The organism is Glutamicibacter sp. BW80, assembly GCF_002332385.1.
Lineage (GTDB): Bacteria > Actinomycetota > Actinomycetes > Actinomycetales > Micrococcaceae > Glutamicibacter.
Map to the genome: position 1 here is coordinate 172228 of NZ_NRGV01000001.1, position 115343 is coordinate 287570.

The 115343-nt window shown below is 60.2% G+C and carries 107 protein-coding genes, 4 tRNA genes and 1 riboswitch (2 of these 112 only partly in view); of the genes, 66 read left to right on the forward strand and 45 right to left on the reverse strand.

From position 1 onward, the window contains the following. The 6 genes from CIK76_RS00785 to CIK76_RS19735 all read left to right on the forward strand — a co-directional run. Positions 1-1189, forward strand: the 3' portion of a protein-coding gene (locus tag CIK76_RS00785; RefSeq protein WP_141393422.1) for a hypothetical protein. 398 nt of this gene lie to the left of the window's left edge; 1189 of the gene's 1587 nt are visible here — the last part of the coding sequence; its start codon lies beyond the left edge, outside the window; it ends in the stop codon at positions 1187-1189. Positions 1190-1289: 100 nt separating this feature from the next. Further along, positions 1290-2258, forward strand: a complete 969-nt coding sequence (gene trxB / locus CIK76_RS00790) for a thioredoxin-disulfide reductase (RefSeq protein WP_096282897.1) — start codon at positions 1290-1292, stop codon at positions 2256-2258. Positions 2259-2284: 26 nt separating this feature from the next. Then, positions 2285-2608: a thioredoxin gene (gene trxA, locus CIK76_RS00795; protein ID WP_096282898.1), complete on the forward strand. Its 324-nt coding sequence runs from the start codon at positions 2285-2287 to the stop codon at positions 2606-2608. Between the two features lie 3324 nt (positions 2609-5932). Further along, positions 5933-6097 carry a hypothetical protein gene (locus CIK76_RS19725; protein WP_255248292.1) on the forward strand — a complete coding sequence of 55 codons (165 nt, stop codon included), beginning with the start codon at positions 5933-5935 and terminating at the stop codon, positions 6095-6097. Between the two features lie 231 nt (positions 6098-6328). Further along, entirely contained in the window at positions 6329-6628 is a 300-nt protein-coding gene (locus CIK76_RS19730) for a hypothetical protein (RefSeq protein ID WP_255248293.1), read from the forward strand. Positions 6629-6823: 195 nt separating this feature from the next. Next, the gene (locus CIK76_RS19735) at positions 6824-7240 is read left to right on the forward strand and encodes an ATP-binding protein (RefSeq protein ID WP_255248294.1); all 417 of its coding nucleotides are present in this window, start codon (positions 6824-6826) and stop codon (positions 7238-7240) included. Positions 7241-9825: 2585 nt separating this feature from the next. On the opposite strand, the gene CIK76_RS00810 is transcribed toward CIK76_RS19735, so the two are convergent. From CIK76_RS00810 to rpmH, 8 genes are all read right to left on the reverse strand, one after another. Beyond that, positions 9826-10986 (reverse strand): ParB/RepB/Spo0J family partition protein, encoded by a 1161-nt coding sequence (locus tag CIK76_RS00810; protein ID WP_096282900.1) that lies wholly within the window; start codon positions 10984-10986, stop codon positions 9826-9828. A gap of 184 nt (positions 10987-11170) precedes the next feature. Beyond that, a complete protein-coding gene (locus CIK76_RS00815; RefSeq protein ID WP_255248295.1) occupies positions 11171-12142 on the reverse strand; it encodes a ParA family protein in 972 nt (323 codons plus the stop codon). Between the two features lie 134 nt (positions 12143-12276). Continuing rightward, positions 12277-12918 (reverse strand): 16S rRNA (guanine(527)-N(7))-methyltransferase RsmG, encoded by a 642-nt coding sequence (gene rsmG / locus CIK76_RS00820; protein WP_096282904.1) that lies wholly within the window; start codon positions 12916-12918, stop codon positions 12277-12279. 44 nt (positions 12919-12962) lie between these two features. Continuing rightward, positions 12963-13490: a R3H domain-containing nucleic acid-binding protein gene (locus CIK76_RS00825; protein ID WP_096282905.1), complete on the reverse strand. Its 528-nt coding sequence runs from the start codon at positions 13488-13490 to the stop codon at positions 12963-12965. A gap of 2 nt (positions 13491-13492) precedes the next feature. Further along, positions 13493-14452: a membrane protein insertase YidC gene (yidC, locus tag CIK76_RS00830; RefSeq protein WP_096282906.1), complete on the reverse strand. Its 960-nt coding sequence runs from the start codon at positions 14450-14452 to the stop codon at positions 13493-13495. After that, positions 14452-14829, reverse strand: a complete 378-nt coding sequence (gene yidD, locus CIK76_RS00835; RefSeq protein WP_096282907.1) for a membrane protein insertion efficiency factor YidD — start codon at positions 14827-14829, stop codon at positions 14452-14454. The genes yidC and yidD overlap by 1 nt, the downstream gene beginning before the upstream one ends. Next, positions 14829-15179 (reverse strand): ribonuclease P protein component, encoded by a 351-nt coding sequence (gene rnpA, locus CIK76_RS00840; RefSeq protein ID WP_096282908.1) that lies wholly within the window; start codon positions 15177-15179, stop codon positions 14829-14831. Before rnpA ends, yidD begins: the two co-directional genes overlap by 1 nt. A 64-nt stretch (positions 15180-15243) precedes the next feature. Beyond that, positions 15244-15381, reverse strand: coding sequence for a 50S ribosomal protein L34 (rpmH, locus tag CIK76_RS00845; protein ID WP_096282909.1), 138 nt, complete (start codon positions 15379-15381; stop codon positions 15244-15246). 513 nt (positions 15382-15894) lie between these two features. Here rpmH and dnaA point away from each other — a divergent pair. The 11 genes from dnaA to CIK76_RS00895 all read left to right on the forward strand — a co-directional run bounded on the left by dnaA (position 15895) and on the right by CIK76_RS00895 (position 26905). Next, a complete protein-coding gene (dnaA, locus tag CIK76_RS00850) occupies positions 15895-17331 on the forward strand; it encodes a chromosomal replication initiator protein DnaA (protein WP_096282910.1) in 1437 nt (478 codons plus the stop codon). Between the two features lie 467 nt (positions 17332-17798). After that, complete coding sequence (dnaN, locus tag CIK76_RS00855) at positions 17799-18926, forward strand: DNA polymerase III subunit beta (protein ID WP_096282911.1); 1128 nt, start codon at positions 17799-17801, stop codon at positions 18924-18926. A gap of 59 nt (positions 18927-18985) precedes the next feature. Next, positions 18986-20149, forward strand: coding sequence for a DNA replication/repair protein RecF (recF, locus tag CIK76_RS00860; protein WP_096282999.1), 1164 nt, complete (start codon positions 18986-18988; stop codon positions 20147-20149). Next, positions 20142-20669, forward strand: a complete 528-nt coding sequence (locus CIK76_RS00865) for a DciA family protein (protein ID WP_096282912.1) — start codon at positions 20142-20144, stop codon at positions 20667-20669. Before recF ends, CIK76_RS00865 begins: the two co-directional genes overlap by 8 nt. A 342-nt stretch (positions 20670-21011) precedes the next feature. Further along, complete coding sequence (gene gyrB / locus CIK76_RS00870) at positions 21012-23009, forward strand: DNA topoisomerase (ATP-hydrolyzing) subunit B (RefSeq protein WP_217990321.1); 1998 nt, start codon at positions 21012-21014, stop codon at positions 23007-23009. 60 nt (positions 23010-23069) lie between these two features. Beyond that, the gene (gene gyrA, locus CIK76_RS00875) at positions 23070-25697 is read left to right on the forward strand and encodes a DNA gyrase subunit A (RefSeq protein WP_096282913.1); all 2628 of its coding nucleotides are present in this window, start codon (positions 23070-23072) and stop codon (positions 25695-25697) included. Next, a complete protein-coding gene (locus tag CIK76_RS00880) occupies positions 25694-26308 on the forward strand; it encodes a DUF3566 domain-containing protein (protein WP_096282914.1) in 615 nt (204 codons plus the stop codon). Before gyrA ends, CIK76_RS00880 begins: the two co-directional genes overlap by 4 nt. A gap of 118 nt (positions 26309-26426) precedes the next feature. Beyond that, positions 26427-26500, forward strand: a tRNA-Ile gene (locus CIK76_RS00885). Between the two features lie 31 nt (positions 26501-26531). Continuing rightward, positions 26532-26651 carry a DLW-39 family protein gene (locus tag CIK76_RS19530; protein ID WP_217990318.1) on the forward strand — a complete coding sequence of 40 codons (120 nt, stop codon included), beginning with the start codon at positions 26532-26534 and terminating at the stop codon, positions 26649-26651. 8 nt (positions 26652-26659) lie between these two features. Then, positions 26660-26732: transfer RNA gene (locus tag CIK76_RS00890), tRNA-Ala, on the forward strand. Positions 26733-26832: 100 nt separating this feature from the next. After that, positions 26833-26905: transfer RNA gene (locus CIK76_RS00895), tRNA-Ala, on the forward strand. 76 nt (positions 26906-26981) lie between these two features. On the opposite strand, the gene CIK76_RS00900 is transcribed toward CIK76_RS00895, so the two are convergent. After that, positions 26982-28124, reverse strand: a complete 1143-nt coding sequence (locus CIK76_RS00900) for a glycosyltransferase family 1 protein (RefSeq protein ID WP_096283001.1) — start codon at positions 28122-28124, stop codon at positions 26982-26984. 882 nt (positions 28125-29006) lie between these two features. Between CIK76_RS00900 and CIK76_RS00910 the strand changes: the two genes are divergently transcribed. Beyond that, positions 29007-29876, forward strand: coding sequence for a DMT family transporter (locus tag CIK76_RS00910; RefSeq protein WP_096282916.1), 870 nt, complete (start codon positions 29007-29009; stop codon positions 29874-29876). Here CIK76_RS00910 and CIK76_RS00915 read toward each other — a convergent pair. Next, a complete protein-coding gene (locus CIK76_RS00915) occupies positions 29873-30076 on the reverse strand; it encodes a hypothetical protein (protein ID WP_096282917.1) in 204 nt (67 codons plus the stop codon). The genes CIK76_RS00910 and CIK76_RS00915 overlap by 4 nt on opposite strands. Before the next feature lie 168 nt (positions 30077-30244). On the opposite strand from CIK76_RS00915, the gene CIK76_RS00920 reads away from it, so the two are divergent. Continuing rightward, entirely contained in the window at positions 30245-30790 is a 546-nt protein-coding gene (locus CIK76_RS00920; RefSeq protein ID WP_096282918.1) for a peptidylprolyl isomerase, read from the forward strand. Between the two features lie 248 nt (positions 30791-31038). Continuing rightward, a complete protein-coding gene (locus CIK76_RS00925) occupies positions 31039-31746 on the forward strand; it encodes a rhomboid family intramembrane serine protease (RefSeq protein WP_176484042.1) in 708 nt (235 codons plus the stop codon). 494 nt (positions 31747-32240) lie between these two features. Here the strand turns inward: CIK76_RS00925 and CIK76_RS00930 are convergent, their stop codons facing one another. After that, positions 32241-32855 (reverse strand): LysE family transporter, encoded by a 615-nt coding sequence (locus CIK76_RS00930; RefSeq protein WP_096282920.1) that lies wholly within the window; start codon positions 32853-32855, stop codon positions 32241-32243. A 71-nt stretch (positions 32856-32926) separates the two neighbouring features. Here CIK76_RS00930 and CIK76_RS00935 point away from each other — a divergent pair, with 71 nt between their 5' ends. Then, positions 32927-33811, forward strand: coding sequence for an ArgP/LysG family DNA-binding transcriptional regulator (locus CIK76_RS00935; RefSeq protein ID WP_176484043.1), 885 nt, complete (start codon positions 32927-32929; stop codon positions 33809-33811). Between the two features lie 82 nt (positions 33812-33893). Beyond that, positions 33894-34211, forward strand: coding sequence for a multidrug efflux SMR transporter (locus CIK76_RS00940; RefSeq protein ID WP_096282922.1), 318 nt, complete (start codon positions 33894-33896; stop codon positions 34209-34211). Between the two features lie 3 nt (positions 34212-34214). Here the strand turns inward: CIK76_RS00940 and CIK76_RS00945 are convergent, their stop codons facing one another. Then, positions 34215-34472 (reverse strand): cell division protein CrgA, encoded by a 258-nt coding sequence (locus CIK76_RS00945; protein ID WP_096282923.1) that lies wholly within the window; start codon positions 34470-34472, stop codon positions 34215-34217. A 213-nt stretch (positions 34473-34685) separates the two neighbouring features. Between CIK76_RS00945 and CIK76_RS00950 the strand changes: the two genes are divergently transcribed. The 3 genes from CIK76_RS00950 to CIK76_RS00955 are packed head-to-tail and all read left to right on the forward strand — an operon-like array spanning position 34686 to position 36280. Continuing rightward, complete coding sequence (locus CIK76_RS00950; protein ID WP_096282924.1) at positions 34686-35462, forward strand: class E sortase; 777 nt, start codon at positions 34686-34688, stop codon at positions 35460-35462. A gap of 9 nt (positions 35463-35471) precedes the next feature. Continuing rightward, on the forward strand, positions 35472-35639 hold the full coding sequence (locus CIK76_RS19250; RefSeq protein WP_176484044.1) for a hypothetical protein: 168 nt from the start codon (positions 35472-35474) through the stop codon (positions 35637-35639). Then, a complete protein-coding gene (locus CIK76_RS00955) occupies positions 35636-36280 on the forward strand; it encodes a gamma-glutamyl-gamma-aminobutyrate hydrolase family protein (RefSeq protein ID WP_096282925.1) in 645 nt (214 codons plus the stop codon). Before CIK76_RS19250 ends, CIK76_RS00955 begins: the two co-directional genes overlap by 4 nt. Here CIK76_RS00955 and pknB read toward each other — a convergent pair whose 3' ends face one another. From pknB to CIK76_RS00990, 7 genes are all read right to left on the reverse strand, one after another. Next, positions 36281-38197: a Stk1 family PASTA domain-containing Ser/Thr kinase gene (pknB, locus tag CIK76_RS00960; RefSeq protein ID WP_096282926.1), complete on the reverse strand. Its 1917-nt coding sequence runs from the start codon at positions 38195-38197 to the stop codon at positions 36281-36283. Further along, positions 38194-39951: a protein kinase gene (locus CIK76_RS00965; protein ID WP_096282927.1), complete on the reverse strand. Its 1758-nt coding sequence runs from the start codon at positions 39949-39951 to the stop codon at positions 38194-38196. The genes pknB and CIK76_RS00965 overlap by 4 nt, the downstream gene beginning before the upstream one ends. Continuing rightward, complete coding sequence (locus tag CIK76_RS00970) at positions 39948-41243, reverse strand: penicillin-binding transpeptidase domain-containing protein (RefSeq protein ID WP_255248296.1); 1296 nt, start codon at positions 41241-41243, stop codon at positions 39948-39950. The genes CIK76_RS00965 and CIK76_RS00970 overlap by 4 nt, the downstream gene beginning before the upstream one ends. Positions 41244-41404: 161 nt before the next feature. Next, positions 41405-42793: an FtsW/RodA/SpoVE family cell cycle protein gene (locus CIK76_RS00975; RefSeq protein ID WP_096282929.1), complete on the reverse strand. Its 1389-nt coding sequence runs from the start codon at positions 42791-42793 to the stop codon at positions 41405-41407. Next, positions 42790-44187: a PP2C family serine/threonine-protein phosphatase gene (locus tag CIK76_RS00980; RefSeq protein ID WP_096282930.1), complete on the reverse strand. Its 1398-nt coding sequence runs from the start codon at positions 44185-44187 to the stop codon at positions 42790-42792. The genes CIK76_RS00975 and CIK76_RS00980 overlap by 4 nt, the downstream gene beginning before the upstream one ends. Before the next feature lie 3 nt (positions 44188-44190). Then, positions 44191-44670: an FHA domain-containing protein gene (locus CIK76_RS00985; protein WP_096282931.1), complete on the reverse strand. Its 480-nt coding sequence runs from the start codon at positions 44668-44670 to the stop codon at positions 44191-44193. Continuing rightward, on the reverse strand, positions 44667-45491 hold the full coding sequence (locus tag CIK76_RS00990; RefSeq protein ID WP_096282932.1) for a DUF3662 and FHA domain-containing protein: 825 nt from the start codon (positions 45489-45491) through the stop codon (positions 44667-44669). The genes CIK76_RS00985 and CIK76_RS00990 overlap by 4 nt, the downstream gene beginning before the upstream one ends. A gap of 270 nt (positions 45492-45761) precedes the next feature. On the opposite strand from CIK76_RS00990, the gene CIK76_RS00995 reads away from it, so the two are divergent. Both CIK76_RS00995 and CIK76_RS01000 read left to right on the forward strand, forming a co-directional pair. Then, positions 45762-45845, forward strand: a tRNA-Leu gene (locus CIK76_RS00995). Between the two features lie 325 nt (positions 45846-46170). Then, on the forward strand, positions 46171-46686 hold the full coding sequence (locus CIK76_RS01000) for a YdeI/OmpD-associated family protein (protein ID WP_096283002.1): 516 nt from the start codon (positions 46171-46173) through the stop codon (positions 46684-46686). On the opposite strand, the gene CIK76_RS01005 is transcribed toward CIK76_RS01000, so the two are convergent. Further along, the gene (locus CIK76_RS01005; RefSeq protein WP_255248297.1) at positions 46687-47730 is read right to left on the reverse strand and encodes a LacI family DNA-binding transcriptional regulator; all 1044 of its coding nucleotides are present in this window, start codon (positions 47728-47730) and stop codon (positions 46687-46689) included. Between the two features lie 139 nt (positions 47731-47869). Between CIK76_RS01005 and CIK76_RS01010 the strand changes: the two genes are divergently transcribed. From CIK76_RS01010 to CIK76_RS01050, 9 genes are all read left to right on the forward strand, one after another. Then, the gene (locus tag CIK76_RS01010) at positions 47870-48829 is read left to right on the forward strand and encodes a nucleoside hydrolase (RefSeq protein WP_096282933.1); all 960 of its coding nucleotides are present in this window, start codon (positions 47870-47872) and stop codon (positions 48827-48829) included. A gap of 91 nt (positions 48830-48920) precedes the next feature. Further along, the gene (locus CIK76_RS01015) at positions 48921-49619 is read left to right on the forward strand and encodes a dienelactone hydrolase family protein (RefSeq protein WP_096282934.1); all 699 of its coding nucleotides are present in this window, start codon (positions 48921-48923) and stop codon (positions 49617-49619) included. Between the two features lie 77 nt (positions 49620-49696). Continuing rightward, the gene (locus tag CIK76_RS01020) at positions 49697-50128 is read left to right on the forward strand and encodes a universal stress protein (protein WP_096282935.1); all 432 of its coding nucleotides are present in this window, start codon (positions 49697-49699) and stop codon (positions 50126-50128) included. A 95-nt stretch (positions 50129-50223) separates the two neighbouring features. Next, positions 50224-50943 (forward strand): LysR family transcriptional regulator substrate-binding protein, encoded by a 720-nt coding sequence (locus CIK76_RS01025; protein ID WP_141393423.1) that lies wholly within the window; start codon positions 50224-50226, stop codon positions 50941-50943. A 42-nt stretch (positions 50944-50985) separates the two neighbouring features. Next, positions 50986-51774 (forward strand): enoyl-CoA hydratase-related protein, encoded by a 789-nt coding sequence (locus tag CIK76_RS01030; protein WP_096282937.1) that lies wholly within the window; start codon positions 50986-50988, stop codon positions 51772-51774. Positions 51775-51776: 2 nt separating this feature from the next. Then, positions 51777-52451: an alpha/beta hydrolase gene (locus CIK76_RS01035; protein ID WP_096282938.1), complete on the forward strand. Its 675-nt coding sequence runs from the start codon at positions 51777-51779 to the stop codon at positions 52449-52451. Next, a complete protein-coding gene (locus CIK76_RS01040) occupies positions 52448-53353 on the forward strand; it encodes a carbohydrate kinase (protein ID WP_308727238.1) in 906 nt (301 codons plus the stop codon). Before CIK76_RS01035 ends, CIK76_RS01040 begins: the two co-directional genes overlap by 4 nt. Next, positions 53350-54144, forward strand: a complete 795-nt coding sequence (locus tag CIK76_RS01045) for an HAD family hydrolase (protein WP_096282940.1) — start codon at positions 53350-53352, stop codon at positions 54142-54144. Before CIK76_RS01040 ends, CIK76_RS01045 begins: the two co-directional genes overlap by 4 nt. Continuing rightward, positions 54141-54857: a glycerophosphodiester phosphodiesterase family protein gene (locus tag CIK76_RS01050; RefSeq protein WP_096282941.1), complete on the forward strand. Its 717-nt coding sequence runs from the start codon at positions 54141-54143 to the stop codon at positions 54855-54857. Before CIK76_RS01045 ends, CIK76_RS01050 begins: the two co-directional genes overlap by 4 nt. On the opposite strand, the gene CIK76_RS01055 is transcribed toward CIK76_RS01050, so the two are convergent. Beyond that, complete coding sequence (locus CIK76_RS01055; RefSeq protein ID WP_096282942.1) at positions 54854-56032, reverse strand: mandelate racemase/muconate lactonizing enzyme family protein; 1179 nt, start codon at positions 56030-56032, stop codon at positions 54854-54856. The genes CIK76_RS01050 and CIK76_RS01055 overlap by 4 nt on opposite strands. 303 nt (positions 56033-56335) lie before the next feature. Between CIK76_RS01055 and CIK76_RS01060 the strand changes: the two genes are divergently transcribed. The 4 genes from CIK76_RS01060 (at position 56336) to CIK76_RS01075 (ending at position 60574) form a co-directional block, all read left to right on the forward strand. After that, positions 56336-57262, forward strand: a complete 927-nt coding sequence (locus CIK76_RS01060) for a sugar ABC transporter permease (protein WP_096282943.1) — start codon at positions 56336-56338, stop codon at positions 57260-57262. After that, the gene (locus CIK76_RS01065) at positions 57255-58229 is read left to right on the forward strand and encodes a carbohydrate ABC transporter permease (RefSeq protein ID WP_096282944.1); all 975 of its coding nucleotides are present in this window, start codon (positions 57255-57257) and stop codon (positions 58227-58229) included. Before CIK76_RS01060 ends, CIK76_RS01065 begins: the two co-directional genes overlap by 8 nt. A 72-nt stretch (positions 58230-58301) precedes the next feature. After that, positions 58302-59657, forward strand: coding sequence for a Gfo/Idh/MocA family oxidoreductase (locus CIK76_RS01070; RefSeq protein WP_096282945.1), 1356 nt, complete (start codon positions 58302-58304; stop codon positions 59655-59657). An 8-nt stretch (positions 59658-59665) separates the two neighbouring features. Beyond that, entirely contained in the window at positions 59666-60574 is a 909-nt protein-coding gene (locus tag CIK76_RS01075; RefSeq protein ID WP_096282946.1) for an NAD(P)-dependent oxidoreductase, read from the forward strand. 36 nt (positions 60575-60610) lie between these two features. Here the strand turns inward: CIK76_RS01075 and CIK76_RS01080 are convergent, their stop codons facing one another. The 5 genes from CIK76_RS01080 to CIK76_RS01100 are packed head-to-tail and all read right to left on the reverse strand — an operon-like array spanning position 60611 to position 67211. Continuing rightward, positions 60611-61705: a M24 family metallopeptidase gene (locus tag CIK76_RS01080; RefSeq protein ID WP_096282947.1), complete on the reverse strand. Its 1095-nt coding sequence runs from the start codon at positions 61703-61705 to the stop codon at positions 60611-60613. Between the two features lie 28 nt (positions 61706-61733). Next, positions 61734-63839: a DUF6807 family protein gene (locus tag CIK76_RS01085; protein ID WP_096282948.1), complete on the reverse strand. Its 2106-nt coding sequence runs from the start codon at positions 63837-63839 to the stop codon at positions 61734-61736. 47 nt (positions 63840-63886) lie between these two features. Next, positions 63887-64795 carry a sugar phosphate isomerase/epimerase gene (locus tag CIK76_RS01090; protein ID WP_096282949.1) on the reverse strand — a complete coding sequence of 303 codons (909 nt, stop codon included), beginning with the start codon at positions 64793-64795 and terminating at the stop codon, positions 63887-63889. Then, positions 64792-66015: a dihydrodipicolinate synthase family protein gene (locus CIK76_RS01095; RefSeq protein WP_255248304.1), complete on the reverse strand. Its 1224-nt coding sequence runs from the start codon at positions 66013-66015 to the stop codon at positions 64792-64794. Before CIK76_RS01095 ends, CIK76_RS01090 begins: the two co-directional genes overlap by 4 nt. 29 nt (positions 66016-66044) lie before the next feature. Beyond that, on the reverse strand, positions 66045-67211 hold the full coding sequence (locus CIK76_RS01100; protein ID WP_096282950.1) for a Gfo/Idh/MocA family oxidoreductase: 1167 nt from the start codon (positions 67209-67211) through the stop codon (positions 66045-66047). A 165-nt stretch (positions 67212-67376) separates the two neighbouring features. On the opposite strand from CIK76_RS01100, the gene CIK76_RS01105 reads away from it, so the two are divergent. Both CIK76_RS01105 and CIK76_RS01110 read left to right on the forward strand, forming a co-directional pair. Beyond that, complete coding sequence (locus CIK76_RS01105; RefSeq protein ID WP_217990319.1) at positions 67377-68366, forward strand: LacI family DNA-binding transcriptional regulator; 990 nt, start codon at positions 67377-67379, stop codon at positions 68364-68366. Between the two features lie 185 nt (positions 68367-68551). Beyond that, positions 68552-69868 (forward strand): extracellular solute-binding protein, encoded by a 1317-nt coding sequence (locus tag CIK76_RS01110; protein ID WP_255248298.1) that lies wholly within the window; start codon positions 68552-68554, stop codon positions 69866-69868. 63 nt (positions 69869-69931) lie between these two features. On the opposite strand, the gene CIK76_RS01115 is transcribed toward CIK76_RS01110, so the two are convergent. After that, positions 69932-70909 (reverse strand): hypothetical protein, encoded by a 978-nt coding sequence (locus CIK76_RS01115; protein WP_096282951.1) that lies wholly within the window; start codon positions 70907-70909, stop codon positions 69932-69934. Positions 70910-71000: 91 nt separating this feature from the next. Here CIK76_RS01115 and CIK76_RS01120 point away from each other — a divergent pair, with 91 nt between their 5' ends. After that, on the forward strand, positions 71001-74180 hold the full coding sequence (locus tag CIK76_RS01120) for an HAD-IA family hydrolase (RefSeq protein WP_096282952.1): 3180 nt from the start codon (positions 71001-71003) through the stop codon (positions 74178-74180). A 105-nt stretch (positions 74181-74285) separates the two neighbouring features. On the opposite strand, the gene CIK76_RS01125 is transcribed toward CIK76_RS01120, so the two are convergent. The 7 genes from CIK76_RS01125 to CIK76_RS01155 all read right to left on the reverse strand — a co-directional run bounded on the left by CIK76_RS01125 (position 74286) and on the right by CIK76_RS01155 (position 82135). Further along, entirely contained in the window at positions 74286-75692 is a 1407-nt protein-coding gene (locus CIK76_RS01125; RefSeq protein WP_096282953.1) for a sugar porter family MFS transporter, read from the reverse strand. Positions 75693-75959: 267 nt separating this feature from the next. Further along, entirely contained in the window at positions 75960-77231 is a 1272-nt protein-coding gene (locus CIK76_RS01130) for a solute carrier family 23 protein (protein ID WP_096282954.1), read from the reverse strand. Between the two features lie 29 nt (positions 77232-77260). Then, a complete protein-coding gene (gene thiD / locus CIK76_RS01135) occupies positions 77261-78697 on the reverse strand; it encodes a bifunctional hydroxymethylpyrimidine kinase/phosphomethylpyrimidine kinase (RefSeq protein WP_096282955.1) in 1437 nt (478 codons plus the stop codon). Further along, the gene (gene thiE / locus CIK76_RS01140; RefSeq protein WP_096282956.1) at positions 78694-79335 is read right to left on the reverse strand and encodes a thiamine phosphate synthase; all 642 of its coding nucleotides are present in this window, start codon (positions 79333-79335) and stop codon (positions 78694-78696) included. The genes thiD and thiE overlap by 4 nt, the downstream gene beginning before the upstream one ends. Then, entirely contained in the window at positions 79328-80122 is a 795-nt protein-coding gene (thiM, locus tag CIK76_RS01145) for a hydroxyethylthiazole kinase (protein ID WP_096282957.1), read from the reverse strand. The genes thiE and thiM overlap by 8 nt, the downstream gene beginning before the upstream one ends. Further along, a riboswitch (TPP riboswitch) is annotated at positions 80112-80206 on the reverse strand. Its footprint overlaps the gene before it by 11 nt. Positions 80207-80240: 34 nt before the next feature. Further along, on the reverse strand, positions 80241-80609 hold the full coding sequence (locus tag CIK76_RS01150) for a GntR family transcriptional regulator (protein ID WP_096282958.1): 369 nt from the start codon (positions 80607-80609) through the stop codon (positions 80241-80243). After that, complete coding sequence (locus CIK76_RS01155; RefSeq protein WP_096282959.1) at positions 80606-82135, reverse strand: hypothetical protein; 1530 nt, start codon at positions 82133-82135, stop codon at positions 80606-80608. The genes CIK76_RS01150 and CIK76_RS01155 overlap by 4 nt, the downstream gene beginning before the upstream one ends. An 87-nt stretch (positions 82136-82222) precedes the next feature. On the opposite strand from CIK76_RS01155, the gene CIK76_RS01160 reads away from it, so the two are divergent. Beyond that, the gene (locus CIK76_RS01160) at positions 82223-83656 is read left to right on the forward strand and encodes an aldehyde dehydrogenase family protein (RefSeq protein ID WP_096282960.1); all 1434 of its coding nucleotides are present in this window, start codon (positions 82223-82225) and stop codon (positions 83654-83656) included. Between the two features lie 76 nt (positions 83657-83732). Continuing rightward, positions 83733-85175 carry an amino acid permease gene (locus tag CIK76_RS01165; protein ID WP_096282961.1) on the forward strand — a complete coding sequence of 481 codons (1443 nt, stop codon included), beginning with the start codon at positions 83733-83735 and terminating at the stop codon, positions 85173-85175. Here CIK76_RS01165 and pgm read toward each other — a convergent pair. Further along, positions 85172-86770 carry a phosphoglucomutase (alpha-D-glucose-1,6-bisphosphate-dependent) gene (gene pgm / locus CIK76_RS01170; protein ID WP_096283007.1) on the reverse strand — a complete coding sequence of 533 codons (1599 nt, stop codon included), beginning with the start codon at positions 86768-86770 and terminating at the stop codon, positions 85172-85174. The genes CIK76_RS01165 and pgm overlap by 4 nt on opposite strands. A gap of 55 nt (positions 86771-86825) precedes the next feature. On the opposite strand from pgm, the gene CIK76_RS01175 reads away from it, so the two are divergent. From CIK76_RS01175 to CIK76_RS01185, 3 genes are all read left to right on the forward strand, one after another. Beyond that, positions 86826-87149, forward strand: a complete 324-nt coding sequence (locus CIK76_RS01175; RefSeq protein ID WP_096282962.1) for a DUF4190 domain-containing protein — start codon at positions 86826-86828, stop codon at positions 87147-87149. Between the two features lie 73 nt (positions 87150-87222). Continuing rightward, complete coding sequence (locus tag CIK76_RS01180) at positions 87223-87972, forward strand: hypothetical protein (protein WP_096282963.1); 750 nt, start codon at positions 87223-87225, stop codon at positions 87970-87972. Then, positions 87959-88180: a helix-turn-helix transcriptional regulator gene (locus CIK76_RS01185; RefSeq protein WP_096282964.1), complete on the forward strand. Its 222-nt coding sequence runs from the start codon at positions 87959-87961 to the stop codon at positions 88178-88180. Before CIK76_RS01180 ends, CIK76_RS01185 begins: the two co-directional genes overlap by 14 nt. A 51-nt stretch (positions 88181-88231) precedes the next feature. On the opposite strand, the gene CIK76_RS01190 is transcribed toward CIK76_RS01185, so the two are convergent. Further along, positions 88232-89689 carry an oligopeptide:H+ symporter gene (locus CIK76_RS01190; protein ID WP_096282965.1) on the reverse strand — a complete coding sequence of 486 codons (1458 nt, stop codon included), beginning with the start codon at positions 89687-89689 and terminating at the stop codon, positions 88232-88234. Between the two features lie 94 nt (positions 89690-89783). Then, the gene (locus CIK76_RS01195; RefSeq protein WP_096282966.1) at positions 89784-91130 is read right to left on the reverse strand and encodes an amidase; all 1347 of its coding nucleotides are present in this window, start codon (positions 91128-91130) and stop codon (positions 89784-89786) included. A 67-nt stretch (positions 91131-91197) separates the two neighbouring features. Between CIK76_RS01195 and CIK76_RS01200 the strand changes: the two genes are divergently transcribed. Both CIK76_RS01200 and pheA read left to right on the forward strand, forming a co-directional pair. Next, complete coding sequence (locus CIK76_RS01200) at positions 91198-91524, forward strand: rhodanese-like domain-containing protein (protein ID WP_096282967.1); 327 nt, start codon at positions 91198-91200, stop codon at positions 91522-91524. Next, positions 91521-92444, forward strand: coding sequence for a prephenate dehydratase (pheA, locus tag CIK76_RS01205; RefSeq protein WP_096282968.1), 924 nt, complete (start codon positions 91521-91523; stop codon positions 92442-92444). The genes CIK76_RS01200 and pheA overlap by 4 nt, the downstream gene beginning before the upstream one ends. Here pheA and CIK76_RS01210 read toward each other — a convergent pair. Next, positions 92441-93472: a diacylglycerol kinase family protein gene (locus tag CIK76_RS01210; protein ID WP_255248299.1), complete on the reverse strand. Its 1032-nt coding sequence runs from the start codon at positions 93470-93472 to the stop codon at positions 92441-92443. The genes pheA and CIK76_RS01210 overlap by 4 nt on opposite strands. A 53-nt stretch (positions 93473-93525) precedes the next feature. Here CIK76_RS01210 and serS point away from each other — a divergent pair, with 53 nt between their 5' ends. After that, positions 93526-94803, forward strand: a complete 1278-nt coding sequence (serS, locus tag CIK76_RS01215) for a serine--tRNA ligase (RefSeq protein WP_096282970.1) — start codon at positions 93526-93528, stop codon at positions 94801-94803. Between the two features lie 111 nt (positions 94804-94914). Beyond that, positions 94915-95745, forward strand: coding sequence for an HAD family hydrolase (locus CIK76_RS01220; RefSeq protein ID WP_096282971.1), 831 nt, complete (start codon positions 94915-94917; stop codon positions 95743-95745). A gap of 31 nt (positions 95746-95776) precedes the next feature. On the opposite strand, the gene CIK76_RS01225 is transcribed toward CIK76_RS01220, so the two are convergent. Both CIK76_RS01225 and CIK76_RS01230 read right to left on the reverse strand, forming a co-directional pair. Beyond that, complete coding sequence (locus CIK76_RS01225) at positions 95777-97228, reverse strand: DUF222 domain-containing protein (protein ID WP_096282972.1); 1452 nt, start codon at positions 97226-97228, stop codon at positions 95777-95779. Positions 97229-97277: 49 nt separating this feature from the next. Then, positions 97278-97880: a hypothetical protein gene (locus tag CIK76_RS01230; RefSeq protein ID WP_096282973.1), complete on the reverse strand. Its 603-nt coding sequence runs from the start codon at positions 97878-97880 to the stop codon at positions 97278-97280. A gap of 247 nt (positions 97881-98127) precedes the next feature. On the opposite strand from CIK76_RS01230, the gene CIK76_RS01235 reads away from it, so the two are divergent. After that, a complete protein-coding gene (locus CIK76_RS01235) occupies positions 98128-99345 on the forward strand; it encodes an amidohydrolase (protein ID WP_096282974.1) in 1218 nt (405 codons plus the stop codon). On the opposite strand, the gene CIK76_RS01240 is transcribed toward CIK76_RS01235, so the two are convergent. From CIK76_RS01240 to CIK76_RS01250, 3 genes are all read right to left on the reverse strand, one after another. Beyond that, positions 99319-99963 carry a hypothetical protein gene (locus tag CIK76_RS01240; protein WP_096283008.1) on the reverse strand — a complete coding sequence of 215 codons (645 nt, stop codon included), beginning with the start codon at positions 99961-99963 and terminating at the stop codon, positions 99319-99321. The genes CIK76_RS01235 and CIK76_RS01240 overlap by 27 nt on opposite strands. An 88-nt stretch (positions 99964-100051) precedes the next feature. Continuing rightward, positions 100052-101020 (reverse strand): hypothetical protein, encoded by a 969-nt coding sequence (locus CIK76_RS01245; RefSeq protein ID WP_096282975.1) that lies wholly within the window; start codon positions 101018-101020, stop codon positions 100052-100054. A gap of 86 nt (positions 101021-101106) precedes the next feature. Next, a complete protein-coding gene (locus CIK76_RS01250) occupies positions 101107-101694 on the reverse strand; it encodes a pyroglutamyl-peptidase I (RefSeq protein ID WP_096282976.1) in 588 nt (195 codons plus the stop codon). 39 nt (positions 101695-101733) lie between these two features. Here CIK76_RS01250 and rmuC point away from each other — a divergent pair, with 39 nt between their 5' ends. Further along, complete coding sequence (gene rmuC / locus CIK76_RS01255; RefSeq protein ID WP_096282977.1) at positions 101734-102963, forward strand: DNA recombination protein RmuC; 1230 nt, start codon at positions 101734-101736, stop codon at positions 102961-102963. Here the strand turns inward: rmuC and CIK76_RS01260 are convergent. Continuing rightward, entirely contained in the window at positions 102960-103454 is a 495-nt protein-coding gene (locus CIK76_RS01260) for a GNAT family N-acetyltransferase (RefSeq protein WP_096282978.1), read from the reverse strand. The two genes, rmuC and CIK76_RS01260, sit on opposite strands and share 4 nt — an antisense overlap. Positions 103455-103514: 60 nt before the next feature. Beyond that, on the reverse strand, positions 103515-103994 hold the full coding sequence (locus tag CIK76_RS01265) for an inorganic diphosphatase (RefSeq protein ID WP_096282979.1): 480 nt from the start codon (positions 103992-103994) through the stop codon (positions 103515-103517). Between the two features lie 98 nt (positions 103995-104092). Between CIK76_RS01265 and CIK76_RS01270 the strand changes: the two genes are divergently transcribed. The 12 genes from CIK76_RS01270 to CIK76_RS01325 all read left to right on the forward strand — a co-directional run. Beyond that, entirely contained in the window at positions 104093-105454 is a 1362-nt protein-coding gene (locus tag CIK76_RS01270) for a D-alanyl-D-alanine carboxypeptidase (RefSeq protein WP_096282980.1), read from the forward strand. Between the two features lie 9 nt (positions 105455-105463). Next, entirely contained in the window at positions 105464-106387 is a 924-nt protein-coding gene (locus CIK76_RS01275) for a zinc-dependent metalloprotease (protein ID WP_096282981.1), read from the forward strand. Further along, entirely contained in the window at positions 106384-107340 is a 957-nt protein-coding gene (gene tilS / locus CIK76_RS01280) for a tRNA lysidine(34) synthetase TilS (RefSeq protein WP_096282982.1), read from the forward strand. Before CIK76_RS01275 ends, tilS begins: the two co-directional genes overlap by 4 nt. Positions 107341-107390: 50 nt before the next feature. Continuing rightward, the gene (hpt, locus tag CIK76_RS01285) at positions 107391-107942 is read left to right on the forward strand and encodes a hypoxanthine phosphoribosyltransferase (protein WP_096282983.1); all 552 of its coding nucleotides are present in this window, start codon (positions 107391-107393) and stop codon (positions 107940-107942) included. Between the two features lie 107 nt (positions 107943-108049). Beyond that, positions 108050-109975 carry an ATP-dependent zinc metalloprotease FtsH gene (gene ftsH, locus CIK76_RS01290; protein WP_096282984.1) on the forward strand — a complete coding sequence of 642 codons (1926 nt, stop codon included), beginning with the start codon at positions 108050-108052 and terminating at the stop codon, positions 109973-109975. A gap of 10 nt (positions 109976-109985) precedes the next feature. Then, a complete protein-coding gene (folE, locus tag CIK76_RS01295; RefSeq protein WP_255248300.1) occupies positions 109986-110564 on the forward strand; it encodes a GTP cyclohydrolase I FolE in 579 nt (192 codons plus the stop codon). 5 nt (positions 110565-110569) lie between these two features. Further along, positions 110570-111472 carry a dihydropteroate synthase gene (gene folP / locus CIK76_RS01300; RefSeq protein WP_096282985.1) on the forward strand — a complete coding sequence of 301 codons (903 nt, stop codon included), beginning with the start codon at positions 110570-110572 and terminating at the stop codon, positions 111470-111472. Then, complete coding sequence (folK, locus tag CIK76_RS19740; protein WP_176484045.1) at positions 111459-112292, forward strand: 2-amino-4-hydroxy-6-hydroxymethyldihydropteridine diphosphokinase; 834 nt, start codon at positions 111459-111461, stop codon at positions 112290-112292. The genes folP and folK overlap by 14 nt, the downstream gene beginning before the upstream one ends. After that, entirely contained in the window at positions 112289-112750 is a 462-nt protein-coding gene (locus tag CIK76_RS01310) for a DUF3180 domain-containing protein (RefSeq protein ID WP_096282987.1), read from the forward strand. Before folK ends, CIK76_RS01310 begins: the two co-directional genes overlap by 4 nt. Then, positions 112719-113216 (forward strand): PH domain-containing protein, encoded by a 498-nt coding sequence (locus tag CIK76_RS01315; protein ID WP_255248301.1) that lies wholly within the window; start codon positions 112719-112721, stop codon positions 113214-113216. The genes CIK76_RS01310 and CIK76_RS01315 overlap by 32 nt, the downstream gene beginning before the upstream one ends. Then, entirely contained in the window at positions 113213-114523 is a 1311-nt protein-coding gene (locus CIK76_RS01320) for a PH domain-containing protein (RefSeq protein WP_096282989.1), read from the forward strand. The genes CIK76_RS01315 and CIK76_RS01320 overlap by 4 nt, the downstream gene beginning before the upstream one ends. Before the next feature lie 4 nt (positions 114524-114527). Further along, positions 114528-115343: the 5' portion of a DUF2520 domain-containing protein gene (locus CIK76_RS01325; RefSeq protein ID WP_096282990.1), read on the forward strand. 51 nt of this gene lie beyond the right edge of the window; 816 of the gene's 867 nt are visible here — the first part of the coding sequence; its start codon is at positions 114528-114530; its stop codon lies off the right edge, out of view.

A 115343-nucleotide genomic window follows, 5' to 3' on the forward strand; every position in this document is an offset into this window, starting at 1 on the left:
CGAAGACGATGCGGAATACTACGAACAGCTGCGCTACGAAGACGAACCTGAAGAACAGAACAAGGTCGGCAACGCGCTGAGCAGCGGGTTCGCCGGTTTGAAGAACCGTTTTGGCCGTAAAAATGCCACCGCCGCGGAATCCGTCGATGAAGACGAGTACGTCGAAGAAAATACCGACGATCAGACCGCACCAAATGCCCAGGTAACCACGCCCACGGCGGCAACTCCGGTCTCACCGGCAAACAAGTCTTCTGCGCCCCCTAAGCCCAAGGTGACCCGTCTGGACGACGATGAAGAACCTAATGTCACCGCCACGGCCGCCCTCGCGGCTGCGGCCCAGTCCAAGGGATCTGCTCCTAAGAAGGAGGAGCCGAAAAAGGAAGAGCCCAAGAAGCCTGCACAGAAGAAGGCAGCAGCTATGGCCGGCATCGCTGCAGCTTCCGCCCCGAAGGCTTCTACCTTCCCTGCAGCCGCCAAGGGCGTTCCTGCACAGGATGTTCCAGAGCCATTGGAAGAAGAGGAAGACGAAGGGACCTCGAAGGGCGTACGTCTGCTCGTTGGTGCCGTGCTGATCGCGGTTCTGATCATTGGCATCGTTTTCGCCTTCAACTTCTTGGGTGGCGCAGGTAAGGACACAACTGCCGACCCTTCAACCGCCCCGTCCGAAACCGCGGCCGCACCGACCCAGGACGAGGCTGAAACGCCAAGCGAGCCTTCACTGCCGGCTCCAAAGGTCGATGATGTCTCGCGTCTGGTGCCAGGCAACCAGCAGCTTAATGCGGAAACCGACAACACCCTCGGCGACATGATCGACGGCAATCCTTCGAGCACCTACAAGACCTACTCGTACACCACCAGCAACTTCGGTGGCTTCTCCTCGAATATGGTCTTCATCCTGGAGCTTGAGGAGGAATCCGGAATCTCCGAAATCAATCTCGAGGGCCTGAATGCCACCGGTGGCGACTACGAGGTCCTCGTAGGTACCTCAGATGATCTGGGCGATGCGAAGTCTGTGGCCAAGGGCTCGTTCTCCGGTCCGTCGATCTCCGTTCCGGTCAAGGGCGATGACTCCGATCAGATGGCAGGCACGCACGTGTTCCTCAACGTCACCGACCTACCACGCCGTGCTTCGGGCGCCAATGCCTCCCGTCCATTCGGCTTGCAGATCGGCGAGTTCTCCGCCAAGTAACAGAAGCGGAATTTTTTACCAAAGCAATGCGTTGAGGTGGATAGTGAGGTTAGACCTTGCTATCCACTTCGCATTATTAGAACGAAAGGGTTCTACCCTCGTGACTTCAGCACAGAACGACGAAATCCGCGACGTAATCATCGTCGGCTCCGGCCCGTCGGGTTATACCGCTGCGATTTACACCGCGCGTGCGAACCTGAACCCGTTGGTCATTGCCGGCTCAGTCACCGCCGGTGGCGAACTGATGAACACCACGGACGTCGAAAACTTCCCAGGCTTCCCCGAGGGCATCATGGGCCCTGACCTGATGGACAACATGCAGAAGCAGGCCGAGCGCTTCGGCGCCGAGGTGCTCTTCGATGATGTCACCGAGATGCAGCTCGACGGCGAAATCAAGACCCTGTCGTTGGCCGACGGTACCGTGTACCGCGCCCGCACCGTCATTGTTTCCACTGGCTCTGCCTACCGCGAGCTGGGCCTTCCAGACGAAAAACGCCTCTCCGGCCACGGTGTCTCCTGGTGTGCTACCTGCGATGGTTTCTTCTTCCGCGACCAGACGATCTCCGTCATCGGCGGCGGCGACTCCGCAATGGAAGAAGCTCTCTTCCTGACCAAGTTCGCGGCAAAGGTCATCGTGGTGCACCGACGCAACGAACTTCGCGCGTCGAAGATCATGGCGGATCGCGCCTTGGCACACGAAAAGATCGAATTCGTCTGGGACTCCGAGGTTGTCGGCATTAACGGCGAAAACAAGGTCAACGGCCTCGTCGTGAAGAACCGCAACACCGGCGAAGAGTCCACCCTGGATGTCACCGGAATCTTCGTAGCCATCGGCAATGATCCACGCGTGGATCTCGTCAAGGATCAGCTGGAGCTAACCGCAGAAGGCACCATCGCCGTCGACGGCCGTTCTTCGCGTACTTCGTTGCCTGGTGTTTACGCAGCTGGCGACGTCATCGATTCAAACTACCGTCAGGCAATCACCGCCGCAGCTTCCGGCTGCGCCGCTGCTCAGGACGTCGAGCATTACTTGGCCAACGTCAAGACCCCGGCCAAGGTAACCAACTAATAATTCGCAGAAAGGGGTTCACTCACATGAGTAACGCTAAGGCAGTAACCGAAGCAACCTTCCAGGCAGAAGTTCTGGAGTCCGAGAAGCCAGTAATCGTAGATTTCTGGGCAGAGTGGTGCGGTCCATGCCGTCAGCTGAGCCCAATCCTGGATCAGATCGCTGAGGAGCACGCAGACAAGGTCACCATCGTAAAGCTGAACATCGATGAGAACCAGGCGATTTCCGCGAAGTACGGCATCACCAGCATTCCTGCAATGTTCGTTTTCAAGGATGGCGAGCACGTCGCCTCCTCGCTCGGTGCTAAGCCAAAGGCTGTCATTGAGAAGGAATTTGCAGAATACCTGTAGATCCTAAGTAGTTGTCAAAATAGGCGTTGAGCTTTCGAGCTCAACGCCTATTTTTGTCCCTACCGCTAGTCAGGGCGTGGTGACAATGCTCAGAAAACTCAGCTCAGGATCAAAACGTAATTAAACAAGTAATTTAACTTGTTTTCGTGACTATAAACTGACTACTACACTTTCTTGTGTGTTCGTTGGTCAGGGTCAGCATATCGACGGGAAACACGGTACTCAACCAACCGGCTGCAGGCAAAAGACTACGTTCGAGATTCGGCAGTAGACGACGAGCGACGGTGCCATGCGCGTTCAAAGAGGAAGACGCTGGATGGGGTTCTCTCAAGGCCATGGCCCACTTTAAGATGCTCCGGGAAGCTGTTTCTCCGCACTGAACGTGTTACGTGATCAGGACCAGAAACGTGCCGCGAGACCTGACGGACCGTCCTCAGATCGTTCCCGACCTACGTCGCTACGCTCCTTCGATGCACAATGGATCTGTCCCGACGCCCAACGGATGTATCAAGGTTTATGCTTCTACGCCAGACTAGTGACATGCGATCACAACCGTGAAGGGTCTGCGAGGCGAGAAGCGATTGGATTGTTGCGCTCTTCGCTCCCCCGTCAGATATCTGTTCCCGGTACCGCAAGTCCAGGTGGCCGGTCCGCGTAACCGCTGCTGCTGCTCCAGATATCGGGAATCGGCAACCGCTGAACTGCCATCAATGTCCGTCCGCCACACTCGTGTAGAGCGTTGACGCCAAGCCGTGGGTATGGACGCGGTTCAGCGAATAAGGCGCAGATAATCTCGGATTTTTGCATCTCTTTTGCCCTGACTAGCAACTCACTGAATTTTCTCGGGAACGCTGTAACAAGAAGCCCCGATCGGTCTTCATTGATTCGATTGCTGGTGATGAAGCAGGCTCCTCGAAGCCTTCGTATTGCTGGAGCCTCCTATTGGGAATCCGCAGGTCCAGTTGTTCTGCGTTGAGATTATCAACGTGATCCAAAGTCGTGAGCAGTTCGTTGTGCAGGGGCCTTGATGGCGCTGTTGACGGCCCAAAGTGGACAGTTCTCAGTTTTGACGATATCGCTGCGTCTATGTCCTCGACCGAGTGGACGCATGATGGCAAGGTAGTTTGCCGTCCTTCCTCCTAGGATAGTTTCGCCTCCCCCGAGTTGAGCATTTGACTCATTGAGAGCCAGCAGTACTGCATTCCAGAGCCACGCCATCGGAACCCGTGTAGTCTCCTTCAGAGCCGCCCATAGCGCCCTTGGAGATCACTAAATAAGCAAACCCTTTCGGGGAGCCTTCTGCGGATGCTGTAAATCGAAGGAAGGCCCGTATGGGTCGCCAGCAACGGGGTCTGTGCTCTCTCTACAAGCAATCGGTCTGGCATACCAGGATCATTTCCGGAATTCACGCGGAGACGATCTTAGAACGGTGTGTTCATCATAGGATCTGGGTCGAGACGGAAAACTGCAACATATAGGTGAAGGCCTCAGTGCAACGGATCAACGATGCTGTTGGGATCCGGGGGTCCCTTCGGGGTAGGTTCTAGCGCTCAACGGCAGTATCGGCGCCGGCCAGACCTCCAGGCATTCATGGTTACCGATTCAGTCGAGAACACTTGCCACAACTGGCACTTGCTGACCAGTCATTCCTATCCAAAGGAACCGATTCAGTCATTCATTGCTTCGTGTACTCCCCCGCAAAGAACAATCAGCGGCGTACGCCAGCGGCTTCGTTGTCAGAGGATCAATGCCGGTGTCGGTTGCCGTAATGTTCCACCTTCTGGTGCTTGGTGAGGTCCCGAGATCTTCCGGCGAGATCTTTGCGTCAAGAGTCATTGTTCGTTGGGCCTATCCGTAATCTGTTCTGAAATCGACCGACCCTGATTTGTCAGATAATCAAGTTCGCCTTGTTCCGATCGTCGAACGGTGGATACTGTGTCGATTCAGAAATAACGTTGTTTCACGTGAAACAAACATCAGTTCTGGACTGGCCTCGAAAGGGCTATTCCAGTCTGCCTTCCGTTGAATGCCGTTCGAAATCGTGCGTCGACGATCGTTGTTTTCCATGTCTGGAGGAACCGATAGCGCACACCGCTGTATCTGTAGAACATACTTGCGTCCCGTGCTGATGCTGAGTGGGATTTCTCGTCGTCAACCATACAACACGTTGGATTCTGCAATTCCAACCTTTAAGAGGGTGGAGATTGTTTCACGTGAAACACGCGGAAACAGAGATCAGTATCAAGCGGGCTGTGAACCGACCCCCTCACATGCAGTGAAAATATCAGGAACTAGCGCCTAGACGTAAGCAACAATTATGAAACCCGCTTACGGACGCCAGGCTACGTCGCAGGTGACATGAGAGGACCTGGTGGATCTGCCCGATTACTCGTAGTGAGTTCCAGAGTCACGGCGGGAGCAGCCAGTGCTTCGATTGAATGTTCGCATCGATGCGTCGAGTACCACATCTGAATAAGCGGCCTCTTGTCCCAGGCCGACTGTCGGCGAATAATCACAAGTGCACAGTCATCGTATTTGAGCGAAACTCCAAGTAACTCTCGAATAGGCAAATACCCGACTACCTGCAAACGAGAACGAATGGCAGACACCGGGCGTTTAACAGGCGCCTCTCCCCTGCACATCAAGGATTTACATTTCGATTCGCACATGTACTGATTGTTCGACGTACTGGAAGCTGATCACGCTCACTGAAATTCCCCACTTCTGCTCACCGAAATTCTCCACCTCGTGTTGACCCGCCCATGAGGGCGGGCCTTCCTCGAAACTGATGGCCTCTGACCACACACCAGTTCTTGAGAAAGGCCCGCACTTCCATGTTGAACGGAGGAAAGACGTGGATATCCACGCGTTGAAAAAGAATGAGCATCAGTGAGATCGCCCGCCGCACGGGCGTGACCGCAAGACCATAAGTGCGTACCTCACCGGGCAACGGGAAACCGGGAAACGCCAACGCACCACCGACCCGGTCGACGCCTTCGATGACTACATCAGGACACGCCTGATCGAAGATCTACACCTCTGGGCGCAAACACCGATGGACGAGCTGCAGAACTTCAATTTCGCACTTTCCTACCCGTCATTGACGAGAAATATTCGGGCCCGGAACCTGCGTCCTGCCTGCCAATCCTGCAAGAGCGTGCTGCAACGACCAACGTCGTCAACGAGTACCCTCCCGGTGAAGAAACCCAATGGGATTTTCTCGAGCTGCCCGATCCGCCCGCCGGATGAGGCATGAAGGAAGTGTTGCTGCTGATCCGGTCCTTGGCGGACTCGGGCCAATGACGGTCCGTGCTGGCGCCGTCTATGGACCAACGGCACTTCTTCGAGGCGATGATCATCATGCAGGATCTGCTCGGCGGGGTGAACAAGTTCTGGTGTATTGACCGACTGTCCACGGTCTATAACGTCTCCAGCAGGGACGATAACACCGAGTTCGCGACCTACACCAAGCACTATGGGTCCAGATAGCAGCGCGTCCTCCTCGTTCGGAACAACGCTAGTGCGTGATGGAGAAAAACAACCACACCGCCGCCCAAGGTGGTGTCGGACCTTGCCTGATGAGACCACCTTCGAATAGGCGCAGAGCTCCGTCTAGTGCTTTGCCGCCTCCCAAGATGCACGCGACAGACGCATCCCCGCGGGGAAAACCACGTGCAAGGCCATGTCCGCCGCCGAGCACCTCGGCTCCCCGGCCGCCCCGTGCCCGGTGATCCAGACCGAAATCCGCACCGCCTCGAGGCAGCCGCCCAAGTGATGATCAGCCACCGTTTGGGCACCGGCCATCTCGATATCGCAGTCACAGACGGAACCGTTATTGCCCGACACCAGCGCGCGGCCAACGGATTGGGTGACACCATCAGGGACATGGGCAACGTGATCGCGTTGAACCAGGCGTCCATGGCCGGGGCCAACACCGCACGTCCCCATCGTCGCAGGAAACGGATCCCGCGGGGAATCGAGCCCCTGGCTGCCGCCGCAGTCCTTCGCGAAACACCTTAGTACACCTTGGCATCTGCTACGAATCCCTTGGCCGCCTACGAACGCGCCGCCCAGGGAAGGACCCGACTCTCATGAACGAGAGCACCTCAATCTCCTTGGCCGATCCGCCCCAGACGTGCATCTGCCAACAGCTGCGTCCTACCTGACCGTGCACACGCTTACGGCCTCGGCTGAAGCCCTGCCCGGGTCATGTCCGTGGACATCGACAGGGAAGAATCCAGGAGGCTGGCCGGCAGACTGCGTTTCGCCAGCCTTCCCACCGAGGCACGGCTGGACACCTTCGATCTTGTCCTTGCCCAGGGCATTGACCTGTCCCTGCTCAACGAACCGGGAACGTGTCGGTGGATCGAGACGGCGACTAACGTCCTGCTGATTGACCCGCCCGGCGTGCGGAAAACGCACCTCGCGCGGGCCTGGGGCGGGCAGCGGGGAGCCGGATACCGCGTCCATTTCGCCTCCGCGGCCGAACTGGCCGCACGCTGCCACAAGGCCGCCATCGACGGGCACTGGTCATCGACCATGCGCTACTTCGCCGGCCCCACGCTATTGATCATTGACGAGCTGGGTACCCTCCCACTCCCGGGGCGTCGGCTTCGGCCCTGTTCAAGGTGAGCAATCAGCGGTATTTGAAAACCAGTATCGTCATCACGACCAATCGGCCTGTTGGTGCTTGGAGCGAGATCATCGGGGATGCCACCCTTGCCGAGCCCATGCTCGGCAAGCTTTTGCCTCGGTCCGTGGTGCTGAACCTCGACGGGGGAATCGTATCGGTTGCACAATCATCATGCCGCCCAACAACTCAGAAAGGCCACTACCGGGACGCAAGCAACTCTGCTAGTTCAGCTCTCGTGAGCTGGGGAATTTCGGTAATCAACTCTGGGGAATTTCCATGAGCCCCATCAACGCAAAACTACTTCCGATGCCAGCCGATCCATGGCGCCATGTTTCACGTGAAACAGCGCATGCCTCGCCTCCAAGATATTCTGATTTTTTGAATACAAATCAGAGATTTGACGGAACCAGCATCAGTCGCGCCTACCAATTTTGAACCAACTACGCTCGAGCATTCGGAACCCGGATTAAACCTACGGTCAAATATCAGCGTCCTCGACGCCACTGAAAAGCCGATGATTCTATTCCTGGATACATGAGTTTTCGGAGCCTTGCGAGCCACCGAACATTGCCTTTCTATACGGACTTCTAGAGTCGCATGAACGCTCCCGAGCTAGCGAGGAAGCAACACAATCCGTTCAACGCGCCTCGATTACTTCGACGCCAAGAAGGAAGAACCCTTCGGTTATCTACCATCCTAGAGAAAGAGGGAATGCCGATTCCTTCTTTCGAACGCTGGCAACTGGGTTCTTTCAAGCCGCGGAGTCTTTGCTGGTGCCGAACAGCTATAAACCTACTTGTTCTCGGACTCCAAAATTACGATGGACAGCTATACGCGATGCGACGAAAATGAAAATCGCTGTCCACGGACAATGCTGATGCAATCATTGCTCGGCCTGTTCACAAGAAAATCATGCCCGTAGTCCGTTGACGGTACAGAATTGATGAAGCACTGAGATACCACAGGATGCGCAACTCCGAAGGCTGGTGGGCCTCACAGCATGGATGATGCTTATGTGCCACCCCTAGGCTGCACTTAGGGTCCCGAGCAACTGGCTATTCAACGGTTCTAGGTAATGGAACTAAGTAGATCAGCGGATCCCAGTGGGATCAATAATCACTGGTCATCCAAGTCGCCCTAACCGATCCCCTGGATCACGTAGCCTACGGCACCACCCCCCGTTAGGAAGGTATCGGCGCAGTATTCGAGTCTAGTGAATGACTGACCTCTGACAGAAACTCATTCTTCCGGTATTCAATCGCGCCGTTGGTTCCTACCTGAGTTTACTGGAACCGCCTTTAACGAATAATTTCGAGCCCTGGCGAAGTCACAATATGGGACACCCCCGAAGGCAAGAACCGCAATATATCCCCGCTCGAATCAAGATATGTTCGCTGCATAGTCTTAATCGCTTTTCGAAAAGGACTACTGGTCCACAGCGGCAATAACGCTGGCTCCTAAAGGCAATACTGCATGATCCCCAAGTCTACTAATATTCACCAGTCATGAGTTCTCAAAACATGATCGTCGTTTTCCCGGAAATTAGTTGGCACCCCTTCAAGCGACAGGAACCTGTTGGCGGCCATGAAGGACCGCCCAAAGGCAGACAGCGGAAATGTACATCAACGGTCACCTATAGCGACAACCTTCTAAGCCATCGCATTCGCCGTTCGAATGATCAAAGTCCGCCTTCTTATCCACGACACACTTCAAGATAGATACTGCTGTTAACCGTCGCATTATATGAACACGACTGGGCCACCCAGATGGTCAACGGCTCCCCTATCGTGCATCTATCAGTCATGGCCAAATTCGAGTAGTAAACGACTTGATCACTTATTGCGTCTCCCAGCTCTACGCATCCATGCTGAGCCAACCATCAGATTATCCCAAGTGCACCTTGAACGGCATAGAGTCTAGCTTGTTGCGGCTTGACCTACCCTCATGTGAGCTTGTTCAAGAGCATTCGATATGACATTCATGCTAGGCGTCGAAAATTGCTTCAATCAGAGGTGCAGCTACCGCCCTCGTGTATCCACGACTACGCGACCAACGAGCAGACTACTGACAGCTCCGAAGGTGAACACTTGAGGGTTTGCCTGCGCGAATCAAAACAACGGTTTCAACAGTACTGATTGAGAAGAGCCTTCAGCCACAAGGAATCCTAGATCAAACAAGTTATATCGGACCGTTTTTTGGTTTAGCAAAGCCAATCACGGTTCAATGAGGTCAAGATTGGGTGGAGTCCGAATACTAAGTAGAGAACTGTCAGGCGCCGGAGTGTTCCGCTTTTCGGTATATGTGTTTTCACGGGTCACCACTGATCTGTTTCCTCGGCTGACAGGGGTGCATCATCCTCGGCTAATGATGCTGGCCTTCTAGGGGCCCGTGCGGCTCTGTGCAGCCCCTCAGAAGCCATGTACAGCCTAGTTTGGGCAACTCCTCCAGTCGCGGCAAGTTTGACCCGTTAGTGAGCGCGCAAGGGGCGACCAGAATGTCCGGCTCGCTGCACGTAGGTGGATAAGAAATAGCGGCGTCGGGTATGTTTCACGTGAAACATACCCGACGCCGCTAGAGCAAGAAGCTACTTCTTCAAATCCGGATCTAAGACTTCCATGATTCTATTCAGGTCCTCAACCGAGGCAAATTCGATGCTGACTTTACCTTTTTTGCTACCTAATTGGATCTTGACGCTTGTGTCCAAACGATCAGCCAGCGACGTGGCCAAAAAATCAAGTCGCTCGTTACGTTGGTTCTCTCGTGGTTTAACGGTCTTCTTAGCTGGCTTATCACCGCTAAGTGCTACCGCCTCCTCCGTAGCACGGACTGACAAACCTTCATTGACGATACGTTGTGCAAGCTGCTCAATAGCTTCACCATTGGATAAACCGAGTAGTGCACGTGCGTGCCCGGCTGATAATACGCCGGCGGCCACTCGTCGCTGCACTAGGGCTGGCAGCTTCATCAGCCGGATTGTGTTCGAAATCTGCGAGCGTGATCGCCCAATGCGATCCGAAAGTACTTCTTGAGTGCAATTGAATTCTTCAAGAAGCTGCTGGTAAGCCGCGGCCTCTTCAAGTGGGTTGAGCTGCGAACGGTGAAGATTCTCAAGAAGTGCATCACGAAGTAGGTCGGTATCCAGCGTATCTCGGACGATAGCCGGAATCGTAGACAGTCCTGCGGCCTGGGTCGCCCTCCAGCGACGCTCACCCATGACCAGTTCGTACGGTGCATCGTTGTCTTCGCGCGAGGGGCGAACAACAATTGGCTGGAGCAGGCCAATTTCCCGAATCGAATGGATGAGTTCATCCATATGTTCCTGGTCAAAATTTGTTCGGGGTTGCTTACGGTTCGGATGAATCTGGTCAACGCTGAGTTCAGCAAAACGAGCTCCCGGTACGTCTACCAAGCCATTTGCTGGCTCCTCCAGCACCGTTCCCCGATCGTTACTCTGCGGGACAGGTTCGGTCTTGCGCGGCGCGACAGTCGTGTTGAGTCCAGGCATTGCCGCCCGAGGCTTCTTCGCACTCTTTGCAGGTGCCGCCTTCGGCGCAGAGGAAGCCGACTTGCGTCCCGGCTCAAAGAACATGTCTACAGGACGAGCTGTCTTTGTCTTGCTCTGGTCGGAGGCAGGTGTCGATGTTTCACGTGAAACATCGTCTTTAATCTCTGTCACAGCCCCGGATGGCGAACTGGAAATCAGCGCACCAAGCCCTCTGCCTAAGCCACGCTTCTTGTCAGCCATATAGCGGCACTCCTTTTCATCCAAATTCTCAACCCACGACTAGTCTACTGTTTACGTGACTAACTAGGGGGATGTTGACAATTTTCCTTTTAGGGAGTCACGGGTCTATTGAAGACGTAGCTTCTATCCTAAAAACAACGAAAAACAAGTGAATTTCAGACCTTGTTATCTAGAATGATCTATCTTAGGATTTTACCGCTCGTTCGGCGATCTCTATGGCTGCCTCCATATAAGACAACGCGCCGGTAGAGCTCGGGTCGTAAGTAATTACGGTCTGCTGGTAACTCGGGGCTTCCGAGATGCGTACAGATCGAGGTATGACAGCACCGAGAACTTGCTCTGGGAAATGTTCCCGCACTTCGTTGGCTACCTGAGCCGCCAAATTGGTCCGGCCGTCATACATGGTGAGCAGTATCGTGGAAACAGTTAATTTTGAATTTAAGTGCTTTTGAATCATCTCTATATTCTTCAAAAGCTGGCTCAGACCCTCCAACGCGTAGTACTCACACTGAATTGGGATGAGCACTTCCCTGGCAGCCACAAATGCGTTGACAGTCAATAGACCCAAACTCGGTGGGCAGTCGATGAAGACGTAATCCAGACGAGGAAGTCCCTTGCGTTGACGAGTGCGAGCATAGTCATCCAATGCTCGCTGCAGTCGCTGCTCTCGGGCCACCAGAGAAACTAGTTCAATTTCAGCACCCGCGAGGTGAATAGTTGCCGGAGCCACTTCCAATGTGGGTAGGTCAGGGCAAGTCGCAATGACATCTGCCAAAGGAAGGTCATTGATAAGCACGTCGTAAATGCTATCGACTTCCGAGTGATGCTCAATGCCTAGTGCCGTCGATGCATTGCCCTGCGGGTCGATATCGATCACTAGAACGTTCAGTCCGCTCTTGGCCAAACCCGCCGCAAGGTTAACTGCCGTGGTCGTCTTGCCGACTCCACCCTTTTGGTTGGAGATAGTGAGGTATCGAGTCTTCGGCGGCGTCGGGACTTCGCGCTCCGAAATCGCTTCGCGGCGCCTGTGTTCATTGGCCAGCTGACTAGCTAACGGCGAAGAAGAATCATTAAAGTCAAAAACGTTGCTCGACGAACCTTTAGCCTTGGACAAAGGTGAAACTCCTCCTCGTGAAATGATGCGTCCAAAATCCATGAACCCACCGACGATGTTTCACGTGAAACACGCTAAAACAAACGTCTTAGTATGCGTTCAATCTGAATTTCGAAAGATACTCAGGTCTTGGGTTATTCCGCATCTAAAGCTACTTAAAGACTAACGCCTAAGTATTAACCAACCTTGATTTGAACCACCGTGGTGACTTCTTCCAGCATGTCTTCACCGACAGTTACTACCTTGGTTTCGGTACCACCAAGCTTGCGAATAACCTTCTGCGCCTTATCAATTTCTTCTGCGGCAGAACGTCCCTTGATGGCGATAAGGTCACCCTGACCGTGCAGCAATGGGATGGTCAGGCCTGCAAGGTTACTCAACGCCGAGACCGCTCGTGCAGTCACATAACGGGCATTGATGGTCTCAGTCATCTGCTCGGCGCGTCCACGCATCACGGTCACATTGTCCAGACCGAGGTCGTCGATCACTTCTGTAAGCCAGATGCAACGGCGCTCTAAGGGTTCAATCAGCGTCAGCTTGAGATCCGGACGTGCGATGGCCAAGCACAGGCCAGGCAGGCCCGCACCGCTGCCTACATCGGCTACTTCAGCATCGCGCTCCATCAACGACTCGATCACGGCACAGTTGAGCACGTGGCGGGACCACAGACGAGGGACTTCACGCGGGCCAAGCAGCCCTCGTTCAATGCCTGACGTAGCTAGGTGCGCTACGTAGCGCTTAGCAAGATCCAGTCGGTCGCCGAAAATCTTCTCGGCAGCTACGGTCTCCGCTGCTGTAAGGCTGAGGTCCTCAGTCATTGCATAGTTCCTTTGAACGATTGAAAACGCGCGGTGCGAATTACTTAGTTATCCAACGTCGATACAACGATGTGCCGACGGGTGGATTCACCTTCGGATTCCGAATGTAGTCCTGCATCCGCAATGACATCGTGAACAAGCTTGCGTTCGTACGCGCTCATCGGATCGAGGTGTACTGGCTGTCCCGAATTTCGTGCTTCGGCGATGGCCTGCGTGGCAAGCTGCTGCAGTTCTTCGGCACGGTTTGAGCGGTAGCCGGCGATGTCCAAGACTAGGCGTGAACGCTCGCCAGTGGCATTGAGAGCAGCCAGGCGGGTTAGTTCCTGCAGTGCATCGAGTACCTCACCGTCCTTGCCTACGAGGCTGTTCAGATCGGTGGTAGCTTCGTCAGCAACGATGGAAATGTACGTTCGTCCGCCACGGATTTCGATGTCGATGTCGCCATCGAGATCGGCGATATCCAACAGTTCCTCTAGGTAGTCCGCGGCAACATCGCCTTCGTCGACTACCTCTTCATTTTGCTCGACCTGATCGGTCAGCTCAGTTACTTCGGTGTTCTCAGTTGCAGTCATGACTACTTCTTCCGGCGATTCTTACGCTTTGGCTGCTCGCGCTGGCCCTTAGGTTCTTCGATCGCTGGGGTCTCGGACTCATCCAGCTTCTTCTGTCCCACAGGAGGCAAACCCTTGGCAGCGCGACGAGCGTTAAGTTCGCGTTCTGCTTCAGAGCCTGGAGTTGGGTTGTTGCGAATGACCCAGAACTGCTGTCCCAAGGTCCAAAGGTTCGATGCGGTCCAGTAGATCAGCACGCCAATTGGGAAGTTAATACCACCGATGCCGAAGACCAGAGGCAAGATGTACAGCATCATCTTCTGCTGCTGCATGAACGGGCCCTGCAGGGCTTCCTGGCTCATGTTCTTGGTCATCAGCTGGCGCTGGGTGAAGAACTGCGAGGCGGTCATCGCGAGGATCATGATGACAGCAACGATGATTACTGCCCAGTTGATGGCACCGGAGTTGATGGTGCCCAAGAAGGTCTCGGAAAGCGGCGCCCCGAGGATCGAGGACTGGTCGAAGCTGCGGATGTGATCTGCGGACAAGGCACCGATTGAACGGCCGTCATCGCTGGCACGGGAAGCTTCGTTAAGCACGCGGAAGAGTGCGAAGAAGAATGGCATCTGCACGAGCAGAGGCAGGCAGGAAGACAGTGGGTTGGTCTTGTGCTTCTTGAACAGCGCCTGCTGTTCTTGCACCATGGCCTGACGCGACATCTGGTCGGTCTTGCCCTTGTATTTCGCCTGGAGCTTGCGCAGGTCGGGCTGCAGCGCCTGCATCGCACGCTGGCTCTTGATCTGCTTGACGAAGACCGGAATCAGCAATGTACGGATGAGCAGAACCAGGAAGATGATGGACAAGGTCCAGGTCACTCCCGAGCCCCCGTCCATACCCATGATGGTGAACAGTTCGTGGAAGGCCCACAGGACCCACGACACGGAATACGTGAACGGAGTCAATATGGTGTCTAGAAAGTTCATTAGCGGTCAAGCTCCTTGTGGCCGCTATCCGCGGCGTCTTCATCGTCGGGAATCACAGGATGATTCAGAACTATGATCCTCGGCAGTTTACCTTCAGGCCAAATCCGTGGACCCTCCGGAACGTGGTCTACGCCTCCGTGGGAAAATGGATTGCACCTGAGAACCCGCCAGGCAGTCAAAACGATGCCTTTGACGGCACCATGCTGAGTCACCGCTTCGAGCCCATAGGCAGAACAGCTAGGAAAGTATCGGCATACATCGCCATAAATTGGCGAGATGATCTTTCGGTAGAACTTAAGAAACCCGATAAGAAGATTGCGTGGAATATCAATGATGAACCACACCGGTCCGGTTCGGAAAGCTAAGTCCTTACGCATCAGCGGACCTCTGTTTTACGAAGCACGGATGCGAAAGCAGTGTTAACCTGCGTTCGCAGCTCGTCCCAGGAGAGCTCGGCGGCTCCAGGAAGGGCACGAACGACGATATCCAGGTTTCCATCCACGCGCCTAAGCTCGTGGGCAACTTCGCGCATGCGACGTTTCGCCAGGTTCCGCTTAACCGCAATTCCCACTGCCTTGGAGACAATAAATCCAAACCGGTCCCCCACGACCCCTTCGGGGCGAGGGCGTGCATATAGCACGACGTTCCGGCGTCCGCTTCGGGCGCCGGAACGTACAGTGACTGTAAGGTCTTGCGCTAAGCGCAATCGCTGATTCTTTGGCAACATTTTTGGCCTAGACGGATCTAGTTAAGTCCATCAGAACTATGCAGCCAAAAGCTGATCCACAAATTTATGCGGAAAGCTCGGTGCGGTTCTTGCCGCGACGAGCCGAAAGGATTGCGCGACCCGCACGGGTACGCATACGAAGACGGAAACCGTGCTTCTTAGCACGACGACGGTTGTTTGGCTGAAAAGTCCGCTTGCTCACGGTGACACTCCAAGAAATTTAAGTGATGCGCCGTACCCGCTACTAGCTAGCTGGATAACAACAGGCTGACGCTCGTTCTTTATAAAATGCGTGATTTCGCGGGCTCTTCTAAAAACTGAGCAGGTCACAAAACGCACACATAGGACTGAATAACGATAGGAAAATTCGAGCCGTAGGTCAAATTGGCGCGCGGTAACAGCGTCCCTGTGAATATCAGAGCGTTACCTGTGAATAATCTACCCCAAACTTGTGGATTACGACAGCTTTCAACAAAAGGCAACTCACATTTTGGCAGGAAAAACCACGTCAAGGCGTCCCTGAAAAGCCTAGATTTCAAGGGAAAAGACGTTTTCCACAGCCAAACTGCTAACTTTTTCCACCGGACTGTGCATAACCATGTGGATAGTGGATAGAATCAATGGTGATGGCATCGCCAAAATGGCGAAAATAAAGCCCGAAATCGGGTTTTGTGTGATCAACATTGCATTAAATGATGGAAGTGGGACGCCCTTAGTGAGTAGCGACGAGACCAATAGTATTGGGAGCTCCTGGCGCCAAGTCATTCGCAAGATTGAAGACGACGATCGGGTCAAGGCCCGCCACCGTCCGTTTGTGTCCTTAGCCAAGCCCCAGGGTCTCATCGGAAGCACCCTTCTTGTTGCAGTGCCAAACGACCTCACCCGCGACATTCTGCAGACTCAACTGCGCGAGCCGCTGGATCAAGCACTGCGCGAAGTCTTCCAGGACGATATTCGTTGCGCGGTAAGCGTCGACCTGTCTTTGGCCGAAGACGTCGAACAACCGGTCGAAGAAAAACCAGCACCTGTTTCCACACCCGCCCCGGTTCCGGAGACTCCCGGCCCACGTCCACAGCCGGCGCCCCAGCCAACGCCCCCTTCGAATTCCCAAGAGTTCGGTCGCCTGAATCCGAAGTACATATTCGATACCTTCGTGATCGGCTCATCGAACCGCTTTGCGCATGCGGCCGCCGTTGCCGTTGCCGAAGCTCCTGCAAAGGCCTACAACCCGCTATTCATCTATGGCGATTCTGGCTTGGGCAAGACGCACCTACTTCATGCGATTGGGCACTACGCGCGTCACCTCTACAAGGGCATTCGTGTTCGCTACGTGAATTCCGAAGAATTCACCAACGATTTCATCAACTCCATCCGTGATGACGAGGGCGCCAGTTTCAAACAGACCTACCGCAATGTCGACATTCTGCTGATTGACGATATTCAGTTCTTGGCAAATAAGGACGCGACGCAAGAAGAGTTCTTCCACACCTTCAATGCCCTGCACAATCACAATAAACAGGTAGTGATCACCTCCGACTTGCCACCTAAGCAGCTCCAGGGCTTTGAAGATCGAATGCGTTCACGCTTCGAATGGGGTTTGCTTACCGATATCCAGCCGCCTGAACTGGAAACTCGAATTGCGATCTTGCGCAAGAAGGCGGATGCCGAGAACCTATCTGCCCCGGGCGACGTAATGGAATACATCGCTTCACGCATCTCTACTAATATTCGTGAGCTCGAGGGTGCCCTCATTCGAGTGACGGCCTTCGCCTCATTGAATAACCAGCAAGTAGACCTTGCCCTGGCCGAAACCGTTCTGAAGGATTTGATCAGCGCCGATGGTGCCCAGGAGATCACGCCCTCAACCATCATCAAGCAGACCGCCGAATACTTCGGCTTGAGCATTGATGAGCTGAACAGCAAATCACGTACTCGAACGCTGGTCACTGCACGTCAGATCGCTATGTACCTGCTGCGGGAGTTGACCGACATGTCTCTGCCAAAGATCGGTGCCGAACTCGGCGGACGTGACCATACCACCGTGATCCACGCGGATCGCAAGATACGTGAACTGATGGCCGAACGTCGTGCGATCTTCAACCAGGTGACGGAGCTGACAAACCGCATCAAACAAAGCCAGCGCGAGCACTAATTCACGAAAATCACAGCTGTGGATAAGGCTGTGGAGTACTTGGAGACAACCTGCGCATAACAAGCCCCTCGAGTGTGGACTGCGAAAAGAGTGGCACTGAGTTTCAACAGGGTGCTGGAACTGAGTGTCACTCCCAGTCACAGATTGTTCACATGCACAATTGGTTCAATCTATGGGATCGAGACGGTTATCCACAGTATCCACAGGGGTTATTAACACTACTTCCTTTAAACACTTATTCATCCAAATAACGAGTCCTCTCCCCGTACACCCGTTTTGAACGATTTTTTGTTCATAAGTTCGCTGCACTGCACACCCCGGAACCTTCTATGAAGCTTCACGGGGAAAGTCGTGGCAAGATTAAGTGGAGATATCGTGTAGCTACCTGCTCTATGCTTAAGAACTTGGCGGGAAACAAGCTTCTTGGCCTGACTTAAGACTTATGGGTTCCGAAAGGCGGATTTTTCGTGAAGTTCAGCGTTGAAAAGGATGTATTGGCAGACGCCGTTTCTTGGACCGCAAGGTCTCTAGCGCAGCGTCCACCATCTCCAGTGCTTGCTGGCATTTTGATCACTACCCATGAGGGCATCGTCCGCCTTGAGGGTTTTGATTACGAGATCTCCTCCCATATTGAAATACCTGCCGACATAGCCGAACAGGGTGAAGTGCTGGTTTCTGGCAAGCTTCTTGCGGAAATTACCCGCTCTTTGCCGAATTCAACTGTGACCCTGGAAACCGATGGCACGAAGATTACGGTCTCCTGTGGACGTTCTCGTTTCCATTTGGCAACCATGCCCGTGGATGAATACCCGACGCTTCCTGCACTTCCAGAAGTTGCGGGAACCATTAATGGACAAGCCTTCTCCGAAGCCGTATCGCAGGTCATCGTTGCTGCGTCCAAAGACGATACTCTTCCGGTTCTCACCGGCATCAAGGTAGAAATCGTAAACGATCTCATTACCTTCCTGGCTACCGACCGTTACCGCTTGGCGATGCGCGAACTGAACTGGTCCCCTAACCAGCCAGAAGTTTCTACCTCATTCTTGATCAAGGCGAAAACCTTGAGTGAAGTCGCGAAAACGCTTTCGAGCGCCGGTGATTTGAAGCTGGCTATCAGCCCCAACGGCGAAATGATTGGTTTCGAAAGCGCCAATCGCCGAACCACATCGCTGCTGATCAATGGTGACTACCCAAAGATTCGTTCGCTGTTTCCGGACAACACCCCCATCCATGCGACCGTTCGTACCAGCGATCTCATCGAAGCAGTACGCCGAGTCTCGGTGGTTGCCGAACGCAATACCCCGGTTCGCATGGCTTTCACCGACGGTCAGCTGACCCTGGATGCGGGAACCGGCGAAGATGCCCAGGCCGAAGAGGCAATCGTTGCTTCGCTTCGGGGTGAAGACATCACCGTGGCGTTCAACCCCACGTTCCTGAGCGAGGGCCTAGGCTCCTTCAACACCGACTACGTGCGCTTCTCCTTCACCAGCGCACCTAAACCTGCGATGATCACCGGTCAGAAGCAGATCGACGAAGACGATCAGGACCAGTACCGGTACCTGGTCATGCCCGTTCGATTGCCAAACTCGAACTAGCAACAACCTCGCGGTGGATGGCCTGGCCATCCACCGCTCCGCAGATTCCAGGACTCTCGGTGTATATCTCGCAGCTTTCCCTCACGAGCTTTCGCTCGTACGTGCAGGCCGACGTGCAACTTGCCCCGGGCATTAATGTGCTGGTCGGCCCCAACGGTGTGGGCAAAACTAACATTGTTGAGGCCATCGGCTATCTAGCGAATCTTTCCTCGCACCGGGTCAGCAACGATGCCCCGTTAATTCAATTCGGTTCCGAACGCGCACTGATCCGCGGAACCTTGCATCGCGGTTCCCAGACCTCCTCGCTCGAGGTGGAAATTACCAGCGGCAAGATCAACCGTGCCCGGATCAATCGGGCTAATCCGGTGCGAGCACGTGAAATTCTCGGACTCGTTCGAACGGTCCTCTTTGCTCCTGAGGACCTTGCCCTGATCAAGGGCGATCCCTCAAACCGTCGCCGCTTTCTGGACGAGATGCTCATCTCCCTGCGGCCCATCGAAGCCGGCACCAAAAACGACTACGAGCGAATCGTGAAGCAACGCAATGCGTTGCTGAAGTCGATCCGCGGGAAATCCAAGTTGAATTCCTCGCAGGAAAGTACCCTGCAGGCTTGGGACATGCAGCTTGCGAACTGCGGGGCACGCCTCATCCGTGGACGGCTGAATGTCTTGGCGCTTTTGCGTCCATACATGGAAGCCGCCTATGCGGATCTCGCCGATGGCAAGAAGCACGCCGGTGCAATCTATCGCTCCTCGCTCGAGGGAGAGACCGATGAGAATTCTCTTCCCGTCAACGATCTTGAGGGAATGGGCCAGGACGAGATTCGGGAATTATTGCTAAATTCCATCGAAGCAAACCGATCACGCGAATTGGATCGCGGAATTTCTCTCTTCGGCCCACATCGGGACGATCTGACGTTGACCTTGGGTGCGACCCCGGCGAAGGGCTATGCCTCACATGGAGAAACCTGGTCGTTTGCGCTCGCTTTGCGTTTGGCTGCCTACCGGGTCTTTGGCGATGACGATCCTCGAACCGGCTCGGGTCCGATCCTGATCCTCGATGATGTCTTTGCGGAGCTGGATGCGACTCGACGGGACAGGCTGGCTCATATTGTGTCCGGGGCCGAACAAGTTCTTGTCACGGCCGCGGTTGCAGCCGATGTCCCTGAAGCCTTGAAAGGGCATTTTTTCCAAGTCAGCCCCGGCCGGGTCAGCGATGTCTGAGGAAGAGCTCGACTCGGCTAAAGCGCTGCTCAATCGAATGCGCAAGCTTGCCGAGGAACGCGGAGAAGCGAGAATCGATGCGGCCCGAATGGAACGGGTGAAGAAACGGCAGACGGCTCGTCGCGGATTTGCCGCTCCCAAGGGCGCCGCAAGCGTGGGATCTGCCCGGGACCCGCATGCCATCGGCGAAATCGTCAACAGAATGTCCAAATCCCGTGGCTGGAATACGCAAGTTGCCGTCGGTTCGGTTCTTGGCCGGTGGGCAGAACTTGTCGGAGAAAACGTTGCGGCGCACTGCAAACCTGAATCCTTTGAAGATACGGTGGTCGTCGTGCGCTGCGACTCAACCTCTTGGGCCACTCAGTTACGCCTACTCAGCCACCAAATTTTGAAGAAAATCGATGCCGAACTCGGCCCAGGGATCGTGACAGTCATCAAGGTTCTGGGCCCCAATGCCCCGTCGTGGCGGCACGGAATGCGTTCGGTCGCCGGGCGTGGACCACGGGACACCTACGGATAAAAATGCTGGCACGGCATATGGCGCTCTAACGGACCCGGTGGCTGGCTCCCCCCTCACCGGATCGCCCTCAACGGCTCAGAGAGATGATTCTGTGGCTGCCACAGCCGATTTGAGCTTCAGGATCCCTATATATTTTGCCAAACGCGGTAGAATTAGCGGTAGTGAATGCGCGTTGTGCAGGTACGCCCTGCGCTCGTTGCACCCGACCATGATTTCTTGATACGCACCTCACTCAGGAGCGGCAGGGAATCGCGCGCCAAATTCGAGGAGTTCGTAGCACAAGTGTCTACCGAAAACGCTTCACCGCAGGAACCGGCCGAAAGCCAAGTACCCGCGGAATCGATGACTTCCAAAGTCGAACACACATATGGCGCCCAGGACATTACCGTCCTCGAAGGACTCGAAGCGGTACGCAAACGTCCGGGCATGTACATCGGTTCCACCGGTCCACGAGGCCTGCACCACCTGGTGTACGAGGTTGTCGATAACTCCGTCGATGAGGCATTGGCAGGCTACTGCGACACCATCGACATCACCTTGCAGGACGATGGTGGTGTCCGTGTCGAGGACAATGGACGTGGCATTCCCACCGACATGCACCCAACCGAAGGGAAACCTGCCGTAGAGGTCGTCATGACGATCCTGCACGCCGGCGGTAAATTCGGCGGAGGCAGCTACGCGGTTTCCGGCGGTTTGCACGGTGTGGGCATTTCCGTGGTCAACGCCCTCTCCCGCCGCGTCGATACAGTGGTGCGCCAGAAGGGCCATGCCTGGCGGATTTCCTTTGCCAACGGCGGGGTCACCACCCTGCCGCTGACCAAGGGCGAAGAAACCGACGTCACCGGCACCACCCAGACGTTCTACCCGGACCCGGAAATCTTCGAAACCGTGGAGTTCGACTTCGAAACCCTGCGTGCCCGCTTCCAGCAGATGGCGTTCCTGAATAAGGGACTGCGTATCCGCCTGACCGATGAACGCGTCGTCGAAGAGGTCGAAGCCGAGGTCGAGGAAGAGCGGGAGAACCAGGTCGTCAAGCCCCGCGTGGTCGACTACCTGTACAAGGACGGCCTGCTGGACTACGTCAAGCACCTGAATTCCGCCAAGAAGGTCGAGCTGGTGCACGAGGAGGTCATCGCCTTCGAGGCCGAAGACACCGCCCGCGGCATCAGCGTTGAAATCGCCATGCAGTGGACCAGCGCCTACTCGGAATCGGTGCATACCTACGCGAACACCATCAACACCCATGAGGGCGGTACCCACGAGGAAGGCTTCCGCGCGGCGCTGACTGGGCTGCTCAACCGCTACGCGCGTGAGAACAAGATCCTGCGCGAGAAGGACGACAACCTCTCCGGGGATGATGCCCGCGAAGGGTTGACGGCGGTGCTTTCGGTGAAGCTTTCCGAACCGCAGTTCGAAGGCCAGACGAAAACCAAGCTGGGCAACTCGATGGCCCGCGGCTTCGTCCATGGTGTGGTCAACGACGAACTGGGCGACTGGTTCGAGCGCAACCCGAATGTGGCCCGCGACATCATCCGCAAGGCCCAGCTCGCCTCCCAGGCGCGCATGGCAGCCCGCAAGGCACGCGATAATGCGCGCCGCAAGTCGCCGATGGAATCCTTCGGCATGCCCGGCAAGCTCTCGGACTGCTCCTCGAAGAACCCCGCCGAGTGCGAGGTGTTCATCGTCGAGGGTGACTCCGCAGGCGGCTCGGCCAAACGCGGACGCGACCCGCACACCCAGGCCATCCTGCCGCTGCGCGGCAAGATCCTGAACGTCGAGCGTGCCCGACTGGACCGTGCGCTGGGCAACGCCGAGGTGCAGGCGATGATCACCGCCTTCGGCACCGGCATCGGCGAAGAATTCGACATGGCCAAGCTGCGCTATCACAAGATCGTGCTGATGGCCGACGCCGACGTCGACGGCCAGCACATCACCACGCTGCTGCTGACGCTGATCTTCCGCTTCATGCGTCCGCTGATTGAACACGGCTACGTGTACCTGGCCAGCCCGCCGCTGTACCGCATCAAGTGGACCAACGCGGCCCACGAGTACGTCTTCACGGACCGCGAACGCGATGATGCCCTGGTCAAGGGCGCCGCCGCGAATAAGCGCATCCCGAAGGAAAACGGCATCCAGCGCTACAAGGGCCTGGGCGAGATGGACTACTCGGAGCTGTGGGACACCACCATGGACCCGGCCCATCGTGTTCTGCGCCAGGTGGCCATGGATGACGCGGCCGCCGCGGATGAGGTCTTCTCCGTGCTGATGGGCGAGGACGTAGAGTCCCGCCGCAACTTCATTCAGCAGAACGCCAAGGACGTGCGCTTCCTGGATATCTAACTCGCGCTCCGCGCAGCGAAACGATAACCAGTAACGAATTTTGACTTGTAAAGGGATGAAATGAGCGACGAGCAAACCCCGGGGAACGAACCGTTGGACGGGGAAATCGTGCCCGCACTTGAGGGCCACGACAAGATCGACCAGATCGATCTGCAGACCGAAATGCAGCGGTCCTACCTCGACTACGCGATGGCCGTGATCGTGGGCCGCGCGCTGCCCGACGTGCGCGATGGGCTGAAGCCGGTGCACCGCCGCGTGCTGTACGCAATGTACGACGGCGGCTACCGCCCGGACCGTTCATACAATAAGTGCGCCCGCGTGGTCGGCGAGGTCATGGGCCAGTACCACCCGCACGGCGACACCGCGATCTACGATGCGCTGGTCCGGCTGATCCAGGACTGGGTGATGCGCTACCCGCTGGCTCTGGGCCAGGGCAACTTCGGCTCTCCGGGCAACGATGGCGCCGCCGCCCAGCGTTACACGGAAACCAAGATGGCCCCGCTGGCCATGGAAATGGTCCGCGACATCAACGAAGACACCGTTGATTTCCAGGACAACTATGACGGCAAGAACCAGGAACCATCGGTGCTGCCGGCACGGTTCCCGAACCTCTTGGTCAACGGTTCCTCGGGCATTGCGGTCGGCATGGCCACCAACATTCCGCCGCATAACCTGCGCGAGGTCGCCGAGGGCGTGCAGTGGTACCTGCAGAATCCCGACGTTTCCCGCGAAGAGCTGCTTGCCGCGCTGATGCAGCGGGTCAAGGGCCCGGATTTCCCTTCCGGCGCGATGATCCTGGGCACCAAGGGCATCTCGGATGCCTACCGCACCGGCCGTGGCTCGATCACCATGCGTGCAGTGGTCAACGTCGAGGAAATCCAGGGACGCGCCTGCCTGGTGGTCACCGAACTGCCTTATATGGCGAACCCGGATAACCTCGCGGTGAAGATCGCCGAGCTGGTCCGCGACGGAAAGATCGCCGGCATCGCCGATATGCGCGACGAGACCTCGGGCCGTACCGGCCAGCGCCTGGTGATCGTGCTCAAGCGCGACGCCGTGGCCAAGGTGGTGCTGAACAACCTCTACAAGCACACCGAGCTGCAGTCGAACTTCTCCGCGAATATGCTCGCGATCGTCGACGGGGTGCCGCGCACCCTGCCGCTGGATGGCTTCATCCGCCACTGGGTGACCCACCAGATCGAAGTGATCGTGCGCCGCACCAAGTACCGGCTGAAGAAGGCCGAAGAAGAGGCCCACATCCTGCGCGGCCTGCTCAAGGCCTTGGACGCCTTGGACGAGGTGATCGCGTTGATCCGCCGCTCTTCCACCACCGAAGCGGCCCGCGACGGACTGATGGAACTGCTGGACATCGACGAGGCGCAGTCCCGTGCCATCCTCGACATGCAGCTGCGCCGGCTGGCCGCCCTGGAACGCCAGAAGATCCAGGATCGCCACGCCGAGCTGGAAACGATGATCACCGAATTCAAGGAAATCATCGGCGATCCGCAGCGCCAGCGCACCATCGTCTCGGAAGAACTTGCCGAGATCGTGGACAAGCACGGCGACGACCGCCGCACCAAGGTGCTCATGGGCTTCGACGGCGATATGAACGTCGAGGACCTGATTCCCGAAGAGGAAATGGTGGTCACCATCACCCGCGGCGGCTATGTGAAGCGCACCCGTATCGACAACTACCGTTCGCAGCAGCGCGGCGGCAAGGGCATCAAGGGCGCCAACTTGCGCGGGGATGATGTGGTGGAGCACTTCTTCGTCACCTCCACGCACAACTACCTGCTGTTCTTCACCAACCATGGCCGGGTGTACCGCACCAAGTGCTATGAATTGGCCGAAGCAGGACGTGACGCGAAGGGCCAGCACGTAGCCAACGTGATGGCCTTCCAGCCCGATGAGCACATCGCCCAGGTGCTGGATCTGCGCACCTACCAGGATGCCGAGTACCTGATGCTCGCCACCCGCAACGGCCTGGTGAAGAAGACCCGGCTGGAGGATTACGACACCAACCGCACCGCCGGGGTGATCGCCATCAACCTGCGCGAAGATGACGAATTGGTCTCCGCTCAGCTCGTTAGCGAATCAGATGACGTGATGCTCGTCTCACGCAAGGGCCAGTCGGTGCGCTTCACCGCGAACGATACGGCGCTGCGTCCGATGGGCCGCGCCACCTCCGGGGTGACCGGAATGAAGTTCCGCGAGCACGACGAACTGCTCGCCGCCGAGGTGGTCCGCGCGGACTCCTTCGTCTTCACCGTCACCAACGAGGGCTATGCGAAGCGCACCACGGTCGAAGAATATCGTGTGCAATCACGCGGTGGTTTGGGCATTAAGGTCGCCAAACTCAACGAGGAACGCGGCGAATTGGTCGGTGCGTTGATCGTTGACAACAGCGATGAGGTGCTCGTGGTGATGGCCTCGGGCAAGGTCGTCCGTTCGGCAGTTTCGCAGGTCCCTTCAAAGGGCCGCGACACCATGGGCGTGATCTTTGCGAAGCCCGATAAGAAGGACCATATTATTGCGGTTGCCAAGAACTCTGAGACGGAGCTCGAAGAGAACTTGGAGGAAGATGCCGTAACGTTGAATTCAGAAAACATGACAGATGAGTCATCTGCTGTGCCTGAAATCGCTTCGGACGCACAGAGCGATGACACCGATAACGGAGGTAACGCATGAGCACGCCCTCGACGCCTCGCCCAAGTGGCAGCGCCCCGAAGAGCGCAGCGCCGCGACCTACCCAGGTAAAGCGCCCAGCGCCAACCTCGAATGGCAACCGTCCGACCGGCGCCCGACCGGCGCCGACCGGACAGCAGCGCCCAGCTTCCGGGGCACCGCGCCCAGCTGCCGGGGCACCGCGTCCGGGAACCGGCCAGCAGCGCCCAACCCAGTCGCAGGAGCGCCTCGTCCGCCCGGCACCGAAGGCGAAGGTGCGCAAGGCGCGACTGCTAGCTTCGAAGGTTGAACCGTTCTCGGTACTCAAACTTGCCTTCCTGCTTTCGGTAGCTTTCGGTGTGATCACCGTGGTGGCATCCGTTGCTATCTGGGCACTGCTGGATTTGACCGGAACCTTCGATTCCTTCAACCAGCTGATGCGTGACGCAATCGGCGCCGAGGGAACCTTCGACCTGCGAGATGTCGTCTCGCTGGGCCAGGTGGCCTCGTACGCAACGATCATCGCGGTGATCAATGTTGTGGTGATCTCCGTGCTCTCGATGCTCGGAGCGGTGTTGTACAACATTGCTTCCTCGCTCGTTGGCGGCGTCGGAGTCACCCTCACCGACGACTAAGAACGTGCTAGTCGAGCCCGGGATTGATGCTGTGATGCATGACACCCGGGCTCGATTTGTATCTTCATGCAAACCCCGGTAAAGTTTTATTTCGTTCCGAAGGGAATGAAAAAGGTAAGGGCGTATAGCTCAGGCGGTTAGAGCGCTTCGCTGATAACGAAGAGGTCCCTGGTTCAAGTCCAGGTACGCCCACCGAATCCTTACCGACGAGAAAGAGGGTAGAATGAAAAAGCTACTGATTCTCGGGACGATTGCGGCTGCTGCGGTAGTCCTAATCAAGAAGGTCAAGGATTCTTCGGAAATCAAGGAAACCTGGCAACAGGTTACCGACAAGGTTTCCTAACGCTTTTCGGGGCCTTAGCTCAGTTGGTAGAGCGCCTGCTTTGCAAGCAGGATGTCAGGAGTTCGAATCTCCTAGGCTCCACAGGTTAGATTGGCGGAAAGCGATCAGCTTTCCGCCAATTCTTTTCCAAAGACGAGGTGTGGATTCCTCGGAAAGTGAAAATCTTTCGATAACAGAATACGGGGCCTTAGCTCAGTTGGTAGAGCGCCTGCTTTGCAAGCAGGATGTCAGGAGTTCGAATCTCCTAGGCTCCACAGCATGAAAAGGGCGGAAAGCGATCAGCTTTCCGCCCTTTTTCTTTACCCAAGAGCCACGAAACAATCAATTCGACTACTGGCTGACGCGGGCACGCATCACATTCTTGTAATGGCCCAGCAACTGTTCACCGATACTGAACCACGTCCGCTCTTGCACGCTCAGATAGGCGGTTCGAGCAAATGCCAGCCGCTTGGCATCATCGTAAATCAGGTCGCTCACCCGGGCGCGAAGCTCATTGAGATCTCCCGGGGCGTAAAGCCACCCTGTGCGCGAGGAATCCACTAAATCCAGTGGCCCTCCCCTGCCCACCGCTACGACCGGCACAGCGCAAGCCATGGCTTCTTGGATGGTTTGGCAGAAGGTTTCCGAGGCGCCTGGATGGACGAAAACATCAAAAGATGCAATGACCTCCGCTAATCGGGTACCCGAGAGGAAGCCGGTGAAGTGGGCATCGGGCAACGCATTGCGTAGTTCGTCTTCCAAAGGCCCGGAACCAACCACCACGATTCGGGTGTTCGGCAGCGAATTGAGCACCCGAAGATCTGCCACCTGCTTCTCTGCGGCCAGGCGGCCTACATAGCCAATGATGCGTTCACCATTGGGTGCGATAGCCGTACGGAACTTTATATCGCGACGATCTGGTGTGAACTGAACGGTATCCACTCCCCTGCGCCCCAACGCGAGCCGTGTAACGCCCAGAGATTCGAGCTGGCGCCTAGAAAAGGAACTTGGCACCAGCGTGAGGTCCGCGGCCGTGTGAATGGCTCTGACGTGTTCCCAGAGCCTCTCGGTGAGCCATGGCATCCGATAACGCGCCGCGTAGGTCGGCACTTCGGTTTGATACATCGCAAGAGTCGGGATATCCAATTCCTGGGCGGCGCGCAAGGCACGCCAGCCCAGGAGGAAAGGACTTGCCAGGTGAACTACGTCGGGAGCTTCCTTGGCCAGGATTTTTTTGAGCCGGCCGGTGCCGCCGGCGGCCAGGCGCACTTCTGGATATCTGACCATGGCGACTGAAGGGACGGTGATTACCGGAAAGCCCTTGTACGTCCGTGGCACGCTATGGCCCTTGAGCTCACCGGACAGTGAGCCCGCCGGGGTGATAACCACCGCGCTATGGCCGGTGAGGGCCAAATGATCGAGGGTCCTTAGGACCGAATTGGTGACCCCATTGACGTGGGGCAGGAACGATTCAGCAACGATAGCAACCTTCACATCTCCATACTGCGGTTTCGGGGTAACGCCGAGCTTAACGTGCCCTACAGCGTTCATTAACTTCTAGCATCGGCCAATCGCCAGGTAGTCATATCCCACGAAAATTATCGAAGGCGACTCTACCTAGGCGGCCGCCGAACATGGTTCATGGCGGTGAACAGAAAGTAGATCGGGACCTTCGACTCGGAGTCTTGCGTTTCCCGGTACTCATTCGGCCGGGCGGCGCGAGCGGACATATTTCCCCCGGACCTTCCTGGCTTCGCAAGGGTTGTGGAATCTCCGCCTCCGGAGATGCCATTGCGCGGTTGGACGGGTCCCGAGGACCGGAACCGGATTCGCGTTGGCAGCGAGACCGGTTCTAGTGGGCTATGGGCCCGGAGCAATTACCTCGAGCGGTGTTTTCCATCATGCCGGCGGGAACTGTCGTTAGGATCGTGCCGATCCCGGTGACCTTCCGCTTGCCGTCGATTTCAGTTTCCGCCATTGCCTTTGCCGCCACGATTATGGCCGCCCGAAGTGTTGCCCTATCAGTGAGGCTGGGGCATTGGTCCTGTTCGCGGTGTATATGCCCAGCCGCTTGGGGCTGGCCGGTGGCAACGAGATCGCTAAATTTCCAATGGGTCCCGAAGCAGTCCCTCGCGCGATCGGCGTGGAAAGTGGCATGCAGAATTTTCGGATTGGCAGCTGTTTGACCAGTCAGAGTTTCTCCGCCGAAGCCGGCCATTCCTGTGCCGTGTTTGTGCCGCAAGAGGGATGGGCGAATCGATTTATTAGAGCTTGAGTTGGGTGTATGCATAAATGCGTATATATAAATACGAATCTTGGCGGGCTGACTCCGGGCTCGGCTCAAGGCAGTGATCCTGAACTTGTAAGCTTAGCCGGGTGACGTTCTTATTGGCCGCGGTGGGAATACTCGGCATTTCAGCTTCTGGCCCCATCATCGCAGCATTTCCCAGCGTCCCGGTGATGTCCATGGCGTTCTGGCGCAATGCGGCAGCGGCCCTCATTCTTGCCGGGCCTTCGATCAGGAAGAATCCTCGGGCGTACCTGCAATTCACTCGCCGCGAATGGTTTTATCTTCTCGTGGCCGGCAGCGCGCTTGCCCTGCACTTCGTGTGTTTCATGTTTGCCGTCCGAATGACCAGCGTGGCAGCGGCTACCGCCTTGGTTTGCATTCAGGGTGTTTGGATAGCTTTGTTTCAGTCCCTGCGCGGAGTTCGCTACCGCTCCCCGGTAATTATCGGTATGAGCGTCGCGATCCTAGGAGTAGTGACGATCACCGGATTCGATTTGGGGCAGGGGCGCATCGCATTCTTCGGAGACCTCCTGGCGCTAGCCGGTGGCATCCTTGCGGCTATTTATACCTTCGCCGGCGCAGCGGCACGGAGCACCATGACGACGTCCAGGTACACCTCGATCTGCTATGCGGTCACCGCGGTGTTGCTGCTGCTGATGTGCTTCTTTACCGGCCAACCGCTCTGGGGGTTTGATGCTTGGGGTTGGCTGGGGATCATCTTGCTGACGGTGTGCGCACAGTTATTCGGGCATACCGCGATGAACCATTTGTTGAGTGTTCTCGGGCCGTTGACGGTTTCGACGTTGATCTTGTTGGAGATTCCGGGCGCTGCACTGCTCGCGGCTTTGCTCTTGGGTCAGGTGGTTCCCGTCGGGACCTATCTGGGTTTAGGGATTATTCTGCTGGGACTCGTGCTGGTGGTGCGTGGGCAGGCCAAGCCCAAACTTGAGGCCTAGTCCTCGGAAATAAGCTTTTGGACTTCGGCGACGTCCGCCTCGCGGGATTCAACAGGTTGTTGCGGTTCGGCGATTTTTGGTTCATTTTCCCAGGGGTCCTCGACCGGCCTGGAAGCCTTCCACATGGCGACCCCCAAGGCCACGAGTCCGACGAACACGCCGAATGCTAAAAGTTTTCCTGCTGCACTTTTCTTGCTCATGGTTGCTCCCTAATGAATCAATTTTCGTTACCAGCTACCTCCAGACTAGGCAGTTAGCCGATACGAGGCCAGTGTTCAACAGGCGCACTCGGATAATGGCGGAAATGTTTCACTCAACGCGTACCCCAGCTTTGGCGGCCTCGGCCCTACTCATGGGAGAATAAAGCCATGACCGCAAACGCAACGCATAAAGCCACGATTCACACTACTTTGGGCGACATTGTCGTCGATCTTTTCGGCAACCACGCCCCGAAGACCGTAAAGAACTTCGTTGGCTTGTCGACCGGTGAGCAGGAATGGGTACATCCAGAGTCCGGTGACAAGAAGGCCAACACCCCGCTATACAGCGGCACCATCTTCCACCGCATCATCTCGGACTTCATGATTCAGGGTGGCGACCCACTGGGTCAGGGCTTCGGCGGCCCAGGCTACCAGTTCGATGACGAGATCCACCCAGAACTGGACTTCAACGAGCCATACAAGCTAGCGATGGCAAATGCCGGTATCCGCATGGGCCGTGGAACCAACGGTTCCCAGTTCTTCATCACCACCGTCCCAACCGCTTGGTTGCAGGGCAAGCACACCATTTTCGGTGAAGTGACCGAAGCCGAATCACGCAAGATCGTCGACGCGCTGAACGCGGTCGCCACTGACGGCCGTGACAAGCCAACGGAAGATGTTGTTATCAACTCGGTAGATATCGAGACCCTGTAACACCCTCTTTACCGACGTCGGCTCCGGTGATTCCCTAGTGGAGTCGCCGGAGCCGACGTATTTAACAGACAAACGCGCAAATGAGATCAAGGTTGAGATAGATGTCTTACGGTCAAGTGACTCCCGCGGGCCAAACCGCCCCCACCTGTTTTAAGCACCCCGAAACGATCTCATATGTGTCATGCACCCGCTGTGGTCGCCCGGTGTGCCCACGCTGTCAGGTACCTGCACCTGTCGGAGTCCAGTGCGTGGAATGCGTCAACCAAGCAAACAAGAACATTCCCACGCAGCGCACCGAATTTGGCGCACGAGCGCGCCAAGGTGCCCCGATTGTCACTTATACGTTGATCGCACTTAACGTCCTGGCCTATATTGCACAGTGGGTCATCCCGGGAACCACCGAGAGTATGGTGCTGGTGCCCGCGCTGGCTGGATGGGAGCCCTGGCGCCTGATCACTAGCGCATTCGCTCACTCAACCGGATCCATTTTTCACTTGGCGATGAACATGTACGGAGTTTACCTCTGTGGTGTATTCCTAGAGCCTCGCTTAGGGCGGGCCCGCTTCGGCTGGTTGTATCTGCTCAGCGCTCTAGGCGGGTCATTGGGGATCCTGTTGCTTAGCCCCGCGCTGAGTGCCACCTTGGGAGCTTCGGGCGCACTGGCGGGACTTTTCCTTTCCCTCTTCGTGGTCTTTCGCACCAACAAGCAAGTGCTGCGGCAAATGGGTATCGTGCTGGCGCTAAATATTGTGCTCGGCTTCGTCGTCTCGGGGATCTCGTGGCAAGGACACTTAGGTGGCGCCGTGATTGGCGCGCTAGCTGCCGCCTGCATCGTCCTGGTGCCCCGTAATCCACAGCGTTCGAAGATTCAGTTCACGTTGCTGGGGATTATGACGATACTTGTTGCCGTGGCGATATATCTTTCCGCAGCAGCGGTCAAATGGCCGATGGGCTAATTCGAACTCTCTGGACCCGAGTTATCCACACAATTTATCCACACTGTTAATAACTTACATCCGTGTAACTCACCATTGAATGCCAATCCCCCACCGCTGAGACCCCCGAAGTTCCGCGGATATGCCATCCGAGGTATTGAATACGCACAGCTTTACCCACATTTGTGGATAACTTTTAAACAGGGCCTGTAGATAGCGATACTACGAAGGAGTATGAGGGGTGTGATTGCTTGTTCGAATCTTTAAGCGAATCGGCATATTTTGGGGATATCCCTGATATAGGCGTGATGTCCACACGAGTAATCCACAGTGTTAATAACTTACAACCATGTGATTCCACAGCCTTTATTCGACTCTGACTTGGTCTTTTCTATAATATATACAAGTAGTCTCAGTGTTATCCCCACCTGTGGATAAAGTTGTGAACAAGTAAGCGCGACTGTTCTCCACAGGGCATGTGGATAAGCTGTTAATACTGTGGATATCTGACGCGCCTAGTCAAAAAGCGGCAGTACTAGCAAGACAGCAAAAGCAGCCATGAAGACGCAGATAATCCCGTCAAGAACGCGCCAAGACTTGGCGCTGGAGAACACCCGGGCTAAAAACCTTGAGGCATAGCCAAGGGCGACAAACCAAGCGATGCTGGCGGCTATCGCACCACCGGCGAAGTGCCACTTCCCCTCACCTTGCGTGACAGCCACCGAACCTAGCAGCAGCACGGTATCCACATAGACATGCGGATTAAGCCAAGTCAGCGCAAGCGAGGCCAGAACGACGGATAGCCTGGCGGTCGGCGCCGATGACTTCGATGTACTCAGAACACCCGGAGAAATTGCCCGACGTAGCGCGAAAATTGCATAGCAAGCAAGGAAGATGAACCCACCTACCCTCGCATAAGTGAGAATCCATGGTGCGCGCTCAACGATGGCGCCGATTCCGGACACGCCTGCGAGGATCAGCAAAACGTCTGACAGAGCGAAGATGCATACCGTTAGTAGTACGTGCTCTCGTCTGATTCCCTGGCGCAAAAGAAAGGCATTCTGAGCTCCGATGGCAATGATTAGTGAGAGCCCTGTGGAGAAGCCGAGGAGTGCTGACGTGTGGATCATGAGGTAACCGTAGAAGAAACTCTTTTTCGCTGTCGAACTTAAAAAACTGATGCTGCATTAGTGTTTCTAATGTGAATCTTGATCTTGAGCACCTAGACACACTTCTTGCGGTGGTGGATGCAGGCAGCTTCGACGATGCTTCTATCGACCTTGGCGTGACCCCGTCCGCAATCAGCCAACGTATAAAAGCCTTGGAAAGCCGCCTCGGTTCAATATTGCTGGTGCGCAGTCGGCCAGTGAAACCAACGGAGAAGGGTGCCAGAGTTCTGCGATACGCTAGACAGATTTCCTTGTTGGGCACAGAATTCAGCCACGAACTCATGCGAGACGAGGTGCTTCAGGGCAAAATCACGCTCTCGATCGGCGTAAATTCCGATTCTCTCGCGACCTGGTTTTCTCCCGTATTCACCGAACTGACTCGGTGGCCGCAGCTTAGCTGCGAGATTCTACGCACCGACGAAAATCTCACCATGGAACTACTTCGCACCGGACGGGTCAGCGGCGTGGTGACTAATAGCCCAGAAGTCGCGCAAGGATGCTCCGTGCAGCGACTGGGGGCTATGCGATACCGAGCGGTAGCGGCGCCAAACTTCTTGAGCGCGTGGGCTGCTCAGGATCTGTCGCAAATGCCGATAGTACTTTTTGATCGAGCAGACCCGCTCCAGCACCAAATGCTTGAGCGTATAGACAGCTCGAAGAATCGACCTACCGGAACTATTTATTACGTCCCGGACTCTTCGCAGTTTGTCCAGGCAATACGCGCCGGCATGGGTTGGGGAATGGTGCCGGAGCAACAATTGTGCTCAGCGCCGGAGCTGAAAGCACTCGACGATAGTTGGTTCATCGACGTCCCCTTGTACTGGCAGCGCTGGTCGGTGGATTCACCTGCGCTTGACCGGCTCGGGTCCATATTGCTCAAATCCGCAGAGCAAAACGGGCTAGATTTGCTAATCTGAGAGGGAGTCGGCAGCAAGCCCACTCCCGGACGAGGGAGCCGTACCCGGAACGACAGCTAAGACGGCCAGTAAGGTAACTGGCATGTATTGGCTAATTCTCGTGATCTCGGGGCTATTTGAAGCGGTTTGGGCTACAGCATTGGGGATGAGCTCAGGGCTCACAAAACTCGTCCCAACAATTATCTTTTTCACTGCGCTAGTGATTTCAATGGGCGGGCTAGCCTACTCAATGAAAGAAATCCCCACCGGGACCGCCTATGCGGTCTGGGTGGGGATTGGGGCTTCTCTGACGGTCATCTATTCAATTGTGACCGGTCAAGAAGCATTCTCAGCACTGAAAGTATTCTTTATCGTGGGGCTGATTGGCTGCGTAATCGGGCTTAAAGCCGTCAGTCACTAAACGCTATTTCCAGCCAGTCGTCATGAAGAAGCCGACCATGGCAATGCCAAAGCCGATGACAATGTTCCAACCGCCAATACTAGGGATTGGGAATAGTGTCTGCGAAATGTAATAAACAATAATCCAGACCAATCCCAGGAGCATCAAGCCGAACATCACTGGCTTGTACCAGCTGGGCATGGGCTTATCCACCGCATGTGCGCCTTGTGCTGTCTGCTGGGACTGTGTTTTGTTCTTGCGTCGTGGCTTAGACTCTGGCACTAGAACGCTCCCTCGGCTTCATCCGCATAGTGTAGTAAATGTGGGAGACTCTCAGGTCTTCCCGGTAGGCTTGGGGCAGGTAATGAACGAAAGCTCGCATCGATTTCCTGCGTAGATTCCATACTAGCCGTAATGTGCATAGTCCATTGATTTACGGTTCACGGAAGTTCACCCGTTTTCTAATGCCCGATCGCCCAAAGGAGCATCACCGTAGTGAATCGTGTAGCGTCCGCGCCCGGGCGAAGAATGGCTCGTGAAAAGCAAACGGTCGGAAGCAGGATCACTGGATTCCTCGGTGAACTGCTCATTACCTTGGGCATCGTCCTGATGCTTTATGTCGTCTGGGAACTGTGGTGGACGAATATCGATTCTGCGAATGCCCAGAAAGAAGTCACGCAGAACCTAGTTCAAGACCTAGGCGATGTGGTGATTCCCGAAGAAGGCGTCGAAGAAGAAGAGGAAATCGACTACGGCCCTGCGCCGGTGGCCGAAGCTGATCCGGGGGACACCTTCGGGATCATGTACTTCCCAACCTTCGGTAAAGACGGGACTCACCATCCGGTGAGCTACGGTGTGCAGAGTTCCGTGATCGATAATCTCGGAATCGGTTACTACCCGAATACCCAGTTGCCGGGAGAAAAAGGCAATTTTGCGGTCGCCGCTCATCGCCAGACCCACGGACAGGTCTTTTGGGATATCGATAAATTGGATAATGGGGACCACGTCTACTTGCAAACCAAGGAAGGCTATTACACCTACACCTGGTTTGACACTGAAATCGTAGCTCCGTCCAATGGCGACGTTCTGCTTCCAACGCCCCATCAGTGGGGCGTTGAGCCCACGGAATCAATTCTCACGATGACCAGTTGCCACCCGCCATTTAGCACCCGTGAACGCATCATTGCCTATTCCGAGCTGACCGATTGGCGCCCACTAGATGCCGGTCCGCCCAAGGAAATTCGGGAACTCGTTGCAGACGCCACAAGCTAGGGAGAAATAATGTACGCATGGATTTTTCGAAATCTGCCAGGACCGGTGTGGTTACGCATTATTGAGGCATTGATCCTGATCGCTGCGGTCGTGTTGTTGCTGATGGTGTATGTTTTCCCATGGCTGTCGCAATACAGCCCATTTACCGATTCTACGATTGGCCAGATAACCCCGTGAGTACCACCAAGATCCTCGTAATCGACAATTACGATAGCTTCGTCTACACCCTCGTCGGTTATCTTCAAGAGCTCGGCGCGGAAACAACCGTGTACCGCAATGACATGATCAGCCTCGAGCAGGCGATCGAACTTGCTTCCGAGTACGACGGGGTGCTGGTTTCTCCTGGACCAGGGGATCCTGCCGGAGCTGGAGTGAGCATCGACCTGATCAAGTGGTGCGGTGCGCACTCCAAGCCGATGCTCGGCGTCTGTCTGGGCCACCAGGCCCTAGCCGAAGCCTATGGAGGCACGGTCACGCATGCCGAGGAGCTGATGCATGGGAAGACCTCATTGGTCAGCCATGAAAATCATCCGGTTTTCAAGGACGTGGCCAATCCATTTACCGCCACGCGCTACCACTCGCTCGCTGCCATACGCGAGAGCATCCCGGAGTCCTTGGAAATTATCGCGCAAACCGCCGGGGGAGTCGTCATGGGATTGGCACATCGCAGCGCGCCGCTGTGGGGGCTGCAATACCATCCCGAATCCGTGCTCACCGAACAGGGCTATCAGATGCTCGGCAACTGGTTGGAGTTCGTAGGTCTGCAGGGCGCGGCCGGCAAAGCCGCAACCCTTAGTCCACTATTCAGCGGAGAGTAGCTACCCCTCTTGGTTTCCTCTGCCTCGACCATTGCCATTCCCAGGTCCGCTTGTGGACTGAGGGGGCTTTGACGATTCTGGCGTCGAAGAAGTAGCTTCTTCTGGCTCGTCAGTTGCCTCGGACTCTTCCGAATCATCGGCAGGTTCCGAGGGCGTAGGGGTTTCGCTGGGAGTGGGTTCGGCCCGTTTAATCGCTTCAGATACCTTCACCAGCGATCCCTGGGGGGCTTCCGTGCCGGCGACGGGATCCTGCAAGAAGAGCGTGCCTGGCTCCTCATCGCTCTCGACCTCAAGGAACTGTGCACGCAGTCCCACATCATCTGATGTGAGTGCCTTTTCCGCTTCATCGCGGCTCATCCCAGTAATGTCTGGAACCTTGACCATACCCGTTGAAAGAATCAGGTCAACGGTCGAACCAGCCTTGACCTTCGAGCCTAGCTCAGGGCTGGTACCAATCGCCCAATCGGTAGGGATGCTCGGGTGGTTTTCGCGGCTAACTTCGCCAACGACCAGTCCTGCTTCGCGGATTGCATCGCGGGCTGCCACTTCGGATTGGTTCTCCAAGGACTCAGGGATAACCCGATCCTCGGATCCATCGGAGATGAAAAGCTTCACCGTGGAATCCTTGGGAAGATTCGTCCCGTCGTTCGGATCGGTGCGCGTGGCCTTATTCTCATCAATGTCTTCGCTGAATTCATGTTCGACGTTCACCTTGAAGGTCGCATCATTCAGCAATCGCGTCGCGTCCTCCTCGGAAAGGTTCTTAACCTCGGGAACTGCCACTGGCGCGCGCTGTTCTGCCTCCGCCTGCAGGGAGCGAATGACCAGGAAACTAGCGATGCCCACAGCGATCAGGGCGATGATGGTCAACAACCAAATCAAGCCACGATTCGACCGATGCTCCCGGGGCTCGGTCTCCCGAGCATCTGAACGGGAGGAAAAGACCGGGTGCTCGCTGGTCACCGGGTGCCGCGGTGGGGAATTCTCTTCTGCGCGCTCGTAAAAAGGCACGGTAGCGGCGAGAATCGTGGCCGATTCGTCCCGGTACTCAATGCCGTTTTGGGCATCCTCTAGGGCAGCGGCAAAGGCTCCGGCGGACTGGAATCGTTGATCCCGTTCTTTGGCCAGGGATTTGAGCACCACCGGGTCATAGATTTCAGGTAGGTCCTTGTTGACCTCGCTCGGCGGAACGGGGTTCTCGCCGACATGTTGATAGGCGACGGAAACGGGGGAATCGCCGGTAAAAGGAGGCTGGTGGGTGATCAACTCGTAGAAGAGGCAACCGGCGGAGTAGATATCCGAACGGTAGTCCACTAACTCACCACGCGCTTGTTCGGGGGAGAAGTACTGCGCGGTGCCAACCACCGCGGCAGTCTGCGTCATCGTCGCTGAGGTATCCATGGCTCGGGCGATTCCGAAGTCCATGAGTTTCACGTGGCCCTCATCGGTCAACATGATGTTGGCCGGTTTGATATCGCGGTGCACCACATTTTTCATATGCGAATGATCCAGCGCATCGCATACGCCGCGAATTAGTTCGACCGCATACTGTTCGTCGACTTGCTCTTCGCTCAGAACCTGCTTCAGGGTTCGTCCGGAAACATATTCCATGACGATATATGGAGAGGTGGAATCGCTGCGTTCGGTAGCCGGCAGTTCACCGGTGTCATACACCGCAACGATATTCGGGTGGCTCAGCCCGGCTACGGATTTCGCCTCGCGACGGAACCTGTTGACCACCATCGGATTATCCGCTGTGTCCTGCCGCAGGACCTTCACCGCTACCTTGCGCGCAAGCGTGTGATCGGTGGCCAGGTAAACGTCGGCCATGCCTCCGCGGCCGATCAACGAGTGAATTTCATAGCGGTCGGCGATCAGCCGGGGCAAGCCTGGCGGCAATGCATCAAATTCACTCATGGTGCTTCGCTTATGCCTGTTTCTTCTGGTGCTGCCGAGTCGGTTGAGCTAGGCGTCGACGAGGGGGTTTCCTCGGGCTCCGGACCCGAGGAAATCACCAAGGTGACACGAGAGCCAGGGGAGACCTGGGTGCCTTCGACAGGCGTTTGGCTCAGCACCGTGCCCGCAACGGAAGAGTCGTACTCTTCCCCTCCCTTAGCCACGGCAAGTCCGGAATCCTGCAGCAGCTTCTGTGCTGCCTCATAGCTCATTCCGGTGACCGCGGGAACCTCGGTCATTTCGGGAGCCTTGGCATAGCTGACGTTGATGGTGGAACCCGGTTCAACGCTGCCGGTCGGGGACACCGACAAGACCTCGCCCGGTTCGGAACTGGAAGTTTCTTCTGCTGCGGCAGCTACGTCCAAGCCAAGCGCCTCCAGCACGCTGGTCACCGCGTCGATGTCCTGCCCGACCAAGTTAGCGGGCACGGTGACGAACTGGGCCGACTCCGTTGGTTCGGAGCTCTCCTCGCTAGGCTCGGTGGTTTCCTCGCTTGGTTCGGAGCTTTCCACAGAGGCGGTGGTGCTGGCCGGCGGAACGGTCGGCTCCTCATTCGAAGAGTTGATCTTGGGAATCAGCCAAGTGCCGAGGGCGATGAGCGCGGCCAGGACGATGACAACCACCAATGGAATGATCCACGGGTTGCGCTTTTCCTCGGCATAGTCGTCTTGACGGTCAACCTGATGCTCGTCGAAGCCTTCGTCATCATAGCCTGCGGCGGCGAGCCCGGCTTCGGCCGGTGCCACTACGGTCGGCATGGCGTTGGTCAACGGCGGAGCGGTTTCGACAGGGGTCACCGCGCGGGTGGCGTCATCGTCGATGTTCAATGCCTGGGTGGCATCATCTTGCACGCCGGTGATCAGCATACCGGGTACGGCGATGGTCGCGGTGTTCGTATCCCCCTTGCGCAGTGCCTCGGCGGCGTCGGCCAGCGCGTTGGCGTTAGCTGGACGGTCTGCCGGGTTCTTGGCGAGCATCGACATGACCAATTGGCGCACTGGTGCCGGAAGCGAATCCGGCAGGGCCGGAGGCGCGTCGTTGACCTGGGCCAAGGCGATGGCGATCTGTGATTCACCGGTGAAAGGGCGACGTCCTGCAAGGCACTCGTATCCGATGACACCCAGTGCATAGATGTCCGAGCTGCCGGTGGCGATCTGTCCGGTAGCCTGCTCGGGGGCCAGATACTGGGCGGTGCCCATCACCTGTCCGGTGGCGGTCAGCGGGACCTGGTCGGCCAGACGTGCGATGCCGAAGTCGGTAATCTTCACCACGCCGGTAGGCATGACCAAGATATTTCCCGGCTTCACGTCGCGGTGAACCAAGCCGTGCTCGTGGGCTGCGGCCAAGGCGCGCGCGGTTTGAGCGATCAGCGACAAGGTGCGGTCCACCTCGAGCTTGCGCTCGCGTTCGATGATCGTCGAAAGCGGTGGGCCCGGAACGAGTTCCATGACCAGGTACGCGGAGCCTTGCTCCTCACCGTAATCGAAGACTCCGGCGATGCCCGAGTGGTTCAGCAGCGCCGTGTGGCGCGCTTCGACGCGGAAACGAGTCAAAAAACTCTCGTTGTCCGTGTATTCCTCTTTGAGGATCTTGATCGCTACTAGACGCCCGAGAACCTGGTCTCGTGCCTTCCAGACCTCGCCCATGCCACCGATCGCGATGCGGTCGGTCAGCTTGTATCGACCGCCCAAGGTGGTGCCCGTTACTGGCCTCACTTGTTGAACACCGCCTCTGTCATCTTCTTCATCAGTGACCCGGCCGTGTTGTGGCCGGTGTTGTAAGGTACATCGTGAATTGCGATAGTGATCGCCACCTGTGGATCGTCTCCCGGGGCAAAGCCCGTCATCCAAGAATTGAATAAGGCAGTTCCGTTGGCGTCTTCACGCCCGGTCTGCGCGGTACCGGTCTTGGCGCGAAGATCGACCCCCGGAACGCGTGCGTTCATTGCCGTGCCGGAAGCAACCGGCCCAGCCATCATGTCCGCAACTTCGTTAGCGATTTCGGGCGTCGTCGCCGTCGAGAACGCCTTCGGTTTGGGTTCTTCAATTACACGCAAATCAGGAGCAACCACTTTCTTGACCAAATTGGGCTGCATGATGACGCCGTCATTTGCGATTGCCATGGCAACCATGTTCATTTCCAAGGGTGTCGCCTTGGTATCATCTTGGCCAATGACAGCGCGTGCAAACTGATCCTTTGTGCGGTTTTCCGGGAATGTGCTCGGGCGAACGGAGAGCGGAATTTCAAGCTGCTGGCCAAAGCCAAAGCGCTCGGCCACGTCGGAAAACGGCTTCTCTCCGAGATCTAGAAGCATCGCACCAAACGGGGTGTTGCAGCTTTGCGTGAAGATGAAGTCCAGTGTGGCAGTTGGCCTTCGATCGCAAATGCCCGCGGAGAAGTTTGTTAGCGGTGGTCCACTGCCCACATCGAGGCTACTCGGATTCTGCAGTTCTGTGGTTCGATCGTATTCCCCAGACTCCAGGGCCGCCACCACGTTGAGGATCTTGAAGGTCGAACCGGGCCAGATAGGCGTATCAATCGCCGGGTTGACGTAAGTGCTCAGGCCCTTGGAGCTATTCAGCTCCTTCATGTTCTCCGCCGCAGCAGAGGTCGAATGCACCGCCAGATCGTTTGGATCGTAGCTCGGCTTCGAAGCCATGGCCAGAATGTCTCCGGTTTTCGGATCCGTCACCACAATAGTGGCCTCTAAGTCGTTGGGAATCATCTCGTAGGCTTGCTTCTGCAGTTCCCCGTCGATGGTCAACTCGACCGATGCGCCTTCCGCGGTTTGTCCGGTGAACATCGCGGTGAGCCGGTCAAAGACGAGGTCGGAACTGCTGCCGGTCAACCAGTCATTGAGCTCTGACTCCAGGTGTGTGCTGCCATTGGCCAAGGAGTAGTAACCGGTTAGGTGAGCGTACTGCTGGGGGTCGTTGTACCGACGCTGATAGGTGAATTGACCGTCGTCGGTGGGTACCGATTCGGCAATGGGCTTGCCATCGACCAAAATGGCACCACGCGGCAGGTCGAACTCGCGGAAGAGCTGACGCTTATTCAACGAGTTCTCGGCAAGTTTCTCGGAGCTGAAGAACTGGATGTAGCTCAATCCCGCCAGGCAAATTACAAACATCATGGTCAGCGCGATCCAGACGCGCTTAATGGCTTGATTCATACGTTCTTCACCGCCTTAGGGGTCGTGGCTCCCGGGGTCGCAATCTCGTCGGTTGGTCCCACGCCGCCGGTCATCGGTCGGCGCGAGTTATGCGAAATCATCAGCAGCAAGGAGATGATGATCCAGTTGGCGAGCAAGGAGGAGCCGCCGGCAGCCATAAATGGAGTGGCCAGACCGGTCAGTGGAATCAAACGTGTTACGCCGCCGATGATGACGATGCACTGCAGCCCCAGGGTGAAGGACAGCCCCGCCGCAAGCAGCTTGCCGAAGGTATCACGCGAACCCAACGCGGCACGTAAACCGCGGCTGATCAGCAGCATGTACAGCAGGATAATTGCCGTCAGGCCGATCAGGCCGAGCTCTTCACCGAAGGAAGCGATGATCATATCCGAGTTCGCTAGCGGCACCCGGTATGGGGATCCCTCGCCTAAGCCGGTGCCGAAGAGGCCACCATCGGCCATGCCGAATAGCCCTTCGACAATCTGCATGCTGCCGCCCCTGGCCTGGTAGATCTCCGGGTCGAAGGCATTTAGCCAAACATCGACGCGCCGGGTCACGTGGCTCATCGTGGTGGCTGCGAAGACACCGCCGGCCGCGACCATGAGCAAGCCGATCAGCACCCAGGAGATGCGCGCGGTAGCCACATAGATCATCACAATGAACAGGCCGAAGAAGAGAATCGAGGAACCTAGGTCGCGCTGGACCACCAGCACTCCGATGGACAAGATCCAGGCCACCACCATCGGGGCCATATCGCGACGGCGCGGCAATTGCAACGGGCCGATTTTACGCCCGGCCATCAAGATCAGATCTCGGTTGGAGGAAAGATATCCGGCAAAGAAGATCGACAAGGTGATCTTTGCCAGCTCACCGGGCTGCATCGAGAATGCGCCGAGCCGAACCCAAATGCGGGCACCGTTAATGGTCACGCCGAACCCGGGAATCATCGGCAGCAGCAGCAAGATAATGGATGCCAACAAGGCGATATAGGTGAATCGGCGAAGCACTCGATGATCGCGAATCGCCCACAGAACGATGGCGGCGATGATGACCGCGATGGCGGTCCAAAGCAGCTGCCGCATCGACTGACTTGTGGTTTTGGCCAAGTCAATACGGTGGATCATGGCCAGGCCAAGAGCGTTCAAGGCCACCGTAATGGGAAGTATTACCGGATCGGCATATTTAGCGAAGATGCGCAGCATGATGTGCAGCAACAGCGCGAGTCCAGCCAAAACCCCGGTCTGCACAAAGAAGTCTTTAGTGTCGTCGCTGTCCGAGGAACTTCCGACGAGGAAGAAGGCAGCGGCGCCGACGCTCAAGGCCAGCAGCAACAGGACCAGCTCAAGGTTGCGCCGTGGAACCGGTGCGGTGTGCAGTTCGCTCATCGCATGATCTCCTGACAGTAGGCTGGCGGAAGTGGAAGGTCGTCGCTGGCACCGTCTGTACCTGGCGCCAAGACCGGACAATTCTGTTTCGCTGTCACCAGCAACTCTTGAATCATCATGCTTGCGTGTTCAAGGCTGTCTGCCGGAATGGAAGATTCCACTCGTTGACGCGAATACTCTGGCAAGGCTTCGAGCGGGATATTGCTGACCGTATCAACCTCGGATAGTGAGATGGGGCCAAGCTCCTGCGGTACGCCCTTGTAGATGGCGACCTTATCTCCGACAGCGCCAACGTAGAACTGGGTTTGTGTCCACAGATAACCCCAGACCCCGAGCCCGATCACCAAAAGGGTGATCATGGTCAGCAGCAATGGCATGATCCAACGGCGGTGCGGAACCCGCGACTCGAGCGGATCGAGGATTTCGCCGGCAGCAGGGGAGCGGTGCGTCAGCAACGCGGCGGCGCGACGCTCACCGGTGTGCTGGGTGACCACCGGTATCTGCCCGGTCTGTGTGGCAAGCTGCGCGGCTCCGACCAGGAGGTGGGGGCGCTGGGAAATTTCATGGCGCAGGACCGACGCGCTCGCCTCAACATCGCCTTCGGCGGCGATGGTCAGCTGTCCGGTATCCGGGGCCGGCTCGAGAACCGAGGGTTCGGCATCTTCGGATTCATCGACCTCGACCAGCTCAAAGAGCACCACCGTGACGTTATCCGGGGCGCCATTGCGCAAGGTCGTGGCCACGAGTTCATTGACGGCCGCATCCATATCTGCGGTGCCACGCACGATTTGTTCGATAATGGGCACGGCTACCGCATCGGTTAGCCCATCGGAGCACAGCAGCCAGCGTTCGCCGGCGGTTGCCTCGAGCTGTTGCACATCCAGTTCGGGGGAGGCATCCGAATCGCCGAGCACGCGCAACAGCACGTTCTTATGCGGGTGGGTCTCCGCCTCGTGGGGTTGAATGCGCCCCTCTTCGACAAGCCGCTGCACGAACGTGTGGTCACGGCTGATCTGTTCAAACTCGTTGTTTTTCAGCCGGTATGCGCGGGAGTCGCCAATGTGCGCCATGTGCAGGGTCTGGCCAGAGAGCAACAGCGAGGTGACGGTGGTGCCCATTCCCGAAAGCTTCGGGTTCGCGCCCACTAGTTCGTTGAGAACCAGATTAGCCGCCTGAATTTCATCGGGAAGCGCATTTTGCGGGTCTGCCGTGTATCGATGGTCAAGATGCACCAGATCTAGCACGGTGGATGCCGAGGCCACATCGCCACCGACGTGTCCGCCCATGCCGTCGGCGAGTACCGCAAGATATTCTCCCGCGTAAGCGGAGTCATCGTTCTTTTTGCGCACGCGTCCGACATCGGACATCGCCGCGAACTTAAACTTTAAAGCCATTGGCTAGGCCTTCAATTCCAGGACAGTCTTCCCGATGCGGATGCGCTGTCCCGGTTCGACCGGCTGCGCGCGGGTGAGCTGGCTGTCGCCTACGAAGGTGCCGTTGGTGGAGCCAAGGTCTTCGATGAACCAACGCGAACCCTGTGGGAAAAGTCGGGCATGGCGGCCCGAGGCATAGTCGTCTTCAAGTACCACGGTGGCATCCTGGGCGCGACCGAACAGGATCGGCTGGCCCTGCAACGGGATACTGCGCCCGGCCAGGGGGCCTTCAACGATCTGTAGGGTATGTACTGCCTTGCGCGTGCTGATCTCTGGTTCGGCAAGTTCTGGATTCTTTTTCAGTGCCCGGGCGCTAGGTGCTCCGGTTCGAGCTCGCGTGCCGATCACCAAGTCACGGCGCATCGCACCGACGATGCTCAGCACGAGCAGCCAAATCAAGACAAGAAAGCCAAGTCGGAACAGGTTGAGAACCAGATCATTCATGCACGGCCTCCGTTGCTAGGCGTAATTAGGCGAAAGACTATCTTGGTCTGTCCGATAGTGATGATCGAACCGTCCAATATACGCGTCTCGCCCGAAATCTTTTTACCGTCCACATAGGTGCCGTTGGTTGAACCTAGATCGGTGACGGCATAAGCGCCTTTGCCCTTCGTTTCGAAACGGACGTGCTGCCGCGAAACGCCGGTGTCATCCACGGGGATGTCGGTGCTCGCCGAGCGCCCAAGCACGATCGAATGGTGATGAAGCGCGAAGCGTTGCCCATTTACCTCGACAACCGCCTGCTTGGGAAGCGGAGCGGCTGCTGGCGCCGCCGGTGGGGGAGTAGGGCGTGGTTGTGCGGTGGTTTTGGGATCCGCAGCTGCGGCGCCCTGGTCCTGCTGCGGTTTGGGGGCCTTTGCCTTGACCGGAGCCGAAGCTACCGAGTTAGCGCTGGAGTCCTTGATGGAACCGGAAACTTCCATTTCGCCGGGCTTGAGCTCCTGGGAATTCACGAAATGAATCATGATGTTTCCTTGGACCGAATAGCCTTGGCTTACGGCATGTTCCGCGGTCACCTTAGCCATCTCGTTGACTACGGGTGAGCCCCACGACTTGGCCGTTGCAAAATCCTTGTCGCTCAACGAGACGATGAAATCGTTCGGAGCAAGACTGCGGCCCTCGCTGATCGCAAGAATTCCACGATCCATTTCGTTGCGCAGGGCGCTGGTGAGTTCAACCGGCTTGATGTCTGCGGTGCTGGTGCCACGAAAGAAGCTGGTGACGACCTTCTCTAAGCCTCGTTCGACGTTGTCGAGAAAGCTCATTGCGTGTGCTCCTTTCCTGTAGTCCACGGCGTTTCAAGGCCTTGCGGTCTCAGTCTGATGCCTTCGAGACACAGAACTTCATTATCGATCTTACTGTTTACAGCTGTGCAATTCCCGGAAATATCCTTGAAGGAACGACTGGCATCATATTCAACGCCCCAACGGCCCAAAAGGTTTCATGTGGCGCTAAGCACATGTGGGCCCTCTGATTAGGCGAACGGCGAAAAGTGCGTGTAAGCTATTTCTTGTTGCCGCGAGAGCGGGAATCATGCGCGAGTGGCGGAATTGGTAGACGCGCTGGCTTCAGGTGCCAGTGCCCTTCGGGGCGTGGGGGTTCAAGTCCCCCCTCGCGCACATGAGAAAAAGAGCCTCTCACTAGTCTGAAAAGACGAAGTGAGGGGTTCTTTTCGTTAACTCGCAGGGCGATCTTGGATTCGGTTCAAGACGCAAAATAGCAGCTGGAGGCTCCTTGGGGGTGCGAATGCCCAACTCCCAGCGAGCCGAGCAAAACGTCGCACGGATTTGCTCCACGTTATCTGCGCCATTCTCCCGAACCGAGAAAAATTATTCGCCGGGCGTGGGAAGAACCACTTTTCCCGACCTTCTGCCCGGACAGATTTCCTTCACCGCCCATCGCATAGAATCGGATTCATTGGATTACCGAAACGGTGGGGGCATCATGGCAGGCACTAACCAAAGCATCGAACTAGCCGGAACTGTGCACCAAGTCGAGGATCGACTGGTATTGCGCTTTGATCAAGAATCCAGTCAAAAACTTCCCAGTCGCGGCCAGGTGGCTGTGCGGCTGGTGGATTCAAACCAAAGTGTCGTCGTGGAGCCAGATGGGCGGCGTGGACATTGGCTGCCTGCCGAACAGCTTGGTCTTGAACTCGGGCAGAGACCCATATTGCAGGTGACGATCGCCGAGCAGTGGCCCGAGGTAACCCTCCCGGAAGATCTAGCCGGCGCCCTTGAGGACGCGAGCGATCTGCAGGACACCTGGGAAGGGCTGACCCCCATGGCCAGATGGGAATGGGCGCGGTGGGTCAAATCGACGAAGAACGCCGCGACGCGTCAGCGGCGGGTGGAGGTCAGCATTTCCAAGCTGCGCGACGGCAAACGGCGCCCCTGCTGCTTTGACCTGTCTTCCTGCACCGATCCGGAAGTTGCCAAGAGCGGAAAGCTCATCGAGTAGTTATTGGGCCCCACCGCTCGAGGCGCGAACCATCAGTTCGCTGGAAAGCAGCAATTGGAATCGCTCGAGGTCCTTGCCCTCGATCAGGGTGCGCAATGCCTGGGCAGCCTCAATGCCTACGGCTTGGGCGTCGAGGCGAACGCTGGTCAGCGAAGGGTTTGAGGTGGCGGAAAAAGGCAGGTCATCGAAGCCGGTGACCGCCAACTCTTGGGGGATCCGCACTCCCACGACGCTTGCTCCATGCAATACGCCGTAGGCGTGCGTATCTGTGGCGCAGGCCAACGCCGTGATGCCCGCGTGTTTCCACTGCTTCCAGTTCGCGGAGAAGGTCGCTGCCGCGTCTCCCATTTCAATGGTTGAGGACCTGATTGCGTCCGCCGGAACTTCCATGCCGTGTTCGGCCGCCGCGCTCAGAAAGGCTTCGCGCCGCATGCGCAGGGTGGCGGTTCCGGTGTTTGCGTCCAGATAGCCAACCTTGCGGTGACCCTGTGCGGCGAGGTGCGCCGCCACGTCCCGTGCGCCTTGGAGCACGTCAAAATTTACCGATGGAACATTTTCTGGCGCATCCGGTGCATCGAGGGCGATCATTGGCAGGGGGCTGGATAGCTCGGCAAGGAATTCAGGTGTAGGTGCATGGACGAGCAATCCGGCCGGGCGCAAGCCCAGCAGGCGCCGGGTTTCGGCGGCGCTCGGTGATAGGCCGGCGTCGGTGACCGAAAGCAGCAGCTGGTAGTCCTCCCCGAGGACCCCGCGAACTCCGGCGATGAGCTTGGCGAAGAAGGGGTTTGAAATATCCGGGGCCACCAGAATGACCAGCGAGCTGACCCCGCGTGCCAGCGAGCTGCCGATGCTGTCTACGTAGTATCCGAGTTCGCGAATCGACTCGCGAACTCGGGCTTCATTTCTTTTGGAGACTCGGCCGCTGGACTTGCCGTTCGCCACCAGCGAGACAGTTGCCGTGGAAACTCCAGCATGGGCCGCGACCATGGCAGCGGTGACCTTGCGCGCTGGCTGGGTTTGCTTCGGCGAATCACCATTGTTCATGGCTCCATCCTAGTGCGCCGTCGAGCGTGCGCAACGTCGGGAGTTAAGCGCTTGACGCTTTGCGTTATCCGAGGAAGAATCAAGGGTAACCACACATCGAACTCCCGATAGCCGGCTATCGGGCGGATCAAGGGCGCAAATGAGCACACCACGTAAGATCATCCTTGACTGCGACCCAGGGCACGACGACGCGGTCGCCATCCTGTTGGCTCACGGAAATCCGCAGATCGAGCTGCTTGCGGTAACTACCGTCGTCGGCAATCAGACGCTGGATAAAGTCACCGACAACGCACTGGCGGTGGGCACCATCGCCGGGATCACCGGGGTGCCATTCGCTGCCGGGTGCGCGCGCCCGCTGGTGCGCAATATCGAAACCGCTCCCCAGGTGCATGGTGACTCCGGGATGGACGGCCCGGCCCAGCCTAAGCCGCGCATCGAATTGGACGAGCGCCATGCGGTGGACCTGATCATCGAGACGATCATGTCGCACGAACCGGGCGAGATCACGCTGGTACCTACCGGAGCGTTGACGAATATCGCGTTGGCGGTGCGCCGCGAGCCACGCATCGTCGAGCGCGTGCGCGAGGTCGTGCTGATGGGCGGCGGCTACCACACCGGAAACTGGAGCGCCGTGGCCGAATTCAACATCAAGATCGACCCCGAAGCGGCGCATATCGTCTTCAATGAGAACTGGCCGGTGGTCATGGTGGGCTTGGATCTCACGCACCAGGCGCTGGCCACCAAGGACGTCGTGCGGCGCATCGAGCAAATCGGCACCGGCCCGGCGAAGTTCGTGCGCGAGCTCATGGACTTCTTCGCTCAGGCCTATCATGACCACCAGGGTTTCGACGCCCCGCCGGTGCATGATCCCTGCGCCGTGGCATATGTGATCGATCCAACCGTGGTGCGTACCCTGCGCGCGCCGGTCAGCGTTGAACTGCGCGGCGAACTGACCCTGGGGATGACGGTAGCTGACTTCCGTGCCCCGGCCTCGGCCGACTGCCATACCTCGGTGGCCGTGGATCTGGATCACGAACGCTTCTGGGATCTAGTTGTCGACGCCCTGGAGCGAATCGGTGAGGTCGAGCTAACAGCGTAGTTTCGGCAAAATCCAGCTAATTGTGATGACAGTCAATGCCAAAGCGCACCGCCATGCATAGACTGGAGATAAATACAGCTCAGGAGGCGAAGTGGCAGTCAAAACCCCGCACCAGAACGTAACCTTCGAATCGTCCGGAACGCAGGCGCACGGCTATCTTGCGCTTCCCGAGTCCGGTAAAGGCCCCGGCGTCATCGTGATCCATGAATGGTGGGGGCTCACCGACCATATTCGCGATATCGCAGACCGGCTCGCCGACCAGGGCTTTGTCGCCTTGGCTCCGGATCTCTACGGCGGCTCGATCACCCATGATGGTGACGAGGCCGGCAGGATGATGTCCGAACTGCCCGAGGAAAAGGGCGCAGAGCTCCTCTCTGGTGCGGTGGACTACCTGCTCGCCAGCGACCATGTCACCAGCGGCAAGCTGGGAGCCATTGGATTCTGCATGGGTGGCGGTTTCGTCTTGCAGCTGGCCGCTCAGCAGGGCGAAAAGATCGGCGCTGCGGTTCCGTTCTACGGTGTCGGCCAGGGTGTGCCCAATGAATTCAGCGGCGTGCGCGCGGCAATCCAGGGTCACTACGCGAACTTCGACGACTCCTATCCGGCCGCCGAGGCCAAGGCCCAGGAGGAACGGATCCGCCGTGAATCCGGTGCCGAGGTGCAGTACTTCTACTACGACGCCAAGCACGCATTCCACAACGACGAGAACCCGGCGGGCAATTACGACGCCCAGCTCGCGGACCTCGCCTGGCAGCGCGCCGTGGACTTTTTGCGACAAAAAGCCAACTAAGCACATAAAGTGGTAGGCATCACAGTTGGTGTATGCCTCGAATACTTCCGAAGCAATCCAAAACTCAAGGAGAAATAATGTCTGAAACCATCCTCGTAGGTGTTGACGGTTCCGAAACCGCTCAGCGTGCAGCTCGCCGGGCCGCCGAACTTGCCGTGAAGCTCGACGCCGATCTGGTGGTGCTCACCGCTCACGCCTCGGACAACACGGAGGTCGTCTCCATCGGCAGCGACACCTGGATCCTCGACGACGCCGAGCAGGCTCGCAAGCTGGCCCAGCGTGTGGCAAATGACGTGCGCAACGCGGTGCCAGGCGTGAAGATCAGCGCCGCTGCCGGCCACGGCAAGCCAGGCGACGTCCTGATCGCCGATGCAACCGACCGCGGCGCATCGATGATCGTCGTCGGCAACGTGGGCATGAAGGGTCTGGGCCGCGTGCTCGGCTCGGTCGCCTCCTCGGTAGCCCACTCGGCACCATGCGACGTGCTTGTGGTCAAGACCGACAAGTAAGCGAAGCTTGAACTGCGGCGGGCACGGATCTTTCCCGGCCCGCCGCAGTGCTTTAACCGCACCGCACCCCAGCAAAAGACCAGTAGGCTTTAACCGTGCAAAAACTTCGAGTTTCCTACGTAGCAGGCGTCACCCCGGGCAAGTGGATGGATCGCTTCACCGAACGCTACCCGCAGGTCGAATTCCAGGCTTCGCGTTATGACGGCGAGGACATCCTCGGCCTGCTGGCAACCGATCAGGCCGATGCCGTCTTCGTGCGCTACGTCGGGGATTCGCCGAAGGACGCCACGCGGCATCTCATTCCGCTCTACGAAGAGCTCGAGGTCGTCTGCGCGGCCAAAGACCACGACGTCGAGTACCACGAGGAAACCATCGACGAGCAGGAAGTGGCGAAATTCCCGCAGCTTGACCTGTCCGAGTACCCGGAAGAAGCCGGCGGGATCCCGATCGCGATGGAAGTTGTCGCCTCCGGCGCGCAGGTGCTGCGCGTTCCGCAGAGCATCGCCCGGCTGTACCAGCGCAAAGACGTGGTCTATCGCCTCATCGAGGGCGGAGCGAGAACGCAAATCGGGATCGCCTGGCCCACCGGACTGGCCGACACCGAACTGGTCGACGAATTCATCGGCATCGTCCGCGGACGCAGCGCAAACTCCTCCCGCCAGGCCTCGGTGCGCAGCACCCAGCAAGAAGCCAAAGCGGTTAATGACAAGCTGCGTGCGGTGGCCAAGGAAAAGGCGAAGCTGCGCGCAAAGCAGGAAAAACAAACTAAGGCCAAAGCGCGCTCGGGCGGTGCTAAGTCCCGCAAGCGCCGATAATAACCTAGTCAGCCACGCTAGAGACATGAGAGAGTAGGCCATATGGAGCAACTCGATACCCTCAGTCTGAGCACCCAGGGCAGCGCCCTGATTATCACCATCAACCGGCCTGCCTCGATGAACGCACTGGCCCTGGAGGTCGTTGCAGACCTCGAGCGGGCCGTCGACTACCTTGAAGCCAGCGGGTTCAAGCACCGCGGAGTGGTCATCACCGGCGCGGGAGAGAAAGCCTTTGTGGCCGGGGCAAATATCGTGCAGATGAATACGATGGACGCGACTGCGGCCGAGGCCTATGGCCGACGCATGCACCAGGTCACCGAGCGGCTCGAATCGCTGCAGTTGCCGGTGATCGCCGCGGTCAATGGATTCGCCCTGGGTGGCGGGTGTGAACTGGCCTTGGCCTGCGACTTCATCTACGCCTCGCAAAAGGCAAGCTTCGGACAGCCGGAGGTCACCCTCGGCCTGGTGCCCGGCTTCGGTGGATCGGTACGCCTGCCACGCCGCGTGGGCAATGCGATGGCCCGCGAATTGATCTTCACCGGCCGCCGGATCAAGGCCGATGAGGCACTGCGCATCGGCCTGGCTAACCGCTTGGTAGCCCCGGAAGAACTGCTGACCGAAGCCGTCGCGACCATCGAAGAGATGGCCAAGGTTTCCCCGACCGCCGTGGCGAACGCCAAGCGCGCCATGGTCAAAATGGACTCGGTCAACGTCCATGACGCTCTCGAGCTGGAGGCCCAGAGCTTCCACGAGGCCTTTAACACCGCCGATTCCGTAGAGGGCCGGGCGGCCTTCGTTGAGAAACGCGCCGCGAACTTCCCCGGAAACTAGCCATGCACTACGGGGCGCATCAGGACCAATGGCTGCGCTTCTACGCGCCGCAGGAGGCCACCGCGCTCGGTGCGGTGATGATCATCCACGGCGGATATTGGCGCGAAAAGTACACCGCGCAGCTCGGTGAACCGCTGGCCTTGGATCTGGCAGCACGCGGTTTCCCCACCTACAACCTCGAATACCGGCGCGGGCCGGGCAGCGCGGCAAAAATGCTGGCCGATGCCCGGCTTGCGCTGGCATTGATCAAGGAGGAAGGCCCGATCACCCTGATCGGGCATTCCGCCGGCGGGCACCTCGCCTGCCTGCTCGCCGCCCATGAGGAGCGGGTCAGCCAGGTGATTTCGCAGGCCGGCCTGCTCGATCTGCAGCTTGCCCGGACGCTGCGGCTGAGCAACGACGCGGTCAACGAAATGCTCGGCGACTGTGATCTGTCCACGCTGAACCCCGTGGAATTATGGCCGACGGGGGCGCGTGTCGTAATCTTTCATGGACGGGCCGATGCGGATGTCCCGGTGAAAATTGCCCGGCGCGCGGCCGATCATGCGGCGGCACTCGGCCAACAACACTCCTTGCGGATTTTTGATGGCGACCATTTCACTTGGATCGATCCGTCCAGCCATCAGTGGGAGGCGTGCGTCAAGGCGCTGTACCCGCTGCACTACAAAGGAGCATGATGAACCCGACGGTCATAGGCGAGGCGCTGGTCGACGTATTGGCCTCCGGAATTGCCCCGGCGCAAGAATTTGTGGGCGGAAGCCCGCTGAACGTTGCCGTCTCACTGGCCCGCCTAGGCTACCCGGGCACCCTGATCACCCGCTGGGGGCAGGACGAAAAGGGCGCAAAAATCGAACGCTTCCTGGCGGAGAACGAGGTCAAGTACCTCGGTGGCGCGGACGACGAGCCGACGGTGATCGCCCACGGAATCCTGGACCCCGCCGGCGGCGCGACCTTCGCATTTAACGCCTTCTGGCAGATGCCCACCATCGGCCCCGAACTGGCCCAGGACTCCGAGCTGGTGCACACCGGATCCATTGCCACGCTCTTCAGCCCCGACGAGCTGCTCCCCTTGCTGGCAGCCGCCCGGAGCCACGCCACCATCAGCTATGACCCGAACCTGCGCCCCTCGCTGGTGACCAACCACGCCCAAACTGTTGCCGAGGTGGAGCAATTCGTGGGCCAGGCGGATGTCGTTCGGGTTTCGGGGATCGACCTGAAATGGCTCTACCCGATGCGTACGGTGCACGAGTCGGCCCGCGCCTGGTTGGCTATGGGTCCGGCGATCGTCGTGGCAACCGCCGGGTCGCGCGGCTCCTGGGGAGTGGTGCGCGCGGGCGAATCGGAACACACCGCACAGGCCGTCGAGGTCACGGACACCGTGGGCGCCGGGGACACCTTCACCGCCGCCCTGCTGTGCTGGCTGGCCGAACATGGGCTGATCGGCGCGTCGAACCGTGAAAGGCTGGCCCGGCTTGCGGTGGATCAGCTCAACCAGGCCCTGGATTTTGCCGCCCGCGCGGCGTCGGTCACCGTGGGACGCGCCGGCGCGAACCCGCCGAGCCGCGAGGAGCTTTCATGATCAAGCTGATCGCCTCGGATCTCGACGGGACCATCGTGGCGCGCGATGGCAGCATCAGCGACCGCACCCGTCGCGCCTTCTTGGACGCCCGCGAGGCCGGAATTCATATCGTCTTCGTCACCGGCCGGCCGTTCCGCTGGCTCACCCCCATCATCGAGGCCTTCGGCGGGATGGGGACGGTGATCTGTTCCAATGGGGCCGTGCTCTATGACCTAGAGCAAGACCGCGTGATCTGGTCCCGCACGCTCAGCTCGGCCACCGCCAGAATGGCGGCCGAAATTATTCTGAAGCATGAACCGGACGCCGCCTTTGCGGCCGAGACCACTCGCGGATTGCACCTGGGCGAAAATTTTGCCGAACGCCACCGGACCCTTGGCAGCCAGTCGGTATTGGATCTAGACTCGGAAGCCATCGACCAGGAAGGCATCGTGAAGTTTTTGGCCCGCTCCAAAACGCTGCCCATCGATGAGTTCTACGCTGCCGTCGCCCCGGAACTGGAAAAGCTTCTTTCGGTCACTCACTCCGCATTCGATGTTTCGCTGCTGGAAATGGCCCACGTCGACATCCACAAGGCCACCACTCTCGATGTGTACTGCCGCGAGCTGGGCATTACCGCCGATGAAGTCATGGCCTTTGGGGATATGCCCAACGACCTCGAGATGCTCGAATACGCAGGCCACGGTTATGCGATGGCCTCGGGCCACCCGCTGGCCTTGGCCACCGCGCAGCACACCGCGGATACCCTCGAGGCAGACGGAGTCGCGCAGGTCATCGAGGATCTGCTGAAATGACCTACGCTTTCACGCACCGCGGCGTCCGGCGAGACGGCGAAGAGAATACGCTGATCGCCTTCCAGCGCGCGTGGGACCTGGGCATTACGCACTTGGAAACGGATGTGCGAGCCTCCAAGGACGGCACCGTTTACGCCTTCCACGACCAGAACCTGGACCGGGTGACGGATGCGACCGGGCCGCTGGGCGAGCGCACCGACGAAGAACTTGCTTCGGTGCGTGCAGGCGGGCAGCCGTTGTGCACGCTCGCCGAATTATTGCGCAATTTTCCCGATGCGTTGGTGAATATCGACGTCAAGGACGAGGCGGTGATCGCGCCGCTTGCCCTTTTGATCGAAGAGCTGGGCTGCCACCGGCAGATCGCCTTGGCCTCATTTGATAGCTCGCGCAGTGCCGCGGTGCAGCATCTCATTGCTACGGAAATGAAACGTTCCCCCGGTATTCGTGAGACGGCGTTGATCTGGTTGTGCGCCATGGTTCTGGGCCGCGTGCCTAAACGGCTGATTAAGGACTTCTGGGCCGTGCAGGTGCCCCTCAAACAAGGATTTCTGCCGGTGGTTACCTCGCGTTTTATCCGTGCGGTCCACGGCGCGCGGGTGCAGGTTCATGTGTGGGTCATCAATGATGAGCCGAGCATGCGAATGCTGATCGAGAAGAACGTGGATGCAATTATTAGCGACGAGGCCGAACTGCTGGTCAAAGTGCTCGGTTAGTTCAGCAACACGCGTTTGACCAGATACTTCTCCAGAACCTGCGCATCTGGTTCGAAGCCCAGGCCGGGGGCGTGCGGCAGCTGGATCGCTCCGTCCCCATTCATGGCTGATTGATGCGGAGCGTGCAGCGGGTGCAAGGTATGCGCCCATCTCACAAACGGAATCTCCAACTCTGGAAGCGGGGTCCCGTTGGTGAGAACCTGGGGTGGATCGAGCGCCAGAATTTGAGCGCTCGCAAGTAGCGCAGGCCCGTAATAGAAGTTGTGCGGCACCACCGGAACGCCGAGCCGCTTGCCCGCCTGGCGGATCTCAAGCATTCCCGAGATGCCACCGATTTTGCCGACGCTCGGTTGCGCAAAGCTGAGCGCACTGGACTCCATGGCTGAGATGAGCCCGGCAACTCCCGAGTGGTTCTCCCCGGCGGAAATGTTCGCGAAACGGGCGTTGAGCTCACGAAGCGCCGTCGTGGAATCGGGAGGAAAGACGGGTTCCTCAACCCAGAGCAGATCGAGTGCTTCAAACTGTGCGATGGCCTGCGCGGCACCGTCCTGATCCCAAGCGCAGTTGACGTCGACCATGAGCGCCGAGCTGCCAATGCTCTGGCGGGCTGCTGCGATGGCCTCGCGGCTGGATTCATGCAGTTTGAAGGCCGTAAATCCCAGGCTTTGCGCCTGCTTCACGTGGGATGAAACTTCATCCGGATCTTCGGCGTAATGCACCAGGGAGGCGTAGGCGCGGATCTGGTCTCGCGCGCCGGGCTCAATGTATTCACGCAAGGTCGCTCCGGCTTGTTGTGCCTCGAGGTCCCACAACGCGATGTCCATAGCCGAGAGCGCGTAATGCACCGGTCCGGTCCGCCCAAAGGCATGAAATGCATACTCGGCCGCGGGTATGGAATTGGCGATCCCGGTTTCTCTGCCGATAAAAAATGGGCCGACGATCTCTTGCAGCGCCGCCCATGTGGCGGGGTTCGATTTGTGGCCAAAGGCTTCACCCCATCCGGTAAGCCCGTTTTTGGTACTGACCTTGACCATCAGGGATTCCATGTGTGTGAAATTTCGCGACGATGCATTGAACGTATCGATTGATTCCACATCGGAATCTTCGAGTTCTTGGCGCCCGGCCTCGAAAGGCATGGAAATCAGAAGCAGTTCAATAGACTGAATGTAATCCATTAAGTTCTCGTTGACTTGAGTCAATGCATCAATCTTTCATTTTCTCTGGGGGATTTTCCGGCTTGGCAAGGTGCGGGGCATGAGCCTTTGGTGAATTGTGGAACCGTTCACTGAATTGCTGCGCTCAATGTGGTTGACCTCACGTTGGTTTTTAGTTTAGCGTGGGGGAATACGCTTTGGAAAGCGCATTCCTAACTATTAGTTATTCAGCTTCTCTAGGAAGCATCAAACCGAGGAGTCAGCCATGTTGGTCCACACTCGCCAGGGGTCCCAACGCACCCCTTCGAACGAGGGCGTTGGTCAATGAGTGCCATTGCTGAATTATCAAGACTTAGCAAGACCAAAGGCCGCAAGGCTCCCGCCAAAGACAACAAGGCCGGCCACCTCTTCTTGCTGCCGTGGACTATCGGGCTGTTCCTGATCACGCTGGGCCCGATGGCAATGTCCCTGTACTTGTCATTTACGGACTACAACCTCTTGCAGGCCCCGGAATTCGTCGGCATGGACAACATCGAACGGATGTTCAGCGACGAGCGGCTGCACAATTCGCTGCGCGTGACGTTTACCTATGTACTGGTCGGCGTTCCGCTCCAGCTCGGCGTCGCGCTCGGCGTCGCCATGCTGTTGGATCGCGGAATGCGCGGGTTGTCCTTCTACCGCTCGATCTTCTACCTGCCCTCGATGCTCGGCTCATCCGTAGCCATCGCGGTGCTATGGAAGCAGATCTTTGGAACTACCGGGCTGGTTAACCAGCTCCTGGGACTCGTGGGCATCGAAGGCATGGGCTGGATCTCCGATCCGAGCACGTCACTGAGCAGCCTCATTCTGCTCAACGTGTGGACCTTCGGCTCGCCGATGGTGATCTTCCTGGCGGGTCTGCGCCAGATCCCTGCGATGTACTACGAAGCCGCTTCGATCGACGGGGCCACCAAATGGCGCCAATTTGTCAGCATCACTCTTCCGATGCTGAGCCCGATCATTTTCTTCAACCTCGTACTGCAGGTGATTGGAGCCTTCCAGAACTTCACTCAGGCATTCATCGTCTCCAATGGTTCTGGCGGACCGGCGGATTCAACAATGTTCTTTACCTTGTACCTCTACCAGCAGGGCTTCAAGCAGTTTGACATGGGCTACGCCTCGGCGATGGCTTGGCTATTGGTCCTGATCGTCGGTGGTTTCACAGCACTGAACTTCTTCGTTTCTAAGTATTGGGTGTTCTACGATGACTAATCAGACTTCAACTTCGCGCGAGGAACTAGACGCGAATAAATTGACGGCACTTGACGAAGAAGCGCTGTTTGGGGGTCGGCCTCCCGTGGGCGGAACCGATTCCAAGGGGAAAAAAGTCAAGGGCCACCGCCCCAGCGCACGAACCCGCGCACGTGCGATCATCAAGCACACCATTTTGATTCTGGCCGCGCTGATCATGATATACCCGCTGCTCTGGATGATTGCCAGTTCCTTCAGGCCAAACGATCTGATCTTCCGCGAAGCCGGTCTGGTGATCTCGAGCGTGGAATGGGAGAACTATCCCAACGGTTGGAGCGCACTGTCGGAACCATTCAGCAAATACCTGATGAACTCGGCCATCGTCGTGCTCGGTTGCATCCTAGGAAATCTGGTTTCTTGTTCGATGGCGGCCTATGCCTTCGCCCGCCTGGAGTTTAAGTTCAAGAAGATCATGTTCGTGCTCATGCTGATGACCATCATGCTTCCCATTCACGTCATCATCGTTCCCCAGTACATCATGTTCTCGCAGATCGGTTGGGTCAACACCTTCTGGCCTATCATCGTTCCGAAACTACTAGCCACGGACGCATTTTTCATCTTCTTGATGATTCAGTTCATCCGTGGCATTCCCAAGGACATGGATGAAGCCGCGCGCATCGATGGCGCGGGCCACCCACGCATCTTCTTGCAGGTCATCTTGCCATTGATGGTGCCGGCACTGGCTACCACCGCGATCTTCACCTTCATCTGGACCTGGAGCGACTTCTTCACCTCGCTGATCTACCTGACAAATCCAAGTAACTACACGGTTCAGGTGGCGTTGAATGCCTTCATCGACTCGACCGGCGAATCGAACTGGGGAGCGTTGTTCGCAATGTCGATCATTACTCTCGTGCCCGTTTTCTTGGCCTTCCTCTTCGGCCAGAAGTTCCTGATCAAGGGCATCGCCACTACCGGCATCAAATAACCACAAGGGGTGGGCTCGGCTGAAACGTTCGAGCCCATCCGCTGGTCAACGATTTCTTAAGGACCCACCCAGATGACTGCACCTACCCGTACCCGGTACGTACTAATCGGCACCGGAAACCGTTGCGAAATGTACCTCACCGCGATCCTGGGTGAGCACAGCGACGTCGCCGAGCTCGTGGCACTATCCGATCCAAACCCCGGGCGGATCGAGTACTACCAAGACGTTGTGGAACAGACGTTCGGGCAGCGCCTGGATGCCTTTGATCCGGCGCAACTGGCCGACTATGTTGCCGAGCACGAGATTAACCGGGTGATCATCACCAGTCCGGACTACACCCACGCAGACCTCGTTTGCGCCGCGCTCCGTGCCGGTGCTGATGTGATTGTTGAAAAGCCGCTGACCATCGACGCTGCAAGCACCACGTGTATCGCGGCGGCGGTTGCGGAAACCGGCCGAGAAGTCATCGTCACCTTCAACTACCGCTACTCACCGCGCAATACCGCGTTGAAGAAGGCCATCGATGACGGATTAATCGGCGAGGTAACCTCCATCGACTTCAGTTGGGTGCTCGACACCGTGCATGGTGCGGACTATTTCCGCCGCTGGCACCGGATCAAGGAGAACTCCGGCGGTCTGCTGGTGCATAAATCAAGTCACCATTTCGACCTTGTGAACTGGTGGCTGTCCGATACCCCGCAACGGGTCTTTGCGGCCGGAGGGTTGAAATTCTACGGCCCGGATAATGCCGCACGGCGCGGGCAGCAGGCCAGTGAACGTGGAACCCACGAACACAGCGAGGCAGATCCCTTCGACCTGGATCTACGCAGCGACCGTCGCCTGGAGAAGCTGTACTTGGATAGCGAACATCATGACGGATACCGCCGCGACCAAGGAGTATTCGCAGGCGAGATCGAGATTGAGGATAATCTGGCGTTGACGGTGGAGTACGAAGGCGGCCCGGTGCTGTCCTACTCTCTGAATGCGCACAGCCCCTGGGAGGGGTACCGGGTGGCAGTCAACGGCACCGCAGGACGCCTGGAATTGGATGTGGTCGAGCGAGCAGCGGTGCTTCCTGCCGCAGGGGGAAATCCCGTGGATCCGTCCTTCTCGGACGACGGACAGAATACCGCGGTGCGCTCCAAGGGGGAGAAGCTTGTCCTCCAGCGCCACTGGGGGCCGGCCGAGGAACTGGAAATCATCAACGGGGAAGGTTCGCACGGCGGCGGGGATGCACTGCTGCTGGAGGAACTCTTCCGCGGCACCACAGTCGACAGGTATTCACGGCAGGCCGGATTCCTCGATGGAGCGCGAGCTATCGCCGTGGGAATCTGCGGCAACCAATCCCTGGAATCTGGTCAAGCGGTAGCCGTAGAACAAGCCGGACTTGGTGTAAATTTAGCCCTCGTGGAACGGGTTCAGGTGTAATCGGAAAAATGAGCGAGAAAGTTATTATCACTGGCGGATCAGGCCGTCTAGGTCGTGCTGTCGTAGCCGGATTTGCCCACGCGGGGCACCATGTTGTGTCCTTGGACCGAACCCTTCCCGAGGATCCTCTGGACGGTGTCGACTACCGAAGCGTGGACCTCTTGGATGCCGCAGCCACTTGTGCATTGTTCAAGGAAGCCACCCCGCAGGCGGTAGTCTCCCTAGCGGCCATGGCGGTGCCCTTTATGGCGCCGGAGGAAGTGCTGCTGCGCACCAACGCAACGATCGCTCACAACGTCACCTCAGCCGCCGTGGAATCCGGGGCAACCCGCGTGGTCCTGGCTTCCAGCCCATCGATCATGGGCTACGGATCCCCGGGCGGCTGGAAGCCTGGCAAGCTGCCGCTGGACGAGACCGAAACCCCGCGCCCGTGGCACGCGTACGGCCTTTCCAAATACGTTGCCGAACAGATCGGGGCAATGTTCGCCGCAAAGATGGGCCCAGCAAGCACGGTCAAGTTCGCCTCCTTCCGGCCTTGCTATGTCATTGCCGAAGAGGAATGGGCTGGTGCCATAACGCAGCAGGGGCACACCGTGGCCGAACGCTTGGCCGATCCTAAACTGTCGGCTCCGGCGTTGTTCAACTACGTGGACGCCCGGGATGTCACGGATTTTCTGCTCTTGCTGCTGGAACGCTTTGACCGAGTGGAGAATGGTTCGGTCTTCTTTGTGGGGGCCAAGGACGCCATGGCTACCTCCCCATTGTCGGAGCTCATCCCGGAAATCTATCCAGAGCTGGCGGAGCTGGCGGCCAACCTGACCGGGGATTCTCCGGCTTTCAGTATCGAGAAGGCTCGAAGCGTCATCGGCTGGGAGCCAAAGCGCAGCTGGAGAACCGAATTGAAACAACTGGTCTAACCGGTCCTGCGGGAGCCCACCTCTCGCTCTGCGGTTTCAGCGCGCCAACACTGCGGGGCGATCCAAATTGCCTACCCGAATCACCGGCCACCGGGGATCGACGCTGAGTACCTCCACGGTTGGCTTACCGCCATGCTCGATGAGCAGGACGGTATCCTCAACTTTAAAGGTCATGGCGTCCTGTACCGCACTGGGATTCCACGCGAAAGCCTGATTCGCGCGGATGAGGTCGGTAGCATCTGGGGTCAGGCGAGGATCTCTGCCGTTGTAACCGGCAATCCCACCTTGATGATGGTTCTGCCATTCTTGGGGATCGAACCCATGCAGAGGATACGCGGCCTGAACGACGGGGAGCATCGATCTTAGTTCGGTGCCCGGTTGCAAGGATCTGAAAATCTCGTGCTCCACCTGAAGAATCGCGTGCTCTGCTTCCAGCTCTCCTGGCAACGGGTCGCCAAAACGGACCCACCGGGTGACATTGGCGATCAATCCACCGCGGCGAACGCAGAGTACCGCCATGGCTTTGCGCCCAAGCAGGGCCTTTGTGGGCAGGGGGTGGCGGAATGCCGAGCGAGAATCCCCGCAGACCAATGCCACGAGCACTTCGCCGCCGAGGCTGATTGCTGCGGCACTGAGCCTGGCAGCAATATCCCGTTCGGAGTCTTCGGGGCTCGCCTCACCGAGCACTTGCGTGAAAATCCCGGCGACAGCCACACAGAGACCTCGGTACCTGCTGACCTCGGCGTCGCTTAGAACGGTACGCAAGCCTCGCAGCTGCACCTCCACTCGGGCCTCGGACAAGACCTCCAGTCCACGCACCTCTGGGCACCATGCCGCATAGTCGTCGAGGGACTCGTACCAGTCCAGAATGTGCAACCGGGCCTCGGGGACTTTGCGCAGTTCTTCGGCAAGCAAGCGGTCCGCTTCGCTCAGCGGCGTGGCGATCTCACAACCTTCGCGGTGCACCAACACACGCAGTGCCGGAGGACCCGCCAGCGAAACATGGGTTCGAGCGCCGGCTAGGTACCACGACAGGGTCCCCGCGGTGGACAGCAAGATAGCGTCCGCGCCCAGCTCGTCGAGCAGATCCACCAACTGGGCATGCTTGAGGTTATATTCATTGAGGGGCATACTTCTCCTGCCGAGATGGAATAGGAAGTTATTCTTGATTGAACATTTCGGCCAGCTGGGCACTTTGCTGCTTGGAGAGTGCTCCGTCAACGACCAGAATCCGAACCTTGCGGCTGGCCAAGGCGCTCGGCTCCAGAATCACCGGGCTATCCCACGCCAGCGATGCGCCGATGCCGGGATATCCCGAGTACCGAACAAACCATGGGTCATGCGCTGTGGAACAGAAGATGAGCGTTGCGGCCCCATGGCCCAGGTCGCGGGAATCCAATCCCACCGAATCGGCGGAAAAAACTGCGCTAAATGCCAGCCAATCACTGGTGGAGCCATGCACGGCCGATTCACCGGAGGCATTTGCTGTATAGATTTCGCCCCGATGCACGGCCGGCAGGCGCCAGAAGAATCCGCCATAACCGCCCTGGTCCCGCCCGTTGGAACCAGGGGACCCCAGCGATACCTGCTGGTCGCGCGCCTGCAGGGCAAACTCAAAGTCCAATGACCAGCCTCGGATTTGCAACCGTTCAAAAGCCTCGGCTCGAACGGTACGGTGTTCATCAAGGAGCACTTGTCCATGGTGGTCAACCCATTCAAGATGCGAAGTAACAGCGGAATTGGATTCGTTGAATTCCTCGCAGACGGCGCGAATGTGCCCATGGTCAGCTTTCCAGAGATAACGCCCAGCGGAGCGCGTGTAGGTTCGTCCGCCCCAGAAATTGGTTCCATTGACATCCTGCAGCGCGACTCCCAGACCGAGATGCCAGGTGTGGTCCAGGGGTTGCTGGTCACTGACGGTGACACCGTCGAGCGTGCGCAGCTGATCAAGGAATGGGCGTGGTGAGTTTGTCGGGGCAATGTCCGTTCCGGTGCGTAGCCTCGCAACCTCCACGGGATCGCCACTTATCGGATGGGCGATTTGGAGTGTTCCGCTAGTGGGTGCCGGCTTGGCCCACGGGGCTCCTAGGGAAGAGAACGCAGTTTGCGCGGCCACCGCGCGGTCAATGAACTTCTCGATGTCCGGAACCACCGGATGATATTCTCCATCTTCGCCTACGTCATAAACATCGCTGCGGCAGATCGCTTGCGGATCGGGTGAGGTCCGCACCTGTTCGAGGACTTTCATGAACGCTCCGGCATTTTCCACGGGGCACAGCAGTTTTGGCGCTGCGCCGCTTCGCACATCCACAAGATTTTCGAGCAGGTTAACTCGACCGAAGCTGCGGATATATTCTTTACCGCCGAGATCCGGGTTGGGGCGAACCACCAGCTCGTCTCGTGTGTAGTACAGGGTTGCTTGGCCTTCGGTCCCGTAGACGGTGACCCACGGGTCGCGTTGCTCGGCCGCGCACACGGTTAATGCGGCAGTCACCGGGATCCCCTTCACCGTGCGCAGGCAGAGCACCGAGGTGTCATCGGCTTCGATATCATGGGCGCGGTAAAGCTCGGTGGAAAGTTCGGCGACATCCTCGGCTCGGCGTGCCCCGGCAATGTGCAGGGCACTCATCACCGCGTGGGCCAACGGATTGGTGATGACCCCGTCGGCAATGTGGATGCCATCCAGGACTCGGTGGCCGGCCCAAGGCGCCCGATCATAGTACCCCTGAGTGCGCAGCCAGGTACCGGAGGCACCGACAGCGCGCAACTCGCCGATGGGTGAATCACGCGCATCATCAACAAAAAACTCCTCGAGAGCCTCTAAAGCCAAGGAGCCAACTGCCTGAAAACCGACCTGCACCCGGGCTCCGGCCTCCCGGGCAGCAGAAAGCAGTTCCTGGTATTGCGCGAAGGTAGCCGTAGGAGGCTTCTCCAGGTACAGATCGGCGCCGGTCACAAGTGCCTTGAGTGCCAGTTCATGGTGGGTGTTGATTGGCGTCGAAACAATGATGATATCCGGGCTGATACCGGCGTCGATCAGCGCATCAAGGGAAGCGAATATGGGGGTATCTTCACCGCGGATGTCCGGCCCCGGATCGTCGGGGCCGGCACCGGCCACAAAATTGGCTTTGCCCAGTGCAACGAGGCGGTGGATGTTCAGCAGGTGCTGGCGTCCGAACCCGTTCAGCCCTACTAGCGCGATCCCCGGTACTCTGAGATCCGGCGCATTCGTTGTCGTGGCACCTTGCTGCGAAGAGTCGGTCATACCCGTCCTTGGTTAATGTCGTTGACTAAGTGAAATAGGGATACGAGCTAGTTGGCCGCACTCGCCGGAAGCACCCCGGAAGCTTCATTGAGGTGCGGGAGCACTAGCTGCTCGTAACGCTCTTTCATGGTGCGAATGGTCAGCTCCGCGGCTTGATTATTAACTTCTTCGTTGAAGATCTCCACCTCAACGGGACCGCGGTATCCGGCTTGGGCGACCCAGCGGGAGATGGAAGCGAACTCAATGTATCCATCGCCCATCATGCCCCGTGACTGCAGGGCATCGCGGGCGATCGGGAGGTTGAAGTCGCAGATCTGGTAGCTTGCTAGTCGTCCCTCGTGGCCGGCCCGCTGAATTTGAGCTTGAAGCTGGGGATCCCAGAATACGTGGAAGGTATCCACCACGACACCCACGGTCGAAGTCGGGTAGGGAGTGGCCAAGTCCAAGGCCTGGCCCAAGGTGGAGAGCACCGCGCGGTCGACCACGTACATGGGGTGCAGGGCTTCGAGAACCAGCCGCACGCCATGTTCGGCGGCGTAGGGAACCAATTCCCCCAGGGCCTTGGCGACGCGGTCGCGGGCCGCAACAATGTTTTTGTCGGCCCTGTCCCCCTGGCCACCGAGGATATGCGCGGCGGCGGGAAGCCCGCCCACAACCATGATCAGCTCGTTGGCTCCGATGATGGCAGCCTCGCGGATCGCCTCGCGGTTCGATTCCAACGCTTCGCTTCGCCCCGCAGCCGAATTGCTGGTCAGGAAACCGCCGCGGCACAGCGTGCTTGCCTTCAACCCGGCGCCGCCGATGATCTTCGCCGCCGGTTCTGCCCCGCCCACGTCGCTAATGAGGTGGCGCCAGGGACCAATATGGCTCAGGCCCGCCTCGGCCGCTGCCTGCACTGCTTCGCGCAGATTCAGCTGAGGGGTCGTGCCGGTGTTCAGTGCCAGTTCGAAGCTCATGCGACTCCAGTCAGAGTTGGGACGGGGGAGAACACGCCATTAATTTCCAATAGCTGTTTCAGGCGTTCAGCGGCTAGCTCGGGATTCAGCAACAGACCGGCCTGATCGGCCAGGACAAACGTGCGCACCAGATGCAGAATCGAGCGGCCGGCATGCAGTCCGCCGACCATTTGGAAACCGGCTTGGTGCCCGTTGAGCCAGGAAAGGAAGGCAATTCCGGTCTTGTAGTAGAACGTCGGTGCGGAAAAAATATGCAGTCCCAGATCCCGAGTGGAATCCAGGATGGTGCGTGCCCGCTGTCCATCTCTCGCATCGAAGGCCTGCAGTGCGGTCGAGGCCGCCGGGTAGATTGCAGCGAAGATGCCTAGCAGGGCATCCGAGTGCCTGGTGCCGTCGCCTTGGATAAGTTCCGGGTAGTTGAAGTCGTCACCGGTGTAGAGACGGACACCCTGTGGCAGCCGTGCGCGCAAATACTTTTCATGCTCGGCATCCAAAAGCGAAACCTTGACGCCATCGATCTTGGCCGCATGGTTCTCCACCAGGCTGGCGAAGGTGGCGGTTGCCGTCTCGATATCGGTGTCCCCCCAGTAGCCAGCCAGCGCTGGATCAAACATTTCTCCGAGCCAATGCAGAATCACCGGTTCGGTGGCGGCCTCCAGCAGGGTGCCGTAGACGTTCAGGTAGTCTTCGGACGATTCGGCGGCGCGGACCAGCGCCCGCGAACACATCAAAATGACCTTCGCCCCGGACTCTTCTACGAGTCCCAGCATCTCCAAATAGGCGTCTGTGACCCGGGCCAAGTCGCCGGCCTGCACACTGAGCGGATCCAGCTGGTCGGTGCCGACTCCGCAGGCCAGCAGGTCACGCACGCTACGCCCGGTCAGCGCCGGATAGTTATTGCTGGCAACTACCCTTGCCGCTTCGGCGGCGGAACGTTGAATGAGTTCCCTGGTCGCCGCGTAGTCCAAGCCCATGCCACGTTGAGCGGTGTCCATGGCATCGGCGACGCCTAAACCGTAGGACCACAGTTCGTGGCGGTAAGCCAAGGTTGCTTCCCAGTCCAAGGCGGCCGGTGCCCCCGGAGTGTTATCGGCGGTCATCAGCGGAATTACGTGGGCCGCAGCGTAGACCTTACGTGTGCTGATCGGTGCGGAGGGGCGGCGAAAATCGCCGGGGCCGGAGAGCGTGTAGCTGTAGGGTTCCCCGTGCTCGTTGGGCAGGATGATCGTCGGTTGTGCTTGTTGCTGGCTCACAGGGTGATCTCCGGGATGTCGATGGTGCGCCGTTCGGCGCTGGACTGCAGGCCCAACTCGGCAAGCTGCACGCCACGAGCGGCCGACAGCAAGCCGTAGCGGTGTTCGCGGCCGGCCACGACATCGGCCAGGAATTCTTCCCACTGCAATTTGAACCCGTTGTCCAGATCCGCGTTGGCTGGCACTTCCAGCCATTGATCGCGGAAGGATTCGGTGACCGGAAGGTCCGGGTTCCAGACCGGCTTGGGTGTGTTGGCTCGCTGTTGGGCGACGCATTTGTTCAGACCTGCCACCGCGGATCCGTGAGTTCCGTCGATCTGGAACTCAACGAGCTCGTCGCGATAGACACGCACCGCCCAGGAGGAGTTGATCTGGGCAACAACTTGATCTCCGGCAGGAGTTTCAAGTTCAAAGATTCCGTAGGCGGCGTCATCCGCGGTTGCCTCGTAGGGCGCACCCTTTTCATCCCACCGGGTGGGGATGTGTGTTGCGGTTTTGGAGGTAACTGATTTGACCTTGCCGATGATGCCTTCGAGGACGTAGTTCCAGTGGCAGTACATGTCGGTGGTCATCGATCCGCCATCGGCCAGCCGGTAGTTCCACGACGGACGTTGGGCTTCCTGGATTTCGCCTTCGAAGACCCAGTAACCGAATTCTCCGCGCAGGGACAGGATCCGGCCAAAGAAGCCCTCGTCGACAAGCCGGCGCAGTTTGACCAAGCCTGGCAGATACAACTTGTCGTGCACTACGCCGGCGGTAATGCCCTTGCTCTTGGCTTGGCGCGCCAGGTCTACCGCTTCGGTAAGGGTCTCGGCGGTCGGTTTTTCGGTGAAGATGTGCTTACCGGCTGTGATGGCCTTGGACAGGGTGTCGTAGCGTAGCGACGTCATCGAGGCGTCAAAGACGATGTCGACGGAACCGTCGTTGATTAGCGAGTCGAGGTCGGTGGAGTAGTGCTCAACGTTGTGGAGCTGGGCCAGTTCCTTGAGTTTCGCCTCGTTGCGGCCAACGAGAATTGGCTCGACGGTCACCTTGGAACCGTCGGGCAAGGTAATTCCTCCCTGATCACGGATCGGCAGGATGGAGCGGAGCAGATGCTGCCGATAGCCCATGCGGCCGGTGATGCCACTCATGGCGATGCGAAGTACTCGTGGTTCTGTCATGGGGGTGCTCCTCGTGCAAGGGATTGTTTAAGAAAGGAAATGGGAATGCGCTTTCCACGATAGTGTTGCCCAATTAGTGTGTCAACCATCTCCGTTCAGGGAGATAAGCTTGTTCAAAATTGCAATGGGTGATAAGGATTTCATGTGGCTATTCGACTAACTGACGTGGCTAATGAAGCCGGAGTTTCATTGGCAACCGCATCGCGCGTACTGAACGGGTCGGCGCGCAAGCCTGCCGAGGAAATCTCCCTCCGAGTTCGTGCGGCGGCAGAGAAATTGGGATATTTCCCCAACGCTCAGGCGCAAGCGCTTGCCCGATCCTCGACAAAGCTGGTGGGCCTCGTGGTACACGACATTGCCGACCCGTATTTCTCGTCCATTGCACGCGGGGTGCAGCGCGGGCTGGACGCCAGTGGCATCCAACTGCTGCTGACCAGTACTGGCGCGGAACATGACCGGGAAATAGCTGCCGTTCGCGCCTTCATGTCACACCGGACCGACGCTATTATCATCTCGGGAACCCGGCGCTTGAGCGGCGACCAGGAGCTCATGGAATTGCTGGAAAGCTACCAGAGCAATGGTGGCCAAGTGGCGATGATTGGGCAAACCTTTCCCGCAACGGGCGGAATTCAGGTCGATAACGCCGGGACCGCAAGCGACCTGGCCGGGGAACTGCTCAAGGCCGGTCATCGCCGTTTTGTCGTTTTGGCCGGCGACCAGAACTTGGTGACCGCGAAACATCGTGCCGACGGGTTTGTGTCCAAGCTTGAGCGCTCCGGCGTGCCGGTTGAGGAAGTGCTCCACGGAGCTTTCTCGCGCGAGGGGGGTTATTTGGTCATGAGCGACTACTTGCGACGGTATCAATCCACCGAATACACCGATCCGGTCTGTGTCTTCTGCGTATCTGACGTCATGGCACTGGGGGCGATTCGCGCAATTCGCGAGCACGGCTTGCGGATTCCCGGCGATATTGCGATTGCCGGCTTCGACGACATCCCAACGCTGATTGATGTCACCCCGTCGGTGTCTACCGCCCGCCTGCCGCTCGAAGAAATGGGCCGCATGGCCGGCGAGATGGTTCTTACGCATAGCGATTCGAAGCTGCTGGTCGTTTCGGGAACCCCGGTTTTGCGGGAAAGCACCGGGAATCGCTGATCCGTCGATACCTTTTTGGAATCATTCGATTCAAAGGTGTCATCGACATATTCCCACTTCGACCTTGACTCGTGAGCTGAATCACATCTAGATTACTTGGGAAGCGCTTTCCATTCGCGTCGGCGCACAGATGTCTCGACACTGAGTAAACCCTCGCGAGTTCTCGCCCATCCAAGGAGGAGCCCATGAACAATCAACAACGGTCCGAAGGCATGCGTCGCAATGCCGGTCAACGACTAACCAAGTCCCTTGCCATAGCTGCGGTCGCAGCGCTGGTATTGACGGGGTGCGGCGGAGGTGGGAACGCGGCTGACAGCGCCGATGGAAAGGTGAGTTTGCGATTCGCCTGGTGGGGTTCGGACTCAAGGGCGCAGGCTACCAATGAGATCATCGAGGCCTTCGAGGCAGAGAATCCAAATATCGACGTTCAGGGCGAGTATTCGGACTGGAGCGGATATTGGGACAAGCTCGCTACCCAAGTTGCCTCGAATGATGCCCCGGATATTATCCAGATGGACGACAAGTACCTTCGCGAATACGCCGACCGTGGCGCGCTTCTCGATCTTGACGGTGTTGACGTCTCCAACTTTGAAGAGGTTTCCGTTTCCAACGGCACTACCGAAGATGGATTGGTAGGCATCACGACGGGAATTAACTCGTTTACGTTGACCGCAAACCCCAAGGTTTTGAAGGAAGCTGGGCTGGATATCCCGGACGACAAGACTTGGACGTGGGACGATTATCGCGAAATCACCAAAACCGTTAGCGAAAAAGCCGAAGGGAAATACGGTTCCGAGGCGCCGAATGAACCCGCTGGATTGCAGTCCTGGCTGAGGCAATCCGATAAGCATTTAACCACTGAATCCGGAGAGCTTGGTTTGACCGTTGAGGATCTTGCCGGCTATTTCCAGCACCACCAGGACTTGTTGGACAGTGGATCCTATCCAGTGGCCTCGGTTCTAGCCGAGAATCAGAATGCCGGGCCTGATCGTTCCATGACCGGCACCGGTACGTCGGCCTTTGGCATGTGGTGGAGTAACCAGCTCGGCTCGCTTTCCGCAGCGGCCGGTGTTGATCTGGTGCCCCTGCGCCTGCCTAGCTCCACGGGCGAAGCCGAAGACAACGGGCTTTGGTACAAGTCATCGATGATGATGTCCGGGTACAGCAAGTCCAAGCATCCCGAAGAGGTCAAGAAGTTCATTGACTTCATGGTGAACTCCGAAGAAGCTGGCGAGCTGAACAAAATGGACCGCGGGCTGCCGGCCAACACGGAGATTCGCGACTTGGTAGTGTCCGACCTTGAGCCAATCGAGGCCGCTTCAGCGGAGTTCGTCACCGGAATTGAAAGTGAGCTGGCAGGGTCTGAACCAATTCCACCAATGGGATTCAGCAAGATCCAAGACATTTTGTACCGCTACGAGATGGAAATCTTCTTCAAGCGGCAGTCGCCGCAAGATGCGGCAACCAACGCGTTGAACGAGATGCGCTCTGCCGTTGAATAGCAAACACATGATTTGATCTGAATATAAGCTTGGCGGGGAATGTTTAATTCCCCGCCAGGCTTTTTAGTTTATAAACAGGGTGTCCAAGACTGATGCGGCGTTTTCCTGCAGATGCTCATCGTCCGCGTCAAGCAGGAGCCGCAACCAAGTCTCATGCTGGGATAGCGGAGCCACTAGGCATGCGGGGGCGACTAAGTCATAGAGCTCGTCGGGGCTACCGTATGCGGCGAACTCACCTAGGTAGGCGCCCAGGGCACGCATCACGCGCTCGTCGTCGGTCCGGCATTTCCACGACTGGGTCATTGCCGCCAGTGGGGCCGCCAGCGAGGAAAACGGATGAGCCCAGTGGGCCGTCGCAAAGTTCGTGATCCGCGCATGCTGGCCCTTTTCCGAGGGCACCACCGTCTGCGCCAAATCGAAGGCGCCATGTTCCAGGCTCAGCGGGATGGGACCGCGATGCAAGGCTTCGCAGGCGTCGGAAAGGGTCTTTAATTGGCCGTGCAAAGCGTCGGCCTGTTGCGGGTCCAAATGCAACGGATGGTTTGCCTCGAGAGACACATGCATGGTCAATGCCTGCTCGAACTGTTCTGGGAGGAACTGCGGATCCACCACCGGCATGCCGACGTCGAAGAAGGCCTCTTCGTTGCCCATCAAAGCCACCTGGAAGGAGCCCAGTGAGGCAAGCGCCAGCTGCCAGTTCTCCGCGCTGTCGCCCAAATCCGCCAGGGTATGGCCAAAATCGGGGGAGAGCATATAGCCGGCCATGCGGTCGATTGCCAGCGGCATCACCACGCGTTCGGGCTGCAGTCCGCCGGCGGTGATCGTCACCGCAGCTTCGGCTGCCAGTCCCGGCGCGTTCGCCTTAAACACCAGCTCGGCCGCGTCGGTCCCTACCAGCGCCGAAACCTGGTCCAAGGATGCCGGCCAAAAATCCGGGCCCGCGACACGCTCGATGCCGTAGGCGGAGCAGGCCTCATCGATCCAATTGGCGGCAGACTCACGCCATTGTTCGCTATTCCATTCATCTATCCACTGAGCCACAATCCTAATCGTAGTATGTCGATGCAAGCGAGATCACTTGCTACCGTTGGGTCTACGGCCAATAATTGCTCCTCGACGAAGGATTTCGATCGTGAACGCTGCACGCCCGACGTACCGCCACCGTGATTTCAAGGCCGTCCTTTTTGATTTGGATGGAGTTCTCACACCTACCGCGCTATTGCACCGTGCGGCATGGAAAGAGTTGTTTACCGGATTTTTCGCCCAAGAACACCCGGGCGTGCCGCCTTATGCCGACCCGGATTATTTCGAACTGCTCGACGGCAGGCCACGCTATGAGGGCGTCGGTGCCGTGCTCGAATCCCGGGGGATAGCGCTGCCCTGGGGAGATCCGAATGACCCTGCGGGGTACACCTCGGTGTGCGCGCTGGGAAATCTGAAGAATTCGGTTTTCACCGCGGTGCTGGAGCGCGATGGGATTGCGCCCTATTCCGGGTCTAGCAACTACCTGCAGCAGGTGCTGGAGGCAGGTCTGGATGTTGCAGTGGTCTCCTCATCACGCAACGCCCGCTCGGTGCTGGAAGCCGCGGGATTGGCTGGGTTCTTCAACACCATCATGGGCGGGCACGAGGCAGCGGCACGCGAGCTGCCTGGCAAGCCGTCGCCCGCCACGTTCTTGGCTACCGCCAAGGACCTAGGCTGGCGCCCCGAAGAGTGCGTGGTCGTCGAGGATGCCAGCAGCGGCGTGCAAGCCGCCCGTGAGGGCGGCTTCATGGTCGTCGGGGTGGCACGTGAAGACAATGAGCAACAGCTATTGGATGCTGGTGCGCACTTCGTGGTCCAGGACCTCAGCGAGCTGGTGTCCGCCTCCGCGGTGCAGGCCTGGAACTTTGACCCCTGGTCCATCACCCGCGAAGCCGAACGCGATGAGACGGGCGCCCAGGACACGGTCTTCGCTCTGGGCAACGGCTTCCTTGGCGCTCATTCGGCACAGGTGGGACTGGGCGAGCAAGTTGCCGGGACGTTCCTCAACGGGTTGCACGAAACGTGGCAGATCCGCCACGCGGAAAGCGCGTTCGGGCTGGCCGAAACCGGGCAGACGATGATCAGCGCCCCAGATTTCCGGACCCTGCGGGTGTTCATCAACGACGAGGCGCTGGAGGTGGGGCGAACCGAGATGCTCCGCGATGAATTGCGCTTGGACTTCCGCGAAGGCACGTTGATTTCGCGGACCCTGTGGCGCACCGCGGAAGGCCATCGGGTGGCGGTCACGGCACGGACCATGATCTCCTTCAGCGACCGGCACCTAGCCCTCCAAGACCTGCATGTGCGCCTGCTCGACGGGCCGGCTCATGTGCTGATCCAGTCCTCGGTGATCGGCTATCGCTCCGAACCGGAGGTATCCTCCCCGGCCGATCTCGACTCGGGCCAGGACCCGCGCAAGTCCGAGGAGTCCTCGGATAATCCCTTGCACCCGGCCGGCCACATCGAGGAAGGACCCCGCCTCGGGCTTTCCTACACCGTGGCGGGTTCCAATATGTCCGTGTCGGCAGTCGTGGAACACCTGGTGAATACCACCGGTGGTGCCAGCGCCCAGATCCATACCGAGCGTTCGGCGAAGCCTGATCGCGCCGATGAGGTCTCCAGCGCGAACCTCGAAGCGGGCCAGGGGCTGCGCGTGGCCAAGTTCGCGGCCTACCACTCCTCGCGCCGCCATCCGGCCAAAGAAATGCTGCAGCGTTCAAGCCGCGCGCTGAATCATCTGGTGCCCCGAGGGATCGACGAGCACTTCCGTGCACAGCGCGCATTTATGAAGGATTACTGGCAGCGCAGCGACGTTTTGGTGGACAGCGACGATCCGAGCCTGCAACGCAAGATCCGTTGGAATCTCTTCCAGCTTGCCCAGGCCTCGGCCCGAGCCGACGGTTTAGGAATCAGTGCCAAGGGGGTTAGCGGCAACGGATATTCCGGACACTACTTCTGGGACACCGAAATCTATGTGCTGCCGTTTTTGACCTACACGAACCAGCAGTGGGCCAGAAATACGCTCCGCGCGCGGGTCTCGATGATCCCGGCGGCGACGCGCCGGGCTCGCATCATGAACGAGGAGGGGCTGCTCTTTCCTTGGCGCACCATTAACGGTGAGGAAGCCAGCGCGTACTACCCGGCGGGTACCGCGCAATATCACATCAACGCCGACGTGGTGTATTCGCTCAACCGCTATCTCGACGCCGCCTGCGACGACGAGTTCCTCGAGGCAGGCGCCGCAGAAATTCTGGTCGGCACCGCCCGGATGTGGGCGTCTTTGGGTTTCTGGCGCGACTCAGGGGAACAGCGCAGCTTCCACATTCACGGGGTGACCGGCCCGGATGAATACACCGCGGTGGTCAACGACAACACCTACACCAATGTGATGGCGCGCTTTAACCTGCGCCGTTCGGCGCAGCTGCTAGGCGAGCTAGCCGCCCGGCGCCCGCAGTTCTATGCCGAGCTGGCCGAGCGGATGGGACTAGACTCAGCGGAGATCTCCACCTGGCAGCTGGCGGCCGAACGAATCCATATCCCGTATTCGAAAGCCGTGGGAATCCACCCGCAGGACGAGCATTTCCTCAATCGCGAGGTCTGGGATCTTGAGGCCAGCGGACCGGATAAACGTCCGCTGCTGCTGCACTACCACCCATTGGTGATCTACCGCTTCCAGGTCATCAAGCAGGCCGATACGGTGCTGGCGCTATGGCTGCGCTCCAGCGATTTCACCGCCGAGCAGAAACTCGCCAATTTCAACTACTACGACCCATTGACCACCGGAGACTCGTCGCTTTCGGCCACCGTGCAGTCAATCCTTGCGGCCGAGGTCGGCTATCGGGATCTGGCCTTCGACTACTTCGAACATGCGTTGAATGTCGACCTTGAAAACCTCCACGGAAATACCGCCGACGGGGTGCATGTGGCGTCCACCGGTGGGGTGTGGGCCGCGCTGGTCAATGGCTTCGCCGGGCTGCGCGACGATGACCAGCGGTTGCATTTCGACCCGCGGCTGCCCGAGCGCTTCAGATCCCTGCGCTTCCAGCTGGCCTATAACGGTTCGGTGATCAAGGTGCTGCTCGACGCCAGCGGAATCGAATTCTCCCTCACCGGCCAGGGCCCGCAAAGCCTCTGGGTGCGCGGGGAGGAGATCGTGCTGCAGAGCGGCCAGCGCCACCGGGTGGCCCTGCGCGATCAGGGGCCGCAGCTCTCCGGGCGTCCGAGCCTGGAGCATGTGCTCTCGCTGCAACGTGAAGCCGGCGTCGAGGTGCCCAACAAGCCCTGGTAGCCAAAGCGGATCGTGCGCGGAGGGCTGCCGGCCCGCACAATAAAAAAGTCGTCGGGTGGACACNNGTGTCCACCCGACGACTTTTGCCCCGGAGGAGTTCTTATCCTAGAGGGTCATTTCCTCGAGCTGGCGTCCCTTGGTTTCCTTGACCAGGAAGATCACGAAGATCAGCGAAAGCAGTGCGAAGAACGCGTAGATGCCGTAGGCCAACGCCAAGCCTGCCTCGGCGAGGGCCGGGAAGGTGGTGGAGACGGCGAAGTTGGCGATCCACTGGGCGGAGGCGGCAACGCCGAGCGCCAGCGCACGGATGGAGTTCGGGAAGATTTCGCCGAGCAGCACCCAGACGGCAGGTCCCCAGGTCGCGCCGAAGCCAACCACGAACAGGTTCGCGGAGACCAGCGCCACGATGCCCCAGCTGCCGGGCAGGGAAACTGCGCCGTCGATGGTGACCGACTGGGCGAAGGCGATGGCCATCATGCCCAATGACACGGTCATGATGGACGAGCCGATCATCAGCAGCAGCTTGCGGCCGAGCACGTCGATCAGCAGCACCGCAACGATCGTGGCCACCACGTTGGTGATCGAGGTGATCAGCGAGATGGTGAAGGAATCGGATTCGGCAAAGCCGACGGACTTCCACAGCGTCGTGGAGTAGTAGAAGATCACGTTGATGCCGACGAACTGCTGGAAGACCGAGAGCAGGATGCCCACCCAGACCAGCGGGTGGAAGCCGAAGCGTCCGAGCAGATCCTTGAACACCTGGCGGCGCTCGACGTGGACGGTGGTGCGGATTTCTTCGATCTTGGCTTCGGTCTCGGCCCCCGGGAGCATGCCCATATCGCGGGTCAGTACGGTAGCCGCCTCGACGTAGCGGCCACGCTCGACCAGATAGCGAGGGGATTCCGGCAGGCGCATGGCCAGCACGCCATAGAGGATTGCCGGGATGGCCAGCGAGAGGTACATCCAGCGCCAGGCCGAAAGGCCGAACCAGCCGATGGCGTCGGCCGAACCCATCACGAAGACCAGCAGCGCGCTGACCAGGAAGGCCACGAAGATACCGAGCACGATGGCCATCTGCTGCATGGAGCCCAGGCGTCCGCGGTGCTTGGCGGGGGATACCTCGGCAATGTAGGCCGGGGCGATCACCGAGGCGAAGCCGACGCCGATGCCGCCGACGATGCGCCAGATGATGAGGTCAAACGCGCCGACGCACAATCCGCAGCCCAGCGCGGAGATCAGCAGCATCGCGGAGGCGATCACCATGGTGCGTACGCGTCCGATGCGTTCGGAGACCATTCCGGCGATCCAGGCGCCGAGCGCAGCGCCAAGCAGGGCGCAGGAAACGGTGAAACCGATGGTCAGCGCGTTGAGCCCGAATTCGTGCTCGACAGCGTCCACGGTGCCGTTAACGATTGATGAGTCATATCCAAAAACGAACCCACCCAGGGCAGCGCCGAGGGCGATCAGGATGAGTCGAGCGGATATCTTTCCGTCAGATGTAGTCGCAGTCACAAGGAGCCATGCTATCGGATTGGGCTGGGGCGCAAAACATTTCCAGCGGGTTTCATGGCCGTGCGGGCCGCCGGTTCATGCGAGCTCGGCCATAATTTGGAAAGAATCCTTACAATAGGCGTTCGGGCGGTGCGGGGATCCGCGCAACCCAGCCCCGAAATCCCGCGCAAATCGGACGAGGCGCCGACGCCGGGCAGTTCCGGCAGGGCAAAAGAAAACCGGCATCATGAGCTTGATCACAATGCCGGCTGGTTCTTCGGTCTTGGCTTAGCGCTCAACCGGCTCAAGGTTGCTATTGCGCAGCTTGGCCACGGTATTCATCAGGTGGTAAACCACCAGGGTCGCGATGGTGCCCAGCGCGATGCCGCCCACCTGGAACTGGCCGAAACTCAGATCGGTGGTGACCGCAATCGCGATAATCAGTCCGGTTCCGGCGGTCATCAGGTTCACCGGGTTCTGGAAGTCCACCTTCGCCTCGATCCACAACCGGGCACCGATAATGCCGATCATTCCGTACAGCACGATCCCCAGACCGCCGATCACCCCGGCCGGAATGGTATTGATCAGGGCGCCGAATTTCGGCAGGAAGGCCAGCGCTATCGCGGCGACCGCCGCGACCCAGTAGGCCGCGGTGGAGTAGACGCGCGAGGCGGCCATCACGCCGATATTCTCCGCATAGGTGGTCGTCGCCGAGCCGCCGCCCATGCCGGCCACCAGGGTTCCGACGCCATCGGCCATCAGCGCTCGCCCATTGAATTCGGAGAGGTCCTTGCCGGTCATGATGCCCACGGTGCGCACATGGCCGATATTCTCGGCGATCAGCACGAATACCGCCGGCAGGAACATCAACGCCACGCTGAAATCAAAGCTGGGGGCATGGAACTGCGGCAGCCCAATCCAGCCGGCCTGGCCCACGGCGGCAAAGTCCACCTGGCCCTGGAGGAGTGCAATCGCGTAGCCGATCACCAGGCCCACCAGGATCGACAGGCGCCCGAGCAGCCCCTTGAACGCGACGGTGGACAGCACCACGGCGAGCACCGTGAGGAAGGTCGTCGCCGGGAAGTCGCGCATCGGAGCCAGCGTGGCGCTGGCGAGGTTCAAGCCGATCAGCGCGACGATGGTGCCCATGACCACCGGCGGCATCAACGCGTGGATCCACCGGGTGCCGGTCTTCGCCACGATCGCGCCGACGATGAACAGCGCCGCACCGGTCATCGCGATGCCGCCCAGCGCCGCGGAGAAGTCGTCGCCGACCTTCGAGGCCATCACCGGGGCGATCAGCGCGAAGGAGGAGCCCAGGTAGCTGGGCACCTTGTTCTTAGTGATCAGCAAGAAGATGATCGTCGCGACGCCGGTGAACAGCAGCGTGGTGGTCACCGGGAAGCCGGTCAGCGTCGGCACCAGGATGCTGGCGCCGAACATCGCCAGAATATGCTGGGCTCCGATCGAAATGGTCTGCGGCCAATGCAGCCGCTCATCCGGGGCAACAACCTCACCTTCGGTGATGGTCTTCCCGTTGCCGTGAATGCTCCACTTCATGCGTTCCTCCAGAATTCCTGGCCCCGCGTTTAGGCCGTAGAGAAGTATACGCCCTTCGCGTGCGCTTGGGCGAAGAAAGTCAGCTCATGCTCGGCCGAACGCCGGAATGCATCCCACATCCGCTCGCGCAACCCCGGGTCCGCGAGCCGCCAGGCGGCCGCCACCAGCTCGATGGCCGCCGCGGTGGCCTCGTCGAACTCCGCCGAACTGTAGGTGGCCAGCCAGCTCTCATACCGGTGCCCGGCATGATTCGCGGCGCTCAGCCGATTGCCAATGTCCTGGTAGATCCAGTAGCAGGGCAGGATCGCGGCGATCAGCTCCGGATAGCTTCCGGCGCAGGAGCTGAGGTGGTTGACGTAGTTCAACGTGGTGGCGCTCGGCTCGGGGGCCAGGTCCAGCAGCTCGCTGCGGTGCAGCTTCAGCTCGCCTTCCAGGATGCCTTCCGCACCCTTGGCCCAGAAGCGCTGGGCCTCGAGCTGCGGGGCCAGCGCGCTGGCCTGCGCGAGCACCTGCGCATAGCGCTGCAGATACAGGGCGTCCTGGGCCAGATAGTACTCGAAGCGTTTGCGCTCCAGCGTGCCCGCGGAGAGCTCGCGGATGAACTGAAGCTCATCGATTCCACCGCGCAACCCGGCGATCCGCTCCCACCAATCGGCCATCGGATCCGCGCTTTGCCCCGCGAAGAGCCCGGCAAAGTGGTTCACCGGTCCGTGCCCGCTGCCCACCTGCAGCTCATCGGCCGCGGCAATCGCCGCGAAGAGGTACTCCTTCGCCGCGCCCAGGGCCTTGGCCCAATCCCCGCCGCGGGCATAGTGCGTGGCCAGCGCGCTGGATAGCGTGCAACCGGTGCCGTGGGTGTTGCCGGTGGCGTGGCGTGGGCCGTCATAGCAGGCGATCACCCCGGCCGGACCCACCAGCGCGTCGGGGCAGCTTTCGGTGGGCAGGTGGCCGCCCTTGGCGATCACCAGCACCTCGTATTTGGCCGCCAGGCGCTGGGCCTGCTCCAGCAGTTCCTCCCAGCCGCGCACCGGCGGCTCCCCGAGCAGCGCCGCAAGCTCTGCGGTATTCGGGGTGAGCACCTCCGCCCGGGAAAGCAGCGCGTCCAACGCCGAGCCATCGGCCAGCAGCCGGTCCCCGCTGGTCGAGATCATCACCGGGTCCAGCACCACCGGGGCGTGCACCGTTTCCAGCCATCGGGACACCGCGGCGATGATCTGCGGATCGGCCAGCATGCCGATCTTGATCGCGTCGATGCGCACATCTGCGGACACCGATTCCAGCTGCTTGGCCACGAATTCCGCGTCGACGGCCTGCACCGCATCCACCCCTAGGGTGTTCTGCGCGGTGAGCGCGGTGATCACGGCCATGCCGTAGCCGCCGTTGGCGCCGATGGCCTTCAGATCCGCCTGGATGCCCGCGCCTCCCGAGGGGTCGGAGCCGGCAATGGAAAGAATGTTGAGGCTCATTTGGCACCTTCCCAGCGGTCCAGCAGTTCGGCGCTGGCCGCCTGCGGATCCTCGGCGGCGCAGATCGCGCGGACCACCGCCATGCCGGCGGCCCCGCCGTCGCGCAGCGCCGCGGCATCCGCGGCGGTCAGCGAGCCGATGGCCACGGCGGGCAGCTCGGTGAGCCGCTTGGCCCGCAGGAATCCATCGATGCCCAGCGGGGTGGGATGGTCCTTCTTCGTGGGCGTCGCGCGGATCGCCCCGACCCCCAGGTAATCGAGGTATTTCGCGTCGGCGTTGGCCCCGGTCAGCTGTTCATCGGTGGAAGCGCTGAGCCCGATAATCCCCTCGCCGATGATTTCGCGGGCGTAGCGCACCGCAATATCCTTCTGCCCGATGTGGATGCCGGTGACCGCGGCACCCGCTGCCCGTGCCGCGAGGAATACGTCGATGCGGTCGTTGACCAGCAGTTCGGCCTTGCCGGCGGTGAGTTCTGCCGCCGCGCAGGTAAGTTCGAAGAATTCGCGGGCGGTCTCGTTCTTGGCCCGCAGCTGCACCCATTGCACACCCGCGGCCACCGCACCTTCGATGACTTCCAAGGTGCTGCGCGGCTGGCAGCTTTCGGTGTTGGCTACCAGGTAGATTCCCAGATCACGCATTATTTGCCTCCTCAAGGCGCAGGTTGTGCAATTCCTCGGGGTCCAGCAGCGAGAGTTCGTCGAGGAAGGCCGCGGCGAAACTTCCCGGACCGCGGCCGATGGCCAGGGCCTTTTCGGCGGCCAGTCCGTACAGGCCGTGGGCTGCGATCGCCGCGTCGAACGGGTCTTCGCTCACCGCGAGCATTCCGGCGCAGATTGCACCCAGGGCGCAGCCGCCGCCGGTAATCCCGGTCAAGCCGATCCCGTTGCTGTGCACCAGCGTGGTGCGTTTGGCATCGATGATCGCATCGGCCGCCCCGGAGATCGCGACCACCGAACCATATTCGGCGGCCAACTGGCGTCCGGCCTCGATGGCCGCGTGCACGGTGTCCTGCGCGTCCACTCCGCGCCCGGTCGAGCTCCGCCCGGCCAGCGCCAGAATTTCCGAGGCATTGCCGCGGATCAGGGTGGGGCGCTGGGTCACGATTTTTCGCGCGAAGTCAGTGCGCACCGGCAATGCGCCCACGGCCACCGGGTCCAGCACCCAGGGGGTGCCGGCCTGGTTCGCACCGTGAACCGCTTCGTCCATGGCGCGCAGCTGTTCGGTGCTCGGGGTGCCCAGGTTCACCAGGACCGCGGAGGCCACCGCGGCAAATGGCCCGGCTTCGCCGGGCAGGTCGGTCATGGCCGGAGCCGCCCCGGAGGCCAGCAGCGCATTCGCGGTGAAGTTGGTGACCACGGTATTGGTCAGGCAAAACACCAAAGGGGATTGTTGCCGGTAATTCCGGGCAACGGAAGTCAGGGTCATGCGACATCCCTCCGCTAGTTTGAACTAGTTCAGGTTCGACGGGTCTCATCTCAGTCGGTGAATCCGACACCCCGTGTCACTGGCTAGAGCGTACTCACCAAAGCCGCGGAAGAACAAATTATTGCCGCGCCCGGCGTTGCACCAGCGCCCTGACGGTGGCCTCGTCGATTCCCTGAGCTCGGGCCAGCTCCCACACCCGATCCACCGCTTGAACCAGATCACCGGAGGATTTCTCCATATCGGCTCCGGCGTTCACCACCGTTCCGGCACGCCGCCGGGAGGAAACCAGGCCGGTGGCTTCGAGTTCCTTGTAAGCGCGGGCCACCGTCCCGGAAGCGACCCCCAAATCGGTGGCCAGTGCCCGCACCGTAGGGAGCTTGCTTCCCGCCGGCAGCTCGCCCAAGGAAATCAGCGAAGAGATTTGCGTGCGGATCTGTTCATAGGGCGGAACCGCCGCGTCCAGGTCCACGAAAATATGTTGGCTCATACGCGCTGCGGCACCCTAGTTTCTGGGCGGGCCAAAATGATCACTGCCGGGCAGCAGAAGACGATGATCCCCACGGCCGAAACGTAGGGACCTGCCTCGTAACCCCAGGCCAGCATGGCGACGGCCGCCGCGGTGACTACACGGAGGGCGCGTAGTTCGTGAACCTGGCGATACCAAATTTCTTGCTCCACGGTGACATCCCAAGGCAAGGCCGCACGCCGAACCCACCAGATGTGGCAGGCGGTAGCGGCAAGCAACGCGAGGAGCGCACCCAGCGCAAAGACCGGTTTGACCGGAACTAGACCCCAAAAATATTCGAATGGTGGATTGATCAGCAGGTATGTGGCGCCGATGAGCAAGAGTCCGGCGAGCACATAGACATAGCGCGGCAGGTCTGCGCTGTGCCGAGCCAGTGAATGGGTTCCCCTGGACTTCAGGTGCAGGTAGCCCAGGAACCCGGCATTGAGCACCAAGAACAAGAGGGCTACCACCAGGAGCGACACAATTGCCTGCGGGGCATTCTCACCGGGGCGCGCATTGTCCGCGTACTCGGTCTGCACAAGCGAGGAGGAGCAGGCCAGTGCGATGAGTGTGAGCGCGGTGGTGAGGAATCCAATGGCAAACAAATTTTCGCGCATCCGCAAAAAGGAGGAGGCAGGCTTTGGGCTAGTGGTTCTGGCAAAATTTTCCGGTGGCTTCCACAATGCCATGGCGATGAAGGTGATGAGCATGGCCACGTTAGCGGTGTTTTGCCAGGGTTGATACATGGTGCGATCCAGCGACATAAGCCACGAGGCCTTGTAATGCAGCGACGAGGCTCCAACGGAGGCAAAGGCCAGGATCGAGGTGCGCAGCAGCCGGTTGAGCCAGACTTCGCGCAATACCTGGTTATCGTGGGGGCTGAGCGAACCAAGCGGTTTGCGCAGCAAAATGAAGAGCATCGCGATGAGTAGGGCCAGCGCCAGGGAGGCCAGGTTGATGGCAAACAGGGCCAGCATCTGGTCCGCCGCACGCAGTCCGTCGGTCGCGGACTGCGAAACCCAGGTGCTTCCGTAGGCGTCCGAGGAGGCAACCTCATATTGCGGGGGGACCCCGGTGACGTCGCGGATCATCCACAGGGTAAGACCGGCGCCGAGGAGTACCAGCGCGGCGACGGCACTCAAGGCCTTAGGCAACGGCGTCATCATCGAGCGAGGTTCCAGGGAGGCCGCGCGCACATTCGCCACCGACGCCGGCCAGGAGTAGAGGCCGATCAGATAGATCGACAGCAGCCAGAGTGCCGGACCGGTGGCGGCGAGCAGATCGCTGGCCCACAGGGATTCGCCGGCGCCGGCATGGGCCGCTTGCTGGTTGCTCACCCCGCCGGAACTGCTTACGAAGAAGGCAATCAGCGCGCACCAGAAGGAGTGGGATCTCGCCCGCAGCAGTGCGGGCCTGTTGTCTTGACGGGCAACCGTGCGCAGCCACGCGTAGATCAGGGCTGCGCCGATCGCCATGCTGAACGCGGCGGTGGAGAGTTGATCCATAATTACCTCCGTAAGTTGAAAAACTAATGTATCAAACACCTGATACAAATGGAATATCCCGGGGAATCAATGAAGTAGCATCGAGCCATGGGTCTCTTTACCTCAAATCCGCTTCCAGATCCCGTCGGCGACGCCGCACCGCCGGTAGACGAGCATCCCTCGCGCATCACCGAGGTCCTCGGGCACCTGCGCCGATCCGCCGACACCCGCATCACGCACCCGCGGCGCTTTCGCGCCCAGCAGCTGCGTGCCCTGGAAAAGATGCTGGCCGAACGCACGGGAGAATTCCTCGACGCGCTCGCCGAGGACCTTGGCAAGAGCGCCACCGAGGCGAAGTTCAGCGAAATCGACGTGGTCCGTTCCGAAATCGACCACGCCCAACGGCATCTCTCGGAGTGGATGGATTCAACCGCCGTCAAGGTTCCCTTCGCGCTGCAGCCGGCCATGGCCAAGGTCGAACCCCGGCCGCTGGGGGTCGTGCTGATCATCGGGCCGTGGAACTATCCCTTGCAGTTGATGCTGGCTCCACTGGTCGCCGCGATCGCCGCCGGAAACGCCGCGGTGCTCAAGCCTTCGGAGCTCGCACCGGCCACCTCGGGGGTGCTGGCGAAACTGCTCCCGATGTACCTGGACGCCCGGGTCTACGCGGTTATCGAGGGCGGAGTGGACACCGCCACCGAGCTGCTCGCCGCACGCTGGGACCACATCTTCTTCACCGGTGGACAGCAGGTCGCGCGGGTGGTCGCCGAAGCGGCCGCCAAGCAGCTGACACCCACCACCCTCGAGCTCGGCGGCAAGAGCCCCGCGGTGGTAGACAACCAGTCATTGCCCACCGCCAAGCGCCTGGCCTATGCGAAATTCATGAATACCGGACAGACCTGCGTGGCCCCGGACTATGTGCTCTCCATCGGGGACACCGACGCATTGATCGCCCGGCTCGGCCAGGCGATTGCCGGCTTCTACGGCAAAGACCCGATCAACCACCCGGATTACGGCCGAATCGTCAGCCGGAAGCATTTCGACCGACTGGTGGGCATGCTCGATTCGGGTGAGGTGGTCCACGGCGGCGACTACGACGCGGACACCTTGCGCATCGCCCCGACCATCATGCGCCAGGTCGACCTCGACTCGAAGCTGATGCAGGAAGAGATCTTCGGTCCGATCCTTCCGGTCGTCGAGGTGGCCTCCTTCGACGAGGCGCTTGAATTCATCGCCGCACGCCCCTCCCCGCTGGCCGCGTACCTGATGAGCGAGTCCCCGCGGCTGCAGTCGATCTTCTCCGATCGAGTGCGCGCCGGAGCGATTGTGCACAATGCGCCACTGGCCCAAATGGTCATCCCGTCCCTGCCATTTGGCGGGGTGGGGGCCAGTGGAATGGGCTCGTACCACGGCAAGTATGGCTTCGACCGGCTTTCGCAGATCCGCTCAGAACTCAGCAAAACGACGGTCATTGACACCTTGAGCGCAATATATCCTCCATATACATGGGCTAAGCGAAAGATTATTGATCGCTTACTGTAGCGCGGTTCATAGCTGCTGAAGCTTTCCAGGTGGAATGATTGTTAAGGCCCAAAAACCTTACTTCAGGAGCATCTGCATGACCGAGCCCGCACCGTCCACCGATGGTTTGAAGCGTGGCCTCAAAGCGCGCCATATGCAGATGATCGCCATCGGCGGGTCGATCGGCACCGGACTCTTTGTCGCCTCCGGCGGCACGATCGCCCAGGCAGGCCCGGGCGGTTCGCTGCTCGCCTACGCGCTGATCGGCCTGATGGTCCTGCTCCTAATGCAGTCCTTGGGCGAAATGAGCGCACGGTTGCCGGTGGCCGGCTCCTTCCAGACCTATGCTTCGGTCTTCGTCAACCGCCACTTCGGCTTCGCTATCGGCTGGAACTACTGGTTCAACTGGGCCATTACCGTCGCCGCTGAACTGGTTGCCGCGGGCATTGTGATGTCCTACTGGCTGCCGGATGTCCCCGGCTGGATCTGGGCCGGGACCTTCCTGCTCTTGCTCACCGCGCTGAACGCGCTGTCCACGAAGGCCTTCGGCGAAAGCGAATATTGGCTGGCGATGATCAAGGTCATCACGGTGATCGTGTTCCTCATCTGCGGCGTAGCCATGGTGCTGGGTATTATGGGCGGCAGCTCCCCGGGCTTCAGCAACTGGTCAACCGGAGACGCGCCGTTTGTTGGCGGGTGGCTCTCGGTGGTCTCGGTGTTCATGATCGCCGGCTTCTCGTTCCAGGGCACCGAGCTGGTGGGTGTGGCCGCCGGCGAAGCGGAGAATCCGCAGCGCGATATCCCCAAGGCGATCAAGGCGATCTTCTGGCGCATCATGCTCTTCTATGTGGGCGCAATCTTCATTATTGGTACCCTGCTGCCATATACCGACCCAACCCTGCTCGCCAGCGGTGAGTCGGATATCGCCAATTCGCCATTCACCATGGTCTTCGAGCGCGCCGGAATCGCCTTCGCCGCGGCACTGATGAATGCGGTGATCCTCTCCGCGATCCTTTCGGCGGGCAACTCCGGACTATATGCCTCAGCACGTATGCTTTATTCTATGGCCCGCGACGGCAAGGCGCCGAAGATCTTCGGCCGGCTCAACCGCCGCGGAGTGCCGGTGCCGGCCATGCTCTTAACCGCCTCGGTGGGCCTTTTCGGCTTCCTCACCGCCCTCATCGGGCAAGGCTCGGCCTACACCTGGCTGCTGAACGTCTCCGGGCTGTCCGGTTTTATCGCCTGGGTGGGCATCGCGGTTAGCCACTACAAGTTCCGCAAGGCATATATCGCCAGCGGACAGGACCTGGCCAAACTTCCCTACCGGGCGCCGCTATTCCCGCTGGGGCCGATCCTCGCCTTCGTGATCCTGATCGTGGTGATCGCCGGGCAGAACTACGAAGCGGTACTCCAAGGCCGGGTGCTGGAGGTGCTCTCCAGCTACATCGGGCTTCCGCTCTTCCTGCTGCTCTGGGCGGGCCACTGGTGGAAGACGCGCAAGCAGCCCGAGGTCAAAATCGACCCCTGGAGCCTGCGCTAAGCGGCCAGTGCGGCGTTAACGATGACCTGGGCCTCGCGCAAAACCTGCGCGAGGTGCTCGGCCGAGCGGGTGGATTCGGCGTAGATCTTGTAGATGTCCTCGGTCCCCGAGGGGCGTGCGGCAAACCACGCGTGTTCGCTGGAAACCTTCAGCCCGCCAATGGCGAATCCCGAGGCCTCGGTGAGTTTCGCGGTGATCGGATCCGCGGCGAGCTCGGTCGCGGTGACGGCCTGCGGATCCAGCTTGCCCAGCACGGCCTTCTGCGCCCGCGTTGCCGGGGCGTCGAAGCGGTCATAGAAACTCTGCCCGTGCGCGGCGACCAGCTCGGCATGCCGCTGGCTCGGGCTCTTGCCGGTCACCGCGCGGATTTCGCTGGCAAGCAGCGCGAGCATCAGCCCATCCTTGTCGGTGCTGAAGGCCCGTCCGTTGAAGTCCAGGAAGCTCGCTCCGGCCGATTCTTCACCGCAGAAGGCCACCTTGCCGGAGGCCAGCGGTTCGACAAAGTATTTGAAGCCCACCGGCACCTCGCGTAATTCGCGCCCGTGCGCCGCAACCACCTTGTCGATCAGCACCGAAGAGACCAAAGTCTTGCCGATCTGCGCGTCGGCGGGCCACTGCGGGCGGTGCGTGAGCAGGTAGTCGATGGCCACGGCCAGGAAATGGTTCGGGTTCATCAAGCCGCCATCCGGGGTGACGATTCCGTGCCGGTCGGCGTCCGCATCGTTGCCCGTGGCGATATCGAATTTATCCCGGTTAGCGACCAGCGAGGCCATCGCATGCGCCGAGGAGCAATCCATGCGGATCTTGCCATCCTTATCCAGCGTCATGAAGCCAAAGCGCGGGTCCACCTCTTCGTTCACCACGCTCAGGTTCAGCCCGTAGCGCCGTGAGATCTCGCCCCAGTAGTGCACCGAGGCGCCGCCGAGCGGATCCGCGCCGATCGAGATCCCGGAGGCGGCGATCGCCTCGAAGTCGATCACCTGCGCCAAATCCGCAATGTACAGCTCGCGGAAATCGAAGTCCTCCGGGTTCGCGACCCCACGCAGGATAGCCCCGCTGGCCATCAATTCATTGGCCCGAGCCGCGATCGGTCCGGTGATTTCGGATTCCGCCGGCCCGCCGTGCGGCGGGTTGTATTTGATGCCGCCGTCGGCCGGTGGATTATGCGAGGGGGTGATGACCAGGCCGTCGGCCAGCTCGCCGGCCGCGGCATTGTGGACCAGGATCGCGTGGCTGACCGCCGGGGTAGGGGTCAGGCCGGCGTCGGCGAGAACCCGCACGCCATTGCCCGCCAAGACCTGAAGGGCGGTCCGGTAGGCGGGTTCGGAGAGCGCGTGGCTGTCCTTGCCCACATACATCGGCCCGGTGATTCCCGCGGCCTTGCGGTAATCGACGACCGCCTGGGTGATGGCCGCGATGTGGAGCTCGTTGAACGTTCCGTTCAGCGAGCTTCCCCGGTGGCCGGAGGTGCCGAAGATGACCGCCTGGTCCGGGTTGTCCGGCGACGGGAGGATCGATGCGTACGCGTCGAGTACCGCGTCCAGGTCGATGAGATCTGCCTCGCGCGCAGGCGTTCCGGCTCGTTCGTGTGCCATGTGGTCCCTCTTGTCTTCGTGCATTTTGGCTGGGTTCATAGAATAATCGAAGTCGATGACTTACTATCCGAATAATCCGTATCAGCAACCGCGAGAGCCTGCAGGGCTTTCGACGGCTTCGCTTGTGCTGGGCATCCTCTCGATGCTCGGCTTCTGCATAATCATCCTAGTTCCCTTGGCCGGGGTAATCACCGGGCACCTGGCCCAGCGCCGTGAACCGTCAAGCCGCGGGCTTAGTTTGGCCGGCTTGATTACCTCGTGGGTCGGCCTGGCGATCGCGGTATTGCTTTACGCGTTCATCATCTGGTTGGTTGTCTTCTCCGTGGGGGTGATCGAGAACTACGAGGTCGACTATTCGGGCCTGAACGAGTTCGCCTAGGCCGCTGGTATTCATCAAGCTTCCGAGTTAGCATAACGATATTCGTTGTTAACGACTATCGATAGGATCGGCCATGTCGGGCTTAGCCTTCGGACTCGCGGCAGTCCTCGCCATTGGGGCTCTCGCCCTGCTGCTCATCGCGGTTTTCGGCTCGAAGCGTGGGCCCTCGATTGTTGCTTTCACCCGCATCGTAGCGATCATCGGACTTGTCGGAGTCGGGGTAACCACGATCGCGTCAGCTGCCGTCTTGATCTTCGGCGGCCCGGTTGAAGTCTTGGTTCCGGTGGTGCCATATTGGCCGGAATACCCAAACGTCACGGACGTGACTCCGGAACACGGCGAAGCTGTCGCCGCGGAAATCAACGAAGTGCTGGTGACCGCGAGCAACCTGAGCCTGGGTGTCCGCCTGCTGCTCGCCTCCGGGGCCATCTTCGAGGGGCTGGCCGGCTGCGCGGTGATTCTCGCGGTGATCCTGTTATGCAACCGGCTTCGCGCCGGGGTGGCGTTTACCCCGCGGTTGCGCCGCGCCGGCTGGCTAGTAGCGGCGATCCTTGCCCTGGGCAATACCCTCGGGCAATTCTTGAATGGCTTTGGCAGTAGCCTTGCCGGTGAAGAAACCCTGCGGATCGACGGATTCACCAGCGCGGCTCAAGAATTTACCGCCGCCACCCCCTGGCCTGAACCGACCTTCGCGATCTACTTCGAATTCGGTGCGCTGTTCTTGGCTCTGGGCATTCTGGTGGTCGCCGAGCTCGTCACCGTTGGCCTGACGCTGACTACGCAGAACCAGCGTCTCCAAGCAGATACAGATGGGCTGGTGTAGGCCCATGGGCAGCGTGCATTGCAGGCTTGGTGACTTGCTCGCGGAGCGTGGGATGACCCTCGCACGGCTCAGTGAGCTCGTCGATGTCTCGGTGGTGAATCTATCGATTCTCAAGAATGACCGAGCGAAGGCGATCCGCTACTCCACTCTCGTCGCGATCTGCCAAGCGCTCGACTGCGAGATCGGCGAACTGCTGGTCTTGGCTTAAAACGAAGGCAGGCCCCCGCATGGATGCGGAGGCCTGCCAAAAATTCGGAGCTTAGAGCACCGAGCCCATGAGCTTCTTCAGCGCCGGGGTGGCCGCGATCATTGCCACGCCCAGCACGATGGCGGTGCCGCCCATCGCGAGGAAGTACGGGATTTCGTTGCCCGCAACATAGTAGCCTGCCAGCACGCCCGAAAGCGTGGTGCCCAGGGATACCGAGAGGAAGAACAGCGCGATCATCTGCGTCCCGAACGCCGCCGGAGCCAGCTTGGTGGCAACCGCCTGCCCGATCGGGGAGAGCAGCAGCTCGGCAATGGTGCACAGCAACAGGATGCCGACCATCGCAAGCAGCGGAGTCATCTCCAGGGATTCGAGCGGGATGAAGCACAAGAACGCGGCACCCACGACGACCAGAGCCAAGCCGAATTTCACCGAAGTGCGCGGCTGGCGCTTCCCCAGCTTGGTCCACATGGCGGCGAACACGCTGGCTAGCAAGATGATGAATACCGGGTTGATCGACTGCACCCAGCTCGCCGGCATCTCCCAGCCGCCCAGGGTGCGATCCAAGCGGCTATCGGAGTAGGCCGCGATGAAGGTGAACTGCTGCTGGAACAGCGCCCAGAAGGCCGCCGAGCCGATGTAGAACGGGATGAACGCCCAGACGTGCTTGCGTTCGACGGCGCTGACCTTCTTGCTGCGCAGGATCAATACGAAGTACACCACGCTGGCGGCGATCACCACGTAGGCGATGGTGCTTGCAAGGTTTGCCGGGGTGACGATCTTCAGCGCGAAGACGAGCACGATCACCGCCAAGATCCCCGCGAAGATGCCCGCGTAGCGCTTGCGCTCGTTGGCCGGCAGCGGGTTGGCCACCTGCCCCGCGGTGTCCGGGAGGTTCTTGCGCCCCTTGGTGTAGATAATCAGTCCGAGGGCCATGCCGACGGCCGCGGCGCCAAAACCGTAATGGAAGCCGAGCTTCTGGTGCAGCAGGCCGGTCAGCAGCGGGCCGAGCAGACCGCCGATGTTCACGCCCATGTAGAACAGCGAGAAGCCCGCGTCGATGCGCGAGTCTTCCTTGGAGTACAGCGAACCGACCAAGGCCACCGCGTTGGCCTTCAATCCGCCGGAGCCGACGGCCACCAGGATCAGGCCCAAGGTCAGTCCAAGGTAGCCCGGCAGCAGCGCCAGGGCGACGTGGCCGGCCATAATGCCGATCGCCGAGAAGAACAGCACCCGTTCGGAGCCGAAGAGGCGGTCCGAGAGCCAGGCGCCAAGAATTGTGGACAGGTAGACGGCGCCGCCGTAGGCGCCGACGAGCGACAGCGCCAAGCTTTGATCCATGCCCAGGCCACCATCGGTGACCGAGTAGTACATGTAGTAGGCCAGCAGAGCCTGCATGCCGTAGAAGGAGAAGCGCTCCCACATTTCGACACTAAAGAGGTTTGCGAGCGCACGCGGATGGCCAAAGAAAGTTTTATTGGTACCCGGGGTGCTCGAAGTAACAGTAGACATGCGTAACATTTTTCGCTTTTCCTTGGGCAAGTGCCCACTTTTGCGATCTATTTCACATGTTACCCATACTGCTGGTAACGGTAAATTTCCCGGCTCACTTGCCCAATTGTTTGGCCAACGCCAAAAGCAGTCCCTCATCGGCGCGCGGCGAGATCAGCTGGACGCTCATCGGCATTCCGGAGCTCGAATTCGTGATCGGAACCGTGATTGCGGCGACCGAGGAGACGTTCACCATAGAGGTATAGGGGGTGTACTGGCACTGCAGCATATAGTCGGTATCCGCATCCTTGCGGGTGAAATAGCCAATCTCCGGCGGAGTCGAAGCCATCGCCGGGGTGAGGATCACGTCATGGGCGGACCATTGTCGCACAAAATCCGCAGCGATCTGCTTCAGCCGGGATGCCGCCTGCAGGCTCACCTCGAGGCTGCGCGCGGTGGAGCGCCGGCGGAAGTCTCTGGCCAACTCGCCGAGCAGGCTCTCATCGTCGACCGGAATATTGCGCAATCCATTGGTCCACACCCGGGCGAAGGTTTCCGGGTAGTCGCCCGCGTAGTGAAGATCCGCCGGTTCCACCCGGTGCCTGGCCTCCAGCAGCCGCTTGGCGCGTTCGAAGGCCTCGCGCGCGGGCGCCTGCAGGGTGATCGGGTAGGCGCTTTCGAAGGGGGAGAGGGTGCTGTAGCCGATGCGCAACCCCTTGAGCCTTTCGGGGTAGCTGCCGCGCAGCAGCGGCAGAAAGTGGTCGCTGCCGCGCATCGCATCGAGCAGCATCGCCGCATCCAAGGCATCGTGGGCCAACGGGCCGGAAACCGTCATCTTCGGTGCGCCGAACGCGTCCAGATAGCCGTCGACCACGTCGCTGGGCACCCGGCCCAGCGAGGGCTTGAGCCCCACCAGGCCGCAGGCTGCGGCGGGGATCCGCACCGACCCGCCGCCATCGGAGCCCGGGCCTACGGGAATCATCCCGGCGGCGATCGCCGCGGCCTGGCCGCCGGAGGAACCCCCTGAGGTCAGCCGCGGATCCAGGGGATTGCGCGAGGGCGGAGCGACGAGATTTTCCGAGTAGCTGCTCAGTCCGAATTCCGGAACCTGCGTCTTGCCGGTGATCACCACGCCCTCGGAACGCAACCGCGCGACCAGCGGGTGATCCGCCGTCGCGAGCTGGTGCTCCATGGCGGCGGATCCGTAGGTGGTGGGCATGCCGGCCACCTCGTTCAGGTCCTTGAATGCCGAAGGCAGCCCGTGCAACCGGCCGATCTGCCCGCGCACCTGCTTCTCATCGGCCGCCGCCGCCGCATCCATCGCGTCGGGAGACACGTACACAAATGCGCCAAGCGAGTCGAGCTCATCGATGCGACGCAGATAGTGTTCGGTCACCTCGCGGCTGGAACGCTCTCCACTGGCCAGCTCATCACGCAATTTCAGGGCGGATCTCGTCTTCATATCTGCTTTCGAGGCGGGGAATGACTAGTCTTATAAGCAAACACCCAACCAGAGAGGAATGCCAACCATGAGCGACTTTGAGACTGTTCAGGTCACCGACGTACCTAAGGACGCGTTGATTCTCGACGTGCGCGAGGACTTCGAGTGGGAGGCCGGCCGCGCCGTTGGAGCCAAGCACATCGTGCTCGGCGAGCTGCCGACCCGCGTGGAAGAGCTGGACCCGGATGTTGACACCTACGTCATCTGCCGCACCGGTGGACGCTCGGCGCAGGCGGCGGCCTGGCTGACCGGCCTGGGCTACACGGCGTTCAACATCGCCGGTGGCTCGGACGCGTGGCTCGAAGCCAAGCTCCCGATGGAAGCGGATAACGGTCAGGAACCCACCGTTCGATGAAATACGCCTATTTAGGCCCTGCCGGAACTTTCACCGAGGCGGCACTTTTGCAGGTTCCCGGGGCGCTCGATTCCGAGCGCATTCCGGCCAGCAGCGTTAATAGCGCATTGGCGATGGTCCGCGAGGGCAGTGCCGACGCCGCGATGGTGCCGATCGAGAACTCGGTGGAGGGCGGCGTGTCGGCCACCCTGGACGCCATCGCCGCCGGAGAATCCCTGCAGATCGTCGCCGAGGTGCTGGTGCCGATCAGCTTCGTGCTGGCGGTCCGGGCGAATATCGGCGCGCTGGAGCAGATCCGCGAAATTTCCACACACGGGCACGCTTGGGCGCAATGCCGGTTGTGGGCCGAAGCGAATATCCCGGCCGCGGTTTTCACCCCGGCTGCTTCCACGGCCGCCGGCGCGCTGGGACTGCTGGACCCGGAGCAGCACCACGACGCGGCGATCTGCTCACCGCTGGTTGCCGAAGCGCGCGGCCTGAAGGTGCTGGTGCGTGGCGTGGAAGACAACGCCGGGGCGGTCACCCGATTTATCCTGGTCACCTCGCCGGGGGCGATCCCGGCGCCGACGGGTGTGGATAAGTCGACGCTGATTCTGCCGCTTTCCGAGGACCGGCCGGGCGCGTTGATGGGAATTCTGGAGCAATTCACCGCGCGCGGGGTCAACCTCTCGCGCATCGAATCCCGCCCCACCGGCGCGGGCCTGGGGCGCTACTTCTTCTCCGTCGACGTCGAGGGGCACATCGCCGAAGAGCGCGTCTCCGCGGCCCTTGCCGGGTTGCACCGGCTCTGCCCGGAGCTGCGCTTCTTGGGGTCCTACCCGGCGGCGCAGGGCACCCGCCCGTTCATCGATACGCACAATTCAGACGGTGCGTTCAGCGAGGCCCGGGACTGGGTGCTCAAGCTGAAGGCCCGCCTCTAGGGCGTGCGAATGCGCAGCGAGGACGGGTTGACCGAGACCTGCAGCTCGTTGACTTGGCCGGTTGGATCCCCGTCGATCTGCGTGTTCATCGGTTCCACGCAGCGCAATGAGATGTCGGTGCTCTGGTAGAAGCTCATCACCGGGATCTTGTTGCGCGAGCGGAATGCGGTCTTCAACAGGATCCAGCCCCATCCGGCGGCCGAACGCGGCGAGAGCACCACCGCGTCGAGCACCCCGTCGTCGATCTTCGCATCCGGGACAAAGTCCACGCCCTGCAGCTTGCCGCAGTTGGCGAAGAGCACCGAGCGGACCTTACGGGTCTGCCAGGCGTCGTCGTTGGAGAGCTTGATCTCGACCTTTTTGCGCCGCCCGGGCAGCTGGCGCAGCCCGGCCTCCGAGTAGGCAAGCCAGCCGACCTTGGATTTCAGCTCCTCGTCGGTGTCGTCGAACAGGTCCGCGTCGGTGCCCACCCCGGCGATCACCAAGAACGCGTGGTCCGCGCTACTGCCATCCAGCAGTTTCAGCTTCATATGGCCCACGTCGATGCGTCGCACCATGCCGCGCACGGCGACCAGCGCCGCGGTGTGCAGGTCGTCGAGCGGCACCTCGACGTTTCGGGCCAGCAGGTTGCCGGTGCCCAGCGGCAGCAACCCGAGAGTCGTTTCGGTGCCTTCGAGTACTTCTGCGACGGCGCGAATCGTGCCGTCGCCACCGGCGGCAATAATTGTGTCGCATCCGGCATCGAGCGCATTTTGGGCGGCTTCTTGACCCGCATTCTCCGGTGTCGTTTCGAAAACCAGCGGCTCTTCGAGGCCGGCCTCGGCACACACGTGGGCTACCGCATCACGCGCTTCGACGGCACCTGACTTGGATGGATTGATGACCAGCCCAACCTTCTTCGACTCGGATTGCTCCTTCGCCGAAGGGTGCTGGCTCATCGGTTTCCCGTCCTGAGACAGCTTACGCACGGAATACCCGGTTACGGCCGCGAGCACAGCTGCGGCACCGGCTACGGATAATAAGATCACGCGGTTTCTCTGCATAGTGCTCTCATCGTACTCAAGATTGCTACGCTTAAGATGTGATCGACCTGAAAATGCTCACCGATAATCCGGATATGTACCGCGCCTCGCAACGCGCGCGCGGTGCCGACGAAGCGCTGATTGACCAGCTGATTGAGGCTGACTCGGCGCGTCGCGAAACCATAGCCACCTACGAACGCCTGCGCGCAGAGCAGAATGCGTTCTCCAAGAAGGTTGGCGCCGCCAAGGGCGAGGAACGTGCAGCACTGCTTGCGGAGGTCAAGGAGCTTGCGGTGGCCGTCAAGGCTGCCCAGGCTTCCTCCGACGAAGCGGCCGCTACCTGCACCTCCTTGCAGCGCTCCATCCCAAACCTGATCATCGACGGTATCCCAGCCGGCGGTGAAGACGACTTCGCCCTGGTGAAGACCGTCGGCACCCCGCGCGACTTCGCCGCCGAAGGCTTCGAACCGCTGGATCATCTGCAGATCGCCGAGAAGCTCGGAGCGATCGACATGGAACGCGGGGCGAAGGTCTCCGGATCACGCTTCTATTTCCTGAAGGGCATCGGCGCGCGGCTGGAAATCGCGATGATGAACATGGCGCTGGAGCTCGCGGTCGAACGCGAATTCATTCCAATGATCACCCCGACCCTAGTCCGCCCGGAAACCATGCAGGGTACCGGCTTCGACGTCGAACACGACGATGAGATCTACAAGCTGGAACGTGACGACCTGTATCTGGTCGGCACCTCAGAGGTCGCGCTGGCCGGCTACCACGCCAACGAGATCATGGACCTGTCCGAGGGTCCGATCCGCTACGCCGGCTGGTCCTCCTGCTACCGCCGCGAGGCCGGTTCCGCGGGCAAGGACACCCGTGGCATCATCCGCGTGCACCAGTTCAATAAGCTCGAAATGTTCATTTACACCACGGTTGACCAGGCCGAGGCCGAACACGAGCGTCTGCTGGCGATGGAGGAAGAAATGCTCAAGCGCATGGAGCTTCCATACCGTGTCATCGACACCGCCGCCGGGGACCTGGGGATGAGTGCGGCGCGTAAGTTTGACTGCGAGGCTTGGGTGCCATCGCAGGAGACCTTCCGCGAGCTGACCTCGACCTCGAACTGCACGACCTTCCAGTCCCGCCGGTTGAATATCCGCGAACGCGAGATCGTCGACGGCAAGCCTGGCAAGACCCGCGCGGTAGCCACCCTGAACGGCACACTCGCCACGACCCGTTGGATCGTTGCGATTCTGGAAAACCACCAGAACGCGGATGGCACGGTCAACGTGCCTAAGGCGCTGCAACCCTACCTGGGTGGGCTTGAAGTCCTGAAGTAAGCTAATCGACCGGCCCCGCAAAGGCCGGTCGATTGTCTTTTAATCCGCAGTTCACCTGCCATTGTGCCGTGGATCATCGCAATATCCACGCAGCGGTGGTTCACTTGAATCATGACTATTTTGACTAAGACCGGCAACGACGACCGGCTGCAGAACGAAAAGTTGATGATTTGCCTGGATGTCGACGGGACGATCGTCAATCACCAAGGTTTGATGAGCGCCCGGGTGCGCGACGTTGCCCGCGCGGTGGTGTCCGCCGGGCATGAGGTCGTGATCTCCACCGGGCGTTCGCTCGGTGCGGCACTGCCTATTATGAGCGAGCTAGGCATCGACCACGGCTTTGTCGTGGCCAGCAACGGTGGCGTGCTCGCCCGCGTGCAGGGCGAGAAGGTAGAAGTACTGCACCGCGAGGTCTTTGACCCGTCGCTCGCACTGGCGGCGTTGATGCGTCAGCTGCCGAACGCGAAATATGCGGTGGAGAATGAACGCGGTGAATTCTTGTCCAGCGATGTTTTTACCGATGCGAGTTTTGGTGCCGAATCCAAGGTCGTTGACTTTGACGAATTGCTACGCAGCAGGGCTGTCCGCGTGGTGGTCTTCTCCACCGATGCGACGGCCGAAGACTTCGGCCAGGCCGTACACGGTCTGGGCCTTTCCGGCGTCACCTACTCGGTGGGTTGGACCGCATGGTTGGATATCGCCGCCGAGGGTGTCACCAAGGCCAGTGGGCTTGAGCGGTTGCGCACCGAGCTGAAGTTCGAATCGGCTCAATCAATCGCTGTGGGCGATGGTCGTAACGACATTGAGATGCTCCAGTGGGCCGGCCTCGGGGTCGCGATGGGCCAAGCCCCCGACGAGGTCAAAATCGTCGCAGACGAGGTAACCGCTTCGGTGGACGAAGATGGTTTGGCGATCGTTCTAGAACGGCTGTTGCAGCGCTAGCTGGGAGTAAGCACTGCCTACGGAGCGTGGGCTATGGTCCGGGACCGCTGGATTCCTGATTTATCAGCCGGAGCTTGACGCCTCGCACCCATTTTGAATCACGCAGTAGTTGCGGAAATGGTTTGTGCAGGTATCCGGTCGCCGGCGGGGCCGTCGATAGATACATCATCGAGGAGCCCGGGTTCACTCGCATGGTGTGCGGTCCCTTGAGCGCTACGACTTCAAGCCAACCGGGTTTTTCTTTGGCCTTATTGCAGGTCGGGCAGCGCCCTGCCGCATTGTCGCTATCCGTAGGGCCGCCTAGGTGATGCTGAAGTACGTGGTCGGTCTCTTCGACCAGCCCATCGCAGAATGGGGTGCGGCAGTGCCGGTCTCGAATCCTCACGAAGCGGCGAAGCTTTTCGGGGAAGGCGCGGGCCTTGGAGTCCATTGCGATCAATTCCCCGTCCCCTGGGGCGGTGTAGAGTCGCGTCACGTCGGCCAGGGTCTCTAGGCGATCCAGATGCTCCTGAGCTTTGGCGGATTCCATTTCGGCGAAACTCTGCTCATTGCCAATGGAATTTCCGGCGATTAGTTCCCGCGCGTATTGCGGCGGAACGTATCCGTAGCCTTCCATATAGGCCGGTTCGCGTTCGCCGAGGAGGAGGGTCTTATCGGTCATGATCAGCCCGACGTGCAGTTGCAACGGCAACTTCTCCGGCCGGCCGGCCAGCAAGTAGGTGCAGAGCAGGTCGGCTTTGATCTGCTCCCTGGTACGCAGATCGCCTTGTTTCTTCAGACGGAATGACTCTTGGCGCAGATGCATTTGCAGTGCTGTGCCGGCGACGACGGGCAAGGTGCCGCTGATGCGTACGCAGTTCTTTCCTTTGGAGAAGCGGACATGGCGTTTGGTGTCCGCTTGCTTCATTTTCCGGCACTGATCATCTGAGGCATGGGCCAAGGTGAAGCGTTGCACCGTGTCGGTGAGCTGTTTGGGGCCTTGGGACTCGAACATGTCCGGGTTGTCACAGAAGGTGGCGTCGAATTCGGTCCGGCGTTCGGCTTTGACCTCTTGCAGGGGCGTAAGAACCGCCAGGACTTGGGCTTCGGTGAGTTCGCCGCGAGAGAAGCACTCTGCGAGGTAGGGGGTATCTTCGGCCAAGATCCGGCAGTTGACCAGATAACTGCGGTATCCGTTGGGTGACTGCTTCCGGGCCAGGGCGATCGTACTGGCCGCTCCCCGGGTGAGATCGGCGGAGCAGGTTCCCTGGAACTCATGCTGGCGCACAACTTCCTTTTCGACTTGGTGCGAGAGGGCCGCCTGGTGATAGCGGTAGCTGGAGATGAGCTCTTCGAGTTCCTCAATGGCTTGGGCGCATTCCGCTTCGCTGCCGTGTTCTTCGATCCACGCCAGTTTGCTCTGCAGCCGACCCATCAGCGATTCGAGATCCTGATGCAGCGCCGGTGTTGGTGGGCGATGTCGTCGCACCATTGCTTCGGACATACTATAATTCTACCGCATTAGTTCGAAAATGTCTTCGAATATAGTGGTTTTAATGCTGATCGGCGAGCTCCAGCAGCCTTGCGATGCCACCACGGGCGTCGATCTCATCGTGGTAGCCGGAGCGCACGATCGCGGCGGAGACCGCCTGCGGGGTGATGTCCAGGACCTCGGCGATGGCCTTCTGCTGGCCGCGCACACCGGGGGTCAGCAGGTCGACCACCGCCCATTCGGCCTCGGTGCGGGTGCGCACCGAATGGCCGAGCAGGCGCAGCAGGCCTTCGAGCTCGAGGTCCAGGTCCGGATCGCCGCAGGAGACGCTGATCGGCACGCGTTCCCCGCGGTGCGTGGCGGCCTCCAGCGCACCCAGGGCGCGGCGCTGGGCGATGCCCTCAATGAGGTCGGCTTGGTCCGGGACCGGCTCATAGAGCGTGCCTATCCCTAGGCCGATGTGGCAGAAATTCAACCGGGCGCAACGCATGATCGCGTCGATAGCCGACTGTGCGTCATGCGGCACTCCAAGCAAGAGCTGGCCGCTGAGCGCCATGAACGGTGCATGGGCGTGCACGTGCTCTAGTTGGTCCCAGAGGAGTTCGGCGGCCGCCTGCACGTCGGTGACGGAGCGCGGCTTCGGGCTGAGCGCAAGGACAAACATGATTCAAGTATTGCCTGAGCCGGTGGTTTTGTCGTGCAACCGGCGAAAATGACGATCGCGAGGCGCTGGCCGCCGGCCACGTGGACCTTGTAGTGCTTGACCTCGACGGGACGAGCCGAATCGGAGTACATGGTTCAAGCATTGCTTGAGTTGGTGGTTTTGCAGTGCAACCGGGGAGCGCGACATATGCTTTCCGCAGGGTCGCCGCGGGGCATATATTGGGTCTTGTCTGCTGAAAGGGAGCCCCATGGACGCCGCACGCAAGGTATTGGCCGAACTCGACCCGGAACTGGAATGGATCCATGAGACCTATCGTGACCTGCATCGGCATCCGGAATTGAGCCTGGAGGAAACCCGCACCTCGGCGCTGGTGGTCCGCAAGCTGGAAGAGTTCGGCTACCGGGTGCATCGGGTGGGCGGCACCGGGGTGGTCGGCGTGCTGGACAACGGCCCCGGGCGCACCGTGCTGGCCCGCGCGGAGATGGATGCACTGCCGGTGCGCGAGGCCACCGGGCTGGACTACGCCTCGGAAAATGACGGGGTGATGCACGCCTGCGGGCACGATGTGCACGTCGCGGCCCTGCTGGGCGCCGCGAAGCTGCTGGCCGACCACCGCGAACAGTGGGCCGGCACGTACCTTGCGCTCTTCCAGCCGGCCGAGGAGACCGCGCAGGGCTCCGCGGCGATGCTCGCCGACGGGTTGGCGGACAAGATCCCCGCCCCCGATGTGGCCTTCGCCCAGCATGTGATGGCGCAGCCGGCCGGGAGCCTGCAGACCGTCGCCGGTCCGGTGCTTTCGGCCGGGGACTCGATCCGCATCACCGTGCACGGCCAGGGGGCACACGGTTCGATGCCGCAGCTGTCGGTGGACCCGGTGGTGCTGGCCGCGGCGATCGTGCTGCGCCTGCAGTCGGTGGTCTCCCGCGAGGTGCAGCCCGGCGAATTCGCGGTGCTGACCATCGGCTCGGTGCAGGTGGGCACGAAGTCCAATATCATCGCGGATAGGGCAACGCTGCTGCTGAACCTGCGCAGCTACGACAACGCGGTGCGCGAAACGCTGATCGCCGCGGTGGAGCGGATCGTCCGCGGGGAGTGCGCGGCGGCCGGCTCCCCGGTGGAACCCGAGTTCGAGTACTACGACCAGTTCCCGCTGACCGCCAACGACGAGGCGGTCACCGCGCGGGTGAGCGCGGCCTTCGAAGCGTACTTCGGGACGGTGGGCAACGCCAGCCGGCAGAGCGCCTCGGAGGACTTCAGCCGGATCCCCGACGCGTTCGGCGTGCCCTACAGCTACTGGCTGCTCGGCGGAATGGACCCGCAGGCCTACGCGGAAGGCAAGGCGGCGGCGAACCATTCGCCGCATTTCGCCCCGCTGATCGAGCCGACCCTGGCCCGCGGCGTGGAAGCCATGGTCATCGCGGCGCTGGGCGAACTGGCCTCAGATCCGCGCGCCGGTGGCGCCTAGCTTGATGATGGTGAAGCGGAAGAAGAACTGCGTGGCGGGACCGATGAGCAGCGCATAGGCCACCGTGCCCAGGCCCACCGGGCCGCCGAGCAGCCAGCCGATGCCCAGCACCAGCAGCTCGATGCTGGTGCGCACCAGCCGGATGCTCAACCCGGTGCGCAGGTGCAGCCCGGTCATCAACCCGTCGCGCGGCCCGGCGCCGAAGTGGCTGCCGATGTACATCGCACCGCCCAGCCCGTTGATTGCGATCGCGCCGAGCAACGTGAGGATCTGCCAGCCCAGCCCGGAGACCTGCGGAAGGATGAGCAGAAAGAGGTCCAGGGCCAGGCCGATGACAAAGACATTGGCCACGGTGCCGATCCCCGGCCACTGCTTCATCGGGATCCAGGTCAGCAGCATCAGAACGCCCACGATGATCACCACGGTGCCCAAGGACAGCGGTACGTGGTGGGTGATGCCCAGGTGGAAGACGTTCCACGGGTCCACGCCCAGATCGGCGCGCACCATCAGCGCCATCGCCAACGCGAAGAGCAGCAGCCCGCCGAACAGGTTCGCCAGGCGCAGCGGGACCCGGCCGGCGGCAAACTGCTGGCGCGGGGATAGGTTCGTCAAGCTCATAGGCTCAACGGTAGCCAGTGCCGGCGTGATAAGTGAAAACACAAGACTTGCAAGTAATCGGCCTGCGCGGAAGCCGGCGTGGTAAAGGTTAGTTCGCTAACTCATCTTCGAAAATTTTCACCGCTGCCGGAAGCAGTGCCTTGACCAATTCGGGGAGTTTATCTGGACCCACCTTGAGCGTTCGAACACCTATATATGAATCTGTATAACCCGTTGCTCGATGAAGGTCGAGATGAAAACGTTTGGCTAGCTCAATTTTTCTTTTGGAGAACCCCTTAGCGCCGCGTCCGGCGCCGCAAGAGATCTGAGCAGGTGTCCCAGCCAAGGTTGCTTCCAAATTTGGAGCCATTTGCTTGATAAGTGAGATCCAGAGTGGTTCAGCTTCGGGCTCGTCCAATGAAAAGTCAGATGGTTTCACAGAGATACCAACGTTCCCCAGATAAGAACCGCTGGGATTTTGACGGTCAGCCTCAATTTGGACGATCATCTGGCGTCCGGAATCAAGAATTGGACTGTAGGCCTCGATTCCTGGATAGCCCGACCCTCCGGGACGGACGTTGTACGTCCAGGTTGTTGGAAGAATTTCTGCAACATCCACCGCATTCAATACTCGTCGAGCAATACGGGACCTGTCATTTACCGAATTTATGTCCGCTGCGGTGATACGAGATGTTGGGTAATGCTCCAAAAGCTGGTCCCAACTAATCACCTGATAAGGCACGCTGGAGTCTTGAATCATGACATCCTCTGGTTCTTTGACCAGCACCATCAAATGATCGACGTGGTTCCATTCGCGTTCGAGTTGACCCAGCGTGACTTCGTGCCCGATCTTCCCTTCGATACCGATTGTTGCGCGTTCAAATTCGATTACGATGTCCAAATTCTCGCGTTTTGAAACTTCGCATGAAATGCGATTGAGGCTGCCGATCCTGATTTGAAATACACTTTCGAAAACCTGTTGAGTGACCGTTGGCGCGAAACGCAGTTCGGCAGCCAGGGCACGCATTGCCATCGGTTCTGTAGTAAAGATTTTGCCAAGGTTGGTGCCATTGTCCATTGGTTTCAAAATTCCCGTTCTACTCCGGATTTAGTGCTGACTTCTTTTTCATTAATCAAACGTCGGTCGAACTGTGTTGCAATGAACTATCCCTCAACCAACTGTGAACAGAAAGTAATTACTGCCTCGCTAAGGCCGGCAAAGCTCAGTTCACTGTGTGCCAGTGCTACCGTGTCGGTCTCCGCACCAACCAGCGCCCGCGCGTTGCCGGGGCGCCATGCGGGGACGTGGATAAATTGCGCCGGGATGCTCAAACCGTAGGCGTGGTAGGCGATGTGGTTGCACACAAACCTGCCGGCATCCTCGCTGACTGCCAGTTGACTAGGTGTTTTCAGCGTCGCCTCGCGGCGGCGCGGACCGTTGGGAATGATGCGCTCGCCGGCCGGTTGGTGGCCGTCGTTATCGGCGATGCGCGCAGTGTGCTCGTTGACCGCCCAGCGCTCCAGATTGATCTCGGTGCGCCCGCCGGCCTCTCCGAGCAGCACCAGCGCGTCCGGTTGGTGCATGCTAAGCAACTCGCCCAGGGCCGGGAATGCACGGGTGAAGGATACTGGCAGGAGTCCGGTTACGATCTGGTGTTCGCCGGCCGTGGCCGGCAACCGGCGCACGAGCTCGGCGCTGGCGTTGTGGGTGTCGGTTCCGAAGGGCTCAAAGCCGGTGACCAGGATGCGCATGGGTCCATTATGTCCGACGGTGCTGATACCTCTTGAGCTATGACTATTGTGCTGTTGGTGCTTGTGCTACTCAATATCCTGCTTGCCGTCGGCGCGCTCTTGCTGATCGTACGGCGGACCGGTTCGAATGATCAGGAACAGATTGCCGCGACGGTGCGCGCAACCCATGGCGAGCTGCGCCAGGACCTGGGCGCGCAACGCGGCGAGCTGCGCGATTCGCTGCACGAGGTGCGCCGGGACAGCGAACAGCGGCTGGAAGCGATCCGCACCACCGTGGATGCGAAGATCACCGCGCTGAACGAATCGAATCAGCACATGCACCGCCAGCTGCAAGGTGCGCTGCGCGAAGAACTCGAGCGCTTGCGCGTGGGCAACGAGTCGAAGCTCGAGAAGATGCGCGAGACGGTCGACGAGAAACTGCAAGGGACCTTGGAGAAGCGGCTCGGTGAATCTTTTGAGCTGGTCAGCCAGCGTTTGGAGCAGGTGCAAAAGGGGCTGGGCGAAATGCAGAATCTTGCGGCAGATGTCGGCGGGCTCAAGCGTGTGCTGACAAATGTGAAAAGCCGGGGCACCTGGGGTGAGGTGCAGCTCTCGCGCCAATTGGAAGACCTGCTCACCACGGAGCAGTATGCGCAGAACGTGGTGATCCGGCCCGAGAGCCGCGACAGCGTCGAGTTCGCGGTGATCATGCCTGGTCGGGACGAGAATCCGGTATATCTGCCGATTGACTCGAAGCTGCCGCAGGAAGACTACGAGCGGCTCTTGGACGCCCAGGAATCGGGCGACAAGGTGCAAATCGATGCGGCGAGCAAGGCGCTGGATAAGGCCATCATCATCCAGGCGAAGAAAATCGCGGAGAAGTACATCGAACCGCCGCACAGCACGGACTTCGCGATCATGTATCTGCCCACCGAGGGGCTCTTCGCCGAGGTGGTGCGCCGCCCGGGACTCGCCAGCCGGCTGCAAACCGAACACCGGGTGCTGGTCACCGGTCCGACGACGCTGATGAGCCTGCTCAATTCCCTGCAGATGGGCTTCCGGACCCTGGCCATCGAAAAGCGCAGCAGCGAGGTCTGGCAGGTGCTTTCCGCGGCGAAGGCCGAGTTTGGCAAGTATGGGGACGTGTGGGACAAGCTGGAGAAGCAGTTGACCACCGCGCAGAACACCGTCAAGGAGGCCGGAACCCGAACCCGGGCGGTGGAACGCAGGTTGAAGGATGTGCAGAGCCTGCCCGAAGAGCCTGTTTTGGAGAAGGTTCTCGGGCTCTAACGGTTCAGCCGGAGCTTGAATCCGAGATGCGAGGCGCTGAAGCCCAGCCGCTGGTAGAACTGGTGGGCTTCGAGCCGCGAGGCGTCGGAGGTGAGCTGGATCAGCCCGGCGGCGCAGGCCGGCGCCGCCGCGTCGATTACCCAGCGCAGCATCGCCGAACCCAGGCCCGTCGAGCGGGAATCGGAGCGCACGCGGACCGCCTCCACGTTCAATCTGACGGATCCGCCCCGGGAGATCCCGGGGATGGAAGTCAACTGCAGCATCGCGATCACCTCGCCGGCGCGTTCGCCGAGCACCAGGTCGTTGCCGGGATCGGCCAGCAACCGTTCCAGGGCCTGCGCATAGCCCTCGGACTCGACCGTTGCTTCGCGGGCGGCGCCAAGCACATCATCGGCCAAGAGCCGGCGCAATGCCGGAAGGTCCGCCGCTTCGGCGCGACGCAGCATTACCTCGGCATTCAGCGGCGTGGGCAGGTCGAGAGCAGCGAGCACGGGTTGCCTTTCGAAATAACTAGGGGCGAGGACCAATCGGTCCCCGCCCCTAGATCGTGGTTAAGCCTTGAAACGCTCGATGGAGCGAGCCAGTTCGGCCTCGGCGGCCGCGCGCCCCTCCCAGCCCTCGGCCTTGACCCACTTGCCCGGTTCCAGGTCCTTGTAGCGGGTGAAGAAGTGCTCGATTTCCTTGATCAGCCACTGATCGATGTCTTCGAGTTCCTTGATGTGGTCGAAGCGCTTGTCGGTCGGCACGCACAGCAGCTTCGCGTCGCCACCGCCATCGTCGGTCATGTTGAAAACGCCGATGGGGCGGGACTCGACGATGACGCCAGGGATCAAATCGACACCCGGGATGTAAACCATGGCGTCCAATGGATCGCCGTCTTCGCCCAGGGTGTCGTCGAAGTAGCCGTAGTGGGTCGGGTACTGCATGGAGGTGAAGAGCACTCGATCCAGGCGTAAGCGATGGGTCTCGTGGTCGATTTCGTACTTGACGCGTGATCCAGTTGGGATCTCGATGGTCACGTCGTGGCTCATAAAAAGCACACTCCTAAACTAGTCTTAGGGATATCCGCTAATAAGCGTATCGCCCCCGGGGGCATAAGTAGCTAAACCCGCGAGAGGAACATGCTCACATGAACACTGCCGCAAGACGCGCACTGACGCTGGCGGTGGCCCTGTTGGCGGTGGTGGGCATGGCCGTGGCGATGTTCAGCGCGCCGCGCAGCTTCACCGGTGAACCGCAGGCGCATTACGTGCGCGCCAGTGCAACCGCCCCGGCAGCCGAACCTGTCGCCCTGCAGGATCTGGATCCCGAGGCTCCGATGCCCGATAGCGCGGTGCTCTCCGCGCAGCTGGATGCGATCCTGGGCACCAAGGGGGATAAGACCTCCTTCAACGCCCAGGTGGTCGACGTGGCCAGCGGCAAGGTACTCTACGACAAGAATGCGCAAACTCCCGGAACTCCGGCCTCAAGCCTGAAGGTGGCCACCGCGCTGGCCGCGCTGGATACCTTCGGCGGGGAGCACCAACTGTCCACCAGCGTGTGGCTCGACGGGGGCACCCTGGTGCTGCGCGGCGGCGGGGACGTGCTGCTGGGCGACGGTGCATCCGATCCCGCGCACCCCAAGGGATATGCGGGCCTGGCCACCCTCGCGGCGCAAACCGCGAAGGCCCTGGCGGATCGCGGCATCGGGGAGGTGGAGCTCTGGCTCGACGATTCGCTCTTCGGCGATGCGCAGCGGAATCCGGCCTGGGATAAGTCGTTGTTCACCTCGAATAACATCGGCGCGGTCTACCCGATCGCGCACTACGCCGGACGCGCCGCCGAAAGCACCCGCTCGGCCTATCAGTCCGATGCCGCACAGCAGGTGCGCAAGGTCTTCGCCGCCGAGCTGGGCAAGCAGGTGAAGGTCAACGCGGGCGGACGCGGCGCCTACGAGGGCGGGGAACAGCTCACCGAGGTGCTCTCGGCCCCGCTGCGCGTCCAGATCAAGCACATGCTGCTGGTCTCGGACAACTACCTGACCGAAGCCATGGGCCGAATGGTCGCGGTGCACAAGGGCATGGACCCGAAGCAGGCCGGGCTGGCCGTGCAGCAGGTGGCGCAAACATATGGCGCCACCGTCATATCTTTGGTGGATACCAGCGGGCTGGCGGCAACCAACCAAATTTCACCGGCCGCGTTGACCACGTTGCTGCGCGCCGCGGCCACCAGCGGAAAACCCGAACTGCGCGAGCTGGTCTACTCGCTGCCCGTCGCCGGGTACAACGGCACCCTGATGAATCGGCTCGATGCGGCCGCTACCCTCGGGCTGGTGCGGGCAAAAACCGGATCGCTGACCGGGGTGGCCACGCTGACCGGAATGACGCTGACCGAAGACGGGCGGCTGATCGCCTTCAGCATCTTTGCCGCGCAGCCCGACGGGACGCTGGCACCACATAAACCAACCATCGACCAGGCAGTCACCGCCCTGCGCGGCTGTGGGTGCCGGTAGGAGAATTACATGAGCCAGTTCATCGATTGGGATCTCGCCGTAGGCACCGCAAAAACGCTCATGCCCGCCGGGCCGGCGCTGAGCGGCAAACAGGCGGCGCGGATCGTGGAAGAACTGCGCATCGCCGGCGGGCAGGGGCTCGGAGAAGCCGAACGGATCTCGCAGCTGACCTCCACCGCACCATCCGAAACCCTGGTGGTGGACCGCGCCGGCTGGGCCAAGGCGGTCAGCCAGAACTTTGCCGCAATGCTTCCCGAGATGCCCAAAACCCCCACCGCCCTGCCGCTGATCGCCGGGGCGGAACTCGGCGCGGTGCTTTCGGTGCTCGGCACCAGAGTGCTGGGGCAATTCGACCCGTTCGCCGGTCCCCGGCTGCTGCTCAACGCCCCGACGATCACCCAGATCCGCGGCGAGCTGAACCTGAACGCGCGGGACTTCTACCTGTGGATCGCCACCCACGAGCAGACCCACCGGCTGCAGTTCGAGCATGCGCCATGGATCCCGGGGGTGATGAAGCAGACCCTGGCCGAGGTCTTCGAGCCGCTGGGCGGAAAGACCAGCTCGATGAATGACCTCGGGGCGCGGATCAAAACCATGCGCAGCGAGGTCGGCGAGCTGACCAGCATCATGTCGGTGCTCGAAGGCCACGCCATGGTCGTGATGAACGACGTCAGCTCGATCCGCACGATCAAGACCATCCGCAACCGCTTCACCGCCCGCGGCAAGAACCGTTCGCCCTGGGCCAGCTGGATCGGCAAGCTGCTGGGCATGGACGCCAAGGCCCGCCAGTACGAGCGCGGCGCGAAGTTCGTGCGCCACCTGGTGGACGAGATCGGCTATGCCGGCTTCAATGAGATCTTCACCGACCGGGAATTGTTCCCGAGCTCCGCGGAACTCGATAACCCCGCACGCTGGCTGGCCCGCACCCGATGAGCCGGCCGATCGACCTGGCCCGCAACGCGGTGGCGGCGCAGGCCGGAGAATTCGCGCTGCTCGGCGTTTCGGGCGGGGCCGACTCCCTGGCGCTGGCCATCGCCGCGAGCCAGCTGCGCGAGCGAATCCGCTTTGCCGTGGTGATCGTGGACCATGGCCTGCAACCGGGCAGCGCCGCGGTGGCGGCGCGCGCCGCCGCGCAATGCCAGGCGCTGGGCCTGGAAGAGGTGCTGCTCAAGACGGTGCACACCGCCGGGGACGAGGCCTCCGCCCGGGCCGCCCGGTATGCGGCCTTCGAGCAGGCCATGGAGCAGACCGGGGCGCAACGCCTGCTGCTCGCGCACACCAAAGACGATCAGGCCGAACAGGTGCTGCTGGGGATCCTGCGCGGTTCGGGCACCAGGTCCCTGGCCGGAATACCTGTTTCGCGCGGCCCCTACGCCCGTCCGCTGCTGGAGCTGACCCGCCAGGACACCGAGCAAATCTGCGCACGGGCCTCAGTGGAGTACTGGGAAGACCCGAGCAACGCGGACACCGCCTACCGGCGCAACCACATCCGCCACGAGGTGCTCCCGTTTTTGCGTGCGCAGCTCGGCGGGCACCTGACCGAGGCGCTGGCCCGCACTGCGGCGCTGGCGGCGGCGGATGCAGACGCGCTGGACGCCTGGGCCGGGCGGGCGTGGGAGCAGGCGCGCAGCGCCGCCGGGGTGGACTTGCGTATTCTTGCCACTTTTCCCGAGGCCATCGCCTCCAGGGTGCTGCGTCTGGCCGCCGCCGACGCCGGGGCGCTGAACCTGGGCAGCGAGCGCACGGCGGCCCTGTGCGCGCTGGCCGGGGTGGGGGCGAGCAAGTCCCGTTCGGCCGGTCCGGTGCAGCTCGAAGGCAAGATCAGCGCGCTGCGGCGCTCCTCGGTGATAGTTTTCACCACCACAAGCTCAACAACACTAAACTAAATGTGGCACTCTAGTTGAGTACCCCACCTCTGAGAATCAGGAGAACCCTCGTGGATTCGAACACAGTCAAGGCCGATCTCGCGCACGTACTGTATACCAAGGAAGACATCCAGGCTCGTATCGACGAACTGGCTGCACAGATCGACAAGGATTACGAGGGACGCGACATCCTCGTTGTCGGCGTGCTCAAGGGTGCGGTGATGGTCATGGCGGATCTGGTCCGCGCGCTGAAGTCCCACCTGTCCATGGACTGGATGGCGGTCTCCTCCTACGGTTCCGGAACCCAGTCTTCCGGCGTGGTGCGCATCCTCAAGGACCTGGACACCGATTTGATGGGCAAGCATGTGCTCATCGTCGAAGACATCATCGACTCGGGCCTGACCCTGTCCTGGTTGAAGGCCAACCTGGAATCCCGCGGCCCGGCCTCGGTGGAAATCTGCACCCTGCTGCGCAAGCCGGAAGCGGCGAAGGTGGAAATCGACGTGAAATACGTCGGCATGGACATTCCCAACGAATTTGTTGTCGGCTACGGCTTGGATTACGCGGAAAAGTACCGCAACCTGGACTGCGTGGGCACCTTGGCTCCGCACATCTACGAGTAGGGAACTTTTAACGCCGCTTAGGCGTTGAACTGAATCGAAGGTGGCGTTGCCCGGACGCCGGCAGAACGCGTGAGGGGGATGCGAAAGGTACGGGACCTTTCGGGTCGATGAAAACTAAGAAGATTTTTAACAGCTGGATCATTTGGGTCCTGGTCGGTGTGACCGCGATGGTGTTGTTCCTGCCGATGGTATTCGGCAACGGTTCGGCACAAGTGGATACCTCCGTGGGCCTGAACCAACTCACCAGCGGTAACGCCACCGAAGCGAAGATCTTCGACGGAGATCAACGAGTAGACCTGACCCTGCGCGACGCGCTGAACGTCGACGGAGTGGACAAGGGAAAGAAGATTTCCTTCTACTACTCCGTGCCCCGCGCCGACCAGGTGGTCGACGCGATGAACGACGCGCAGCTGAGCAAGTTCACCGATCAGCCGGTGGAAAACAACTGGCTGCTCTCGATGCTCGGCATCATCATCCCCTTCATCCTGATTGCAGGCATCTTCTGGTTCATCTTGGCGCGCAGCCAGGGTGGTGGCTCGAAGGTGATGCAGTTCGGCAAGTCCAAGGCGAAACTGATCACCAAGGATATGCCGCAGGTGACCTTCGTGGATGTGGCCGGCGCCGAAGAGGCGGTGGAGGAACTGCACGAAATCAAGGAGTTCCTGCAGGAGCCCGCCAAATTCCAGGCCCTGGGCGCGAAGATCCCCAAGGGCGTGCTGCTCTACGGCCCTCCGGGCACCGGCAAGACGCTGCTGGCCAAGGCCGTGGCCGGCGAGGCGGCGGTCCCGTTCTACTCGATTTCGGGTTCCGACTTTGTCGAGATGTTCGTCGGCGTGGGTGCCTCGCGCGTCCGCGATTTGTTCGAACAGGCCAAGACCAACTCCCCGGCGATCATCTTCGTTGACGAGATCGACGCCGTGGGCCGGCACCGCGGCGCCGGCATCGGCGGCGGCAACGATGAACGCGAGCAGACGCTGAACCAGCTGCTGGTCGAAATGGACGGCTTCGACGCCACCACCAACGTCATCCTGATTGCCGCGACCAACCGCCCGGACGTGCTGGACCCGGCGCTGCTGCGCCCGGGACGCTTCGACCGGCAGATCCCGGTGGAGGCACCGGATCTGAAGGGCCGCGAACAGATTCTGAAGGTCCACGTGGCCGGCAAGCCGATGGACGCCACGGTGGATCTGAACGCGGTGGCGAAGAAGACCCCGGGCTACACCGGCGCGGATTTGGCCAACGTGCTCAACGAGGCCGCGCTGCTCACCGCCCGCTCGAACGCAAACCTGATCGATGACCGCGCGCTGGATGAGGCCATCGACCGCGTCATGGCCGGCCCGCAGAAGCGCACCCGGCTGATGGACGAGCACGAGCGCAAGGTCACCGCCTACCACGAGGGCGGCCACGCGCTGGTGGCCGCGGCGATGAACCAGACCGCACCGGTCACCAAGATCACCATCCTGCCCCGCGGCCGCGCCCTGGGCTACACCATGGTGGTCCCGGAGTCCGACAAGTACTCGATCACCCGCAACGAGCTGCTGGACCAGATGGCCTACGCCATGGGCGGGCGCGTGGCCGAGGAGATCGTCTTCCACGATCCCTCCACCGGCGCCTCCAACGACATCGAGAAGGCCACCGACACCGCACGCAAGATGGTCACCGAATACGGCATGAGCGAGAAGATCGGCGCGGTGCGCCTGGCCTCCTCGGCCGCCGCGCAGGGCATGGGCACCGCGAGCCGGGACTACTCCGATGAGATGGCCCACCTGGTCGACGAGGAGGTGCGCACGCTCATCGAGCAGGCGCATGACGACGCCTACTGGGCGCTGACCGCCAACCGCCACGTGCTGGACCGCCTGGCCCTGGCCCTGCTGGAGCACGAAACGCTGAACCAGAAGGAAATCGCCGAGCTCTTCGTCGACCTGGTCAAGCTCGACAAGCGCGAGGTGTGGCTGAGCAACGACGGGCGCCCGGTCCACGAACAAGGCCCGGTATTAAGCCCCAAGGAGCGCGCGGCGCGTTCGACCGACTAGTATCGAAGTCGTGATTGAAGTCAATGAGATCGACCAGCCGCGCATTGCCGCGGCGGTCCGCGAAATCCTCGAAGCGATCGGCGAAGATCCGGACCGCGATGGCCTGCTGGACACCCCGAAGCGGGTAGCCAAGGCCTACGCCGAATTCTTCGCCGGTTTGCATCAGGATGCCGCCGAACACCTGTCCACCACTTTCGACATCGAACATGACGAACTGGTGCTGGTCAAGGACATCCCGTTCTATTCCACCTGCGAACACCATCTGGTCCCGTTCTACGGCACCGCGCATATCGGCTACATTCCGGGCCGCGGCGGCAAAGTCACCGGGCTGAGCAAGCTGGCGCGCCTGGTCGAGGTCTTCGCCCGCCGCCCGCAGGTGCAAGAGCGCTTGACCACCCAGATCGTCGATGCGCTCGTTGAACACCTCGAACCCACCGGCGCGATCGTCGTGATCGAATGCGAGCACATGTGCATGTCGATGCGCGGGGTGCGCAAACCCGGCGCAAAGACCGTCACCAGTGCGGTGCGCGGACAGCTGCGGGAGACCGCAACCCGTGCCGAAGCCATGAGCCTGATCCTCGGAAGGTAGCAACTATGTCACTTGGAGCCATCCCGGGCACCGGCCCGGCCACCAGCCCGCTGACCGTGATCCGCAAGTCGAAGCGGAAGACCTTCGCGGACCTTCCCACCGGGCGCACCCTGGTGATGGGGATCCTGAACGTCACCGAGGATTCCTTCTCCGACGGCGGCGAGTTCCTGGGCACCGACAAGGCGCTGGACCACGGGCTGAAGCTGCTCTACGCCGGAGCCGACATCATCGACGTGGGCGGGGAATCCACCCGTCCGGGAGCCAAGGCCGTGGATCCCGCCCTGGAGCAGGCGCGCATCATCCCGGTGATCGAGGCGCTGGCCAAGGCCGGCGCGGTGATCTCCGTGGACACCATGCACGTGTCCACCGCCCGCGCGGCCATCGCCGCCGGGGCGCACCTGATCAACGACGTCTCCGGGCTGACCTATGAGCAGGGCATGGCGGAACTGATCGCCGAAACCGGGGTCCCCTACGTGCTGATGCACCGCCGCGGCACCGCCGCGAATATGGTGCACGAGGCAAACTACGGGGACCCGGTGGCCGAGGTGCTCGCCGAGCTGCGCACCCTGCGCGACGAATTCCTGGCCAAGGGCGTGAAGCCCGAACAGCTGATCCTCGACCCGGGCCTGGGCTTCGCCAAGGACGCCGAGCACAACTGGGCGCTGCTGGCCAACCTGGCGGCCTTCGAGTCGCTGGGCCACCCGGTGCTGGTCGGCACCAGCCGCAAGCGTTTCCTCGGCGAACTGCTCGCCGACGGCAAGACCCCGCGTGAACCGCTGGGCCGCGACGTAGCGACCGCCGCGACCACCGTGCTCGCCGCCCGGGACAACGCCTGGGCGGTACGCGTGCACGATGTGGCGGCCAGCCGCGACGCGTTGGAAGTCGTGCAGGCCTATGGATCGCATTAGCATTCAGGGGATTTCCGCCACCGGCTATCACGGGGTCTTCGACCACGAGAAGCGCGAGGGCCAGGAATTCCGCATCGACGTGGTGCTGCACGTGGACATCACCCGGGCCGCACTGAGCGATGACGTGGCGGACACCGTGGACTACGGGGCCGTCAGCCAGCTGGTGGTCGATCAGATCCAGGCCGGCCCCTGGGACCTGATCGAAAAGCTCGGAGCGCAGATCGCCGAGGCGATCCTCGCCGCCTGGCGCTCGGTGGCCACCGTGGAGGTGGTGGTGCACAAGCCGCAGGCTCCGATTCCGGTGCCTTTTTCCGATGTGAGCATCTCGCTGACCCGGCAGCAGAGCGTGCATACCGCGATTATCGCGCTGGGCGCCAACCTCGGGGACAGCGCCGCGACGCTGCGCTCGGCGATCGCGGAACTGCGCGAGCACCTCGAGGTGCTGCGGACCTCCCCGGTAGCGATTACCAAGCCGGTGGGCGGCCCGCCCGAACAGCCGGACTACACCAACCAGGTCATCGAGGTGCGCACCACCCTGGGCCCGCACGAGCTGCTTGAGCTGTGCCAAAGCATCGAGGCCAACCACGAGCGCACCCGCGAGGTGCGCTGGGAGGCGCGCACGCTGGACCTGGATCTGATCACCTTCGACCAGCTGCGCCTGGACGGGGAATCGCTGACCCTGCCGCATCCGCGCGCCCACACCCGCGGGTTCGTGCTCGCCCCGTGGAGCTGGATGGACGCCGACGCGGTATTGAATGGCCAGCTGGTATCCCGGCTGGCGGCCGAAGCGGCGGACACCGCGGACATCATCAGGCTATGAACCGGCTCAAGCTGCGCACGCTCATCTGGTGCACGCTGCTCGGCGGCGTGACCGGTTGGGTTGCGCTGCGCCTGCTCACGGCCACCGGCAGGTTCTCCCCGGTGCTCGACTACGCCGCGTTGTTCTCCTTGGGCGCGGTGTGCGCGGTGGTCCTCTTCCTCGGCATCCGGGTCAAGCGTTCGACCCTGGGCCGCGGCCATATCGACCCGATCGCCGCCGCGCGCACGCTGGTGCTCGCGCAGGCGGCCGCCTACGCCGGCGCACTGATTACCGGCTGGCATCTGGCCCCGCTGCTGACCTTGCTGTTCGCCTCCGGCTCGAGCCCCACGCTCACCCGCGCGATGGTCCTCACCGGCGCCGGGATCCTGATGGTGATCATCGGCTACCTTGTTCAGCACCTTTGCAAACTACCGCCCGAGGACACCGATGAAAACACCGATGGAATCGTCACCGAATAACTTCACCGCGGTGGACCCCGACTATTTCAGGGTCAAGCTGGTCACCTGGCTGATCCAGACCGGCAGCTACCTGCTGGTGGCGCTGCTGCCGCTGATCCTGCGCCTGTTCGGCATCCCCGTGCCCTGGTGGCTTCTCATCGCGCCGCCGCTGGTTGTGCTTGGCCTGGCCTTGCCGATCCTGCGCATGCTGCGCCGCCAGGTGCAGGCGCTGGGCTACCGGGAACGCGACGAAGATCTGCTGGTGCGTTCCGGGGTGCTCTGGCGCAAACAACTTGTCATCCCCTACGGGCGCATGCAATACGTCGAGGTCACCAGCGGGCCGCTGGAACGCCGCTATGGATTGTGCAAGCTGACGCTGAACACCGCCGCCGGGTCTGCCACCGCGGTCATTCCCGGGCTTCGTGAGGACACCGGGCAGGCGTTGCGCGAACGCTTGGTCGCGGCCGGCGAGGCGAACCTGCTGTGAACGAATGGCAGCGGGTCCACCCGGCCAGCCCCTTTGTGCACGGCTGGCTGGCCATCGTGGGTTTGGCCTGGGTGTACTGGCAGAACACCGATGACATTTCCTGGGAAGAGCGGTTCACCGGCAGCCGGCTGACCTGGACGGTGGGCCTCGGCTCGGCGGCGCTGGTGCTGGTGCTCATCTTCTACGCGCTGTCCTGGTATTTCACCCGCTACCGGATCAGCGAAACCCACGTTTATGTAAATTCCGGAATGGTATTCCGCAGCCAAAAGCAGGCGCGCATCGACCGGGTGCAGGGCATCGACATCGCCCAGCCCTTGGTGGCCCGGCTGCTCGGCTTGGCCGAACTGCGCTTCGATGTGGCCGACGGTTCGGCCTCGGTCATGCGCCTGTCCTTCCTGCGCAAGGCGCACGCCCACCAGCTGCGTGCCGAGATCCTGGCGCTGGCCCAGGGCGAGATCCCCGAGGCCGAAGAAGCCGCGCAGCCGGTTCCGCTGATGGCCAAGGTGCCAGCCGGACGCCTGCTCGCCTCGCTGTTCCTGCGGCTTCCCACGGTGGTTGGCGTGCTCTTGGCGTTGGTTCTGGGCATCCTGAGCCTCTCGGGGGTTGGCGTGCTGGTTGCCGGCCTGGTGCCGATGCTGCTCGGCTTCGGCGGCTGGTTCTACAAGGAACTGAACAACTCATGGAACTTCAGTGCGAGCGCCACGGATACCGGCCTGCGGATCAGCCACGGGCTGGCCGATACCAAGCAGCAGTCGTTGCCGGCCGGCCGGGTGCAGTCGATCCAGATCAGTTCGCCGGCCTTTTGGCGGCTGCTCGGCTGGTACCGGGTGGAGGTCAACGCGCTCGGTGTCGGTGAAGAAGAAATGTCGAATCTGCTGGTGCTGCCCGTCGGGGACTTCGAAGCGGTCACCCAGGTGATGGGGATCTTGCTGCCCGAGTTGGGGGTCGAGAACCAGCGCGCGGTGCTGCATACCGCCATCACCAGCGGAACCGACCACGGTTTCACCAGCTCACCGGCTCGTGCCAAGGCCTTGTCCCCGGGTGCCTGGAAGCATCAGGCGTTTTTGAGCACCAGCAGTTGCGTGATCACCCGCTTCGGCTGGCTCTCGCGCAGCGCAGCTTTTGTGCCGCATCGGCGGATCCAGGGGATGGTGCTGCAGCAGGGCCCCTGGGAGCGTCGCCGGGAGTTGGCGGGGATCCGCCTGTACAGCGCCGGCGGCTCGATCATGGGCTACATGCATCAGCTCGATGAGCAGGTAGCGACAGAATTTTTTGCGGCGCAAGCGCGGCGACAGGTTGAGAGGTAGATCCATGGAGGCACCCCGCTTAGGAATTGGAATCATCTCCGCCGGCAAGGTCGGAGCGATCCTCGGGGCCGCGTTGGCGGCCGCCGGACACCGGATCACCGGCGTGCATGCGGTCTCCGAAGCGTCGCGGGACCGTGCCGAGGTGTTGCTGCCCGGCGTGGAAATTCTGGATCCGGCCGAAATCCTGCGGCGCAGCGAGCTGGTGCTCTTCGCGGTTCCCGATGATGTGCTCGGCGAACTGGTTCAGGGCCTGGCCGCCGCTGGACACTTTGTGACCGGTCAGCTGGTTGCCCACACCGCCGGACGTTACGGCACCGGGATCCTGGAGCCCGCGCGAGCTGCCGGAGCCTTCCCGCTGGCCATCCACCCGGCGATGACCTTTACCGGGATGAGCTTGGATCTGCAACGCCTTACCGACTGCGTCTTCGCCGTCACCGCGGATGAAATCATGCTCCCCGTGGCTCAGGCACTAGTGGTGGAGATGCGCGGAGAGCCGGTGGTGATCGCCGAGGAGGACCGCGTGAGCTATCACGCGGCGCTGGCCCATGCGGCAAACCATCTGAATACAATTACCGCGCAATCGGCCGATATGCTGCGCCGGATCGGGGTGCAAGACCCGGCGGCCATCCTGCGTGGGTTGATGGGCGCAAGCCTGGATAACGCCTTGCGTTCGGGAGCCGGAGCCTTGACCGGTCCGGTAGCCCGGGGAGATGTGGGAACCGTCAGAGCGCATCTGGCCGCGATGGCCAAGGACCAAACCGAGACCGTGGACAGCTACCGCAGCCTGTCACGGGCTACCGCGCAACGCGCGGCGGCACTC

Coding starts and splice junctions, on each gene's coding strand:
- pknB (WP_096282926.1), bottom strand. CDS start 38,197: ATGAGTGAATTTGATGCATTGCCGCCAGGCTTGCCCCGGCTGATCGCC.
- CIK76_RS01310 (WP_096282987.1), top strand. CDS start 112,289: ATGAACCGGCTCAAGCTGCGCACGCTCATCTGGTGCACGCTGCTCGGC.
- trxA (WP_096282898.1), top strand. CDS start 2,285: ATGAGTAACGCTAAGGCAGTAACCGAAGCAACCTTCCAGGCAGAAGTT.
- folK (WP_176484045.1), top strand. CDS start 111,459: ATGGATCGCATTAGCATTCAGGGGATTTCCGCCACCGGCTATCACGGG.
- CIK76_RS01030 (WP_096282937.1), top strand. CDS start 50,986: ATGGAGCAACTCGATACCCTCAGTCTGAGCACCCAGGGCAGCGCCCTG.
- thiM (WP_096282957.1), bottom strand. CDS start 80,122: ATGACCCTGACTTCCGTTGCCCGGAATTACCGGCAACAATCCCCTTTG.
- CIK76_RS01005 (WP_255248297.1), bottom strand. CDS start 47,730: ATGAACAATGGTGATTCGCCGAAGCAAACCCAGCCAGCGCGCAAGGTC.
- thiD (WP_096282955.1), bottom strand. CDS start 78,697: ATGAGCCTCAACATTCTTTCCATTGCCGGCTCCGACCCCTCGGGAGGC.
- CIK76_RS01160 (WP_096282960.1), top strand. CDS start 82,223: ATGGGTCTCTTTACCTCAAATCCGCTTCCAGATCCCGTCGGCGACGCC.
- CIK76_RS01155 (WP_096282959.1), bottom strand. CDS start 82,135: ATGGATCAACTCTCCACCGCCGCGTTCAGCATGGCGATCGGCGCAGCC.
- CIK76_RS01040 (WP_308727238.1), top strand. CDS start 52,448: ATGATGAACCCGACGGTCATAGGCGAGGCGCTGGTCGACGTATTGGCC.
- rmuC (WP_096282977.1), top strand. CDS start 101,734: ATGACTATTGTGCTGTTGGTGCTTGTGCTACTCAATATCCTGCTTGCC.
- rsmG (WP_096282904.1), bottom strand. CDS start 12,918: ATGACTGAGGACCTCAGCCTTACAGCAGCGGAGACCGTAGCTGCCGAG.
- CIK76_RS01220 (WP_096282971.1), top strand. CDS start 94,915: ATGACTATTTTGACTAAGACCGGCAACGACGACCGGCTGCAGAACGAA.
- CIK76_RS00975 (WP_096282929.1), bottom strand. CDS start 42,793: ATGAGCGAACTGCACACCGCACCGGTTCCACGGCGCAACCTTGAGCTG.
- CIK76_RS00810 (WP_096282900.1), bottom strand. CDS start 10,986: ATGGCTGACAAGAAGCGTGGCTTAGGCAGAGGGCTTGGTGCGCTGATT.
- pheA (WP_096282968.1), top strand. CDS start 91,521: ATGAAATACGCCTATTTAGGCCCTGCCGGAACTTTCACCGAGGCGGCA.
- CIK76_RS01270 (WP_096282980.1), top strand. CDS start 104,093: ATGAACACTGCCGCAAGACGCGCACTGACGCTGGCGGTGGCCCTGTTG.
- CIK76_RS01010 (WP_096282933.1), top strand. CDS start 47,870: ATGAGCACACCACGTAAGATCATCCTTGACTGCGACCCAGGGCACGAC.
- CIK76_RS00990 (WP_096282932.1), bottom strand. CDS start 45,491: ATGAGCTTTCTCGACAACGTCGAACGAGGCTTAGAGAAGGTCGTCACC.
- CIK76_RS01110 (WP_255248298.1), top strand. CDS start 68,552: ATGAACAATCAACAACGGTCCGAAGGCATGCGTCGCAATGCCGGTCAA.
- yidC (WP_096282906.1), bottom strand. CDS start 14,452: ATGAACTTTCTAGACACCATATTGACTCCGTTCACGTATTCCGTGTCG.
- CIK76_RS00940 (WP_096282922.1), top strand. CDS start 33,894: ATGTATTGGCTAATTCTCGTGATCTCGGGGCTATTTGAAGCGGTTTGG.
- CIK76_RS01100 (WP_096282950.1), bottom strand. CDS start 67,211: ATGACAGAACCACGAGTACTTCGCATCGCCATGAGTGGCATCACCGGC.
- CIK76_RS01195 (WP_096282966.1), bottom strand. CDS start 91,130: ATGAAGACGAGATCCGCCCTGAAATTGCGTGATGAGCTGGCCAGTGGA.
- CIK76_RS01235 (WP_096282974.1), top strand. CDS start 98,128: ATGGACGCCGCACGCAAGGTATTGGCCGAACTCGACCCGGAACTGGAA.
- CIK76_RS01190 (WP_096282965.1), bottom strand. CDS start 89,689: ATGTCTACTGTTACTTCGAGCACCCCGGGTACCAATAAAACTTTCTTT.
- CIK76_RS01075 (WP_096282946.1), top strand. CDS start 59,666: ATGAGCGAGAAAGTTATTATCACTGGCGGATCAGGCCGTCTAGGTCGT.
- CIK76_RS01055 (WP_096282942.1), bottom strand. CDS start 56,032: ATGGATTACATTCAGTCTATTGAACTGCTTCTGATTTCCATGCCTTTC.
- CIK76_RS00880 (WP_096282914.1), top strand. CDS start 25,694: ATGAGCACGCCCTCGACGCCTCGCCCAAGTGGCAGCGCCCCGAAGAGC.
- CIK76_RS01150 (WP_096282958.1), bottom strand. CDS start 80,609: ATGAGCCAACATATTTTCGTGGACCTGGACGCGGCGGTTCCGCCCTAT.
- CIK76_RS19250 (WP_176484044.1), top strand. CDS start 35,472: ATGTACGCATGGATTTTTCGAAATCTGCCAGGACCGGTGTGGTTACGC.
- CIK76_RS19530 (WP_217990318.1), top strand. CDS start 26,532: ATGAAAAAGCTACTGATTCTCGGGACGATTGCGGCTGCTGCGGTAGTC.
- CIK76_RS01245 (WP_096282975.1), bottom strand. CDS start 101,020: ATGGACAATGGCACCAACCTTGGCAAAATCTTTACTACAGAACCGATG.
- folP (WP_096282985.1), top strand. CDS start 110,570: ATGTCACTTGGAGCCATCCCGGGCACCGGCCCGGCCACCAGCCCGCTG.
- CIK76_RS01065 (WP_096282944.1), top strand. CDS start 57,255: ATGACTAATCAGACTTCAACTTCGCGCGAGGAACTAGACGCGAATAAA.
- CIK76_RS01090 (WP_096282949.1), bottom strand. CDS start 64,795: ATGAGCTTCGAACTGGCACTGAACACCGGCACGACCCCTCAGCTGAAT.
- CIK76_RS01180 (WP_096282963.1), top strand. CDS start 87,223: ATGTCGGGCTTAGCCTTCGGACTCGCGGCAGTCCTCGCCATTGGGGCT.
- CIK76_RS00930 (WP_096282920.1), bottom strand. CDS start 32,855: ATGATCCACACGTCAGCACTCCTCGGCTTCTCCACAGGGCTCTCACTA.
- CIK76_RS01240 (WP_096283008.1), bottom strand. CDS start 99,963: ATGAGCTTGACGAACCTATCCCCGCGCCAGCAGTTTGCCGCCGGCCGG.
- CIK76_RS01250 (WP_096282976.1), bottom strand. CDS start 101,694: ATGCGCATCCTGGTCACCGGCTTTGAGCCCTTCGGAACCGACACCCAC.
- CIK76_RS01035 (WP_096282938.1), top strand. CDS start 51,777: ATGCACTACGGGGCGCATCAGGACCAATGGCTGCGCTTCTACGCGCCG.
- CIK76_RS00985 (WP_096282931.1), bottom strand. CDS start 44,670: ATGAATGATCTGGTTCTCAACCTGTTCCGACTTGGCTTTCTTGTCTTG.
- CIK76_RS01080 (WP_096282947.1), bottom strand. CDS start 61,705: ATGCCCCTCAATGAATATAACCTCAAGCATGCCCAGTTGGTGGATCTG.
- CIK76_RS01275 (WP_096282981.1), top strand. CDS start 105,464: ATGAGCCAGTTCATCGATTGGGATCTCGCCGTAGGCACCGCAAAAACG.
- CIK76_RS01020 (WP_096282935.1), top strand. CDS start 49,697: ATGTCTGAAACCATCCTCGTAGGTGTTGACGGTTCCGAAACCGCTCAG.
- CIK76_RS01225 (WP_096282972.1), bottom strand. CDS start 97,228: ATGTCCGAAGCAATGGTGCGACGACATCGCCCACCAACACCGGCGCTG.
- CIK76_RS01165 (WP_096282961.1), top strand. CDS start 83,733: ATGACCGAGCCCGCACCGTCCACCGATGGTTTGAAGCGTGGCCTCAAA.
- ftsH (WP_096282984.1), top strand. CDS start 108,050: ATGAAAACTAAGAAGATTTTTAACAGCTGGATCATTTGGGTCCTGGTC.
- thiE (WP_096282956.1), bottom strand. CDS start 79,335: ATGCGTGATCTGGGAATCTACCTGGTAGCCAACACCGAAAGCTGCCAG.
- CIK76_RS19725 (WP_255248292.1), top strand. CDS start 5,933: ATGGACCAACGGCACTTCTTCGAGGCGATGATCATCATGCAGGATCTG.
- CIK76_RS01200 (WP_096282967.1), top strand. CDS start 91,198: ATGAGCGACTTTGAGACTGTTCAGGTCACCGACGTACCTAAGGACGCG.
- CIK76_RS00825 (WP_096282905.1), bottom strand. CDS start 13,490: ATGACTGCAACTGAGAACACCGAAGTAACTGAGCTGACCGATCAGGTC.
- CIK76_RS01045 (WP_096282940.1), top strand. CDS start 53,350: ATGATCAAGCTGATCGCCTCGGATCTCGACGGGACCATCGTGGCGCGC.
- CIK76_RS01050 (WP_096282941.1), top strand. CDS start 54,141: ATGACCTACGCTTTCACGCACCGCGGCGTCCGGCGAGACGGCGAAGAG.
- CIK76_RS01175 (WP_096282962.1), top strand. CDS start 86,826: ATGACTTACTATCCGAATAATCCGTATCAGCAACCGCGAGAGCCTGCA.
- CIK76_RS01060 (WP_096282943.1), top strand. CDS start 56,336: ATGAGTGCCATTGCTGAATTATCAAGACTTAGCAAGACCAAAGGCCGC.
- CIK76_RS01230 (WP_096282973.1), bottom strand. CDS start 97,880: ATGTTTGTCCTTGCGCTCAGCCCGAAGCCGCGCTCCGTCACCGACGTG.
- CIK76_RS01000 (WP_096283002.1), top strand. CDS start 46,171: ATGGCAGGCACTAACCAAAGCATCGAACTAGCCGGAACTGTGCACCAA.
- tilS (WP_096282982.1), top strand. CDS start 106,384: ATGAGCCGGCCGATCGACCTGGCCCGCAACGCGGTGGCGGCGCAGGCC.
- CIK76_RS01085 (WP_096282948.1), bottom strand. CDS start 63,839: ATGACCGACTCTTCGCAGCAAGGTGCCACGACAACGAATGCGCCGGAT.
- CIK76_RS00865 (WP_096282912.1), top strand. CDS start 20,142: ATGTCTGAGGAAGAGCTCGACTCGGCTAAAGCGCTGCTCAATCGAATG.
- pgm (WP_096283007.1), bottom strand. CDS start 86,770: ATGGCACACGAACGAGCCGGAACGCCTGCGCGCGAGGCAGATCTCATC.
- CIK76_RS01130 (WP_096282954.1), bottom strand. CDS start 77,231: ATGAAGTGGAGCATTCACGGCAACGGGAAGACCATCACCGAAGGTGAG.
- gyrB (WP_217990321.1), top strand. CDS start 21,012: ATGACTTCCAAAGTCGAACACACATATGGCGCCCAGGACATTACCGTC.
- CIK76_RS01315 (WP_255248301.1), top strand. CDS start 112,719: ATGAAAACACCGATGGAATCGTCACCGAATAACTTCACCGCGGTGGAC.
- CIK76_RS01185 (WP_096282964.1), top strand. CDS start 87,959: ATGGGCTGGTGTAGGCCCATGGGCAGCGTGCATTGCAGGCTTGGTGAC.
- CIK76_RS00915 (WP_096282917.1), bottom strand. CDS start 30,076: ATGAGCAAGAAAAGTGCAGCAGGAAAACTTTTAGCATTCGGCGTGTTC.
- CIK76_RS00920 (WP_096282918.1), top strand. CDS start 30,245: ATGACCGCAAACGCAACGCATAAAGCCACGATTCACACTACTTTGGGC.
- gyrA (WP_096282913.1), top strand. CDS start 23,070: ATGAGCGACGAGCAAACCCCGGGGAACGAACCGTTGGACGGGGAAATC.
- CIK76_RS01070 (WP_096282945.1), top strand. CDS start 58,302: ATGACTGCACCTACCCGTACCCGGTACGTACTAATCGGCACCGGAAAC.
- CIK76_RS00815 (WP_255248295.1), bottom strand. CDS start 12,142: ATGGATTTTGGACGCATCATTTCACGAGGAGGAGTTTCACCTTTGTCC.
- rnpA (WP_096282908.1), bottom strand. CDS start 15,179: ATGTTGCCAAAGAATCAGCGATTGCGCTTAGCGCAAGACCTTACAGTC.
- yidD (WP_096282907.1), bottom strand. CDS start 14,829: ATGCGTAAGGACTTAGCTTTCCGAACCGGACCGGTGTGGTTCATCATT.
- CIK76_RS00980 (WP_096282930.1), bottom strand. CDS start 44,187: ATGGCTTTAAAGTTTAAGTTCGCGGCGATGTCCGATGTCGGACGCGTG.
- CIK76_RS01265 (WP_096282979.1), bottom strand. CDS start 103,994: ATGAGCCACGACGTGACCATCGAGATCCCAACTGGATCACGCGTCAAG.